77 protein-coding genes and 1 pseudogene are annotated in these 89,960 nt (G+C 69.4%); 44 read left to right on the forward strand and 34 right to left on the reverse strand.

Annotated elements, in window-relative coordinates; genetic code table 11:
* The 8 genes from VFA06_RS13615 to VFA06_RS13650 form a co-directional block, all read right to left on the reverse strand.
* The coding region (locus VFA06_RS13615; RefSeq protein WP_414639890.1) for an ABC transporter ATP-binding protein at positions 1–1,246 on the reverse strand (1,246 nt) is incomplete at its 3' end.
* Positions 1,247–1,251: 5 nt separating this feature from the next.
* Entirely contained in the window at positions 1,252–2,193 is a 942-nt protein-coding gene (locus VFA06_RS13620; protein WP_349260174.1) for an ABC transporter permease, read from the reverse strand.
* Between the two features lie 151 nt (positions 2,194–2,344).
* On the reverse strand, positions 2,345–3,322 hold the full coding sequence (locus tag VFA06_RS13625; protein ID WP_324840906.1) for an ABC transporter permease: 978 nt from the start codon (positions 3,320–3,322) through the stop codon (positions 2,345–2,347).
* A 391-nt stretch (positions 3,323–3,713) separates the two neighbouring features.
* The gene (locus VFA06_RS13630; RefSeq protein WP_324840907.1) at positions 3,714–4,754 is read right to left on the reverse strand and encodes a dipeptide ABC transporter ATP-binding protein; all 1,041 of its coding nucleotides are present in this window, start codon (positions 4,752–4,754) and stop codon (positions 3,714–3,716) included.
* Positions 4,751–5,836 carry an ABC transporter ATP-binding protein gene (locus VFA06_RS13635; protein ID WP_324840908.1) on the reverse strand — a complete coding sequence of 362 codons (1,086 nt, stop codon included), beginning with the start codon at positions 5,834–5,836 and terminating at the stop codon, positions 4,751–4,753. The genes VFA06_RS13630 and VFA06_RS13635 overlap by 4 nt, the downstream gene beginning before the upstream one ends.
* Positions 5,833–6,834, reverse strand: a complete 1,002-nt coding sequence (locus tag VFA06_RS13640) for an ABC transporter permease (protein ID WP_324840909.1) — start codon at positions 6,832–6,834, stop codon at positions 5,833–5,835. Before VFA06_RS13640 ends, VFA06_RS13635 begins: the two co-directional genes overlap by 4 nt.
* Before the next feature lie 127 nt (positions 6,835–6,961).
* Entirely contained in the window at positions 6,962–8,761 is a 1,800-nt protein-coding gene (locus VFA06_RS13645) for an ABC transporter substrate-binding protein (protein WP_324840910.1), read from the reverse strand.
* A gap of 68 nt (positions 8,762–8,829) precedes the next feature.
* Positions 8,830–9,819 carry an ABC transporter permease gene (locus VFA06_RS13650; protein WP_324840911.1) on the reverse strand — a complete coding sequence of 330 codons (990 nt, stop codon included), beginning with the start codon at positions 9,817–9,819 and terminating at the stop codon, positions 8,830–8,832.
* Positions 9,820–10,620: 801 nt separating this feature from the next.
* Here VFA06_RS13650 and VFA06_RS13655 point away from each other — a divergent pair.
* The 5 genes from VFA06_RS13655 (at position 10,621) to VFA06_RS13675 (ending at position 16,320) form a co-directional block, all read left to right on the forward strand.
* On the forward strand, positions 10,621–11,811 hold the full coding sequence (locus VFA06_RS13655; RefSeq protein ID WP_349260175.1) for a geranylgeranyl reductase family protein: 1,191 nt from the start codon (positions 10,621–10,623) through the stop codon (positions 11,809–11,811).
* A 146-nt stretch (positions 11,812–11,957) separates the two neighbouring features.
* Entirely contained in the window at positions 11,958–13,226 is a 1,269-nt protein-coding gene (locus VFA06_RS13660; protein ID WP_324840913.1) for a helix-turn-helix domain-containing protein, read from the forward strand.
* Between the two features lie 111 nt (positions 13,227–13,337).
* Complete coding sequence (gene otsB / locus VFA06_RS13665) at positions 13,338–14,174, forward strand: trehalose-phosphatase (protein WP_324840914.1); 837 nt, start codon at positions 13,338–13,340, stop codon at positions 14,172–14,174.
* Positions 14,175–14,225: 51 nt separating this feature from the next.
* Positions 14,226–14,549, forward strand: a complete 324-nt coding sequence (locus VFA06_RS13670) for a hypothetical protein (RefSeq protein ID WP_324840915.1) — start codon at positions 14,226–14,228, stop codon at positions 14,547–14,549.
* 115 nt (positions 14,550–14,664) lie between these two features.
* Positions 14,665–16,320 (forward strand): DUF2079 domain-containing protein, encoded by a 1,656-nt coding sequence (locus tag VFA06_RS13675; RefSeq protein WP_324840916.1) that lies wholly within the window; start codon positions 14,665–14,667, stop codon positions 16,318–16,320.
* Positions 16,321–16,481: 161 nt separating this feature from the next.
* On the opposite strand, the gene VFA06_RS13680 is transcribed toward VFA06_RS13675, so the two are convergent.
* The 4 genes from VFA06_RS13680 to VFA06_RS13695 all read right to left on the reverse strand — a co-directional run bounded on the left by VFA06_RS13680 (position 16,482) and on the right by VFA06_RS13695 (position 20,036).
* A complete protein-coding gene (locus VFA06_RS13680) occupies positions 16,482–16,973 on the reverse strand; it encodes a DUF3145 domain-containing protein (RefSeq protein ID WP_324840917.1) in 492 nt (163 codons plus the stop codon).
* 628 nt (positions 16,974–17,601) lie between these two features.
* Complete coding sequence (locus VFA06_RS13685; RefSeq protein ID WP_324840918.1) at positions 17,602–17,802, reverse strand: hypothetical protein; 201 nt, start codon at positions 17,800–17,802, stop codon at positions 17,602–17,604.
* Positions 17,803–18,091: 289 nt separating this feature from the next.
* Complete coding sequence (locus VFA06_RS13690) at positions 18,092–19,030, reverse strand: cation diffusion facilitator family transporter (protein ID WP_324840919.1); 939 nt, start codon at positions 19,028–19,030, stop codon at positions 18,092–18,094.
* A 79-nt stretch (positions 19,031–19,109) separates the two neighbouring features.
* Positions 19,110–20,036: an LLM class F420-dependent oxidoreductase gene (locus VFA06_RS13695; RefSeq protein ID WP_324840920.1), complete on the reverse strand. Its 927-nt coding sequence runs from the start codon at positions 20,034–20,036 to the stop codon at positions 19,110–19,112.
* A gap of 251 nt (positions 20,037–20,287) precedes the next feature.
* Here VFA06_RS13695 and VFA06_RS13700 point away from each other — a divergent pair, with 251 nt between their 5' ends.
* From VFA06_RS13700 to VFA06_RS13720, 5 genes are all read left to right on the forward strand, one after another.
* Positions 20,288–21,064: a G1 family glutamic endopeptidase gene (locus VFA06_RS13700; protein WP_324840921.1), complete on the forward strand. Its 777-nt coding sequence runs from the start codon at positions 20,288–20,290 to the stop codon at positions 21,062–21,064.
* Between the two features lie 142 nt (positions 21,065–21,206).
* Positions 21,207–22,991 (forward strand): phosphatidylglycerol lysyltransferase domain-containing protein, encoded by a 1,785-nt coding sequence (locus VFA06_RS13705; protein ID WP_324840922.1) that lies wholly within the window; start codon positions 21,207–21,209, stop codon positions 22,989–22,991.
* Positions 22,992–23,181: 190 nt separating this feature from the next.
* On the forward strand, positions 23,182–23,679 hold the full coding sequence (locus VFA06_RS13710) for a hypothetical protein (protein WP_324840923.1): 498 nt from the start codon (positions 23,182–23,184) through the stop codon (positions 23,677–23,679).
* Positions 23,680–23,733: 54 nt separating this feature from the next.
* Complete coding sequence (locus tag VFA06_RS13715) at positions 23,734–24,930, forward strand: sensor histidine kinase (protein ID WP_324840924.1); 1,197 nt, start codon at positions 23,734–23,736, stop codon at positions 24,928–24,930.
* 9 nt (positions 24,931–24,939) lie between these two features.
* Positions 24,940–25,635 (forward strand): response regulator transcription factor, encoded by a 696-nt coding sequence (locus VFA06_RS13720; RefSeq protein ID WP_324840925.1) that lies wholly within the window; start codon positions 24,940–24,942, stop codon positions 25,633–25,635.
* A 52-nt stretch (positions 25,636–25,687) separates the two neighbouring features.
* On the opposite strand, the gene VFA06_RS13725 is transcribed toward VFA06_RS13720, so the two are convergent.
* The 3 genes from VFA06_RS13725 to VFA06_RS13735 form a co-directional block, all read right to left on the reverse strand.
* Positions 25,688–26,260, reverse strand: a complete 573-nt coding sequence (locus VFA06_RS13725) for a hypothetical protein (protein WP_324840926.1) — start codon at positions 26,258–26,260, stop codon at positions 25,688–25,690.
* A 273-nt stretch (positions 26,261–26,533) separates the two neighbouring features.
* On the reverse strand, positions 26,534–27,382 hold the full coding sequence (locus VFA06_RS13730) for a hypothetical protein (protein WP_324840927.1): 849 nt from the start codon (positions 27,380–27,382) through the stop codon (positions 26,534–26,536).
* Between the two features lie 135 nt (positions 27,383–27,517).
* Complete coding sequence (locus VFA06_RS13735; protein ID WP_324840928.1) at positions 27,518–29,026, reverse strand: M1 family metallopeptidase; 1,509 nt, start codon at positions 29,024–29,026, stop codon at positions 27,518–27,520.
* Between the two features lie 313 nt (positions 29,027–29,339).
* On the opposite strand from VFA06_RS13735, the gene VFA06_RS13740 reads away from it, so the two are divergent.
* The 3 genes from VFA06_RS13740 to VFA06_RS13750 all read left to right on the forward strand — a co-directional run bounded on the left by VFA06_RS13740 (position 29,340) and on the right by VFA06_RS13750 (position 32,733).
* On the forward strand, positions 29,340–29,753 hold the full coding sequence (locus tag VFA06_RS13740; protein ID WP_324840929.1) for a hypothetical protein: 414 nt from the start codon (positions 29,340–29,342) through the stop codon (positions 29,751–29,753).
* An 86-nt stretch (positions 29,754–29,839) separates the two neighbouring features.
* A complete protein-coding gene (locus VFA06_RS13745; protein ID WP_324840930.1) occupies positions 29,840–31,348 on the forward strand; it encodes a WXG100 family type VII secretion target in 1,509 nt (502 codons plus the stop codon).
* 92 nt (positions 31,349–31,440) lie between these two features.
* Entirely contained in the window at positions 31,441–32,733 is a 1,293-nt protein-coding gene (locus VFA06_RS13750; protein WP_324840931.1) for a S8 family serine peptidase, read from the forward strand.
* A gap of 113 nt (positions 32,734–32,846) precedes the next feature.
* Here VFA06_RS13750 and VFA06_RS13755 read toward each other — a convergent pair whose 3' ends face one another.
* Positions 32,847–33,215: a cell division protein SepF gene (locus tag VFA06_RS13755; protein WP_324840932.1), complete on the reverse strand. Its 369-nt coding sequence runs from the start codon at positions 33,213–33,215 to the stop codon at positions 32,847–32,849.
* 329 nt (positions 33,216–33,544) lie between these two features.
* On the reverse strand, positions 33,545–34,291 hold the full coding sequence (locus VFA06_RS13760) for a MerR family transcriptional regulator (RefSeq protein ID WP_324840933.1): 747 nt from the start codon (positions 34,289–34,291) through the stop codon (positions 33,545–33,547).
* 415 nt (positions 34,292–34,706) lie between these two features.
* Here VFA06_RS13760 and VFA06_RS13765 point away from each other — a divergent pair, with 415 nt between their 5' ends.
* From VFA06_RS13765 to VFA06_RS13775, 3 genes are all read left to right on the forward strand, one after another.
* Positions 34,707–34,940: a chaplin gene (locus VFA06_RS13765; RefSeq protein ID WP_324840934.1), complete on the forward strand. Its 234-nt coding sequence runs from the start codon at positions 34,707–34,709 to the stop codon at positions 34,938–34,940.
* Between the two features lie 189 nt (positions 34,941–35,129).
* A complete protein-coding gene (locus tag VFA06_RS13770) occupies positions 35,130–36,122 on the forward strand; it encodes a chaplin (RefSeq protein ID WP_324840935.1) in 993 nt (330 codons plus the stop codon).
* A gap of 215 nt (positions 36,123–36,337) precedes the next feature.
* On the forward strand, positions 36,338–36,913 hold the full coding sequence (locus VFA06_RS13775; RefSeq protein ID WP_324840936.1) for a TetR/AcrR family transcriptional regulator: 576 nt from the start codon (positions 36,338–36,340) through the stop codon (positions 36,911–36,913).
* Between the two features lie 51 nt (positions 36,914–36,964).
* On the opposite strand, the gene VFA06_RS13780 is transcribed toward VFA06_RS13775, so the two are convergent.
* The gene (locus tag VFA06_RS13780) at positions 36,965–37,150 is read right to left on the reverse strand and encodes a DUF3046 domain-containing protein (RefSeq protein ID WP_324840937.1); all 186 of its coding nucleotides are present in this window, start codon (positions 37,148–37,150) and stop codon (positions 36,965–36,967) included.
* A 53-nt stretch (positions 37,151–37,203) separates the two neighbouring features.
* Between VFA06_RS13780 and VFA06_RS13785 the strand changes: the two genes are divergently transcribed.
* Positions 37,204–42,147 (forward strand): DEAD/DEAH box helicase, encoded by a 4,944-nt coding sequence (locus tag VFA06_RS13785; protein ID WP_324840938.1) that lies wholly within the window; start codon positions 37,204–37,206, stop codon positions 42,145–42,147.
* 110 nt (positions 42,148–42,257) lie between these two features.
* On the opposite strand, the gene VFA06_RS13790 is transcribed toward VFA06_RS13785, so the two are convergent.
* A complete protein-coding gene (locus VFA06_RS13790; RefSeq protein WP_324840939.1) occupies positions 42,258–42,755 on the reverse strand; it encodes a hypothetical protein in 498 nt (165 codons plus the stop codon).
* Between the two features lie 1,472 nt (positions 42,756–44,227).
* Here VFA06_RS13790 and VFA06_RS13795 point away from each other — a divergent pair.
* Together VFA06_RS13795 and VFA06_RS13800 are read left to right on the forward strand one after the other, a co-directional pair.
* Positions 44,228–45,328, forward strand: a complete 1,101-nt coding sequence (locus tag VFA06_RS13795; RefSeq protein ID WP_324840940.1) for a hypothetical protein — start codon at positions 44,228–44,230, stop codon at positions 45,326–45,328.
* A gap of 25 nt (positions 45,329–45,353) precedes the next feature.
* Entirely contained in the window at positions 45,354–46,733 is a 1,380-nt protein-coding gene (locus VFA06_RS13800; protein WP_324840941.1) for a phytoene desaturase family protein, read from the forward strand.
* 35 nt (positions 46,734–46,768) lie between these two features.
* On the opposite strand, the gene metF is transcribed toward VFA06_RS13800, so the two are convergent.
* Positions 46,769–47,704 (reverse strand): methylenetetrahydrofolate reductase [NAD(P)H], encoded by a 936-nt coding sequence (gene metF / locus VFA06_RS13805; protein ID WP_324840942.1) that lies wholly within the window; start codon positions 47,702–47,704, stop codon positions 46,769–46,771.
* A gap of 206 nt (positions 47,705–47,910) precedes the next feature.
* Between metF and VFA06_RS13810 the strand changes: the two genes are divergently transcribed.
* From VFA06_RS13810 to VFA06_RS13830, 5 genes are all read left to right on the forward strand, one after another.
* A complete protein-coding gene (locus VFA06_RS13810) occupies positions 47,911–49,035 on the forward strand; it encodes a polyprenyl synthetase family protein (protein WP_349260177.1) in 1,125 nt (374 codons plus the stop codon).
* A gap of 255 nt (positions 49,036–49,290) precedes the next feature.
* Positions 49,291–49,572 carry a ribonuclease domain-containing protein gene (locus tag VFA06_RS13815; RefSeq protein ID WP_414639889.1) on the forward strand — a complete coding sequence of 94 codons (282 nt, stop codon included), beginning with the start codon at positions 49,291–49,293 and terminating at the stop codon, positions 49,570–49,572.
* Positions 49,573–50,243: 671 nt separating this feature from the next.
* The gene (locus VFA06_RS13820) at positions 50,244–51,482 is read left to right on the forward strand and encodes a bifunctional glycosyltransferase family 2/GtrA family protein (protein WP_324840945.1); all 1,239 of its coding nucleotides are present in this window, start codon (positions 50,244–50,246) and stop codon (positions 51,480–51,482) included.
* A gap of 13 nt (positions 51,483–51,495) precedes the next feature.
* On the forward strand, positions 51,496–53,769 hold the full coding sequence (locus VFA06_RS13825) for a glycosyltransferase family 39 protein (RefSeq protein WP_324840946.1): 2,274 nt from the start codon (positions 51,496–51,498) through the stop codon (positions 53,767–53,769).
* A 74-nt stretch (positions 53,770–53,843) separates the two neighbouring features.
* Positions 53,844–55,610, forward strand: a complete 1,767-nt coding sequence (locus VFA06_RS13830; RefSeq protein ID WP_324840947.1) for an NAD+ synthase — start codon at positions 53,844–53,846, stop codon at positions 55,608–55,610.
* A 35-nt stretch (positions 55,611–55,645) separates the two neighbouring features.
* On the opposite strand, the gene VFA06_RS13835 is transcribed toward VFA06_RS13830, so the two are convergent.
* Both VFA06_RS13835 and VFA06_RS13840 read right to left on the reverse strand, forming a co-directional pair.
* Complete coding sequence (locus tag VFA06_RS13835; RefSeq protein ID WP_324840948.1) at positions 55,646–56,371, reverse strand: TetR/AcrR family transcriptional regulator; 726 nt, start codon at positions 56,369–56,371, stop codon at positions 55,646–55,648.
* A gap of 46 nt (positions 56,372–56,417) precedes the next feature.
* The gene (locus VFA06_RS13840) at positions 56,418–58,049 is read right to left on the reverse strand and encodes an MFS transporter (protein ID WP_324840949.1); all 1,632 of its coding nucleotides are present in this window, start codon (positions 58,047–58,049) and stop codon (positions 56,418–56,420) included.
* Positions 58,050–58,267: 218 nt separating this feature from the next.
* Here VFA06_RS13840 and VFA06_RS13845 point away from each other — a divergent pair, with 218 nt between their 5' ends.
* Entirely contained in the window at positions 58,268–58,972 is a 705-nt protein-coding gene (locus tag VFA06_RS13845) for a hypothetical protein (protein ID WP_324840950.1), read from the forward strand.
* Positions 58,973–58,990: 18 nt separating this feature from the next.
* Here the strand turns inward: VFA06_RS13845 and thiE are convergent, their stop codons facing one another.
* Together thiE and VFA06_RS13855 are read right to left on the reverse strand one after the other, a co-directional pair.
* Complete coding sequence (thiE, locus tag VFA06_RS13850) at positions 58,991–59,671, reverse strand: thiamine phosphate synthase (RefSeq protein ID WP_324840951.1); 681 nt, start codon at positions 59,669–59,671, stop codon at positions 58,991–58,993.
* 9 nt (positions 59,672–59,680) lie between these two features.
* Positions 59,681–60,046 (reverse strand): Rv2175c family DNA-binding protein, encoded by a 366-nt coding sequence (locus VFA06_RS13855; protein WP_324840952.1) that lies wholly within the window; start codon positions 60,044–60,046, stop codon positions 59,681–59,683.
* Between the two features lie 139 nt (positions 60,047–60,185).
* Here VFA06_RS13855 and VFA06_RS13860 point away from each other — a divergent pair, with 139 nt between their 5' ends.
* The 12 genes from VFA06_RS13860 to VFA06_RS13915 all read left to right on the forward strand — a co-directional run bounded on the left by VFA06_RS13860 (position 60,186) and on the right by VFA06_RS13915 (position 72,609).
* A complete protein-coding gene (locus VFA06_RS13860; RefSeq protein ID WP_324840953.1) occupies positions 60,186–60,734 on the forward strand; it encodes a hypothetical protein in 549 nt (182 codons plus the stop codon).
* A gap of 212 nt (positions 60,735–60,946) precedes the next feature.
* The gene (thiO, locus tag VFA06_RS13865) at positions 60,947–62,155 is read left to right on the forward strand and encodes a glycine oxidase ThiO (RefSeq protein ID WP_324840954.1); all 1,209 of its coding nucleotides are present in this window, start codon (positions 60,947–60,949) and stop codon (positions 62,153–62,155) included.
* A complete protein-coding gene (thiS, locus tag VFA06_RS13870) occupies positions 62,152–62,367 on the forward strand; it encodes a sulfur carrier protein ThiS (protein ID WP_324840955.1) in 216 nt (71 codons plus the stop codon). The genes thiO and thiS overlap by 4 nt, the downstream gene beginning before the upstream one ends.
* Before the next feature lie 15 nt (positions 62,368–62,382).
* Complete coding sequence (locus VFA06_RS13875) at positions 62,383–63,231, forward strand: thiazole synthase (RefSeq protein ID WP_324840956.1); 849 nt, start codon at positions 62,383–62,385, stop codon at positions 63,229–63,231.
* Between the two features lie 120 nt (positions 63,232–63,351).
* Positions 63,352–65,127, forward strand: coding sequence for a Stk1 family PASTA domain-containing Ser/Thr kinase (pknB, locus tag VFA06_RS13880; RefSeq protein WP_324840957.1), 1,776 nt, complete (start codon positions 63,352–63,354; stop codon positions 65,125–65,127).
* 125 nt (positions 65,128–65,252) lie between these two features.
* Positions 65,253–65,810, forward strand: coding sequence for an N-acetyltransferase (locus VFA06_RS13885; protein ID WP_324840958.1), 558 nt, complete (start codon positions 65,253–65,255; stop codon positions 65,808–65,810).
* 153 nt (positions 65,811–65,963) lie between these two features.
* Positions 65,964–66,728 carry an SCO2525 family SAM-dependent methyltransferase gene (locus tag VFA06_RS13890; protein WP_324840959.1) on the forward strand — a complete coding sequence of 255 codons (765 nt, stop codon included), beginning with the start codon at positions 65,964–65,966 and terminating at the stop codon, positions 66,726–66,728.
* A gap of 52 nt (positions 66,729–66,780) precedes the next feature.
* Positions 66,781–68,640: an SCO2524 family protein gene (locus tag VFA06_RS13895; protein ID WP_324840960.1), complete on the forward strand. Its 1,860-nt coding sequence runs from the start codon at positions 66,781–66,783 to the stop codon at positions 68,638–68,640.
* Positions 68,641–68,644: 4 nt separating this feature from the next.
* A complete protein-coding gene (locus VFA06_RS13900; RefSeq protein WP_324840961.1) occupies positions 68,645–69,559 on the forward strand; it encodes an SCO2523 family variant P-loop protein in 915 nt (304 codons plus the stop codon).
* Between the two features lie 5 nt (positions 69,560–69,564).
* The gene (locus tag VFA06_RS13905; RefSeq protein ID WP_324840962.1) at positions 69,565–70,515 is read left to right on the forward strand and encodes an SCO2522 family protein; all 951 of its coding nucleotides are present in this window, start codon (positions 69,565–69,567) and stop codon (positions 70,513–70,515) included.
* 2 nt (positions 70,516–70,517) lie between these two features.
* On the forward strand, positions 70,518–71,576 hold the full coding sequence (locus VFA06_RS13910) for an SCO2521 family protein (RefSeq protein ID WP_324840963.1): 1,059 nt from the start codon (positions 70,518–70,520) through the stop codon (positions 71,574–71,576).
* A 16-nt stretch (positions 71,577–71,592) separates the two neighbouring features.
* Positions 71,593–72,609: a DUF6879 family protein gene (locus tag VFA06_RS13915; protein ID WP_324840964.1), complete on the forward strand. Its 1,017-nt coding sequence runs from the start codon at positions 71,593–71,595 to the stop codon at positions 72,607–72,609.
* A gap of 16 nt (positions 72,610–72,625) precedes the next feature.
* Here VFA06_RS13915 and VFA06_RS13920 read toward each other — a convergent pair whose 3' ends face one another.
* On the reverse strand, positions 72,626–72,889 hold the full coding sequence (locus tag VFA06_RS13920) for a hypothetical protein (protein WP_324840965.1): 264 nt from the start codon (positions 72,887–72,889) through the stop codon (positions 72,626–72,628).
* A gap of 136 nt (positions 72,890–73,025) precedes the next feature.
* Between VFA06_RS13920 and VFA06_RS13925 the strand changes: the two genes are divergently transcribed.
* The gene (locus VFA06_RS13925; RefSeq protein WP_324840966.1) at positions 73,026–73,661 is read left to right on the forward strand and encodes a DUF4230 domain-containing protein; all 636 of its coding nucleotides are present in this window, start codon (positions 73,026–73,028) and stop codon (positions 73,659–73,661) included.
* A 51-nt stretch (positions 73,662–73,712) separates the two neighbouring features.
* Here the strand turns inward: VFA06_RS13925 and VFA06_RS13930 are convergent, their stop codons facing one another.
* On the reverse strand, positions 73,713–74,342 hold the full coding sequence (locus VFA06_RS13930; RefSeq protein ID WP_324840967.1) for a sulfite oxidase-like oxidoreductase: 630 nt from the start codon (positions 74,340–74,342) through the stop codon (positions 73,713–73,715).
* An 82-nt stretch (positions 74,343–74,424) separates the two neighbouring features.
* Entirely contained in the window at positions 74,425–75,222 is a 798-nt protein-coding gene (locus tag VFA06_RS13935) for a TetR/AcrR family transcriptional regulator (RefSeq protein WP_324840968.1), read from the reverse strand.
* Positions 75,223–75,402: 180 nt separating this feature from the next.
* Between VFA06_RS13935 and VFA06_RS13940 the strand changes: the two genes are divergently transcribed.
* Complete coding sequence (locus VFA06_RS13940) at positions 75,403–76,893, forward strand: MFS transporter (RefSeq protein WP_324840969.1); 1,491 nt, start codon at positions 75,403–75,405, stop codon at positions 76,891–76,893.
* A 444-nt stretch (positions 76,894–77,337) separates the two neighbouring features.
* On the opposite strand, the gene VFA06_RS13945 is transcribed toward VFA06_RS13940, so the two are convergent.
* Positions 77,338–77,754 carry a helix-turn-helix domain-containing protein gene (locus VFA06_RS13945; RefSeq protein WP_324840970.1) on the reverse strand — a complete coding sequence of 139 codons (417 nt, stop codon included), beginning with the start codon at positions 77,752–77,754 and terminating at the stop codon, positions 77,338–77,340.
* Between the two features lie 551 nt (positions 77,755–78,305).
* Here VFA06_RS13945 and VFA06_RS13950 point away from each other — a divergent pair.
* Together VFA06_RS13950 and VFA06_RS13955 are read left to right on the forward strand one after the other, a co-directional pair.
* Positions 78,306–78,776, forward strand: coding sequence for a hypothetical protein (locus VFA06_RS13950; RefSeq protein ID WP_324840971.1), 471 nt, complete (start codon positions 78,306–78,308; stop codon positions 78,774–78,776).
* Positions 78,769–79,131, forward strand: a complete 363-nt coding sequence (locus VFA06_RS13955; RefSeq protein ID WP_324840972.1) for a hypothetical protein — start codon at positions 78,769–78,771, stop codon at positions 79,129–79,131. Before VFA06_RS13950 ends, VFA06_RS13955 begins: the two co-directional genes overlap by 8 nt.
* A gap of 377 nt (positions 79,132–79,508) precedes the next feature.
* Here VFA06_RS13955 and VFA06_RS13960 read toward each other — a convergent pair whose 3' ends face one another.
* Complete coding sequence (locus tag VFA06_RS13960; protein WP_324840973.1) at positions 79,509–80,366, reverse strand: oxidoreductase; 858 nt, start codon at positions 80,364–80,366, stop codon at positions 79,509–79,511.
* 147 nt (positions 80,367–80,513) lie between these two features.
* Between VFA06_RS13960 and VFA06_RS13965 the strand changes: the two genes are divergently transcribed.
* Positions 80,514–80,936: a MerR family transcriptional regulator gene (locus tag VFA06_RS13965; protein WP_349260179.1), complete on the forward strand. Its 423-nt coding sequence runs from the start codon at positions 80,514–80,516 to the stop codon at positions 80,934–80,936.
* A 56-nt stretch (positions 80,937–80,992) separates the two neighbouring features.
* Here the strand turns inward: VFA06_RS13965 and VFA06_RS13970 are convergent, their stop codons facing one another.
* The 4 genes from VFA06_RS13970 to mgrA all read right to left on the reverse strand — a co-directional run bounded on the left by VFA06_RS13970 (position 80,993) and on the right by mgrA (position 85,375).
* A complete protein-coding gene (locus VFA06_RS13970) occupies positions 80,993–81,742 on the reverse strand; it encodes a hypothetical protein (RefSeq protein WP_324840975.1) in 750 nt (249 codons plus the stop codon).
* 164 nt (positions 81,743–81,906) lie between these two features.
* Positions 81,907–82,944, reverse strand: coding sequence for a GntG family PLP-dependent aldolase (locus tag VFA06_RS13975; RefSeq protein ID WP_324840976.1), 1,038 nt, complete (start codon positions 82,942–82,944; stop codon positions 81,907–81,909).
* Positions 82,941–84,293: a class II 3-deoxy-7-phosphoheptulonate synthase gene (locus VFA06_RS13980; RefSeq protein WP_324840977.1), complete on the reverse strand. Its 1,353-nt coding sequence runs from the start codon at positions 84,291–84,293 to the stop codon at positions 82,941–82,943. Before VFA06_RS13980 ends, VFA06_RS13975 begins: the two co-directional genes overlap by 4 nt.
* 47 nt (positions 84,294–84,340) lie before the next feature.
* Positions 84,341–85,375, reverse strand: coding sequence for an L-glyceraldehyde 3-phosphate reductase (mgrA, locus tag VFA06_RS13985; RefSeq protein WP_324840978.1), 1,035 nt, complete (start codon positions 85,373–85,375; stop codon positions 84,341–84,343).
* Positions 85,376–85,550: 175 nt separating this feature from the next.
* Between mgrA and VFA06_RS13990 the strand changes: the two genes are divergently transcribed.
* The gene (locus VFA06_RS13990; RefSeq protein ID WP_324840979.1) at positions 85,551–87,032 is read left to right on the forward strand and encodes an MFS transporter; all 1,482 of its coding nucleotides are present in this window, start codon (positions 85,551–85,553) and stop codon (positions 87,030–87,032) included.
* Positions 87,033–87,279: 247 nt separating this feature from the next.
* On the forward strand, positions 87,280–89,175 hold the full coding sequence (locus VFA06_RS13995) for an anthranilate synthase family protein (RefSeq protein WP_324840980.1): 1,896 nt from the start codon (positions 87,280–87,282) through the stop codon (positions 89,173–89,175).
* A gap of 88 nt (positions 89,176–89,263) precedes the next feature.
* Here VFA06_RS13995 and VFA06_RS14000 read toward each other — a convergent pair.
* Positions 89,264–89,960 (reverse strand): annotated as a pseudogene (locus tag VFA06_RS14000) (ROK family transcriptional regulator); the annotation flags it as partial.

Here is an 89,960-nt window from a genome sequence, read left to right on the forward strand (position 1 = left end):
CGCAGCCGGACTCGCCGACCAGGCCGAGGGTCTCGCCGGAGCGGATGTCGAAGGAGATGCCGTCGACCGCGCGCACGGTGCCGACGCGCCGCTTGAACACGGTGCCGACGGTCAGCGGGAAGTGCCGGTGCACGCCGTCGAGTTCGAGCACGGCCGGCCGCTGGCCGCGCGGCACCCGGGCCGAGGAGGGCTCGGGCAGCTGCGGCACCGGGAAGACCTCGGCGCGGGTGAGCGTCCCGGCGGCCAGCTCGCTGCGCCGGTGGCAGGCCGAGGGGTGGTTGTCCCCGGCGGCCGGCACCAGTTCCGGCTCCACGGTCGCGCAGGCCGACACCGCGACCGGGCAGCGTGGCCGGAACGGGCAGCCCGGCGGCAGATTGACCAGCGAGGGCGGGTTGCCCTCGATCGGCACCAGAGCGTGCTTGACGCCCTCGTCGACGCGCGGGATCGAGCCGAGCAGACCGATCGTGTAGGGCATCCGCGGGCTGTAGTAGAGCTCGTCCACGGTGCCGGTCTCCACCGGCTTGCCCGCGTACATCACCATCACCCGGTCGGCGAACCCCGCGACGACGCCCAGGTCGTGCGTGATCATCACGATCGCGGCGCCGGTGGCCTCCTTGGCCACCTTCAGCACGTCGAGGATCTGCGCCTGGATGGTCACGTCGAGCGCGGTGGTCGGCTCGTCGGCGATGATCACCTCGGGGTCGTTGGCGATGGCCATCGCGATCATCGCGCGCTGGCGCATGCCGCCGGAGAATTCGTGCGGGAAGGCGTCCACCCGGCGCTTCGGGTCCGGGATGCCGACCATGTCGAGCAGCTCGATCGCGCGGGCCCTGGCCGCTTCCTTCGAGATCTCGGTGTGGATCTGCAGCGCCTCGACGATCTGGGTGCCGATCGAGTAGACCGGGGTCAGCGCGGAGAGCGGGTCCTGGAAGACCATCGCCATCTGCCGGCCGCGGATCTTGGACATCGCGTCGTCGTCAAGGCCGAGCAGTTCGCGCCCGTCCAGCCGGATCGAGCCGTCGACCTTCGCGCTCTCCGGCAGCAGGCCGAGCACCGCCATCGCGGAGACCGACTTGCCGGAGCCGGACTCGCCGACGATGCCGAGCACCTCGCCGCGGCGCAGCCGGTAGCTGACCCCGCGCACCGCCTCGACCGTGCCGGTCTCGGAGGGGAAGAGGACGGACAGATCGCGCACGTCCAGCACCGCGTCGCCGGCCGCGGCCGGTCCGGTGGAGTCCTGATACACCTGGGTCACTGTGCGATCTCCACTACCGTCGTCTCGCCGGGCAGCGCCTCGTCGTCGGTCTGCTCCTTGCGCTTGGCCTTGGACTTGGCGCCCGAGGCGTTCGGGTCCAGCGCGTCGCGCAGCCCGTCGCCGATGAAGTTCACCGCGAGGATGGTCAGCACGAGAATTCCGGCGGGGAAGATGAACAGCCACGGATAGGTGTTCACATCGCCCTGGCCGGTGCCGATCAGCGTGCCGAGCGAGACGTCCGGCGGCTGGATGCCGAAGCCGAAGTAGGACAGGCCGGACTCGCCGAGGATCGTGCCGGCGACGCTGATGGTGGCGTCGATGATCAGCAGCGAGGCCATGTTCGGCAGGATGTGCCGCAGGATGATCCGCGGAGTCGAGACGCCCATGTACTTGGCGGCCAGCACGAACTCGCGGTTCTTCAGGCTCAGGGTGAGCGAGCGCACGATGCGCGCGGTGATCATCCAGGCGAAGGCGGCCAGCAGCACCACGAACAGCAGCCAGGTCTTGCCCTTGAAGGTCGGCGAGAGGATCGCCAGCAGCAGGAACGAGGGCATCACCAGCATCACGTCGATGAACCAGACCAGCACCCGGTCCACCCAGCCGCCGAGGTACCCGGCCACCGAGCCGATCAGCGCCGCGATCGCGGTGGTGAGCGGCCCGCCGATCAGGCCGATGACCAGCGACTTCTGCGCGCCGCGCATGGTCAGTACGAACATGTCCTGGCCGGTCTGCGTGGTGCCGAACCAGTGGGTCGCGGACGGGCCGGTCTGGAAGTTGTCGAAGTCGATGTCGGTCAGCTGCCAGTGCGTCAGATACGGCCCGAGGTAGGCGGCCAGGAAGAGCAGGACGATGACGATCAGCCCGAACAGAGCCAGCCGGTTGCGCACGAAGCGGCGGGCGATCAGCCAACCGCGGCCGCGACCGCCGGCGACCGGCATCAAAGCGGTCTCGTCGAGCTCCTTGGCGGCGTCGAGGGCGCTCACTGCCGGGGCTCCTCTCCGCGGGTCGTCATAGTTGTTTCACGCATTGCGGGCACTGATTCGTTCAGCGGGAACGCGCACTGCCCCGGGAGGAACGCAGACCGCGACATCAGGCACGCACCCTGGGGTCGAGCGCGGCGTAGGCGATCTCGGAGATCAATCCGGCGATCAGGACCAATCCGGCGACGAACAGGGAGACCGCGGCCACGGCGTTGGTGTCGTTGCCCTGAATCGAGGTCACCGCCCACTTCCCCATGCCGTTCCAGTCGAAGATGGTCTCGGTGAAGGTAGCGCCGGTGAAAAGCAGGACCGTGTTGTACACCAGCAGGGTCATGACCGGGATGATCGCGGTGCGCAGGCCGTGCTTGTAAATGGCCCGCCGGCGGGTCAGCCCCTTGGCCCGGGCGGTGCGCAGAAAATCGCTTCCCAAGACGTCCAGCATGGTGGAACGCTGGTACCTGCTGAGAATGGCGATCTCGCCCAGCACCAGCGTGATCGTCGGCAGTACCAGATGCTGGGCACGGCTGAGCATCTGCGGCCAGAACGCGGTGGTGGTCAGGTCGTACTCGTTGTCGTACTGGAAGAAGCTCGTCCCACTCGCGTTGTTGAACCAGATCGCCAGGGCCTTGAGCAGGATGGCGAGGGTGAAGACCGGAGTGGAGATGATCAGGAAGGAGGCCAGCGCCGAGAGGTGATCGCTGGCGCGATACTGGCGGACCGCGTTCCACGCGCCGACCAGCACGCCGCCGATCGCCCCGATGATCGTCGCGAACAGCAGCAGCCGGGTGGACACGCCGACGCGGCGGGCCAGGTCCTGGCCGACCGAGCCGCCCTGCACCTCGGTGCCGAAGTTGCCGTGCGCGAGATCGTCGAGCCAATGCCCGTAGCGGACGAAAACGTCGGTGTCCGGATTGAGATTCTTCTCGTCCAGCATCCGGGTGATCACCGCGGGTGGCGGCGTGGGGTGCTTGCCCTCGTAGTTCGACTTCGGATTGAGCGCGAGCGCGGCCAGAAGGTACGCGATCGACGCACCCACGAAGGTCAAAATCACATAATTGAGCAATCTGCGCAGCAGATATGCGCCCACGCGCCACTCCCTAGCCCTGCAACCGGCACCGGCGGGAGGCGCGCTCGCTCCGTTCTGGTACCGAGTTGTTCTCGGATCATTCGACGGCGCGACCTTGTGGGCCGGCACTGGGCATCGCGGGATGTGGGTCAACCGGGCGTCGCCGTCTGCTGACACAGCCTGACGGCGGCTGCCCGGTGCTGTCCAGAGCCTTCAGATCAAGAACTAATTACGTTAAGGCGCAGCAAAAGAAACGGAATTTCCGGCCCGTTACGCGTTCGGGCAGAACGCGTCAATAGGGACCTTGAGATATAGGGAAAACCCTCGGGCCGGACAGAAAACGCGAATTCACCCCCGGGTGTGACGCGCGCTGGGCCGGCCGAGCGCACGCCGCCCAGGATATGACGTCGCCTCAGGTATACGAACCGACCCGCTCGTCCGCCATCACCGGGAAGTGACAGGCCGCCAGCTGCGTGGCCGCGCCCCCGGACTTGACCTCCAGCGGCGGCTCGACGGTCGCGCAGATCTCCTGGGCCTTCCAGCAGCGGGTGCGGAACCGGCAGCCGGAGGGCGGGTTGATCGGCGAGGGCACGTCCCCGGTCAGCAGGATCCGCTCGCGGCCGGTGGCCTCCTTGCGCTCCGGGTCCGGGATCGGCACGGCGGACAGCAGCGCGTTCGTGTACGGATGCAGCGGGCGGCCGTACAGGTCGTCGCGCTCCGCGACCTCCACCACCTTGCCCAGATACATGACCGCGACCCGGTCCGAGATGTGCCGCACCACGGACAGGTCGTGCGCGATGAACACGTACGCGAGGCCGAGTTCCGCCTGCAGGTCCTCGAACAGGTTCACCACCTGCGCCTGGATCGACACGTCCAGCGCGGAGACCGGCTCGTCCGCCACGATCAGCTTCGGCCGCAGCGCGATCGCCCTGGCGATGCCGATGCGCTGGCGCTGGCCGCCGGAGAACTCGTGCGGGTACCGGTTGTAGTGCTCCGGGGAGAGGCCGACCAGCGAGAGCAGGTCCTGCACCGCGCGCTTGACGCCGTGCTCGGTCTTGACGCCCTGGATCTGGAACGGGGCGCCGATGATCGAGCCGACCGTCTGGCGGGGGTTGAGCGAGGACTGCGGGTCCTGGAACACCATCTGGATGTCGCGGCGCAGCGGCCGCAGCTCGCCGGGCTTGAGGTGCGTGATGTCCCGGCCCTCGAACACGACCTTGCCGCCGGTGGGCTCCAGCAGCCGGGTCAGCAGCCGGCCGGTGGTGGACTTGCCGCAGCCCGACTCGCCCACCAGGCCGAGCGTCTCGCCGGTGCGCACGGTCAGGTCGATCCCGTCGACCGCCTTGACCGCGCCGACGGTGCGCCGCAGCAGGCCGCGCCGGATCGGGAAGTGCTTCTCGAGTCCGGAGACTGACAACAGGTCTTCAGGCGTCGAGTCAGTGATAGTGCTCATAGATGCGGCCGGATTTCCTCGTTGAAGATCTGCTTGCGATCGGCGGACGGCATGTGACAGGCCACCAGGTGGCGCGAGTCGACCGGGCGCAGTTGCGGCACCTCGGACTCGCTGCGGCCGTGGTTGCGGGCGGCGAACGCGCAGCGGGGGTGGAACGGGCAGCCGGACGGCACGTTGATCAGCGACGGCGGGGTGCCGGGGATCGGCAGCAGCCGCTCCAGCACGGGGCGGTCGAGGCGCGGCATCGAGCCGAGCAGGCCCCAGGTGTACGGGTGCTCCGGCTCGGTGAACACCGTCTTGGCCGAGCCGTACTCCACCGCCTTGCCCGCGTACATGACCATGATGTCGTCGGCGAGCTCGGCCACCACGCCCAGGTCGTGCGTGATGATGATCAGCGCGCTGTTGAACTCCTGCTGCAGATCGCGCATCAGGTCGAGGATCTGCGCCTGCACCGTCACGTCCAGCGCCGTGGTCGGCTCGTCCGCGATCAGCAGCTTGGGGTCGCACACCAGCGCCATCGCGATCATCGCGCGCTGGCGCATACCGCCGGAGAACTGGTGCGGGTAGTCGTCCACCCGCGAGCTCGGCTGCGGAATGCCGACCCGGTCCAGCATCTCGATCGCCCGCTTGCGGGCCTGCGCCTTGGAGACCTTGTGGTGCACCCGGTAGGCCTCGGCGATCTGGTCGCCGACCTTGTAGTACGGGTGCAGCGAGGAGAGCGGGTCCTGGAAGACCATCGCCACCTTCTCGCCGCGCAGCTCCCGCAGCTCCGCCTGGTCGGCGTGCACGAGCTCCTGGCCGTCGAGCCAGATCTCGCCGGACATGATGGCCCCGCCGCGGCCGCGCTTGTTGGCGCGCTTGTGCAGGCCCATCAGCGAGAGCGAGGTGACCGACTTGCCGGAGCCGGACTCGCCCACGATGCCGAGGGTCTGCCCGCGCTCGAGCTTGAAGTTGATCCCGTCCACCGACTTGACCAGGCCGTCGTCGGTCTGGAAGTGCACCCGCAGGTCCCGCACGTCCAGGAACGCGGCCGGTCCCTCCAGGGTGGATTCGGAGATCGGAAAGTCCTGGTCCGTGGTCATCCCAGCCTCACTCGCGGGTCGAGCACTCCGTAGAGCAGGTCCACAATCAGGTTGGCGGCGACGATGAAGAAGCTCGCCATGAGCGTGACGCCCATGACCACCGGGATGTCCTGGCGCCCGATCGCGTCCACCGCGTCGAAGCCGATGCCGTGGAACCCGAAGATCTCCTCGGTGACCACCGCGCCACCGAGCAGGTAGCCGAAGTCGAGGCCGAACATGGTGATGATCGGCGTGTAGATGGCGCGCATGGCGTGCTTGCCGACCACGATCCGCTCGGGCAGGCCCTTGGACCGCGCGGTGCGCACATAGTCCTCGTTGAGCGTGTCGAGCATGGTGGACCTGGTGATCCGGGTGTAGGCGGCGGCCGAGATGAACGCCAGCACCGCGCACGGCCAGAAGATGTTCAGCGCCCAGTTCCAGGGGTCCTGGGTGAACGGCACGTACTGGATCTGGTTGATGAAGTGGAACTGGTACTGCACCAGCAGCGCGACCACGAGCGCGGTGAAGTTCACCGGCATCGAGATGCCGGCCAGGGCCACCACGATGATCGAGCGGTCGGCCAGGCGGCCCTTGTTCAGCGCCGCGATGACGCCGCCGAGCACGCCGAAGAACAGCCACAGCACCGCGGCGCCGATGGCGAGGGACAGGGTGACCGGGAAGTCGGCGATCAGCTTCGGCCACACCAGCTGGTTGGTGATGTACGAATAGCCGAAGCACGGGGCCGGGCAGCTGAGCGCCACCGAGCCGTTGCCGAAGGTGCGTCCGGCGAAGATGCCGGAGAAGTAGTCCCAGTACTGCACGACCAGCGGCTTGTTGAAGCCGAGCTTCTCGCCGATGGCGGCGATGGTGGCCGGGGTCTGGCTCTTGCCGGCGTAGGTCGCGGCGAGGTTCTCGCCGAACCACTGCGGCATCACATACGAGATGATAAAGGTAATGATACTTACGACGATGATGACCAGCGCGGCCTGGAACAGTCGTCTGACGATGTAAGCGAACACTGATATCGGCCGGTTCCGGCGTGGGGGTGGATCCCGGTCGGGGATCCACCCCCACGCCGCCCTACGCCTTCACCTGCTTCCAGTTCTGCTCGCGAAAGGAGGGTTTACCTTCCGGCCGTGGCCGGGCTCAGGATCCGGCGACGCCCAGCGCAGCCAGGTCGACCTCACCGTTGTAGGCGTTCGTGATGTAGTAGTTCGTCACGTTCTTGCCACGAGCCAGCAGCAGGGTGTCGAAGCCGTAGGGGATGTACACGGCGTCGGACATGACCTGCGCGTCGATCTTGGCGCCCAGCGTCGCGTTCTGCGACGGGTCGGTGTTGGCCTTCATCTGGTCCAGCAGACCGTTGACCACCGTGTCGTTCAGACGGCCGTAGTTCGAGCCGCTGTTGGTCGCCGAGAGCAGGCGGCCGTCGGCGATCTGCGAGAAGAACGCGAACGGGGAGGGCCAGTCCGGACCCCAGCCGGCCGCGGCCAGCCCGTAGCCCTTGCTCTTCATGACCTGCGGACGCTGCAGGTTCTGGCTGTAGTACTTCGAGCCCTCGACCTGGGTGATCTGGGTGGTGATGCCCACGCGAGCCAGCGCGTTCTGCAGCGCGGTGGCGAAGCCCGGGCCCTTGCCCTTGTTCACGGTGATGATGCCGGTGGAGAAGCCGTTGGGCTGGCCGCAGGCCTGCAGCTCCTGCTTGGCCATGGTCACATCGCCCTTGGAGTCCGGGCCCGTCGGGTACGGGTTGGCGTCCGTGTGGCCCTGCACGCCCGGAGGCAGCATCGTGTTGGCGATCTTGGCGCCGGCGATCTCGCCGCCACGCGCGTTGACCAGGTCGACCTTGTTCAGCGCGTAGGCCACGGCCTTGCGGCAGTGGATGTTGTTGAACGGCGCGACGTCCTGGTCGATGCTGACGTACCGGGTGGCGTTGGCCGGCGGGTTGTCCGTGTACTTCTTCTTCGCCGGGTTGCTCAGCACGGTGGCGACGTCAGCGGTCTGCAGACCACCGCCGTCGTACTCCGCGTCAACGCTGCCGGCCAGAATCGCCTGGTCGAGCTGGGTCGGGTCCCAGTCGGTCTTGACCGTGATCTTGTCCGGCAGGGCCGGGTCGACCGGGTCGCTGGCCGCGGACCAGTTCGGGTTGCGGGTCAGCTCGATGTCCTTGCCCGCGACGTACGAGGCGATCTGGTACGGGCCGCTGGAGACCACGTGCGTGTTGTAGTTCAGGCCGCCGGTCGCCGCGTTCTGGTCCACGTCGATCGGGACCGGAGCGGTCTGCGGCAGGGTCAGCACGTACGGGAACTCGCCGTACTTGCCGGTCAGGTGGAAGATCAGCGTGGTGTCGTCCGGGGTGTCGACGCCCGTCAGACCCAGGTGGTCGGCCGCCTTGTCCTTGTACGGACCCGGGTAGGTGCCGTCGGTCAGCAGCGAGGAGAAGTACTCCGGGCCGGCCGGGTTGACCGAGTCGATCGCGTAGGAGCGCTCGATGGCGTACTTGACTTCCTTGGAGGTGATCGGCTCTCCGTTGGAGAACTTCAGGCCCGAGCGGATCTTCACGGTCCAGGTCAGGCCGTCCGGCGAGGCGGTCGGAGCGGCCGCGGCCAGGCCGGGCACCAGCTGCGTCGACTGCGAGCCGGGCGCGCCGATCTTGTAGGTCATCAGCGTGCGCGCGTAGTACCGGGAGAAGTTCCAGGAGTACGCGTAGTACTGGTTGACCGGGTCCACCGAGTCAAGGTCCTGGGAGCCGCCGAGAACGAGCGTACCGCCCTTGTGCGTGGACGGGTTGACCACGCCGGTGACACCGTAATTGAACTTGATCGTGTCGGCAGGGTTGGCGGAACCGCCGCTGCTGCCGCCCTTGCTGCTACTGCACGCGGTAGCGACCGACGCGACCAGCGCGGCCGCCGCGGCCGCCGCGGCGATCTTGGTTGTACGCTGCATTCCGTGAATGCCCCTTTCAGGACTGCGCAACGGAGGGGTGTTCTGTTGAAAAACCGGAGCGGGCGCTTCTAGCGGCCGGCCCGGGGGTCTAGGGCGTCGCGCAGGCCGTCTCCGAAGAGGTTGAAGGCGAGCACGGTGAGGAACACGGCCAGGCCGGGGACGAGCATGAAGGTCGGGTCGACCTGGTAGAAGTCCACGGCCGTGGAAAGCATCTGCCCCCAGGAGGCGTTCGGCGGCGGGGTGCCGACGCCCAAGAAGGAGAGGTAGGCCTCGAGCACGATGTTCGCCGGGATCGCCAGCGAGGTGTACACCAGGATCGGGCTGGCCAGGTTGGGCAGGATCTCGCGGAAGATGATCCGGCTCGGGCGCGCGCCCAGCACGCGGGCGGCGTCGACGAACTCGCGGTCCCGCAGCGAGAGCACCAGGCCTCGGATGAGCCGGGCCTGATACGCCCAGCTGAAGATGCCGATGACGGCGATCATGACCACCAGGTGCACGCCGTAGGCGCCGAGGCCGAAGGCCTGGCTGGGGATGATCGAGCCGATGGCGATCAGGAAGATCAGGATCGGGAAGGCCAGGAACACGTCGGTGATCCGGGAGAGGATCCCGTCGGTCCAGCCGCCGAAGTAGCCGGCCACGGAGCCGATGACGATGCCGAAGACCATCTGCAGCGCGGTCGCGGCCAGCGCCACGATGAGGCTGGGCCGCACGCCGACGACGATGCGGGCGAACAGGTCGCGGCCGTTGACCGGCTCGAGGCCGAAGGGGTGGGCGAGGCTCATCCCGCCACGCGAGCCGTAGGGCAGCAGGGAACCCGGGTCGACCAGGTTGCCGTTGAACTGGTTGGGGTCGAGGCCCATCGCGTGGTTGATGACATCCGCGAAGATGGCCAGCAGGATCAGCAGCACGATGAACGCGCCGCTGGCCATGGCGACCTTGTCGCGCTTGAGCCGGTCCCAGGCGATACGGCCTAGGGATCGGCCCTCGATCGGGTTTCCCGGGGTCGCCGGTATACCCACTTCGGCGGCTTCGTCGGCCGCCGTGTTCGGCACAGTCATCGTGGTATGACGTCCTCGTCGTTCGCGGTGGAACCCGTCGGGACCAGGTTTTGGTGGTGAGCGGTACGCGGATCCTACGTGCTTACCCCGAGCCTGCCGGACCGGGGTGGTACTGCAAGCCACATTCATCGGATGTGATCCGATTGTGCGACATGATGGGACAAATCCCGTAATCGGGGTGGGCGACGGCCAAATTACGCAGGCCAGGGCACCCGGAGCGACGGATTCTGCGGTCCGCGCCGTCCCTGATCGCGGGAATTCCTACCATGCCCCGTCTGGGAGAACAATCCTCGGCGTTGCTTCCCGGCGGAACACCCGTGCGGCAATGTGTGTCCGAACTGTGATGGAACCCGTACCTCTCCGAGTTCCAAGGCGGTTGTTGTCTTGATCATCCCATACTCGCTGTATGTGGTTGTTCATGCAGTCGTGACAACAGCTTCAGCCGCGTGGACCAACGTCCGAGCACATCGTGGCCGAATCGTTGTCAGACGCGAGCCGCTCGGTCACCCGAGGAGCCCAGCTCCGGGCGGGTTACGCTGGTGAGCCGTGATCAGTTCTCCCGTGGACGCGCCGGATTCCCATCACCCGTTCGAGGCCGCAGTACGGCCGGATGGCGTCAACCCGTTTTCGGCGGCGGCACCCGAAACGAGTACTGCTCATGAATCGGGCGCCGGGCGCGAATCAGGGGCCGTCGCCGAATCCCGCGGCGCCGCGCAATCCGGAACCGTACGGGAATCCGCGACGGTTGCGAGCCCTGCGAAGACCGGCGAATCCGCGGGTGCTCCGGACGCGGTTTGGGACGTGGCGGTGGTCGGCGCCGGCCCGGCGGGAGCGAGCGCCGCTCGGGAGGCGGCCCGGGCCGGGGCGCGGGTGGTGCTGCTTGAGCGCGCGGCCTTCCCGCGGTACAAGACCTGCGGCGGCGGGCTGATCGGCCTGTCTCGCGAGGCGCTGCCCGAGGGCTTCGAACTGCCGGTACGGCAGTGGATCGACGCCATCACCTTCACCCAGCAGGGGCGCCGGGAGCGCACCAAGCGCGACCGGGACGGCGGCATGCTGGCGCTGGTCAACCGGACCGATTTCGACCACGCGCTGGTCAAGGCCGCGGTCGAGGCCGGAGCCGAACTGCGCGAGGGCGCCGTGGTGACCGGCATCGAACAAGCCGAGGCGACCGGAAAGGGCCCGAAAGACAGAGAGCCGCGGCTGCCGGACGGCACCGTACTGCTGATGCTCGCGGACGGCTCCCGGGTGCGCGCCCGCGCGGTAGTCGGCGCGGACGGTTCGGCCAGCCGGGTGGCGCGCCACGTCGGCGTGACCTGCCGTCAGGTGGACCTGGGCCTGGAGGCGGAGATCCCGGTGCCGCCGGAGGTGGCGGCGCGCTGGGCCGGACGGGTGCTGATCGACTGGGGTCCGGTGCGTGGTTCGTACGGCTGGGTCTTCCCCAAGGGCGACGCGCTGACGGTCGGCGTCATCGCGGCGCGCGGCGGAGGCGAGGAGACGCGCGCGTATTACCGCGACTTCGTCGAGCAGCTGGGCCTGGCCGAATTCCCGGCGGCCCAGGACTCCGGGCATCTGACGCGGTGCCGCACCGCGGACTCGCCGCTGTCGCGCGGCCGAGTGCTGGTGGCCGGCGACGCGGCCGGCCTGCTGGATCCGTGGACGCGCGAAGGCATCTCCTATGCGCTGCGCTCGGGGCGGCTGGCCGGACAGGCCGCGGCCCGGATGGCCACCGGCCCGCAGCCGGCCGGTGAGAGCGGTGTCGAGCAGGCTGCCGCCGAGTACCGCGACCGGATCGAGACGCTGCTCGGCACCGAGATGGCGGCCGGGGAGCGGCTGCTCGCGGCGTTCGAGAAACGTCCCGGCTTCTTCCACGCGGCGGTCACCACGTTGCCGGTCGCCTGGCGCGCGTTCGCAGAGGTCTGCCACGGCCGCACCACCTTTGCCGAACTGCTGCGCTCCCGGGCCGCGCAGGCGGCGCTGCGGGCCATCTCCTGAGTCTGGCCCGGTCCCGGGGGCCACCCTGCCGATACCGGCGGCCTCTTGGCACACTATGAGTACGAGGTCTGTGACGCTCGGCCGGTTCGAGCGGTCGCCTTCCTCGTCGTCATGCCGAGCAACCCGGATCGATTGGTGGATCGGTCATGCCATCGCGTTCAACCGCCGACGCCGAGCCGCACTTCCCTGCCTCCGCGCCCGCACGCGAGCTGGCCGGCCGGTGCGAGCCGCTGGTCGACGCGTTCGTGCAGCGCATGGCTGCGGAGTGGGCCGTCCAGCTGCCCGACTATCCGACGCTGCGCAGCGTCGACGTCGCCGAAGCCGCGCGACTGGCCGTACTGACCTTCCTCAGGCGCGTTCAGGGTGCCGAGGCCGCGGTGCAAAACACCAGGGCGGTGTTCCGGCGGCGCGCCGCGCACCGGGCAGAAGAGGGCATGCCGCTGCCGATCCTGCTGCGCACGTACACGATTTCCGCGCGCGTGGTGTTCGAAGAACTCTGCCGCACCGCGCGCCCCGAGGAGACGGCCGCGCTGCCGGAGCTGGCCCGGTTGCTGCTCGCCACCCAGGACGAGGCGATCGACCAGGTCGCGCAGGCTTATCAGGAGGAGCTCGAGCTGCTCGGATCGGCGCGCCGGGACCGCCGCCGCGAGCTGGTGCGCGACCTGGTCGCGGGCGTGGCTCCCGAGGATCCGGCGGCGGTTGAGGAGTTCGGCCTCGCGAAGGGTGCGATCGTGCTGGCGCTGGGGCTCAGCCGTGACGAGAAGGGATCCGGCGCCGAGTCGCTGCCGGTAGAACAGGCCGAGGTGAAGCAGGCCGCGGTGCATCGGCGGCTGCATCGGCTGCACGAGGCCGTCGACGTGTACTTCGGCGCGCCGATCCCCGCGCTGTTGGAGGGAAGCGGCGGCCACGTGCTCGTGCCGCGATCTACCGGCGACGCCGCGACCAGCGCGACGGCGCCGACGATCTCTGACGAACTCGTCCGCCGCCTCGCCGAGGCCTGGGGAAGCGGGATATGGATCGCGATGGCGGCCACGGAGCAGCCTGAGCAGATACCCTCCGCCGCGCGCACCGCGGGCGAGATCCTGCGGCTGGTGCGCGGGCTCGGCCGCCCGCCGGGGATCTACACGCTGGAAGACGTGCTGCTGGAGTATCACCTGACCCGGCCCAACGAGAGTTCCGGCCGGCTCAGCACCCTGCTTGACCCGCTGGCCGACCGGCCCGATCTGCTGCACACGGTCCGGGTGTACCTGGAGGAGGGGTATGACCGGCGGCGCACCGCGGGCCGTCTCGGACTGCACCCGAACACCGTGGACAACCGGTTGGCCAGGGTGACCGAACTCACCGGGCTCAATCCGGCGACGCCGCGCGGCGTCGCGCTGCTTCTTACCGCACTCGCGCTGCACGACCTGCGCTGACCACGCTCTCGGCAGGATTCCCGCAGGACCGCGGCGTGGCCTCCTGACGCGCCGCTGCGCGGTCACGCGGTTGCGGCAGAAATCGGACTCGGGCAGGTTGGACGAGTGACCATGGACGAGAACGCGCCGCACGACGCGGCCGAAGCACCGAAGAGCGCATCCAGCGCCGACGCCGCCGGCGCGCACGTAGCCCGCACGGCCGCCCGGCTGGGCGAATATGGGTTCTTCTTCGATTTCGACGGGACGCTCTCGCCGATCCAGCAGGACCCTGAGTCGGTGCAGCCGGTCCCCGGCGGGGTCGCCGCGCTCGCCGCGCTCGCCGCGAACGCCCGCGTGACCGCCATCGTCTCCGCCCGACCGGTCGCCTTCCTCGCCGGGCGCTTCGGCGGTGTGCCAGGCCTGCGTCTGAACGGCCTCTACGGCCTCGAATACTCGCCGGACGGCGGCGCGACCGTCACCACGGTGCCGGAAGCCGAGCCGTACGCGCCGGTGATCGCGCGCGTCGTCGCCGAGGCCCGCGAAGCGTTCCCCGGCGCGCTGATCGAGGACAAGCGGCTGTCCTGCGCGCTGCACTTCCGCACCGACCCCGCGCTCGAACCGGGCATCGAGTCCTGGGCCGCCCTGCACGCCGAGGCGTACGGTCTGCGGCTTCAGCACGGCCGGATGGTCGTGGAGCTCAAGCCTCCGCTGGACACCGACAAGGGCGCGGTCGTGCTGCGCGAGGCCGCCGGCCTGGCCGGAGCCTGGTATTTCGGGGACGATCTCGGCGACCTGCCCGCTTTCGCCGCCCTGGACAAGCTCGCCGCCGAGCAGCCCGGATTCCACGCGGTGCGGGTGGCGGTCGGCACGGCGGAAGGCCGCGGCGCGGCGCTGGCCGAGCACGCGGATGTGCTGCTGGATGGGCCGGAATCGGTGCCCACGCTGCTTGATTCGTTCCATTGCGGCTGACATGACGCAGGGGCACCGTGAGAAACTGTCCCGGTGAAGGAGCAACCCCGCATGCGCCCCGTGCCGCTGCTGTATGAGCCGGCCGCCGAGGAGCCGCAGGACAACCGGTTCTTCGGGCTGGACGACATAACCGACGCCGCGGAGTTGCTTGAGCGCGCCACCGACCTGCACTCGGCGTTCCGCGCGGCCGCCGACCGGGCCGGCGCGTATCAGGCCATCGCCGCGGCGGAGCTGACCGACCCGCGCCGCTTCGACCGCATCACCTATCCCGAACTGGCCGAGCGGATCGGGGTGACCCCGGCCGTCGCCGAGACCATGGCCGAACGCGGCCGGCAGATCCTCAAGGGCGAGGACGACGAACACGGCAGGTACTGAGATCCAAGACCCGGGCTAACGGCGTCTCACGGTAGGGTCGGTCGGCGAACGGCCCGCGGATCGAACCGCGATCCGAAAGTACCGAGCCCCCGGATACAGGAGTGGTGAGCCGGCCTTGACCGCCGTCGCGAGTACCCCAGCAGCCGTCGGAGGCGAGGCCGCGCCGAACGACGGGCTCGAGGCCCCGCCCCGCCGCTGGCCGCACGTGCTCGGCGTCGGCGCGATCGTCTCGCTGTACACGGCGCTGTACTCGACTTATCTGCTCATCCTGCACACGACGCTGCAGGACGGGCTCGCCGACGTCGGCGAGTACGACCAGGCCATCTCGGGCTACGCGCACTTCATGGGGCCGCACTCCCCCTTCGTCGGGCTGCACGGCGCGGGCGACGCCGGAAAGCTGCAGCTGGCCGACCACTTCACCCCGCTGCTCGCGCTGATGTCCCCCTTCTACTGGATCCACGACGGCCCCGAGACGATGCTGATCGAGACCGCGGTGCTGACCGCGCTGCCGATCATCCCGCTGTGGCTGTTCGTGCGGCGCGCGGTGCGCAACTCGGGGCGCTTCGGCTCGCTGGCGGCGAACCTGTCCGCGTACCTGGTCGTGATCGGTTACGGGGTGACCTGGCCGCTGCAGATGGCGCTGTGGTTCGAGTTCCACGAGGTCTTCCTGGAACTGCCGATCCTGATGTGGATGATCGAGCGGGCGCAGGCCGGGCGGCTGCGACAGGCCGCGCTGATCAGCCTGCTGCTGCTCGGGGTCAAGGACGACATGGGCTTCGTCGTGGCGATCTTCGGGCTCTACCTCGCCACGAAGGACGCGACGGTGCGGGACTGGGCGCGCTGGCTGCCGCGGGCGCTGCGGCGGCCGCGGCTGGTGCTGGACACGGTCCGGCGGCGCGACCGGGCCTGGTTCCTCGCCCTCGTGCCGGTCGGGCTCGGCATGGTCTGGCTGGTGGCGCAGGTGCTGCTGCCGGCGGCCGGCGGCAGCCCGAACCGGGACTTCACCTACACCGAGTTCGGCCCGACCCAGTCGGCGGCGATGCACGCGATGCTGGCCGACCCGGGGAACACGTTCGCGACGCTGTTCAACTCGCACTACAAGACGCAGACGCTAGAGATGCTGCTGTGGCCGGTGCTCGGGCTGTGTCTGCTCTCCCCGCTGAGCCTGATGGCCGCGCCCCTGTTGATGGAGCGGTTCCTGTCGGTCAATCAGCTGTACTGGGTGATGCCGTACCACTACAACGCGTTCCTAGTGCCGATCATCTTCTGCGCGGGCGTCGACGGGGCGCTGCGGCTCTCCCGCTGGCTGACCTCCGCCCGGCTGAGCGCTCGGGTCGCGAGGCACGGGCAGCCTTTCCGCAGCGCGCTGATGACGGCGTTCGCGATGTACGTCGCCATATACGCGTGGTCGACGTTCGACCGCTACCCGATGCACCACATGACGCAGGCGTCGTTCTGGGACGTCTCGAATCCGAGCGTGGTAGCCGCGAAGCAGGCCGCGTCGAAGATCCCGGACAACGCGTACGTCGCGTCGGCGACGCAGGTCGGCCCGCAGCTGCTCAGCCGGGACAAGGTCGTGATGTGGGGTCCGCCCGGCGACCGGAACTATCCGGCGCCGCCATGGGTGCTCGCGGACGTGAAGCGGACCTCCTATCCGTTCAAGGACGTGGCGGCGCAGCAGGCAGAGGTGCAGCGGCTTGAGTCGACCGGCTACCGGGTCGTCTTCCAGAGCGACGGCTGGTTGGTGCTGCACGACGCGGCGCTCGGCTGAGCGGGGCTTGGTCGACCTGGTCGACTCGGCTGAGCCGACCGCGGGACCCGAAAGAGCGTCAGAGCCCGGTCGGTCCTCGCGCGGACTGACCGGGCTCTGACGTCGACTGACCGAAGGCGCACCGGAGGCGGCCCGCTCCACCGTGCGGGGCCGCCTCGTTGCTAGACCACCTGGTGCAGCCAGCGCACCGGTGCTCCGTCACCGGCGCAGCGGAAGGGTTCGAGCTCGTCGTCCCAGGGCTTGCCGAGCAGGTTCTGCAGCTCGGCCTCCAGATCGCCGCCGCGCCCGGCGCGCAGCATCGCGGCGCGCAGCCGGTCCTCGGAGATCATGATGTCGCCGTGCACTCCGGTCACGGCGTGGAACACCCCGAGGTCCGGTGTGGAGGAGTAGCGCTCGCCCTCGGCGCCGACCGAGGGTTCCTCGGTCACCTCGAAGCGCAGCAGCTGCCAACCGCGCAGCGCGGAGGCAAGCCTGGTCGCGGTGCCGGGCTCCGCGGTCCACGGCAGCTCGGCACGCCAGGTCGACGGCGCGGCGGGCTGCCGCGCCCAGTCCAGGCTCACGCGCACGCCCAGGACTCCCGCGACCGCCCACTCGACGTGCGGGCACAGCGCGCGGGGCGCGGAGTGGATGTACAGGACTCCACGAGTAGGCACGGCGGTGTCTCCTTCGGTCGGCGATCGGTGGACGAGGTGCGCCTTCCCCAGCGGCCTTGTCCCGTAGCTGCCGACCCAGCGATCCGTCGCTGTGTCGCCTTCGCGAGTCGTACTTGTCTGTATATTCACTTATCAGGCCAACGCAACCACACAACCGGGCCAATCTCGCGATCGGTCCGTGCGGATGCACGAGGCGTCCGCAACTGCTGTGCAGAATGTTCCCCACAAACGAGCCACCCTCACCTCGCGATGAGGCGAAGTTCTGTGGCTCGCATTGGCCGCCGTCAGCCTATCGCGAAACGGCGATCAACGCGTGGAACAAGTTCCGCACCCGGGAGGACGGACCCGCTTCGACCGGTGCCATGTGGCCCGGCACCTGGCCGATCACGTACCGTCGTCCCGCCCCGAGACCTTATTGGAAGCATCCGGGGCCTGTCAGGAGCCCGTACGGGTGACAATCTGACGAAGGATCACCGGAGCGGACCGATCAGCGGCTCAGCCGGTCGTCCCATCCTCGGGCCTTGTCACCCGGACGCTGGTCAAGACGCTGTCGCGGGTTAGTTCGGCTGGGCTATCGGCTCTGTCGCCGCGTCACTTCCGCACCGCCCGCGGACGCCAGCGGCCTCGGTCAGCTCTTGCCCATGGTGCCGACCAGTGCCCAAACGGAGCAGCAGACGCCGGCGGCGAGCAGCGCGGCGCACAGCCAGCGGCTGCGTCTCGCCAGCGCGGCGCGGCGCAGGATCTTGCGTTCCACCGCATAGAGGAACGACAGCTCCTGCGCGAGCCAGGCCTCGACGTCCGAGGCTGGCGGGCGTCCGTGGCGATCCATCAGCTATCCGCCCTTTCTGCTCCGCTGGTCTGCGCAACCGCGGCGGGCGAACCGGCCGGCGGCGGCACACACCGGTCTAAAAGCCGGTCGCCGGGAGGTTTCGGGCGAGAGCCCCGATCCACCCGGCATTGCGACTTTCTCCCAGACCAGCCGCGTGAACAAGACCTCCACGCAAGCGTTACTTAGCCGTGACATTAGTCGGATGTGCATTCCATCGCACACAACGAGGTCGCGGCCGGGCTCAAGCGCCACGATGGCTGCCAGGCCGATTGGCCATCCGGCAGGTTGGCTAGCGGTGTTCGGCGCGCGGCGGAGTGCGCTCGATCGTGAGCAGGGCCTCCGGCGCATGGTCCACCTGAAGCGTGGTGTGCTTGATCCCGTACTGCTCGCGCAGCAACTCCTGCAGCCGGCCGCGTACCGCATGGCAGTCCTGTCCTGGGACCACGAGGACGTGGGCGGAAAGGGCCGCGAAGCCCGAGGTGATGGTCCAGATGTGCAGGTCATGCACCTCGGAGACCTGCGGGTCCGCGGCCATCGCACCGCCGACCGCGGTCGGGTCGAGGCCGGCCGGGGCGCCTTCAAGGAAGATCCGCCACGAGTCGCGCACCAGCCGGTATCCGGCCCGCGCCATCAGGGCGGCGACGAAGAGCGAGGCGATCGCGTCGGCGCGGTCGAAACCGGTGGTCAGCACCACGATCCCGGACACGGCGGTGGCGAGGAACGCCCAGGCGTCGCTCAGGATGTGCTGGAACGCGCCCTCGACGTTCAGGCTCGTCCGGTTGGCCCGGCTGATGAGCAGCGCCGCCGCGGCGTTGATCGCGATGCCGACGAGCGCGGTGGCGGTGACCGGTCCGCCGGCCACGTTCGGCGGCTCGATCAGCCGGCGCACCGCCTCGTAGGTGAAGACGACCACGAGCACGAGCAGCGTGATCCCGTTCGCCTGCGCGGAGAGGATCTCGGCGCGGCGCAGCCCGTAGGTCCACGGCCCGCTGGCCGGGCGCGCCGCCAGCCGCATCGCGAACAGCGCGAGGCCGAGCGAGGCGGCGTCGGTGAGCATGTGGCCGGCGTCGGAGACCAGGGCGAGGGAGCGGGAGGCGAGGCCGACGGCGATCTCCGCGGCCATGAAGGCGAGGATCAGGCCGAGCGCGGCGGTCAGATAGCGGCGGTCGGAATCCGCCGAGACCGCCGCGCCGTGGTCGTGCTCGTGGCCGTGTCCCTGCTCACTCATGGTGCCAGCATAGCCGGTAAAACAGCATATTGAGATATGACAATGACAACGGTTGTCGACGTCGGTAGCGCTGCCGGGATCAGCTGAGCTGCGGCGCTACCTGGGCAGCGATGAGCTCCAGGTGGTCGAGGTCGGACATGTCCTGGATCTGGAGATAGACGCGGGTCACGCCCGCCTGCGCGAAACGGCCCAGGGTGTCGACCACCTGGGCCGGCGAGCCGACGTAGCCGTTGGTCCGCAACCAGTCGAGGGAGACTCCGCTGGCCTCGGCCCGGCGCGCCACCTCGGCGTCGTCCTTGCCGACCACGGTGGTGCTGGCGATCGACAGGACGATCGAACCCGGGTCGCGGCCCAGCTCGCCCGCCGCGGCGCGCACCCGCTCGAACCCCCCGACCGTCTCCTCGAAGGTCCGGAAGCCGACGTTGAACTCGTCGGCGTACTGCGCGGCCAGCCGCGGAGTGCGCTTGGGGCCGCCGCCGCCCACGATGATCGGCGGGTGCGGCCGCTGCGCCGGCTTGGGCAGCGCGGGCGAGTTCTCCAGCTGGTACGCCTTGCCCTGGAAGGAGTAGGTCTCGCCCTCCGGGGTGTCCCACAGCCCGGTGACGATGGCGAGCTGCTCCTCGAGCAGGTCGAAGCGCTTGTCAGGGAACGGAATGCCGTACGCGGTGTGCTCGTCGGCGAACCAGCCGGTGCCGAGGCCGAGCTCGGCCCGGCCGCCGGACATCTGGTCCACCTGCGCGACCTGGATCGCCAGCGGTCCCGGCAGCCGGAAGGTCGCCGGGGACACCAGCGTGCCCAGCCGGATGCGGGAGGTCTCGCGGGCCAGGCCGGCCAGCGTGATCCAGGCGTCGGTCGGTCCGGGCAGCCCGGAGACCTCGCCCATCTTCAGGTAATGGTCCGAGCGGAAGAAGGCGTCGAAGCCCAGGTCCTCGGCCGCCCTGGCGACGGCGAGCTGCGTGTCGTAGGAAGCGCCCTGCTGGGGTTCGGTGAAGATGCGCAGTTGCATGGCCCCATCCTGGCACCGCGATCACCGCGACGGCGGCGTCGGGTACGGACCGGCGCCATGCGAGAGCCTTTACCAACGATTTTCCCGGGCCGCCTTGCCCCGCTGTGCTCCGATCATTAGCGTCGTGATCACGGTAGCGCTACCGGATCATCCACTCGGCCGCCCCGCCGCCCCCCACCCACCGGGGCGAACGCGTACGGCGGCCGTACCCACACGCCCGCGATCGCGGGCTGCACCAAGGAGATCCGTCCGTGTTCCACCGCGCTATCCGTTCCATAGGCACCGCGGCGCTCGCTGTCACGCCGCTCGCCCTGCCCGCCGCCGCACCTGCCGCTGTCGCGGCCCCGCTGCTGAACGCGCCCATGCAGCACGCGCACGGCAGCCAGCCGCTCTTCCTGCACACCCACGGCACCAACGCCACCACCACCAGCACCAACTGGGCCGGTTACGCCGCGCACGGCTCGACGTACACCAGCGTCTCAGCGTCGTGGGTGCAGCCCTCGGTGAACTGCTCCGCGGGCGACGGCTACTCCAGCTTCTGGGTCGGCCTCGACGGCTACTCGTCCAACTCGGTCGAGCAGACCGGCACCGAGGCGGACTGCTCCGGCGGCACCGCGTACTACTCGTCCTGGTACGAGATGTACCCGGCCTATCCGGTCAACTACCGCAACACCGTGCGCCCCGGCGACCACTTCACCGCCACGGTCTCCTACCTGGGCTCGAACCGGTACCAGCTGGTGCTCAAGAACAGCACCGAGGGCTGGACCAAGACCACCACCAAGACCCAGAGCGGCCTGTCCCGCGCCTCGGCCGAGATCATCGCGGAGGCGCCCTACAGCGGTGGCGTGCTCCCGCTGGCCGACTTCGGCAAGGTGAACTTCACCGGCTCGACGGTCAACGGTTCCGCGCTGGGCAGCACGAGCTACGACAGCATCGACATCGTGGACTCGTCCGGAACCACTCAGGCGAGCACCTCGTCCTTGTCCGGAGGGACCTCGTTCTCGATCACCTGGAAGTCGCTGGACTGACGACGGGTTCCGCCGTCGCGTTCGCCCGGCCCCGCCACGGCCGGGCGGACGCGGCGGCGCGTGAACCGGAGTTCGCGTCCCACGCCCCTCGTCCGCCAGGATGGAGGGGACGAATCGGGCATCGAAGGGACGCGAGCGGCGGATGGCAGCGAGCACAGCGGAGCGCTCGACCGGCCGAAAGGGCCCCCTGCAGGCCGCAGCCGACGGCAAAGGGCTGATGAGCGGCAGGCTACGCAAGCCGTCCATGACTTACGCGGTCTGGTATCTGCGTATCGCCGCCTGGCTGAATCTGCTCGGCGCGATCTTCGTGTCCTTCGGCAACACGGTCCGCCAGCACAACTCGGGCGACTACTTCACGCCCTACACGATGACCGCGGGGTACTCCTCGGCGGCCTTCACCGCGTTCCTGGCCATCACGCTGGGCCGCCGCAAGCGCGCCGCGTGGATCTTCAACCTGATCCTGCTGACGCCGACCGCCGCGCTGTACATCTACGCACTGTGCTTCCCGGAGTTCCGCGCTCACCTATTCAACTGGTTCTCCACCGTGGTCACCACGTTGCTGTGGCTGGCGCTGCTGTTCGGCCGCCGCGAGTTCTACGCGAAGGGCGACCGGAACAATCCGAAGCTCGCCGCCGCCGTGCTGCTCGGCGGCGGCGCGGTCGCGGTGTCCATCGGCGTGCTGCTGGTCAGCGCCTTCGGCACGATTGGCCGGTCCACGGTGGCCGACCGGATCGGCTTCACGCTGGCCCGGGTGGCCACGCTCGCCGGGGACGACGAGGCGCCGGACGGCCTGGTCGTACCGCACTGGATCGGCATCATCATCAACCTGATGAGCTTGGCCCTGTTCCTGCTGGTGCTGTACGCGCTGTTCCGCTCCCCGCGCGGCCGCTGGCTGCACTCGCCTGAGGATGAGGAGCGGTTGCGCGCACTGCTGGACAAGCACGGCGATCGCGACTCGCTCGGGTACTTCGCGCTGCGCCGCGACAAGGCGGTCGTCTTCTCCCCTACGGGCAAGGCCGCGATCGCGTACCGCGTCGTCGGCGGCGTATCGCTGGCGTCCGGTGACCCTCTCGGCGATCCGGAAGCGTGGCCCGGTGCTATCGACTCATGGCTCAACGAGGCGTATCAGCACGCGTGGACGCCCGCGGTGGCCGGGGCGAGCGAGGAAGGCGGGACGATCTTCCAGCGGCACGGCCTGACCGCACTTGAGCTCGGCGACGAGGCGGTGGTCGAGGTCGCGGACTTCACCCTCGAAGGCCGCGCGATGCGTGTCGTGCGGCAGGCGTATAACCGGGTCAAGCGCGGCGGCTACACGGTACGTATTCGACGACACGAGGACATCGAGCCCGATGAGTTCGCGGCGCTGATCAAGGCTGCGGACCAGTGGCGGTACGGAGCGAGCGAACGCGGCTTCTCCATGGCGCTCGGCCGGTTGGGCGATCCCGCGGACGGACGCTGCGTCATGGTCGAGTGCCACGACTTCGAGGGCCGGCTGTGCGCGCTGCTGTCCTTTGTGCCGTGGGGGAAGAACGGCCTGTCGTTGGACCTCATGCGCCGGGACAAGGCCTCGGACAACGGCGTGATCGAGTACATGGTGATCGAGCTGATCCTGCGAGCCGGCGAGGTCGGCGTGGAGCGGATGTCGCTGAATTTCGCCATGTTCCGCGCGGTCTTCGAGCGCGGCTCGCGGCTGGGCGCCGGGCCGGTGCTGCGACTGTGGCGGGCCGTGCTGCTGTTCTTCTCACGCTGGTGGCAGATCGAGTCCCTCTATCGGGCGAACGCAAAGTATCGTCCGATTTGGGAGCCACGATTCGTGCTCTACCGCCGGTCGTCGGACCTGCCGCGCATCGGCGTCGCTTACGCGTATGCCGAGGGGTTCCTCGAGTTGCCGTCGCTGTCGCCACGTAAGCGACGGCCGCTGCCGTAACGCACGGCAGCGTCGTCTAACGCGCCACGCGTCCGGCACGCGACGCGCGCCCCTCTCCCCTGGAGTCAAACCAGGATCCACCCTGGCCCAACCCGCGGGTTGATCCCACGGCGCGCCCCGCGGCCTAGGTTCGAGCCGTACCTGAACAGCACTCGGACCATCGACAGCCAAGCGGGGAGTGGAAGCGGAAATGAGCTCGGGATTCACCATCGTCCAGGCGCTGATCGTCGTCGCGGTGCTCGTGCTGGTCGTCGGCCGCAGGTTCACACCGCGCCCGATCGATGGCGACCGGCGCCGCTGGCGGCTTCCGATCGTCCTGGCCGTCATCGGCGTGGTCAACCTGGTGCAGCTGGGCCACCGGACCCCGCCGGTCAAACTGACCGGCACCGACCTGGCGTTCCTGATCGCCGGCGGCCTGATCTCGGTGGTGCTCGGTGCGCTACGCGGGTTCACCGTCCGCATCTACACCCGGGACGGCCAACTCGTGCAGCGGTACTCAGTGCTCACCGCGGCCCTGTGGATCGCGACGATCGCCGTGCGGCTCGGTATGGATCTGGGCGCACCGTCGCTCGGCGTCGCGAAGGCCGTGGCCTCGGCCAGCCTGCTGCTGATGTTCGGGGTCTCGCTGCTCGGCGAGTCGCTGGCGGTCACCGCGCGGCTCGGCAATTTCGCGACACGGGCGGCCTGAGCGGGGCCGGCGATGCTCTTCGCTGATCAGCCTGCGGGTAATACCGTGTGCGACGTGATCGACTGGCCCGCGAGATGGTCGACGGAGCACCGGGCGGTGCCGTCGAAGTATCGCAAGTTACCCACCCAGTTGGTCGCGCTCGGGTTCGTGACCTGGGGTGTGGCGACTCAGCGTAATCACGCGCACGCCCTCGGGCCGCTCGGCGCGATCCTGCTCGGCATCTGCTGCGCGTCCTGGATCGTCTGGTCCGCGGGACTCTACCTGGCGCCCCGGCGGATCGGGGAGCGGGCCGTGATCGCCTCGGTCGTGGTGCTCGGGTTGGCCGGGGCGGTGCTCGCCGGCCTCGACATGCCGTCGTGGGCGGTCAGCTTCCCCGCCGCCGCCTCGCTGTCCATGGCGATCCGCTTCGGGTTGCGCACCTCGCTGGCCGCGGTCTTCGGCTTCGGCGCGACGATCGTGGTGACCGGCGCGCTGGCCCGGTCTGACCTCGGGACCGGGGTGGCGTATGTCTTCTCGATGTTCGGCTTCTTCGGTCTCGGCCTCGGGCGGCGCGCGCAGGCGCAGCGCGCCGCGACGTCCGAGCAGTTGCTGGCTGAGACGCGGCGCGCCAACGCCGAGCAGGCGCACGCGGCCGCCCTCGCCGAACGCAGCCGAATCGCCCGCGAGATCCACGACGTGCTCGCGCACTCGCTCTCCGCGCTGACAGTCCAGCTAGAGGCCGCGGACGCCCTGCTTACCAGCGGTACGAATCCGGATAAGGCGCACAACTACGTGATTACCGCGCGCCGCATCGCACGTGAGGGCCTGACAGAAACCCGCCGAGCAATCGCCGCGCTGCGCGAGGACACGCCTCCTTTGCGCAGCCTGTTGCGTGGACTGGCCGATACATACGAGTCGGATACCGGTGCCACGGTCACCGTCATCGCAGACTGCGATCCCACCAACCTGCAGCCTGACGCATCGCTCGCGCTGTACCGCACCGCGCAGGAATCGCTGACGAACGCCCGCAAGCACGCTCCGGGTGCAGCGATCGAACTCGCCCTCGACTGCTCCGAAGCGGCGACCGAGCTGACCGTAACCAACGCCGCCGCGACCGCGCCGGTTACCACCCTCGCCTCCTCCGGCGGCGGGTACGGCCTCGCCGGACTGAAGGAGCGGGCCGAACTGGCCGGCGGCACGCTCGTGGCCGGGCCGTGCGGCGATGGTTGGCGCGTCAGCCTGCGTATCCCGGCGCGTCCCGCACAGCCCTAACCTTGAGGAGTGAACTCTGCTGGCCCGGCGAACCCCGGTTCCGACAAAGCCCCGGTCCGCGTCCTGGTCGCCGACGACCAGGCCGCAGTACGCGACGGATTGGTGACGCTGCTCGATCTGGATCCGCAGATCACCGTGGTGGCCGAGGCCGCGGACGGCAAACAGGCGCTCGACGCCGTCGCCGCCGCCGACCCCGACGTGGCGCTGATGGACCTGCACATGCCGGGTATGGACGGCATCGAGGCGACAGCGCAGATCACCGCTCACCACCCGCGCACGAGGGTCGTCGTGCTGACCACCTATGCCGACGACGCCTCGATTCACGGCGCGCTCCAAGCCGGAGCCCTCGGCTACCTGACCAAGGACTCCGGCCGCGAGGACATCGCGCGTGCCGTCATCGCGGCGGCCGCAGGTCAGTCCGTACTCGACGGCGAGATCCAGCGCAGGCTCGTATCAGCGGCGACCGCTGCTCGCCCAACCCCGGTGCCTGAAGCCGCTTCGCCGGCTCCGGACAATCTGACGGTGCGTGAGGTGGAGGTACTGCGGCTGATAGCGGCCGGCCGCTCAAACGCACAGATCGCTGCGGAACTGTACGTGTCCGAGGCGACAGTGAAGACGCATATCAACCATCTGTTCGCGAAAGCCGGCGTGCGAGACCGCGCCCAAGCTGTGCGTTACGCGTACCGGAACGGTCTAGTCGGCTGAGCCACGGCCTGTCGCCGCCGGTCGGTGGCGGTGTCCGGCGCGCTGCTCGCCGCTAGAGCGAGTGGCAGTAGGAGTCGGCTGCGTTCCCGTCCGCGATGAGCTTGTTCTCAGCGATCACCATCTGGCTCATGTCCCCGGTGGTCTTGGCGTTCATCACGGCGACGGACAACGCCTCGACATCGCCGGCCACCAGGTCGATCCTCGTGCGCACGTCCGCGCTTCCGGCCTTGTCCGCCGCGTTGGCGAGCGTGGTGTGTATCGAGTCGAGCTCAGCGGCCAGCACGGCCAAGTCCCCGCCAGGGGAGGCCTGCAGGGCGCGCAGCCGATCGGCCGCGGAATTCGAGTCGCGGCAGCCCGCGTCCAGCAGCGGAGCGGTAGACACCACGTAAGCCTCCACCCCGCCGAACACCACCGCTAGCACGATGCCGATCACCGCGGCTATTCGTCCTGCACCCATGCGCGAGCGTGACCGTTTGTACCCGATCGCTGAGAGCACGAGCCCCAGCGGCGGGACGAACGAGAGGATCGCGCCGACGAGCGCCACAGGGTTCGCCTGCTTGGCCGGTGCATCCGAGCGGTCATCGCTGCCGGCGTGGTCTGCCGGAGCCGTCTCGAACAGCGACATAGCTTCGTTCGAGTCATTCGCCATAGGTGATGTGCCCTTGCGTGATCGTGTCGCGCTTTTACGTTAGCTGGATTAACTAACCACAACGAGCAGCGATCGTACGGGGTGCTTGGGCCCGAATCCACGGCGGGTCGGGAAAGACGGCCGGATCTCAACCGCGACCACCATATTCGGACACGAACATGAATGAATCTCATGTAAGTGGGCCGTGACATGCGAAGGGCCGCCGCCGGATTCCTCCGGCGGCGGCCCTCGAGGTCGCCCGCTGAGCCCTTAGAACGAGCAGATGCTGTCCACGGCGTCGGCCTCCGGGCCGATCCGGTTGGCCGCGGTCTGGAACGCGTCCAGCTGCCCGGTGTCGCCCGACTGAAGCGCCTTCAGCCCGTTCAGCATCGTGGTCAGGTCGGTGTCCAGAGCCTGGAGCTTGTCCTTGACCTCCTGCTTCTTGGCCTGTCCCAGCGCGTTGTCCAGCGCCGACTTCATGTTCGTCAGGTCGGTGTTGAGCAGCACCAGGTCGGACTGCAGCGTGGCCTGGTTGCCGCCGTCGCTGGTCAGCTTGTTGCCGTCGGCCGTGAGCTTCGACTGCATCGAGCGGAACGAGCTTTCCGCCGAGGTGCAGCCCGGGTCGAGCTGGGTGCTCTTGCTGAGCGCGACACCGATCGCGGCGTAGCCGCCGACGAACACCAGCGAGAGCACCAGGCCGGCGATCGCCAGGCCGCGGCCCTTACCGCCGATCTTGCCCGACCGCACGAGGCCCAGGATCGAGAAGATCAGGCCGAACAGCGGCAGGAAGCACAGGATGATGCCCGCGATCGAGAAGCCGTTCTTCTCCTGCTGCGGCGGCACGTAGCCGCCGTATCCGCCTGGGCCGGCCGGGGCACCGAATCCCGGCTGGCCGTACTGCGGCTGCTCACCGTACTGCGGCTGGCCCGCGGCGCCGAACGGCTGAGCCGGCTGCTGCGGAGCGCTGTACTGCGGCTGTGCCTGCTGACCCGCGTACTGCGGCGAACCGTACTGCGGGTCGACCGGCGGCGGCGCGAACGAGCCGGACTCCTCCCCGCCCTGCGGAACCGACCAGTCGCCGCCCGACTGCTGCGGCTGCTGCCCCCATGGCTCGGACACTGTGTCCCCCTCCAAGGATTGATAAGTATGAGCGGCTGATCCTAGCGAGCCCCGGCGAACGCCACGAAGACCGAGTTCCCGCCGCCACCGAATCGTGACCGGACCTTATGCCGAAACGAGACCGACCGCAGCGGGCTACGGCAAGTCGGGCAACGGCGCAGCGGACACCCAGGAGCCCATGAATGCGGTCAAGTCCTGCGCGGTGTAGACATCGGGAACCACCTGGAGGAAATCCTCGGTCTGCGCGGCGCCGCTCTGGTTGCGGCTGCACCACACCCGCAGCACTTGGAAGAAGGTGTAGTCGCCCATCGTCAGCCGCAACGCGTGCAGGAAGCAGGCGCCGCGCAGCGCGACCCGCTCATCCAGGATCCGCTCGGCACCCGGGTCGGAAAGCACGAGGTCCTGAGCGAGGCCGCGCAACCGCGTCATCGCGGCCCGCGCCGACGTGTCCGCGCTCGCGCCGCCCGACTTCTCCAGCCAGACCCATTCCGCGTATCGCGCGAACGCGGTGCTCAACCAGATGTTCGCCCAACTGCTGACCGAGACACTAGCTCCGAACCACTGCGCGGCAAGGGCGCGAGCCACCAGGTTCTCATGGGTGCGCTTCCCGTCGATCATCAACGCGTCGAGCAGACCGAGAGTCTGGGCGCCGTAGATCCCGCCGAGCGGACCGGCAGGGCTCAGTGCGTTCACAGCGTCAAGGACCGCAGTACCGTACACGTCGAACGGGTACGGCCCGAACAGCGACGTGAACATCTTGAGCATCTCGCTCTGCCTGCCGAGGTCGGTCCGCGCTTGATCCGCGAGCCGAGCCGGGAACGCATCGCGGATCTGTACGCCGGCCGGGCCGGAGGAGGTCTCGATCGTGAGGTCTCCGATGGCGACCGTGGCGAGGTAGGCCGCCATCGGACCGTCGTGCCGATACGTCCAGCGGGTACCGAAGTTCTGCGGCTGCTTGCCGACGAGCCGTCCGTTCGCGAGCACCGAGGCTCCGGCAGGCGCCGTCACCGAGATCTCGTAGGCGGCCTTGAGCGAGGGATGATCGGCGCAGGGGAACCAGGTAGGCGCGCCGATTGGAAGCGAAACCGCGGTGATGTCAGCCGCAGCCGCGCCAGCCGTACCGGCCTGCCAGCCGACGCTCCCAACCCCGGTCACGCTAACCGGTCCCGGCTGCCCGGAGTAGGCGATCTCCAGCAACGCCATCCGTCCACTGGGTAGCACGGCGCTCGGTTGGATGTGCAGCTTGTCGCCTTGTCGGGAGAACCGCGCCATTGCCCCGTTCGCCCGAACAGAAACGACGGTCATACCGGCGACCAGATCAAGACTCAGCCCGGAAAGCGCGGAATATGGCAGAAGCCTGATTGTCGCGGTACCGGCGATGCGACCCACCGCCTGCGCATAAGACAGATCCAGCGCGTAATGGTTGACCAGGAACCCTCCGGCGCCATGTCCCGGAAAGTACGGATCGAACGATGTGGTCGCGGCGTCGCCAGGCGTCGCAGGCACCCCGCCAGTTCCCGTTCCCGCAGCGCATGCCCCGAGCCCGCCAGCAACCGCCGCCGCACCGACCGTACGCAATGCCGCGCGCCGGCTCAACGCACCGGACCCGGCTCGTCCTCCCGGCAGGGACGCACGCGCCGACACAGCGGACCTCCCGTCAGACCGGACGAGCCCGCGGTTAAGAGCCGCAGTAACTCACGCGGTGGACACAGTAGTAATGGACGACAGTAGTAACGCGCACCATTGGACACAGTGCAGGCGGCCGATCTACGGCCAGGTCCCAACCTACCGGTTCGGCACTCCACTTCCGGCTACGAACCGGTGGCCGTGCGTCGTCCATGTCGGTACCCTTCGATAGGGTGTCCTCCGCCAGACGGCGCGCCAGGCGTCGCAACCCACGGCGGGGCGACAACGGAAGAGCAGTGTCACACGAGGGGAACCGAGGGGATCCGGCGTCATGGGTAGTAGCTTCAGAGTCGAGTTAGAGGAGCTCGAAGCGGTCAGGGCCAAGCTCCAGGCACTGCTCCAGGACCACTTCCAGGCGCCGACCAGCCCGCTCGCACCGAACACGTTCCACAACAACACCGCCTCGGACATCCAGCAGACCGCCGCTCCAGGCGGCATCAAGCGGGCCGAGGCGATGTCCGACGGCGGTTCGTCCAACTTCGGCGACACGAACAACGGACTCGACGCGGCGTACAAGCTGAACACGGCGAACGGCCAGGTACAGCAGGCGATCTACGGCCTCATCAACGAGGTCAACCAGAAGATCACCGATCTGCACGACCGGATCCAGAAGACGCACCAGCTCTACTCGACCACTGAGAGCAACCTGCAGCTGGACATGACCCAGGTCCAGAAGGACACCTGATTCCGGTCCGCCGCCTAGGCGATCGGGTCGGATCGGGTCGGGAACGGAACGCGACGGAAGCGGAAGACGCGGGGTAGGGCAGTCCAATGCCGAATCAGTTCAACCAGAGCACCGTCCAGCAGTACGGCGGCGTCGCGTGGGCCAAGCAGCAGGCCGAGGCGCTCAGCCCGGAGGCGATCGGCGTCCAGATCAGCGGCTACGAGGACGTCAACAAGTCGCTGAACAACATCATCGACACGCTCAACAAGGCGAACGCGTCGCTCCAGTCGGCGTGGTCCGGTGACGCGGCGACGGCGGCGACCCAGACGTTCACCGACACGTCGAACCATGCGCAGAACGTCGTCACCACGGTCAACAACACGATCAACCAGCTGAAGACCGCGCAGTCCGCCGCCACCGCAGCCAAGCAGGCGATGAAGAGCGTGCCCGACGAGAAGCCCGTGCCCTCCGGCGGCTTCTTCAGCGGCATCACGAACACGGTCTCGGACATCTTCACGGGGACCGACCCGGTTCAGCAGGCCCAGCAGCACAACCTCGCCGCGCGGAACCAGGCTGCTGACGTGCTCAACAAGCTCTCGTCGAGCTACGAGTCCGCGGCGAACAACATGAGCACCATCGCGGCAAGTCACGACACCGGCTTCACTCCGACTTCCGCGCCCCCAGCAGGGGGCTTCAACTTGGGCAGCGGCTCCTACAGCGGAGGCTCAGGCGCTGCAGCGGGCTATGGCTTCAGCGGAGGATCGGCCACCGGAGGCGGGAAGACGACGCGTCAGCCGACTGTCGGCGGCGTGACCAACGGCCTCTTCGAAGAGACGACTACCGCGCACACCGGACCACTCACGGCCTCCCCTACTCCGACACCTACCGGGCTCGAAAACCTCAACACGACGACCACCACCACGACGCCCGGGCCGATTTTCGGCACTCCCGGCGGTGGCCTGCCATTTCCTGCCGGGGAAGAGACGACCAAACCCGGCGGAGGAAGCGGCAGCCCCTTTGGCGACGGCCTGAATGAAGAGGGCAAGACCGGCGGCACGTCCAAGGTCAGTTCCAACGTCTTCGGTGAGGACGGCTTCGGAGACGAGTCCAGTGGCGGCCCGGCTCGCCGCACGGCTTCGAACCTCGGCGGCAACCTCGAAGGGGAGGACGGAGCGGAGTCCGGACGCGCCGGGGCATCGGGCACTGGCGCTGCCGAAGGCGAGCAGCAGTCTGCTATGCACGGAATGGGCGGCCGACGCGGCGGCGGATCCTCGAGTGAGGAAGAGCTCGGATCCTCCAAGTATTCGCGCGGCAAGTTCTTCGGCGGCGACGAAGCCGGTTCCGGCGAGGAGGAGTGGGTTCAGCCCTCGATCGGCGGTAACGAATCGCTGCTGGTCAAGGACTCAGGACGCGGAGCCAGTACCGGTCGGGTAACGTCGGCGTACGACGGGGCGACGGATGCCGACGGCAACCCCTTGCGGATGGTCCGGGGTGCCGGCAGGAGCGGTGCGAGTCGCGACGAGGACGACGAGCGCGGTGAGCGCCCTGATTACCTTAAGGAAGACCCGGAATGGTGGCAGTCCGCGCAGAGAGTAGCCCCGCCGGTGGTGGAGTAGTCGATCGAAGTAGGAATCGAAGTTCCTATCAAAGTACGTTGAGAGTGCAGCAGCAGAGGGCTGGATTGCGGCGTGTAGGCAGCGCGGTGGCGATGGCCGCGCTGCTGGCCGTTCCGGTGCTCGCCGCGAGTCCGGCGCATGCGTATTCAAGCCAGCAGTGGGCGCTGGACTATCTCAAAGCCAGCCAGGATTGGCAGGTCTCGAAGGGCGCTAACGTCACCGTCGCGGTATTGGACTCCGGAGTCGCGTCGATTTCAGACCTGAGCGGCCAGGTGCTATCCGGCGCGGACTTCGCCAACGGCACGACGAGTGGCGGTAACGGTGAGACCGACACCGACAACGATGGCCACGGCACCGGAATGGCATCCGTGATCGCCGGGAACGGTACAAACGTCACCGGCCTCGCCCCATCTGCGAAGATTCTTCCCGTCCGCATCGACGCTTCCAGTGCCAGCGGCTTGTTCGGGCCTAACATCGCTGCCGGAATCCGATACGCAGTAAATCAACACGTGGGCGTCATCAATCTCTCGATCGGTGGAGCTAACGATCTCGGCCCCGACGTATCCGGCGCGATCGCTCAAGCGGTCGCAGCTAATATCGTCGTGGTCGCCGCCACCGGCAATCAAGACAACGGCACTACGACGGTGCAGTATCCGGCTGCGTACCCAGGTGTGATCGCTGTCGGCGCAATCGACCAAAGCGGTCAGATCTGGTCGCAGTCGAGCTATGGAGCGCGGACCACTCTCGCCGCACCTGGAGTGCAGATCTACCGGGACAACAACTTCGGGCAGCAGGGTACGTCTTCCGGCACGTCCGAGGCCACGGCTTACGTCTCGGCCACGGCCGCTCTGATCCGCAGCGCGCACCCCGACTGGACGGCCGGCCAGGTGATTCGCGACCTGATCAGCACCGCCGACCCGGGCTCCGGTCAAACCGCCGGACAGCACAGCGACCAATATGGCTACGGCATCATCGACCCCCTCAAGGCCCTGCAAGCGTCCGCGCCGTCCGACACTTCGAACCCGCTGCTTGGGGCGTCCGGCGCCAGTGCGACCCCGGGTTCCGGTTCCGTCGGCAACGCGTCCAGCTCGCCGACCGCTGCCGCCTCGCCGTCAAGCTCGTCGCACATCGGTCTGATCATCGGTGTGGTCGTGGGTGTGTTCATCGTCCTCGGGCTAGCACTGCTCATCGTCGCGCTCGCTCGGCGTGGACGCGGAGGGCCGAAGCCGCCCTCGGGCCCCGGCCAACACGGCGGCGGTTACCAGCCGCCCAATCCGCAGCAGAACCCGTACCAGCAGCAAAGTCCGTACCAGCAGCAGAACCCATATCAGCAGTCGCCGTATCAGCAGCAGCCACCGCAGTATCCGCAGAATCCGAATCAGTAGCAGCGGCGTCGCAAGGCCACGCTAGGCGCGCACTCGACGTCAACACCACGAACAAAAGCTGTAGGCCGCCACCCGGAATCCCTGGGCGGCGGCCTACAGCTTTACTGGCTTTCTCAGTCCTGGTTGAAGAACCCGGGGTCCGTGGACGGGCTGTGTGCGCCGTCCATCAGCTCAGTGCCCTGCGGCGAGAGCAGGAAGACCCGGGAGGCCACCCGCTCTATTCCACCGCGCAGCGAGAAGATCAGGCCCGAGGCGAAGTCGACGATCCGCTTCGCGTCCGCCTCCTCCAGGTCGGCGAGGTTCATGATGACCGGGATCCCGTCCCGGAAGAACTCGCCGATCACCTTCGCGTCGGTGAAGCTCTGCGGGCGCACGGTCGCGATCCGGTAGCCGGGCTGCGCTCCGAGCTCCTCGCCGTACCACCGCTCGCCGTCGTCGACCGGCACCAAATGCGGGGCGGTCGCCCTGCGGCTCGAAACCATCGCACGCCTCCCTTCCGGACCAGCTGTCAACCTGCCACGCCGAGCACTCGCCGATTCACTGCGAGAATCACGACGCGTCATGCGCGTGATGCCCCATCAGCGGGTCGCTCATTCGAGTGTTTCTCTTCTTAGCTGTCTACGCTAGCCGGTTTTCCGCTTGGACGACTCGCGACGCGCCGAAATCTGTCGGAGGTAGGTGGTATACGCGCCGCGGCGCGGTCAGTCCGCTGGAGCCCGCCCCGGCCCGAGCTCCTTCGATCCAGCCAACCGCGCCCCGTCGCATCAGCCGCGCCCGTCAGCCGCGCCCCGTCACGCCGCCGCGCGCTGCGCTATGCCAGGTTCGCTTCCGCGTAGGCAGCCATGGCTTCGCGCAGGTATCGAGCGGTGCCCTCGCCGTGCTTGTCGTAGTACTGCCGGAAGCGCTCATCGGCCACGTACATGTCGCCGAGCCCCCGATAGGCGGCAGCGTTGGGCGTCCAGAACAGAGACACCCACTCGTAGTGTTCGGCCACGGCCTCTTGCGTACGCGGGTCGTCGACCGGCACGGACTCGGCCGCCAGCGTCGCGAACCGCTGCGCCAGGTCGACGCCCCGTCGCGCCGCGTCGGCGAAGTCCTCCCGGCTCCAGTTCGCGGTCCGCCGGCGCGACTCGGCCGCGCCCTCCGGCCACCGCTCCTGCACCTCCGCCTCGTATCGCGAAGCGTCGAAGCCCTCGAACAGCTCCTCCACGTCCATTTCCTCTCCTCCAGCCAGCTCATCGATCGTTCGCTGCACCGTGCGCGCCAGCCGCGTGAGCCGCTCGCTCTCGGCCAGCAGCCACGTGCGGTGCCGATCGAGCACGTCGCGGGTGCCGCGCCGGTCCTGGTCGTCGATCACCGACGCGATCGCGTCGAGGCCCAGGCCGAGGTCACGCAGCAGCAGAATCCGCTGCAGGCGAAGCAGCTGTTCCCGCTCGTAAAGGCGCACCCCGCCCGCCCCGGTGCCGGCCGGCCGCAGCAATCCGATCGCGTCGTAGTGCCGCAGCGTCCGCGTCGTAATCTTCGAAAGCCGCGCGACCTGCGCAATGGTCCAGCTCACGGTCTTTCCTCCTTCGCCGACGACGCTAGGCGTTGACGCAGCGTAAAGCGCAAGTCGAAAGGTTCATCGGACTCGCGCGCGCGAAATCACCGCGGCAAGTAGCGGGCCGAATCAGATCAGCCTACGAACTCCCCCCCACCAGCCCGGCCGACGAGTGCTCCGCTCACCAGAGGTCCAACCGGCTGATATTTGGCTGATCGTAGGTTCGCCAGAAAGAAGGATCAACACACCGCATCCGTGCCTCCCCGCCGACAGGGCTCGTTGGGCTGCACGTGACGCCCCCGGGGGGACCGAGCTTGAGAAAGACCCAGTCAAAAACCGGCCGGGCCAGACCGGGACGTCACAGTGCCCTGAGTAGTGACAAAACCGAACCGCCGCCGCGTGCCCCAACCGGGCCGCGGCAAGGAGGAATCCGATGAACCTCAAGAAGCTCGCCGTGCTGACCGCGGCCACCAGCGGCGTCGTCCTGGCCGGCGCCGGCGCGGCCATGGCCGACACCTCGGCCGACGGCTCGGCGACCAACTCCCCCGGCATCGTCTCGGGCAACAACACCCAGATTCCGGTGCACATCCCGGTCAACGTGACCGGCAACGGGGTCAACATCATCGGTCTGCTCGACTCGGTCTTCGACAACCACAGCGAGAACTGACCGCCGGCCGGCATAGACCGGCCGACCGGAGCCCGGCCCGCCTAGCGCGCGCCGGGCTCCGCCCGTTTAGTTGTACCGCAGCACCGGAATTCACTCGTCCGCAGGATTCGTCGGATTTGCGGTAACCCCGATCGTCACACCTCGTTCCCTTGGTTATCGGGTTGGCATTGATAGACACGAGGTTCACGTATGCACTTTTCGACGAAACGCCGCGTCGTGCTCGGGATGACCACCGGCGGCCTGCTCATGACCGGCTTGGGCATGGCCAGCGCGCACGCCGACACGACGGCAACCGGGGAGACATCGCACTCCCCGGGTATCGGCTCCGGCAACCTCATCCAGCTGCCGGTTAACGCACCGATCAACGTCTGTGGCAACCAGATCGACGTGATCGGCATCCTCGACTCGGTCACCGGCAACTCCTGCTCGAATGACGGCGGCAGCGCGGCCGGTGGGTCGAACGACGGCACGTCGGCGTCCGGCGACGCGAAGCACTCCCCCGGCGTCGGCTCCGGCAACCTGGTGCAGATCCCGATCAACGCGCCGATCAACGTGTGCGGTAACCAGGTCGACGTGATCGGGGTCGGGAACACCGACCACGGCAACTCCTGCTCGAACGGCGGCTCCGGCTCGACCACCGCGTCCGGCAGCTCCAAGGGCTCGCCCGGCATCGGTTCCGGCAATGTGATTCAGGTTCCGATCAACGCGCCGGTCAACGTGTGTGGCAACCAGGTCGACGTGATCGGCATCCTCGACTCGGTCACCGGCAACTCCTGTGAGAACAACGGCGGGTCGACTCCGACTCCTCCCCCGCCGCCGCCCACCCCGACGCCCACTCCGACTCAGCCGACTCCGACCCCGACCGGTTGCGGCTGCCCTCCGCCCCCGCCGCCGCCTCCCACCACGCCGTGCCCGCCGTCCGGCACGACCACCTCGACGCCGACAAGCTCGGCGCCCGGCGGCGGCACCCCGTCGTCCACCGCCTCTCCGACCAGCACCAGCTCGCACGGCGGCTCCAACGGTGGTTCGAATGGCGGCACCAACGGGAACGGATCATCGGGTAAGGCGACCGGAGTTCTGGCGCACACCGGCTCCGGCGCGCTCGCGGTGGCGCCGCTCGGTGCGGGCTTGATCGGCGGCGGCGTGCTGCTGCGCAAGCGCTTCCCGAGCCGCTCGCACTGATACCTCGATCTCCAACCTAGATCTCCGGTCCCAGGGAAAAGCGCGCTCTGATCCGAGCCCGCCCTTCCCTCTCGTTCGCCCCGGCCGCCTCCCGCGCCGGGGCGAACGCCTTTTGCGGCCCGCTAGGGCCTGTTCTTGACTCGCCCCGGCTAATCAACTTAGCTTTTCAGCTAGTAGGCCAGTCAACCGGCCGGAAGGCCCCGGGAGGTGCACGGATGCCGCGAGCGGGGCTCTCCCCCGACGCCGTCGTCGACGCCGCGCTCGAAATCCTCGACGCACGCGGCTCCGACGGCTTGACCCTCAAGGCGATCGCCGACGCCACCGGCGTGGCCGCGCCATCCCTCTATAAGCATGTTCGCGGGCTGCCCGAACTGCGCCGGCTTCTCGCCATCCGCATCCTCAACGAGACGGCGGAGCAGATGGGCGCGGTCGTCATGGGACGCGCAGGAGAGGACGCGCTGAAGGCCTATCTGACCGAATATCGGCGGCTGGCCAGTGAGTTTCCGCATCGGCACGCGTTGATCGAGCGTGCTTATTACGACGATCCAGCCTTCACCGCCGCGTCGGAACGGCTCGTCAACGTCGCCTACGCGGTCGTGCGCGGCTTCGGGCTCACGGGCGAGGACCTCGTGCACGCTGTGCGCTGCGTGCGCGCGGCGGTGACCGGCTTCGTCAGCCTTGAGCTTGGCCTCGGCTATCGGGCGCCGACCGAGACCGACGCCAGCTTCGCCTACCTCAGCCGGGTCCTGGCCACCGGGCTGCGCCCAAGCTCGGCAGCAGCAGCCGCTTAGCCGGCAGACGGCAGCCACCACCCGCGCCTCAGCCCAGCAGTCAGTCCGCGATCAGTCCCGCAGATCGAGCGAGCGGCGCACCGCCGCCCAGACCTCTTTCGCCGAAACCCCCTGATCAAGCGCTTGCAGCACGGTGCGCCCGCCCAGCTCGCTCATCACATGATCGCGGGCGAACGAGTCCACATAGCCGGGCCCGAACTGCTCCGTCATCCGCTCCCAAAACACCGTCAACCGCACCCCGGAAGCCTATCCGGCGGCAATCTGTCAGTGGGAGCAGGGAAGATGTCCGTATGGGTCTTATAGACGGGTTCGCGGAGCCGACGCGGCAATGGTTCAACGGCGCGTTCGCCGAGCCCACCGCCGCGCAGACCGGCGCGTGGGAGGCGATTCGCGGCGGTCACAACGTGCTGGTCATCGCGCCGACCGGCTCGGGCAAGACCCTGGCCGCGTTCCTCGCCGCGCTCGACCGGCTCGCCTTCGGGCCGCCTCCACAGAGCGGCCGCCAGCGTTGCCGCGTGTTGTACATCTCGCCGCTCAAGGCCCTCGGCGTGGACGTGGAGCGCAACCTGCGCGCGCCACTGGCAGGGCTGCGGCAGTCCGCAGTACGAGCCGGGCTCCCCGAGCCCGATGTGCGGATAGCGGTGCGTTCCGGTGACACCCCGTCGGAACAACGTCGCAAGTTCCAAAGCAGCCCGGCGGACATTCTGATCACCACGCCCGAATCGCTGTTCCTGCTGCTGACCTCGCAGGCGCGCGAGGCGCTGAGCTCGGTCGAGACGGTGATCGTGGACGAGGTGCACGCGGTCGCCGGCACTAAGCGTGGCGCGCACCTGGCGCTGAGCCTGGAGCGGCTCGACCACCTGCTGCCGAAGCCCGCGCAGCGGATCGGACTTTCCGCGACGGTGCGGCCGGCCGAGGAGGTGGCCCGGTTCCTCAGCGGCACCCGGCCGGCCACGATCGTCGCCCCGCCGACCGCGAAGAGCTTCGACCTGCGCGTGGTGGTCCCGGTCGAGGATCTGACCGCGCTCGAAACCGTGGACACCGATCCGGAGGCGGTCCCGGCCGACGAGGCGGGCCGGCGCAAGGCCTCGATCTGGCCGCACGTGGAGAACCGGGTGGCCGACCTGGTCGAGGAGCACACCTCCACCCTGGTCTTCGCCAACTCGCGGCGGCTGGCCGAGCGCCTGTGCAACCGGCTCAACGAGATCCACGCCGCCAGGATCGGCCTCGACCTGTTCGCGCCCGATCCCGTGCTGGTGCCGGCAGGCGGGTCCGCCGCCGACCTGGCATCCGGCTCCGAGGGCGACGGCGATGCCGATCTCCGTCTCGCTCCAACCGCCACGAAGCCCACCCGGCTGCCAGCCGAGCTGATGGGCCAGGCGGGCTCCGCTTCGGGAGCGCCGCCGCTGCTGGCCAGGGCGCACCACGGCTCGGTCTCCAAGGAACAGCGGGCCGAGGTGGAGGAGGCGCTGAAGGCCGGGCGGCTGCCCGCGGTCGTGGCCACCTCCAGCCTCGAACTCGGCATCGACATGGGCGCGGTGGACCTGGTCGTGCAGGTCGAATCGCCGCCCTCGGTGGCCTCGGGGCTGCAACGGGTCGGCCGGGCCGGGCACCAGGTCGGCGCTGTGTCCCGCGGCGTCATCTTCCCCAAGTTCCGCGGCGACCTGCTCCAGGCGGCGGTGGTCGCCGAGCGCATGCGCAGCGGGAAGATCGAGGCGATCGCGCCGGTACGCAACCCGCTCGACGTGCTGGCCCAGCAGCTCGTCGCGATGTGCGCGGTAGACAGCTGGGACACCGGCGAACTGCTGGCTCTGCTTCGCCGGGCCGCCCCGTTCGCCACGCTCACCGAGTCGGTCTTCGAAGCCGTGCTCGACATGCTGGCCGGGCGCTATCCGAGCGACGAGTTCGCCGAGCTCAAGCCACGCATCGTGTGGGACCGGGAGGCGGGCACGATCTCCGGTCGGCCGGGCGCGCAGCGGCTCGCGGTCATCTCCGGCGGCACGATCCCGGACCGCGGGCTGTTCGGGGTCTTCCTGGTCGGCGGGGACGAGAAGCGCGGCGGGCGGCGGGTCGGCGAGCTGGACGAGGAGATGGTGTACGAGTCGCGGGTGGGCGACGTGTTCACCCTGGGCACCTCCTCGTGGCGAATCGAGGACATCACGCACGAGAAGGTGCTGGTCTCCCCGGCCCCGGGGCAGCCCGGCCGGCTGCCGTTCTGGAAGGGCGACGCGCTCGGCCGGCCGCTGGAGCTGGGGCGAGCTCTCGGCGCTTTCACCCGCGAACTGACCGCGCTCGAACCGCAGGAAGCGACCGAGCGGCTGCGGGCGGCGGGGCTGGACGAATGGGCTGCGGGCAATCTGCTCGCCTACCTGTCCGAGCAGCGCGAGGCCACCCGGCACGTGCCCGACGACCGGACGATCGTGGTCGAACGCTTTCACGACGAGCTGGGCGACTGGCGGGTGGTGATCCATTCGCCGTTCGGGGCCCAAGTGCACGCGCCGTGGGCGCTGGCTATAGGCGCCAGGCTGCGCGAGGAATTCGGGTTCGACGCCCAGGTCATGCACGGCGACGACGGGATCGTGCTGCGGCTGCCGGAGACCGACTGGGAGCAACCGTGGGCCGAGCTCGACGCGGACGCGGACCCGGCCAGCGACGGCCGCGCGAACATCGAAAATGTGTTCGACTCCTGCGCACGGTTCCCCGCCGATGAAATCGAACAGGCGGTGACCGACCAGGTCGGTGGCTCGGCGCTGTTCGCCGCGCGGTTCCGCGAGTGCGCCGGTCGCGCCCTCCTGCTCCCGCGCCGCCGACCCGGACAGCGCGTGCCGCTGTGGCAGCAGCGGCAGCGCGCCTCGCATCTGCTCGCGGTCGCCTCGAAGTACGCCTCGTTCCCGATCGTGCTCGAGACGGTGCGCGAGTGCCTTCAGGACGTGTTCGACGTGCCAGGCTTGGTCGAACTGCTCGGCGACATCGAGGCGCGGCGGGTGAAGGTCGTGCAGGTCGAGACCCCGTCGCCGTCGCCGTTCGCGAAGTCCTTACTGTTCGGCTACGTCGCGCAGTTCCTCTACGAGGGCGACTCGCCGCTGGCCGAGCGCCAGGCCGCCGCCCTGAGCGTGGACCCGTCGCTGCTGGCCGAACTGCTCGGGCAGCCGGAACTGCGCGACCTGTTCGACGTGGAGGTGCTTTCCGCCCTTGAGGCCGAGCTGCAACACCTGACCACCGACCGGCCAGCCCGCGACGCCGAGGACGCCTCCGACCTGCTGCGCCTGCTCGGACCGCTGTCCACCGCCGAGGCCGCCCGACGCGGCATCGAAGCCGACTGGCTCGCCGCCCTGGAACGCTCGCGCCGCGTCATCCGGGTACGAATCGCCGGCGAGGAGCGCTGGGCCGCGATCGAGGATGCCGGCCGGTTGCGCGACGCGCTTGGCGTGCCGCTGCCGGTGGGCGTGCCTGAGGCGTTCACCGAGCCGGTCGTCGACCCGCTAGGCGACCTGATGGCGCGTTACGCGCGGACCCACGCCCCGTTCTCGGCCCGGCAGCCCGCCGAGCACTTCGGGCTCGGCGTCGCGGTGTGCGTCACGGTCCTCGAACGGCTTGCCGCAGATCGGCGCGTCATCCGCGGCGCATTCCGCCCGGACGGCAGCGGCGACGAGTGGTGCGATGCCAGGGTGCTGCGACGTCTGCGCCGGCGAACCGTCGCCGCCCTGCGCCAGCAGGCCGAGCCGGTCGGCCCGACCGCGCTGGCCCGGATGCTGCCGCTGTGGCAGTCGGTAGGCCAGCCGGGCGAACGGCCGGACCGACGCATGCGCGGCGTCGACGGCGTGTTGCGCGCGGTCGAACAGCTCGCCGGAGTCCCGGTGCCGGCGTCAGCCCTGGAACGGCTGGTCCTGCCCTCCCGTGTGTCGGACTATCAGCCCGCGATGCTGGACGAGCTCACCTCGGGTGGCGAAGTGGTGTGGGCCGGAGCCGGAGCGCTCGCCGTGGACGACGGCTGGATCGCGCTGGCGCCCGCCGCGATCGCGCCGTTCGTGCTGCCCGAGCCGACACCGCTCGACGATGCCTCACCGGCGCAATGGGCGCTGCTCTCCGCTCTGGAGCGCGACGCCGGCTTGTTCTTCCGCTCACTGGTCGAACACGTCACCCAGGCCGAGGCGCAGCGCTCCGCTCGCACTCAGGGGCAAGGCCCGGACTCCGCAGACCGCGCGGGCACCCCCACCTCCCCGAATCCATCCATAGATCCCGCTGACGTCCTCGCTGCGCTCTGGGACCTCGTTTGGGCGGGCCGCGTCACCAACGACACCTACGCGCCGGTCCGCGCGCTGCTTGGCTCGGGCCGCACCGCACACCGCGCAAAGCGCCCGACTCCGCGTGGCCGGTACGGAGCGTTGCGCTTCGCCGCGACGGTCCCGGCCGCGGCCCCGGTGCTGCCCAGCGCCGTCGCGGCCACGGCGGTCGGCCGCTGGTCACGCTTGCGCACGGCGATCCCGTCCGCGGATCCGCGCGCGCGGGCGGCTTCGGCTCAGGTGCTCGGCGAGGTGCTGCTAGATCGGTACGGCATCGTCACCCGCGGCTCCGTGGCTGCGGAGCGGTTGCCCGGTGGTTTCAGCGCGGTATACCGCGTCCTGTCGACATTCGAAGAGGCCGGCAGGTGCCGCCGCGGCTACTTCGTGGAGGGCCTGGGAGCGGCGCAGTTCGCCGCAGATGGTGCGGTGGACCGCCTGCGCGCGCTGTCCGGCGATTCCGATCAGCCGACCTCGAATCGCACGCCGACCACTCTGCTGCTCGCTGCCGCCGACCCCGCAAACCCATACGGCGCGGCAGTCCCGTGGCCGGACCGCCCGTTAAGCCACGGACGGTCCACAGACACCACCACACAACCAGCTTCGTCATCGCCGGCGTCGCCGGTGATCTCGGCACCGGCCGCCCCAGGCCATAAGCCAGGGCGCAAGGCGGGGGCCCTCGTGGTGCTGGTAGACGGTGAGCTGGTGCTCTACGTAGAACGCGGCGGCCGCACGGTGCTGTCGTGGACCGACGCGCCGGAAGTGTTGGCCAGCGCCGCCAACGCGGTCGCCGCAGCCGTACGCGACGGCCGCGTCGGCGCGCTCACGGTGGTCACCACGGACGGCGTCCCGGTGCTCGCAGCCGGCTCTAGCGCCACGCCGACACCGGTCGCCGCAGCGCTGTCCGCGGCGGGATTCGCCCTCGCCCCACAGGGCTTGCGGTTGCGCCACTAACCCGCACCGCCCCGCCACGTGGATGTGCTGGATCTGGAAGCCGTTGGAGTCGTAGTTGTCAGGTCGACAGTGTCGTGGTCGGGGTGCCACCGCCCACCTCCCCGTTCCCGTCACCGTCGCTCCGCGCGCACCGTCCACCGATCCGGTCCGTTCGCCGGCGGTGCCGGGCGACGCTGCAGCCTGAACACGGCCGGTGTTCCGAACCGGCCGATCGAAGCGATCACCAGCCAGTGTTCGACCTGCGCGGGCTGTTCCGGCTCAGGCGCGTCCTGATCCCGTTCGGTCTGATCCCGTCCGGCCTGATCTGACTCGGCCGACTCACGTTGCCTCGGGGGCATCGGAGCAGCGTCCCGCAGTCCACAACCTGCAGCTCCTTGCTCCTGCGCCGGAACTCGCCCAAGCCCCTGTAGCTGCTCGCCCTCCAGCTGGTCCTGCGGCGCCGCATGACGCCCGCGGCGCCGCGGCTCCACATCGGGCTCGATCCAGCGGCCAAGGATTTCGTGGACCACATAGAGCCGGCCGCCGAGCAGGAAGTACACCGGTCCATCACCGCCGCGAAGGACGTCGCAGGGTTCCGCGTCGACTTGTTCTGACATCGCGATCGTCATGGCTCCCCTGCCGTATGAGTGCGCGGACACGGTGGTTGTGGACCCCTCCGGGTGCGGCGGACCGCTGAGGGGCACGTCGTGGACCCGCGCGACCGCGGACCCCCGGCATCCCCCAGGCCCCGGAGGGGCCACGTCGCCGCCGGCCGCAGGCTTCCCCGGTGCCTCCCTGCGCTCAGCAGTGGACCAGCCCGGTGCGACTCGGGCGGGAGCGCGGTGACGCCCCCTGCGGACGGCGGCGACGCTTGTTCGAATCTTTGTTCGAACGAGTCCAACACTACCCCGGTCGGGTCCCACCATCCAGCCGAATCTCGAATATTCGCTCGAATCAGTGACACGGCCCGGGAGACCCACACGTCACCGCAGCTCCACGCGCCGAGGCGCCGGAGGACCGCGCAGAGGACCCCGCCGCCCCCGGGCGTGTCGCGCCATCGAACCGGAAGCGACTACAGATCGTGCTCTTCCCTTAGCGCTCAGCCTGCGCCAACATGGAAAACCGGGTCCGAAACCAAAAAATCATGCGGTCTCGACTCCGATAGTTACCGAACCGTGACCAAATGTGTCCACAACCATCCCGGCACCTGGGTGGTCCTACTGGGTGGATCGGCGAGCTGCGAGGGTCTCCGCGCCGCCGGTTAACCCGGGTGGGGTGCACAGGGAGGGGACGTCGGCGCCGCCCGACACCGCAGGGGAGAGTGGTGTCGGCGCGCCCGAGGGGGTGCGGCGGGGTCCGCGCGCGCGTCGTGGGGGTGCGCGCTCGGACCCCGCCCGACACCCATCACCTAGCGTCACGGCCACTGCGATCCACCGTCAGAACGCTCATCCGCGAGTGCTTGGCATGACGGCGTGCCTCCGCACCGCCCCGGTTCACATTGGCCGGCCCTGATTGGCAGTTACCAACGCACCACTGCTAGCCGACTCGGCCCACGTCGAGTCGAACGCTCGGGCGCAGACCGCGCACCCCTTCCCAATCGAACGCTTGGCCAGGGAAGCGCCACTGGCTGACTGCTCCGCGTCCGCGCGATGCGTGTGGACGCGTCTCGATGCGTCTGAATGCATCCGACTGTGTCCGACTGCATCTCGCTGAGCCTCGATGCACCACGCCGCCCACTTGCCGCGTCGTCTCAGCTCCCCACCTTCGCCTGTCCAAGCATCAGATTCGCTCACTCGATAGGGTTTAACTGTCTGTTTATCAGCCAGATGGAGTGATTCAACCGGCGTCCGACATGCCGCGGGGTAATGCTCCTTACGTGACCCGCATCGCATCGTTCGATGGACTGCCGGACCTGGGCTCGCTGGGCTTCACTGCCAGGCGAGCCCGCGGGTCGCTATCCCGGGTCGCGTCGGGAGCGGCCCTGACGGCGATAGAGCGCAGGGTCTCAGGGCTCGACATTTCTGCTTCGGCGAGAACGTCATCCAACGCTACGCCGTGGGCGCTGTCGGCTTTGGGCCTCGGGATCGGGTTGGCGGCCTCCGTGGCGGTCACATCTGGCCTGGTCAACGCCGCAACCAACGCTGCATCAACTGCTGCCGACGCGCTGTGGCGCGGCTCGCAGCGGCGCCGGGGAGTCCACATCAACCCCGCCGCGCTTCATCTGCACTGCACCACGGCTCGGCCACCTCAGGCCGCCGAGCCGGTCTCTGTGCTGATAGCGATGCGGCACGAGCCCGCTCCAGCGGTCGCCGCGATACGCGCCGCGCTGCGGCAGCGCGGGGTCGACCATCTGGACATCGTCGTGCTCGATGACGGCTGCCCGCAGGAAACGAGGACCGCTCTGCGGCGCGAGTTCGGCGACGATCCCCGAGTGCGGATACTCGCCGCTGCGCCGCTGCCTCGTGGCTGGTCGCCGCGTGCGCACCGCTATCACCAGCTCGCCGTCGCCGCTCGTGGCAGAGTTCTGATTTTTGCCGAGCCGTGCGCACCGTTGGGGCCGCACGCGGCCGCGGCCGCCACGGCACTGCTGCGTGGCGAGCAGCTCGACCTCGCGGTGCTCGACACTGGTCGGCCAGCGCCGAAGTCGGCCGATCCGCAATCCGCTCACGGCATCGACGCTCAGTCAGCCGCGCCGCCACGGGCGGAGTCATGGCAGGCGGAGGCACAGCAGGCGCGGACTCCTCGTGCGGGCGACCACGGCTCGGTAAGAGACGAAGCGAACGACGAACACACACGCGTGCGCCCGGCGGCGCACAGTCTGCACGGCCACCACCGTTCAAGCCGCGCGTATGGCAGCAGCGGGACACGCCTGGGCCTTGGCCTGGGAACGGGCGCAGGCCGTACGCACCCGGGCCGGTTCGCTGTCGCCGTCGACGCCGACGCCTACTGGCGCATCGGCGGCTATCGCGCCGCGGCGACGGACCCGGATCCGCTCGCGCTGCTGCGCACGGTCCGCCGGGCCAGCGGTCGCGTCGCGGTCGCCGACGGCCGCCGGGTCATCCCGCCGGCTCAGCAGCTGGAACCGTTGCTGCCGCCCGACCCCGAAGCCGAAGCACAGTGGGAGAGCCAGCACAGCAGCCGCGCATCGCTCACCGGCACCGCGCGACGCGTTCTCGCCGCCCTGGTCGGCTCACGGCCGTGACACAGCCGGGTAAAGTCTGTGCGCTGTGGCAAGGATCATCGTGGTCGGGGCTGGAATGGCCGGGCTCGCGGCCGCTGCTCGCCTGGCGACGCGCGACAACAGCGTGCTCGTGTGTGAAGCCTCTGATTCGGTCGGCGGTGCGCTCGGCTCGTGGCGGCACGACGATCTCGTGTTCGACACCGGGGCCTACACGCTGACCCTGCCCGCCGCGTACCGCGACCTGTTCATCAAGACCGGTTCGCGCAAGAAGAGCGCCGCCGCCACGCTCGAAGACCGCCTCGACCTTCAGCCGCTCGATCCCGTTCGGCGCTACTTCTTCCCCGACGGCACCCGGCTCGACCTGCCGAACGCCTCGCGCGGCCGGCTGGTGGCGGCGTTCGACGAGGCGCTTGGCAGCGGCGCCGGCGCGGCCTGGCTACGCGTCGTCGACCAAGGCAGCCGGGTATGGGACGTGATCCGGCCCGCGCTCATCGAGGCACCAGGCGCCGGCGGACGCGAGCTTGCCCGCCTACTGCGCACGACAGCCGGGCGACGCGCGCTCACGCCCTTTCGCTCGTTGCGGCAGGTGGCGAGCCGCTGGTTCGACGACCCGAGGCTGTTCCTCCTCCTCGACGACTACGCCCGGCAAGCCGGTGCCGATCCGCGCAGCGCGCCGACGGCTCTGGCGGCGCGCATCTACGTCGAGCAGGCGTTCGGCGCTTGGCGGATCGTGGGTGGCATGCACAAGCTCGCTGAGGAGCTGGGCCAGCGCGTTCTGGATCGTGGCGCCGAGATCCGACACGGCGCACGTGTGGCGCGCATCGAGCGGTCCACGTCCGGAGCGTTGAGCGGCGTGACGTTGGAAAGCGGCGAGCGGATCGCGGCTGACGTGGTCGTTGCGGATGTGGACCGGGCGGTCTTGGCCAGGCTGCTCGGGAGGCAGGAAAGTGAGGCTGCTTACTCGGCTGCGATCACAACGTTCTGCTTGGTCGTAGAGCACAACGCCGCGCCGCCGATGCCACACGAGTCCGTGCTGCTCGCCGAGAACGGCCCCGCGGTACGTGTCCACGTTGCCGCTGAGCAGCCGGCGGCCTGGACGGTGCACGTGCCGGCGAACGGGAATCAGCAGCCTGATCTCGGTGAGGTTCTCGATCTGCTCGCGTCGCGCGGCCTCGACGTGCGCGGGAAGGCGCGCGTGGTGCATACGATCACGGCCTCGGATCGCGAAGCGGCAACCGGCGTGCCCGGCGGCGCCGCGTACGGACCGGCAGTCAACGATCTGCGTTCGGCGCTGTTGCGCTCACCGGTGAAGCAGCCGGTGCCAGGGCTCTTTCACGTCGGAGCATCGGCGCGACCAGGGAGCGGGCTCTCGTTCGCCGCGCTGTCCGGATGGCAGGCCGCAGAGCTCATCCAACCGCGACGCTAGGCCGACGGGGGGACAGACGGCTGCGCCGGATCAGGTCAGACGGCGGCGAGGCCGGCCGGGGTGTGCGCCTCGCGCAGGTTCTGGTGCACCTCGAGCGTCGCGGTCGACGCATTCAGCGTGATGAAGTGCAGGCCCGGCACGCCCTCCGCGAGGAGGCGGGCGCCCAGCTGTGTCGCGTGCTCGATGCCGATCCGGCGGACCGCGGCGTTGTCGTCGGCGACCGCGTGGATGCGCTCGCCGAGCTGCTTGGGGAACGTGCCGCCGCTGAGCGTGACCATCCGCTCGATCTGCGCCGCACGGGTCACCGGCATCAGTCCGGCGATGATCGGGATGTCGCACCCGGCCGCTGCGACCCGATCGCGCAGCCGGAGGTAGTGCTCCGCGTCGAAGACCATCTGGGTGATCGCGAAGTCGGCCCCGGCGCGGCACTTGGCCACGAAGTGCCGGATCTCGTCGTCCCAGTCAGCCGAGCGCGGGTGCTTCTCCGGGAAGGCCGCGACGCCGACGCAGAAGTCGCCGGACTCCTTGACCAGCCGCACCAGCTCGATCGCGTACTCGATGCCCTGCGGGTGCTTGATCCACTCGCCGCGCGGGTTGCCGGGCGGGTCGCCGCGCACGGCCAGAATGTTGCGCACCCCGGCGTCCGCGTAACGGCCGATGATCCGCCGCAGCTCGCCGATCGAGTGATTCACCGCGGTCAGGTGTCCGACCGGGGTCAGCGTGGTCTCGGTCGCGACCCGCTCCGCCTCGGAGGCCGTGTTCTCGCGGGTAGAGCCGCCGGCGCCGTAGGTGATCGACACGAAGTCGGGGCCGACGCACTCGACCCGGCGCAGCGCCTTCCACAGCTGCTGCTCCTGCTCGGGGTTGCGAGCCGGCATGAACTCGAAGGACATCGTCGGCGCCCCGCGAGATAGCAGTTCGCGGACGGTCACGGCCCGGTCCGTACGAATGCTGGGGATGCCGAGTGCCATGCGTTCACTGTATCCGCCGACCCAGGGGGTACCAGGGCCGTTTCAGCGGATGAGACGACGTAGGCTCGGGTTTTGTGAAAGACGAGCACGTGAACGGCCATGCCCTCGAGCCGAGCGATTCCCGGGATGCTTCCCGGGCTCGTGCGGCCGACGCCGCGGACTCCTCCGCTGCGAACTCTCCCGCTGCGGACCGCGCGACCGCGGCGCTGGATCGCTACGACCTTCGCGCCCGCGTGTCCGCCGTGCTGACCGCCTTCCTCGACAGCCAGGAGGTGCTCCTGGCCGAGGTGAGCGCGGACCTGGCGCCGGTGGTCGCGGCGCTGCGAGAGTTCCTGGACGGCGGGAAGCGGATGCGCCCGGCGTTCTGCTACTGGGGCTGGCGAGCCGCGGGAGGGGTGGAAGGCGGGACGGGAGGCGGGGCCGATGACGACACCGGCATCGAGGCCGCGGAGGCGGCGGCGGTGCGTGCGGCGGCGGCCCTGGAACTGCTCCAGGCCTCCGCGCTGATCCACGACGACTACATCGACGGTTCGGACACCCGGCGCGGCGCTCCGGCCATCCACCGCCGATTCGAGCGGCTTCACCGGGACGGCGGCTGGGAGGGCGAGCCGGAGCGGTTCGGCGCGGCGGCGGCCGTGCTGCTCGGGGACATCACCCTGACCTGGTGCGACGAGCTGTTCACGCGCTGCGGGCTGGAAGCGTTACGGATCCAAGCGGCCCGGCCAGTTTTCGACCTGATGCGCTCGGAGGTCATGGCCGGGCAGTACCTTGACGTGCTCGCTCAGGCGCGCGGGCTTTCGGTCTCGACCCCGCAGGAGACGCTCGCCCGAGCCCGCACCGTGCTGCGGTACAAGTCGGCGAAGTACACCATCGAGCGGCCGCTTCAGCTCGGCGCGGCGCTGGCGACCGGCATCGCGGACGGCCCGCTCACTGCCGCGCTCTCCCGCTACGGGCTGCCGCTCGGCGAGGCGTTCCAGCTGCGCGACGACGTGCTGGGCGTGTTCGGCGACCCGGCGGCGACCGGCAAGCCGGCCGGTGACGATCTGCGCGAGGGCAAGCAGACGGTGCTCGTCGCGCTCGCGGCCCAGCAGGCGACGGAGACTCAGGCCAAGGCGCTGCGCTCCGGGCTCGGCGATGCGCGGCTCGACGAGGCGGGAGTCGAGACCCTGCGCTCGGTGATCGCTGAAACCGGCGCGCTGGCTGAGGTCGAGGCGCGGATCAGCGAACTGACACAGACCGCGTTGGCGGCGCTCGACGCGGCACCGATCACCGCCGAAGCGCGCGAGGTGCTGGGCGAGCTCGCGGTCGCGGCGACGGCGCGGCACGGCTGACCGGGCGCGTCGAGAGGAGACAATGCCCGGGTGCGTACGGGTTTGTTGCCGAGGGATGAGGCATCGCGCGGGCTGATGGGCGATCGGCAGGCGGCGGTGAAAGCTGCGACTTGCGGGTCTGCGGCGCTGGCACTGGCACTCGTCCTGCTCGTCTCGGGCTGCTCGAGCGCGGCTCGAGGAGGTGCGACGGCGCACCGTGGCGGCTCGGCCTCATCCGGCATCGCTTGTTCGGCCTCAAGTACTCCCCCGTCAGGGATGTCGGTTCTCACGGTCACTCAGTTGCCTTCGCAGGCCGTCGCAACGCTGCGGTTGATCGCGTCCGGCGGCCCGTACCCCTACCCGGAGGACGACACCGTCTACGGAAACTACAGCGGCGCGTTACCTCGTGAGCGCTACGGCTATTACCACGAATTCACGGTCGTGACTCCAGGCTCCACTACCCGTGGCGCCCGGCGGGTGGTAACCGGGGCCGGCGGTGAGGACTACTACACCGCGGATCACTACGGCACGTTCGACTGGATTGCCTGCGCGAACTGAGGGATTGCGGTCAGCAAGGAAACTCGCCCGGGAACATACGCCGCCTACTCGAACACTTTTGGTTACCGACGAGTCGTCGACACAGAGTCACGCTGCACTGGAGTCTGAAAGCTTCAAAAGCCGCAAATGCGGCAAATCGCCGTCACGCTCGGTGAAGGGCAGCATCCCGAGCGAGAAGTTTTGTCGAAAGGGTCGCCAAGCGCTGAAGGCCCATGAATAATCCTCTTCGAGGCCTCGTCGTCCCCCCGTGCGATGGGGCCTCGCCCCGAGTGACGCGTACAGGCGGGTCCCTCCCCCGTGGGGATCACGCCGGAGCGCGTCCGGGCGCCGGCCCCTCCCCCCGTGGGGGTCAGGCGCCTAACCACGGTGCGTGCGTGGTCCCTCCCCCCGTGGGGATCCCCGCACCGCTCGGCGTCGGAACCGCCCCTCGCCGCCCGCAGTGTCCTCCCCCGGGACCGTGGCGGTGAACCCCTCCGACGCCCGCGGAGAGTCCTCGACAACTCTCCGCCGCGGCCTCGTCGCTCCCCCGTGCGACGAGGCCGCCTCATTTTTCGCGGCAGTACGGTCTGTCACGGCGCGGCACAACACAGTGCGGCGCGGCGCCGCGAAATTCATGGAACGCTCAGATCAGACTCACGGCAGCCGAACGGGCCTCCGGAACCGTGGTCGGCATGAGCCAAGTGATCTACGACCGGCCGCCCGGCCTCGACGACGGCACCCAACCGCCCCGGCAACGTACCCGCCTCGTGGAGATCGTGATCCCGGTTTACAACGAGCAATTGGTACTGGCCGACAGCGTGCATCGGCTTCACGCCTACCTCGCAGAGAATCTGCCTTACCCCTTCCGCATCACGATCGCGGACAACGCGTCGACCGACGAGACCTGGGCTGTGGCTCTCGACCTCGCGGAGCGCTATCCGCACGTCGATGCGGTACACCTCGACCAGAAGGGTCGGGGTCGCGCGCTGCGCACCGTGTGGGAGGCGAGCGACGCCGAGGTTGTCGCCTACATGGACGTCGACCTCTCGACCGGACTTGACGCGTTCCTGCCGTTGATCGCGCCGCTCATGTCGGGGCACTCAGATCTGGCGATCGGCTCTCGGCTGGCGCGCGGCGCGGCCGTGGTGCGCGGGCCGAAGCGCGAATTCATCTCCCGCACCTACAACCTGATGCTGCGCTCGGCGATGGCCGCCCGGTTCTCGGACGCGCAGTGCGGCTTCAAGGCCGGGCGCACCGAAATTATCAAGGCCCTGCTTCCCCAGGTGCAGGATCAGGCCTGGTTCTTCGACACCGAGCTGCTGCTGCTCGCCGAGCGCAGCGGGCTGCGGATCCACGAGGTCCCGGTGGACTGGGTGGACGACCCGGACAGCCGGGTGGACATCGTGCAGACCGCGCTCGACGATCTGCGCGGCATGTGGCGAGTCGGCCGACAGGCACTGCGTGGAGGCTTCAAAGCGCCGGTGCAGGCGCGTGTACTGGCCGCGCAGCTGCCGCAGGGCATGCGAAACCAGCTGCCGAGCTTCGCGATCATCGGTGTCGCGAGCACCCTGGCTTATCTGCTGCTCTATTGGGTGCTGCGCGCCGTGTGCCCGGCGTACCTCGCCAACACCCTCGCGCTGGCCCTCACCGCGATCGCCAACACGGCCGCGAACCGGCGCTACACCTTCGGCGTGCGCGGCAGTGCCAACGCCCTGCGACACCAGTTCGAAGGCGGCGTCGCGTTCCTCATCGGCCTCGCCCTGACGAACGGTGCGCTCGCGGTGCTGAGCGCCGCCGCGCCGGGTACCTCCCATGCGGTCGAGCTGGCTACCCTCATCGCGGCGAACGCGATGGCCACCCTCATCCGATTCCTGCTGATGCGCGCCTGGGTCTTCAATCCCCGGCGCGCCGGTCAGCCCAAGCGTCCGTAGCGGAGTACTTCACATGACTGACCAGCTTCCGGCCGTACCGGAAGAAATCACGTGGCCGGCTCCGTTCGCCGCCCTTCCCAGCCCTCCGCCGGCGAAGCGGTCGCGGTTGCAGCGCGCCTACCTCGGCGATCCCGAGGATCCGCGCTGGGCAAGGCCCGCGCTGCTGGCGACGCTCGCGCTGAGCGCGGCGCTGTACTTGTGGAACCTGACGGCCAACGGCTACGCGAACGAGTTCTACGCGGCCGCGGTGCAGAGCGGGACCAAGAGCTGGTCCGCGATGTTCTTCGGCTCGATCGACACGGGGAACTTCATCACGGTCGACAAGCCGCCGTTCGCGCTGTGGGTGATGGAGGTCTCGACCCGGATCTTCGGCTTCTCCAGCTTCGCGATGCTGGCGCCGATCGCGCTGTGCGGCGTGGCCGCGGTCGGCGTGCTGTACTCGGCGGTACGCCGGGCCTTCGGGCACGCGGCGGCCTCGGTGGCCGCGCTCGTCATGGCCCTGACTCCGATCACCGTGGCGATCAACCGGGACAACAATCCGGACCCGGTGCTCGTGCTGCTGATGACGCTCGGCGCCTGGTTCACCCTGGAGGCGCTGCGCACCAAGCGGCTGCGGCCGCTGCTGTGGGCGGCCGTGATGGTCGGCTGCGCATTCAACACGAAGATGCTCCAGGCGTACATCGCCTTGCCCGCGCTGGTGCTGGTGTACCTGTTCGCGGCCGAGGGCGGATTCTGGAAGCGCATCAGGCATCTGACGATCTTCACCGGCGTGCTCGCGGTCGCGTCGTTCTGGTGGATGCTGATCGTCGACGCTATCCCGGCGAGTTCGCGTCCTTATATCGGCGGCTCTTCGACGAACTCCGTGTGGGACCTGGTGATCGGGTACAACGGCCTCGGCCGGATCACCGGGAACGAGTTGGGCAACGGCGGCGGGGGCGCCGGCGCGAGCTTCTCCGGAACCTCGGGCTTCGGCCGCCTGTTCAACGACATCCTCGGCACGCAGATCTCCTGGCTGCTGCCCGCGGCCGCGATCCTGGGCATCGCGGCGCTGGTGTTGCGCGGCAAGTCGCCACGCACCGATCCGGTCCGGGCCTCGCTGCTGCTGTGGGGGCTGTGGCTGGGCGTGCACTTCGTCGTGTTCTCATATCAGCAGGGCACGATGCACCCGTACTACGTCACGACTCTGAGTCCTGCGATCGGCGCGCTGGTCGGCGGAGGCGGCGCGGTGGTCTGGGAGCGGATGCACGAGCGCAACTGGGCGTGGCTGGTCATCCCGGCGGCGGTCGCGGTCAGCGCGCTGTGGTCGATCGCGTTGCTGCACCGCAGCTCGTACGCGACGTGGCTGGTCCCCCTCATCGCCATCGCGGCGATCGTCGCGATCGGCGCGCTGGTGGCCGTGCGGCTGCGGCCTCGGCAGCGCGCGCGGTTCGGCGCGGTCGGCCTCGCGGCGCTGCTGTTCGCCGGGCTTGCCGGGCCGACCGCCTTCGCGGCCGCGGCGGCGAACTCGACCGTCAACGGGACCAATCCGCTGGCGGGGCCGTCGAACGGCTCGATGGGCGGTCCCGGCGGCGGCGCCTTTGGCCGGCGCGGCGGCGCGGTGGACGGCTTCGAACCCGGCGGTTTCGGTGCGCAGGGAGGGCCGGGCGGCCAGCTCGGCAAGCTGCCTTCGTTCGGCGGCGGTTCCGGTTCAGGTTCCGGCGGCGGCCAGGGCGGTTTCGACGGTCCGGGCGGCTTCCCGGGCGGCCAGATGGGAGACCTCCCGGGTCTCTCCTCGGGCGGCGCCGGAGGCAGCGGTACCGGCAGACTCGGCGGTTTCGGCGGTCCTGGCGGCGCCCAGCTGTCCTCGGCGATGATCAGCTACCTCGAGGCGAATCAGGGCTCCGCGAAGTGGCTGCTCGCGGTGGCGAACTCGAACTCGGCCGCGTCGATCGAGCTGCAGACCGGGCGCTCGGTGATCTCCATGTGGGGCTTCACCGGCAGCGACCCGGCGATGACCGCGGCCAAGCTGCAGCAGCTCGTGGCCTCCGGCGAGCTCAAGTATGTGATGCTCGGCGGCGGTATGGGCGGTGGCGGCTTCGGCGGATTCGGCGGCGGCAACTCGGCGAGCAGCCAGGTGCAGACCTGGGTGGAGCAACACTGCACCGCGGTGTCGGCCAGCGCCTACGGCGGCTCCAGCTCCTCGTCCAGCGGTTCGTCGACGACGAGCTCGACCTCCGCCTCCGGCCTGTATGCGTGCACGGCCGGCGCCGCGTCGAGTTCGTCCTCCTCGTCCGGAGGCACCGCCTGACCGCGGCGACCGCGTGGCGCAGAGCACAGCGCCCCTTCTCGTCAGAGCGACGAGAAGGGGCGTATGCTTTGAGCATGGCGCAGCTGCGGATCGCTCTGGCACAGATCAACCCGACCGTCGGCGACCTCGCCGGCAACGCGGCGCTGATCCTCGACTCGGCCCGCGCGGCGGCCGCGCAGGGCGCGCACATCCTGGCCACGCCCGAGATGGGGCTCACCGGCTATCCGATCGAGGACCTGGCGCTGCGCCCCTCGTTCGTGCAGGCCGCCCGCGCCGCACTGGACCAGCTTGCCGCCCGGCTCGCCGACGAGGGGCTCGGCGAGCTGGTGGTGATCGCCGGATATCTCGACGGCATCGCGGACGACGAGCCGCGCATCGGCCGCCCGGCCGGCTCGCCGCTGGACGCCGCCGCCGTGATCCACCGCGGCTCGGTGCTGATCCGCTCGGCCAAGCACCACCTGCCGAACTACGGCGTGTTCGACGAGTACCGGTACTTCGTGCCGGGAGACGTGCTGCCGGTCATCCGGGTGCGTGGTGTCGACGTCGCCCTGGTCATCTGCGAGGACATGTGGCAGGACGGGGGTCCGGTCGCCGCGGTCGCCGAGTCCAATGCCGGGCTGCTGCTCTCCATCAACGCCTCGCCGTACGAGCTGAACAAGGACGACGTGCGGTATGAGCTGCTGGCCAGGCGCGCCGCCGAAGCCGGGTGCCCCATCGCCTACGTCAACCAGGTCGGCGGGCAGGACGAGCTGGTCTTCGACGGCGACTCGATCATCGTCGGCGCGGACGGCCGGGTGCTCGCGCGCGCCGGGCAGTTCACCGAAGAGCTGTTCGTGACCGATGTCGAGCTGCCCGCCGCGGAAGGCCCGGCGCAGGACGCGATCGCGAGCAACGGCCTGGCGATCCGGCGCGTCGTCGCCTCCACCGAACCCACCGAGCCGTACCAGCCGCGCCCGGCCGTCATCACGCCGCGCCTCGACGACCTCGGCGAGATCTACCAGGCGCTGGTCACCGGCCTTCGCGACTACGTGCGCAAGAACGGCTTCTCGACCGTGCTGCTCGGGCTTTCCGGCGGCATCGACTCGGCGCTGGTCGCGGCAATCGCCTGCGACGCGCTCGGACCGCAGAACGTATACGGCGTCTCGCTGCCCAGCCGGTACTCCTCGGACCACTCCAAGGACGACGCCAGTGACATGGCGCGGCGCACCGGCCTGCACTACGAGACGGTCCCGATCGCGCCGATGGTCGAGGCGTATCTCAAGACCCTTGCCGACTCCGGCACCGCGCTGACCGGGCTGGCCGAGGAGAACCTCCAGGCCCGGGTGCGCGGCACGGCGCTGATGGCCCTTTCGAACCAACGCGGGCACCTGGTGCTCGCCACCGGCAACAAGTCAGAGCTCTCGGTCGGCTACTCGACCCTCTACGGAGACGCGGTCGGCGCGTTCGGACCGATCAAGGACGTCTCGAAGACGCTGGTGTGGGCGCTGGCGCGGTGGCGTGACGAGGAGGCCGAGCGGCGCGGCGAAATCCCGCCGATCCCGCGCAACTCGATCGAGAAGGAGCCGAGCGCCGAGCTGCGGCCAGGCCAGCGGGACACCGACTCGCTGCCGCCCTACGAGGTGCTGGACGAGATCCTGGAGCTGTACGTCACCGGCGACCACGGCCGCGAGGAGATCGAGGCCCGCGGCTTCGACACCGAGCTGGTGCAGCGGGTGCTCAAGCTGACCGACACGGCCGAGTACAAGCGGCGCCAGTACCCGCCGGGCACCAAGATCTCGGCCAAGGCCTTCGGGCGCGACCGGCGGCTGCCGATCACGTCCAGCTGGCGCGAGACCGCCTGACGGTCCGTCCGGCCACGCGGTGGTGCGGCCCTGACCTACGCGCTGACCGACTCGCTATCGCTGCGTTCGGCGGCTACGGGTCCAGTAATCGGAGCGCCCGCCGGCTCGCTCGGCCTCGCCGCCGCACCGCGCAGCAGGTCATCGGTGAGGCCGACGCTGAACTCCTGGCCGACCGGCTCGCCCACCGGGAGCCGGGTGGCGTTGAGCATGGTCGAGGTCAGGATCAGCATCGTCCGCTCGACGTCGAGATCGGCGCGCAGCTCCCCGGTCGCGATGCCGCGCCGCAGCACCTCGCGGTACAGGTCGCGGCGCGGCTCGATGACGACCTCGTGGTAGCGGCGGTACAGCGTCGGGTTCGCCTTGCTCACGTTCGTCAGCACGTTGTAGGCCGAGCCGCTGTGCTCCTCCTGCAGGTGTCGGCGCATCTTCTCGAGCAGGAAGATCAGGTCCTCGCGCACCGAGGCACCGGGCGGCACGATCTTCTCGTGGTCGGGGTGCAGGCGGCGGCAGATCGCGTCGATGACCAGCGCTTCCTTGTTCGGCCAGCGCCGGTAGATGGTGGCCTTGCCCACCTTCGCCTCGGCCGCGATCATCTCCATGGACAGCGCGTCGTAGGTGGCGCCCTCGGAGAACAGGGCGAAGACCGCGTCGAGGATCGCCTCCTCGGCCTGGTCGCTGCGCGGCCGGCCCGGCCGCCGCGCCGCCGCGGCGGGCGCGGCTGGCGCGGGCGGACCGGGCTGGGCGTGGTCCTTCATCTTCATCGTCGAGTGCTCATCCGTATCCGGTTCGTGAACGGCCCCCACGACCTTATGCGGTCACGCTTTCGGCGGCCTGAGGCGCGCCCTGAGGCGCACCGGAACCCGTTCCCGCGCCGCGGCGCGGCAACCAGGCGAGCACCAGCAACGCGGCCAGCACGGCGACCCCGGAGGCGCACAGCGTCGAGACGTGCAGCGCGTGGACGAAGGCGTTGTCGGCCGGAGCCAGCAGCTGGACCGCCTGCGGGTGCTGCGCCGCGGACTGCGCGACAAAGCCCTGCGTCGCCTCGATCGAGCCGCTGACGTCGTGCGCGACGCCCGCGGGCACCCCAGACCCGGTCAGCACCGGCTCGATCTTGCCGCGGTAGGCCGAGGTGAGCACGGTACCGAGCACCGCGACGCCGAGCGCGCCGCCGACCTGACGCACCGTGTTGTTGATCGAGGAGCCGATCCCGGCCCGCTCGCGCGGCAGCGAGGTCATCACCGTGGTGGTCGCCGGCGGCATCACCAGCGCCATCGCGATGCCCTGCAGGGCCGCGATCACGCCGTAGACCCACATCGCCGAGTGCACGCCGATGAACTGGTACAGCGACAGCGCGACCGCGATCAGCAGCAGGCCGCTGAAGGAGACCGTGCGCGCCCCGAACCTGCTGACCACGTTCGCGGACAGCGGCGAGAAGATGACCTGCGCGGCGGCGAAGGGCAGCACCCACAGGCCCGCCTGCAGCGGGGTGTATCCGCGCACGGACTGCAAGTAGAAGGTCAGGAAGAACAGGCTGCCCATCATCGCGAAGAAGGACAGCGCGACGGAGATCACGGCCGCGGAGAACGGGCGGTTGCTGAACAGCCGCACGTCCAGCGCGGGGTGGTCGGTGTTGCGCTCCCAGACCACGAACAGCGCGAGCAGCGCCACGCCGATCACCAGGGGACCCCAGACCGCGGGCTTGCCCCAGTCGCCGGTGTCGCCGCCGTGGATGACGCCGTAGACGAAGATGACCAGGCCCGCCATGGAGAGCAGCACGCCGGCCGGGTCGAGCTTGCCCGGGTTCGGGTTGCGCGACTCGGGCACCATGAAGGTCATCGCGATCAGGCCGATGATGATGATCGGCACGTTGATCAGAAAGACCGAGCCCCACCAGAAGCTGTCCAGCAGCGCGCCGCCGACCACCGGGCCGATGGCCACCGCGAGGCCGACCGAGCCGGCCCACACGCCGATGGCCTTGCCCTGCTCGTGGCGGGGGAAGACGTTGGCGATCACGGCGAGGGTGCTGGGCATGATCGCGGCGCCGGCGAAGCCCATCGCGGCCCGCGCGGCGATCAGTTCGCCGGGGCTGCCGGCGTACGCGCACAGCACCGAGGTGATGCCGAAAAGCACCATGCCGAGCATCAGGATCCGCTTGCGGCCGAGCCGGTCGGCCAGGATGCCCCAGGTGAACAGCAGTCCGGCGAAGATCAGGGTGTAGGAGTTGATCGACCATTCCAGGTCGGATTGGCTCGCGCCGAGGCCGTTCGGCTTGGGCAGCGCGATCGTCTTGAGCGCGACGTTGAGCACCGTGTTGTCGAGCACGACGACCAGCAGCGAGAAGACCAGTACGCCGAGGATCAGCCAGCGGCGCGGGTGGCCCGCGGCATCGCTGATCGGCGGGCCGTCCGCGGCGCGCGCCGCGGGAGAGTTCTGTGCCACGGGATCCCCTCCAAGGTTCCCCGGGCCCCGACTGAATCGGGACCGTTCCGTTTCGTAATCCCGGTAGTGGGAGGGAGCCTACCGCGCCACCTTCCAATACGCAACCGTTCCGTATCTATGGAGCGGGCAAAGCGCTTGTGGACTCAAAGCAATGAGTCGGCAATGAAGGGTGGGGCAGGTGTTGTCTGCCGGACAGGTTTGGTAGGGTCACGCCCACTGTGAGCGAGGCATACCGGCGATCCGAAGGGAGCCGGGACGAGCCGTGGACTCAGCACTCTGAGCCGCGCAGGCCGCCCCGGCACATAGGCATCGATCCAGGACAGGCCGCGGAATTCCGCCGCCGACTGGACTATCAGGGATCTGCGGAACTGATTCCGACCGCGGGCCCGGACGCGCCCGCCGATCAGGGGCCTGCGATCAAGGCGGTGTGGGAGCCGAAGCCGGTGGACGCGGTCCACGCCGGGCTGGGCACCCGCCGGCGCGACCGTCGGCAGACCACGCGGCCGAACCAGTCGGCAGCAGGCCAGGCGCGCGTGAAGAAGGCGGCCCGGCGCAAGAAGCGCACCGTCGTGGTCGGCGGCGCCGCCGCGACCGCGGTGGCGGTCGGGGCGCTCGGTTTCATGACTTTCCACGACGGCGGCGGCTCGCTCGGCAGGGGCGCCGCGGCCAACGTGATCCCGGTCTCCTCGCCGGGCGCGACCTCCACCGGCCAGGGCGCCGACAGCACGATCGGCTCCAGCCTCTCGGTCACCGCCAGCCCCTCGCACTCCGCGACGCCGAGCCACTCGCCCTCGCCGAGCGCGACGCCGTCCAAGGCGGCATCGGGCACGGCCACTCCGAGCGCGACCCGCTCGGGCAGCCCGAGCCCGACCCCGCGGCCCTCGCGTACGCAGCAGACCTGCTTCCTGATCTTCTGCGGCTGACCGGTTCGGCGAGTTCGGCTACCCGGCGCGACCCGCCGAGCGCACCCGGGCGGCCAGCGCGGCCGCGGCAGCCGCCGGATCCGGCGCCTCGGTGATCGCACGGACCACGACCACCCTGCGCGCGCCTGCCGCGAGCACCTGATCGACCGTCCCGAGGTCGATGCCGCCGATCGCGAACCAGGGCGGCGCGGACGGCTCGTCCGGCGCGGCCACCTTCGCCGCGTACTGCACCAGGCCTAGTCCCGGCGCGGTTCGGCCCGGCTTCGTGGGCGTCGGCCAGCACGGTCCGACACAGAAGTAACCGGTCAGCGGGTCGGCCAGCGCGGCATCGACCTGCTGCTCGCTGTGCGTCGAGCGGCCGAGCAGGACGCCGGGCCCGACGATGCGGCGCGCGGCGGGCGTCGGCAGATCGTCCTGGCCGAGATGCAGCACCGGTACTCCGGCCGCGAAGGCGACGTCCGCCCGGTCGTTGACCGCGAGCAGCTTGCCGTGCCGCGCGCAGGCGTCCGCGAACTGTTCGAGCAGCGCCAGTTCCCGGCCGGCCTCCAGGCCCTTCTCACGCAGCTGGACGATGTCGACGCCGTGCGAGAGGACCGCGTCAAGGAAGTCGGGCAGGTCGCCGCGCGACTGCCTGCCGTCAGTGCAGAGGTAGAGGCGGGCGTCGCGCAGCTCGGCCCGCGGCGCACCGCTCTCGACCATCGCCACTGATCAGAATCCGAGCGCGTGCGCGCGGCGGCGCACCTCGGTGCCCCGGTTCTCGGCCAGCGCCTGCACCGGGGTGCCGGGCAGCGACTCGTCGGGGGTGAAAAGCCAGCGCACCGACTCCTCTTCGGTGAAGCGGTTGTCCGCCAGCAGGGTGAGGGTGCCGGGCAGCCCCTTGAGGATCTGCGTTCCGTCCAGGAATGCCGCGGGCACCGAAAGGACCCTGGATTCGCCCCGGCGCACGGCCGCCAACTGGTGTTCCTTGAGCAGCTGACGCGTGCGGTTGACCGGGAGGGAGAGGCGCTCGGCGACCTCGGGAAGGGTGAGCCAGGCAGGGACGAGCTCTTCGAGCTCGGCGGAGATGGATGTCACGGTAACCAGATTGCCATGGCGATACGACACGGCCCAATGGATAGCGCGGGCTGCTCGGCGCCGATCGGCAGCCGATCGGCGGAAAGTTGCGGGCCCTGGTTTACCCCACGCTCAGCAAAAAGCCCTAGGGTGTCGGCCTATGGAAAACACCACGACCCAGAACGGCGAGGAGTCCGAGACGGAGATCGTCTCGGCCGCCGTATCCGAGCCCGAGATCGCGGAGCCGGAGCAGCCCGAGGAACTCGCCGAGTTCGACGAAGGTGACGACGACGGCGAGGAGCCGACCGGTTCCGGCTTCGTCTCCGGCGCCTTCGGCCTGACCTCCCTGGTGCTCGCCGTCGTCTCGCTGACCGGCGGCTGGCTCGGGACCGTGTACGGCGCCCGCGCCGAGTACGTCGCCGAGCTGAACACCAAGACGCAGAGCACCCAGGCCTCGCTGGACGCGTTCCACAGCAGCTGGCACGGCCAGGCCGCGCTCGGCGGCATCTTCGCCATCGCCGCGCTGCTGTTCGGCGCCGGCGTGCTGGCCTCCCCGGCGCTGCTGCTGAGCGGCAAGACCCCAGGCTGGGCCCGGGCGACCGCGCTCGGCGGCCTGATCCTCGGCGCGATCGGCCTGCTGCTCGCGCTGCTCGCCTGGTTCAACATCCTCGCGCCCGGCCTGACCGCACCGCCGGCCGCCGCGGGCTGAGCCGGAGCCATGCCGCACGTCCACGGCGCCGTCCTGCCCGCCTGCGCGCTCCTGCGGCCGATTACGCGGGGCGGCGCCGGATAGACTTGCGGTGACCAACAGCACGAAACAGCACGGGAGCCCGCCGCGGCGGGTTGAGAGGGGGGCACGCGGCCCCCGACCGTTTGAACCTGGCCCTGCGCCTTCGGGAGCGGGGCGGAGGGAGCGCAACGATGGATGCGCCAGAGATCGCCATCCCGCACGCGCGGCCGCGCACCGAGTACGACGTCGTGATCGTCGGCGCCGGAGTGATCGGCCTCGCGGTCGCCTGGCGGGCCGCCCGGCGCGGGGTCCGGGTGGCGCTGGTGGACCCCGAGCCCGGTTCGGGCGCCTCGCACGCCGCGGCCGGGATGCTGGCCCCGGTCACCGAGGCCCATTACGGCGAGGAACGGTTGCTGCGGCTTAATCTCGCCTCGGCGCGCCGGTATCCCGAGTTCGTCGCCGAACTCGAAGAAGTCTCCGGGACGTCCGCCGGCTACTCCGCGCACGGCACGCTCGCCGTCGCGTTCGACTCCGGCGACCGCGCGGTGCTGGCCGACCTGGCCGAGTTCCACCAGCGCCTCGGGCTCGTCTCGGAGCCGTTGACCGGCCGCGAGTGCCGCAGCCACGAGCCGCTGCTGGCACCGGACGTGCAGTCGGGCCTGCTCGTCTCCGGCGATCATCAGATCGACAACCGGATGCTCGTCGCGGCGCTGCTGACCGCGATCGGCCGCGCCCACGTGCAGTTGCACCGCGACCGCGTCGCCGAGCTGCTGGTCGAGCACGACGCGGCCACGGGCGTACGGCTCGCGGACGGCCGGGTCCTGCACGCGGACCGCGTGGTGCTGGCCGCCGGCTGCCGCTCGACGTCGATCCCGGGCCTGCCTTCCGGGGTGCTGCCGCCGATCCGGCCGGTCAAGGGCCAGATTCTGCGGCTGTCCGTGCCCTCGCACGCGGCTCCCTTCCTCAATCACGCGGTGCGCGGTGTGGTGCGCGGACGGCAGGTGTACCTGGTGCCGCGCGACCACGGCGAGCTGGTCGTCGGCGCGACCGTCGAAGAGCAGGGCTTTGACACCGAGGTGACGGCAGGCGGCGTCTATGAACTGCTGCGCGCCGCACACGGCCTCGTGCCCGATGTCGGCGATCTGCCGCTGACGGAGGTGCGCGCCGGCCTGCGGCCCGGCTCACCGGATAACGCACCGATTCTTGGTACCACCGAGCTGCCCGGCCTGATCGCGGCCACCGGTCACTTCCGCAACGGTGTGCTGCTCGCACCGATCACAGCCGACGCGATCGCCGAGTGCCTTGTCAGCGGAAAGTTGCCGGAGGAGGCCGTGGGCTTCGGACCGCAGCGGTTCGGCAAGAACCTGGGCCGGTTCGCGAAGAAGGCCGCGTTTGCATGACGACGACGCCGATACGTGTCGTCGTGAATGGACAACCCGAGTCCTATCCCGCCGACACCACGCTCGGCGCGGTCGTCACTCGACTGCGCCCTAACCGGACGGGCATCGCCGTCGCCGTCGGCGACGACGTGATTCCGCGCGCCGAGTGGGACACCAGGCATCTGCGCGACGGCGACGAGATCGAGATTCTTACCGCAGTCCAAGGCGGCTGAAAACGAGGGGGAGCAGTGCCTGAAGGTACAGCGGCGCTCGAAAGCACGAGGACGACTGAAGGAACAACAGCGCCGGGAACAACGGCTCCTGCCGCCGACACGTTCGAGCTCGCCGGAAAGTCCTTTGCCTCGCGGCTGATCATGGGTACTGGCGGCGCGCCGAGTCTCGCCGCCCTCGAGGACGCCTTGGTCGCCTCAGGCACCGAGCTGACGACGGTCGCACTGCGCCGCATCGCCCCGGGTACCGCCGGTTCGGTACTCGATCTGCTCGCTGCGCTCAAGATTCAAGTGCTGCCTAACACCGCCGGTTGCCATACCGCACGCGAAGCGGTGCGTACCGCGCGCATGGCGCGGGAAGCGCTGGAAACCGACTGGGTCAAGCTCGAAGTGGTCGCCGACGAGGACACGCTGCTGCCCGATCCCGTTGAACTGCTCGACGCCGCGCAGACGCTCGTCGCCGACGGGTTCACCGTGCTGCCCTACACGAACGACGATCCGGTTCTCGCCCGCCGCCTCGAACAAGCCGGCTGCGTAGCAGTGATGCCGCTCGGGGCGCCGATCGGCTCCGGCCTGGGCATCCGCAATCCGCACAACCTGGAGCTGATCGTGCGCGGCGCGGGCGTGCCCGTCATCCTCGACGCCGGAATCGGCACCGCCTCCGACGCGGCGCTCGCGATGGAGCTCGGCTGTTCGGCCGTGCTGCTGGCCTCGGCGGTCACCAGGGCGCAGGATCCGGCCCGGATGGCCGCGGCGATGCGGCACGCGGTGACCGCCGGCCGGCTCGCCCACCTCGCCGGGCGCATCCCCCAGCGCTTCCACGCCCGCGCCTCCTCCCCCGGCCTGGCCGAAACACCGGCCTTCTAACACGGACCGCAGCGTGGTCCGGTTCGAAAAATCCGCCGTTCGAGCCCTGCCGTACCAGGTTAGCCACAGTCGCGTTTCACCTGACCCCGGTGTCGCAACCACCGCCTACACTCGGTGATTGTGGAGGCTCCTTCGCGGCACGGATCGGTGCTGGACGGCGCGCTGATCGGGCGGACGCTCGACGGCCGGTACGCCGTGCAGTCCCGCCTTGCTCAAGGTGGCATGGCGACCGTGTACCGCGCCTGGGACAACCGGCTCGACCGGCTCGTCGCGCTCAAGGTCATCGACCCCGAGCTGGCCCGGCATCCTGAGTACGTCGCCCGGTTCATCCGGGAGGCGAAGTCAGCCGCACGGCTCAGCCACCCGAACATCGTCGCCGTCTACGACCAGTCGGGGCAGCCGCCGCTGGCCTACCTGGCGATGGAGTACGTCCCCGGCGAGACGCTGCGCCAGCTGCTCGGCCGCCGCGGCCGGCTGACTCCGCGCGAGGCGCTCGAGGTGCTGGACGCGATGCTGGCCGGCCTGGCCGCCGCGCACCGCGCCGGAATCGTGCACCGGGACGTCAAGCCGGAGAACGTGCTGCTCAACGACGCGGTGCTGAACAGCAGGCAGAGCTCGTACGCGGCCGCGGTCAAGGTCACCGACTTCGGCCTGGCGCGCACCGCGGCCGCCGATCAGGGGCCCGGGACCACCCTGGCCTCCTCGCTCGGCGGCGCAGTGCCCGGCGGCGGACTGATCGGCACCGTCTCCTACCTGGCCCCGGAGCTGGTCAAGAGCGGGACCTGTGACGCGCGCTCCGACGTCTATTCGGCCGGGATCGTGCTGTTCGAGCTGCTCACCGGGCGCAAGCCGTTCACCGGCGGCAGCCCGATGGAGATCGCAAGGCGGCACGTCACCGAGCGGGTTCCGCCGCCCTCGCTGCTGCTGCCCGGCCTCGACCCGGCGCTCGACGCCCTGGTCGCCTCGGCGACCGCCCGCGAGCCGAACGCCCGCCCGGCCGACGCGGCGGCGTTCCGCGAGCAGGTGCGCGCCGTGTACGCGAACCTGCCGGACGCCGCGCTGAACCTCGGCGCGCGCCCGGCTCCCGAGTCGACGCTGCCACTGCCTCCGGAACCGACCCGGATCGCCGAGCCCACGAGGAACTTCAACGTGGCTCAGCCGAGTGTCAGGCCACGTACGTCTCCGCGTCAGGGCTATGTCGTGGACGCGGCGCCGCGGCGCCGCTCGCACAAGGGCCTGATCATCTTCCTGGTGGTGCTGATCCTCGCCGCGGCGGCCGGGATAGGAGCCTGGCTCTACGGCCGGGTGGCCTTCGAGAACACCCCCGACCTGGTCGGGCTCACCCAGTCTCAGGCCACGACGACGCTGACGAACGACGGGCTGAAGTACACCATAACCAGCGCCTACAGCGACAAGGTGGCGGCCGGCGACGTCGTCTCGGTCTCGCCGAGCCCCGGCACTCCGGTAAAGCAGGGCGCCGTGATCACGCTGACCGTGTCGAAGGGCACGCAGAAGGTGTCGGTGCCGGACGTGACCGGCCAGACCCAGGACGACGCGACCTCGGCGCTCCAGCAGCGCGGTTTCACCGTCGCGATCGCCGCCGACCAGACCGCCTCGAGCACGGCGCCGAAGGGCTCAGTGGTCTCCTACACGCCCACCGGATCGGCGCCCGCGGGCAGCACCGTGACGCTGACCATCTCCAGCGGCCCGAAGCAGGTCGTCGTGCGCGACGTGACCGGGATGACGGTCGAGGACGCCACCGCCGCGCTCGAAGCCCAGGGTTTCTCCGTGCAGACCACGCGGCTGCTCCCGTTCGTCGACAACGTCGGCCGGCAGTCGCCGGGCGGCGGCTCGAGCGTCGACTACGGCTCGACGATCACGCTGTACATCTTCTGAAACTCAGGCACCGCACTGCGGCCCCGGCGGCCTGATGGCGCGCCCGCACGCCTCCACCGCCGGTTTCGCCCGGCAATTTCGAGTTCTACGATGTGAATTCGATTTGCCGAGCTGCGGGGAGGCGCGTGCCAGTGCACGGTGACGAACGATGCGGCGAGGGCGGGATCTCGGTCGAGCGGGAGCTTGCTGTGGTGACGATCCGGCCCGCGACGGAGCACGACATCGGCGCGCTGCACCGGGTCGACCGGTTGGTGTTCGGCCGGCTCGCCTATCCGTACTTCGCGCTGAGACAGCTCATGGACGTGCACTCAAGGCACTGCGTGGTCGCCGACGACGGCAATCGGCTGATCGGTTACTGTCTCGGGGCGCTGGCCGCACGGCCGAAGGTGGGCTGGATCCTCGGGCTCGGGGTACTGCCGGACGCCCGCGGCGCGGGTTACGGACGCGAGCTGGTAAGCGAGGCGGTGCGGCGGATCGCCGCCGACGGCGCGCGCGAGGTACGGCTCTTCGTGGACCCGGACAACATCGTCGCAATCCACGTCTACGAGAGGCTGGGCTTCCACGTGTGCGGCTTCCGCCCGCATTACTTCGGCCCGGAGGCGGACCGGATGATTATGACGAACGCCCGGTACCGCCACCCCGCCCCCTCGGGGGACGATGGAGTCGACGCGGAGTGGACGTAGGAGACGTAGGACATGCCTTACGCAATCACGCGTTGAGCAGCGCGCAAGAAAAGCTAGATTCAATACCCGATGCGCGTGAGATCAAACGGGTATTGTGAGCCCAAGTGCGCCTGACGCACTGTCAATTCAGACCTTTACCCTCATGGACCCCATATGCCGACCAACGGACCGCAGATCGCAATCCCGGTTCCGGCGCGTAACGCGCAGTTTCCGTGGGACGAGTTCGCCGCGGTGGACTACTGCGACCACAACTATCAGCAGCTGCGGGACGACGACAGGGAGATCCTCGAACTCGTCGCCGGTTGGTTCGCCCGGGAGACGGGCGAACGCTCCGCCGGGGACGCGATCGACGTCGGCGCCGGGCCGAACCTCTATCCATCGCTCGCGATGCTTCCGCACAGCCGCACGGTGACGCTGCTCGAGCACTCGGCCTCGAATGTGGAGTTCCTGCGCGCCCACACCGCCGAGCTGCCCGAGCGCTGGGAGCCGTTCTGGGACGTCGTCTCCCCGTTCGCCCGGCACGGCGACTTCGCCAAGGCGCGCGCGCTGCTCGCCGAACGGGTGCAGGTCATGCAGGGCAGCGTCTTCGAGCTGCCGCGCTCGCGCTGGGATCTGGGCACCATGTTCTTCGTGGCCGAGTCGATCTCCCAGGATCCGGCGGAGTTCGAGTCTGCGGTCGGCTGCTTCGTACGAGCCCTGCGACCCGGTTCCCCGTTCGCGGCGGCTTTCATGGAGCAGTCGGACGGGTACGACGTGGCTGGAGTGCGCTTTCCGGCGACACCGGTGGGGCAGCAGGAGGTCCGGGCCTGCCTCGGCGCGGTGAGCACGGATCTGCGGGTGGAACGGATCGAGATGCGGCCCGCGCCGCTGCGCCCGGGGTACACCGGCATGATCGTCGCCGTGGGAAGAGCGCAATAAGGACGTCGAGCGGTCCGGAGAGGCAAACGGGAGGGCAGGGCCTATGCCAGGCATGGACAACATTCAGCCCCGCCGGCAGCTGCTGGAGATCTGGCGGTCGGCCGCGGAGTACACCATGCGCGACCGCAAGTGGCGCTGGGGCGGCCAGCGCGAGGCGAATTCGATCACGGACGCGGAGCAGCTGCTGTGCTTCCTGCGGCCGGCCACCGGGATCACGGTTCTGCGAGTAGAGCTGCCCGACGACACGGCCGAGGACGTGCTGCAGTCGCTGCGCCCGTTCGGCGACAGCGTCCAGGTCCCCCGGACCCTCGTCCTCGCACTGGAACAGTATCTGGAGAAGTACACCGCTTCGGACGGGTCGCCCCTGTTCGGCGGCGGCAGCTACTGCGTGCCGCTGGACCCGAACGACCAGCTCACCGAGGCACAGCACGACACCCACATCCTGCTGTCGTACGCGTCCTCGGTCTCGCTGTGCCTCTCCGCGCTCGGCTTCCTCGACGTGTACGCGAACGCGCCCACCACCAAGGGCCAGTGGCGCAACCGGGTGATCGACATCCGGGAGCGCACCAGCACCCGGCTGACCGCCGCGCTGGTGGGCATGCTGCGCGGGTTCACCATCAACACCCTGGAACCCGACTCGCGCGAGGGCCGCACCCTGATCGAGCACCTCAATCAGGAGAAGGTGGCCCAGCGCCGCATCATCGAACACTTCAACGAGCGCATGCGATCGGTGCGCAGCCGGCTGTCCGAGGCGCGGATGGGCGTGGCCAGGGCCGAGGAGCTGGACAACCCGAACCTGCTGTTCGAGGTGGGCTGGACCTGGGGCATCGCGTCTGACGCGCCGAAGATCGTGCTGGACGTGCCGGGCACCGAGATCGGCGTGCAGCAGGACGGGGTGGCGCTGTCCGCCCCGTATCTGTACCACACGCTGGTGGCGCTCGACTCCATCGACCAGCTCATCAGCGAGCGTACTCGCGTGCTCGGCCTGCTCAACCCGCAGCAGGAGCGCCTCGCCAACAACCTGGACACCCGGCGCAACCTGGTGCAGCTGTACTACTCGCGGCTGGCCCGGTTCGATCCGACCGGAGGCGGGCGCTGGCCGGTGGAGGACCTGCCGTGGGTCACCCCCGACGGCGTGGAGTCCGACTACTTCAGCCTGCTGATCTGCGCGGTGCTGATCCGGGACCTGCGCGACCGGTCCGGCACCGAGGACACCGTGCGCCGGGTCGAGCCGCTGCTCGGCGAGCTGGCCAACCGGGTCCGCATCACCCGCCGCCATCTGCGCGACGACCCGGCGGTCGCGATGCACTCGCCCGGCCTGCTCAACGCCCTCGACGGCTCCGAGAAGCTCGGGCCGACCATGGCGCTGCGCATCCCGGACTTCGCCCCGCTGCTGCTCAAGCGCAGCACCCAGCTGGCGAGCCTGACCGGCAACGCCGAGGTGCGCGACCGGATGCTGGGGCTGTCGACGGAGATCTGGAACCACCTGACCCGCCGCCAGATCAGCGACCCGGACGCGCGCGGGCTGTGGGACAACCCGGCCCGCCTCTTCGGCCGGCCGGCCGAGGAGGCGGTCAAGCCGTCGTGGAGCTTCACGGCCAGCGTGGTCGACGCGCTGGTGACCTCGGCCGACACGCTGGTGCGCCGGCAGACCCGGGCGCCGATCCTGTCCAGCACCGCGACCGCGATGGTCAGCGAGGCCGAGTACCTTCTCAACCAGCAGATGATGACGACCCCTTCGCTCAACTCCGGGCTGCAGAGCAGCCTGATGGAGATCCGCGACTCCCTGCAGCGGGCCCGCGATCTGATCGAGGACCAGCCGTCCACCGCCATCGCGCTGTGCGTCGCGGCGGTCACCCAGCTGGACAAGAACGCGCTGGCCCGCCAGGACGTCGCCGGTCAGGGGCTGTGATCCGATGCTCGTGTTCTCCGTCTCCGACAAGGGCGGCACCGGGCGCTCGGTGACCAGCACCAATCTGGCTTATCGCTCGGCGCTGCGCGGTAACCACACCTGCTATCTGGATTTCGACTTCGGCTCGCCGACCATCGGCTCGATCTTCGACCTCGAAGACGCCAGGCGCGGAGTGCGCGGTGACGGACTGCACGACTACCTGCGCGGGCTGGCTCCGGCCGCCCGCCGCATCGACGTGTGGGAAGACTCCAGCCACGAGTACCTGCGCCGCAGGCCGGGCGACGGCTCGCTCATCCTGCTGCCCGGCAGCCACGGCGGCGCCGAGTTCGACATCGACCGGGCGATCGTCAACCGCTGCGTCGATCTGCTCGTGCGCCTCGACGAGGAGTTCGACCTGTGCGTGGTGGACCTGAGCGCGGGCCGCTCGTTCGCGGTCGAGCTGGTGCTCCAGGCCACCGCGCGGCCGGCGCTGCGCAGCGTCCCGACGCGCTGGCTGGTCTTCCACAAGTGGACCCGGCAGCACGTCATCGCGGCCAACAGCCTGGTATACGGCGAGCACGGCCTCCTTGAGTCCGGCAAGAGCACCGGGCACAACGAGGAGGAGATGCGCTCGATGATCCGCTTCGTGCGCACCGCCGTGATCGACCCGCACGGCCCCGATGTGGCCGGGCTGCGCAGCTCGCAGCAGACGTGGCTGGCCGAGGTGGACAAGGATCTGGAGCGCACGGCCGCGAAGCTCGAGCTAGGCAGGGCGCTGCGCATCGGCACGGTCCCGCTCGACCCGGTGCTCCAGTGGCGCGAGCAGCTGATCCTCAACCGGGACGTGCACGTCACGGAGATCGCGAACCAGGCCACGGTCGACGCGTTCGAGGAGCTGGTGAAGATCGTCACCGATCAGCGTTTGTGGGAAGGTTCGTGACACCCATGGACACCAGCTTCCACGAGGTCGCAGCGCAGCGGCGTACCCAGGACGTGGCGTACTCGCACCTGTCGATCGAGCTGGACCACCTCTACATGGAGGACTTCAAGCTGGGCCTTGGTCACCTGCGCAAGCGGATAAGGCACATCGCGCCCTGGTATCGCACCGCCATGGCGGCCTTCACCGAGCGGCATCCCACGCCGCGCCCGCGCATCAGCACGTGTTTCCTCGTGGACGACTACTTCAGCGACCTGGTGCCGCCCGGCAAGCTGATCCCTGAGTTGCTTGAGGCGGCGCGCGACGAGAACCTGACGATCGACTATCTGGCCCGCGAGTCGGGTTGCGCCGTCGCCGACGGGGTGGAACTGGCCGCGCTTGTGGCCGGTCGGCTGGTGTCCGTGCCGGTGCAGGGCACCGACGGCTCGCGGCCGCCCACCGCCGAGAGCGGCTGGCTGTCGAACGGCCAGCGCACGCCGAGCATGCCCGCCGCCGCGCTGCACCCGAGGTCCTGGCAGCCGCCCATGGAGGCCGAGGCCCGCAATCACTCGATCTTCCTGGACGTGGAGCTGTGGGACGAGCATGACGGCACGCGCCGCTGGTCCTGCCCGATGCTGGCGGCGGTGTGGCAGCTGCTGCGCCTGGGCCTGCTGCGCGACCACGGCAGGACCGTGATCCAGCCGCGCCCGCTGCCGCTGGACCTGCCGGATGAATGGATCGCGATGCCGCCGGTGGTGCAGCTCAACCCCCGGGCCTCCTCCTTCCACGGCTACCGCACGCTGTCCCTGCTCGACGACCGCTTCCTGCCGATCGAGCACGCGGTGCGGGTGATCCTCAATCAGGTCGGCCAGGACCGCGAGGTCATGGAGCGGGTGGCCCAGCGGGCCGGCGGCGAGGGCGTGCCGGTGCCGCCGGAGGTGACCGGCCGCATCGCGTACGTGTTCATGACAGACTTCTGAACATGCGTACCGAGGTGCTGCCCGACCAGCCTCCGGCCGCGCTGCCCGGCGGACCGGAGCCCGGACTCGCCGTGGGGGAAATCCGTACCGGGCTGCTGCGCAACAGCCGCACGCTGCCGCACGGCGCCGTGGCCGAACTGCTCAATCTGCTGCCCGGGGAGCCGGTGCGCAGGTCCGAGCGGCCGATCGCGCACGCACTGTCCCCCGACGTGGTCAACGGCGTGGACTGCCAGATCGCCACCAAGTCCGGCGGCCGCATGCGCGCGGTCGGCACGATCCTGACCCACGCCGTGATAGTCGGCGGCCGGGTGTTGCAGACCTCCAGTTACACCACGATCGCCTCGCACGGATCGCAACGGCGGCTGCCGTGGTCGCATTACACCGCGCGCCCCGGGCGCATCGAGACCATCGCCAGAGCCGGCCTGGCCGACCTGGCCGCGGGTTACCTGGCGCTCGATCAGGAGCCCGGCTGCCTCGACCTCGGCTCGGTCAGCGAGCGGCTGGCCCGCAGGCTGCAAAGTTCCGCGGTGCTCGACGGCCACCAGCCGCTGCGATTCCAGTGGACCCGGCTGCGCTGGGCCGCGCGCTACGGGCTCGACGACGACACGGCCGAGCCCTCCGCCCAGTTCGAGCTCGTCGACGACACCGTCAGAGCACTGAGCCTGCGCATCCCACGCCCGCCCGCCACGCCCGGCGGCGCGGTGGATCTGGGCGCGATCCTGGAACTGTGCCGCGACCTCGCGCTGCACGACTGGGTGCTGACCACGCTGACCCGCCGGATCGAGCGCGCCGATCCGGGGTCGGGCGACCGCCGGCGCACGACGGCGGAACTCAGCCCGGCGATCGACCACCTGCTGCCGCTGTGGATGCCCGGGGCGCGGGTGGCGGACGAACTGTCCGCGGTCTGGGAGGGCTTCGAGCGGCGGCCGGGTTTCACCCGGCAGTGGGAAGCGGCCGTCAGCCGGGTACGAGACCAGTTGGCGTTGCATACTCTGCAACTGTTGGCGAACCTGTCCGCACCGGACACTTCCGGCGAGATCGGGAGTAAAATCGAGTTCTGACAAGGAGGGGCTGCCGGTGGACCGGGACCAATACCAGGGCTCGATCAGGACACTGGCACGCCGCCTCCTGCTCGCGGTCGGCTTCAGCGCGGTCGCCGTCGCCGCCACGCTCGCCGCCGGGGACACCGACGCCGCCTCGGTGGCGGCGATCGCGGTGGCGGTCGCCGCGGCCTCGGTCACCGGGGACTTCCTGCACGGCGTCGCGCAGCGGCTGCAGCGGCTTGAACGCCGCACCGACGACGCGCTCGACCAGGCCGGCGCCGTGCTGGAGACCGCGGCGACGCAGATGCGGGCCGACGTGGACCGGCGCTTCGCCCAGCTGACCACCGTGCCGGAGGCCTTCGGGCTGCAACCGCTGGATCACACCAGGGCGGCGGAGCTGGTCAAGGTGGTGCAGAACGCGTACGCCTTCGAACACCGCTCCTCTCCCCTGGCCAACGCCTTCATCCAGGCCGAGGCGCAGCGATTCAACCTTCTGCTGCACCAGCTGCGGGCCGGCGAGGGCACCTACGACGGCGAGGACCGCGACTGGCTGCTCACGCTGACCCGGGCCTGCACGCGCACCCTGGACGCCACCAGCCTGACCACCACCGACGCCGGCGGCCGGATGCGGTTCAGCGGCGGCTTCTGGGAGAGCGACCTGGGTCTGCACTATCTGGAGCTGCAGGCCGAGGCGGTGCGTCGCGGCGTGACGATCCGCCGGGTGTTCATCCTGGAGGACGCGAAGATCACCGAGGACCTGACCTACCAGGCGATGTGCGAGCGCCAGCGCAGGCTCGGCTTCGAGATCCGCTATCTGGTCCCTGACATGGTGTCGGTCGGCCTGCACAACAAGCTGGACGACTTCATCCTGTTCGACAACGAGATCAGCTACGAGGTGGTCGCCTCGCTGGCGCCGGGCAACGCGCGCCCGGTGATCTCCTCCACCCACCTGGCGCTCAACCGGATGCTGGTCGCCAAGCGGGTCCGGCAGTTCGCGGAGATCTGGGACGCGGCGCTGCCCTGCGCCGATCCCGACCAGCAGTTCGACTGAGCGCGGCCCGCTCTGCTCACGCTCCCGCGGCCGGCCCGAAGACGCCGGTGTCCGGTGGCGAAGACCACGCCGCGAGCGCGACCGAGTACGGCGACGAACGATGCGCCGGCTGTGGCGCGCTGACCTTCGTGCCCTTCCGATAGCCGCCGAACAGCAGCCCGAGTATCACGATGATCAGGATCAGCCAGAAGATCGGCCACAGGCAGCCGAGCGGCCGGGGCGCGGCTCCGTTGCCCGCGTCGCGGCGACGCCTTCTCCACGGCGGTCGCGAGTAGACCACCCGCCGGCCTCCTCGTTCGACGACGGTCGGGTCCGGTGACCCGGTTCAACAACGGCTCAACGTTTAGCAATGACGCGGTCTGCTAACACAGTACCTTGGCCGGGCTACCCGCAAACCGAACTGGAAGGCGATCACGATGGGCAAGTGGCGCAAGCGAATACTGGGCACCGCAGCGTCCGTAGTCGCCCTGTTCGTCCTCTACCTCATCGGCTCCGCAGTGCATCTGTTCCCTCAGTTACGCAACCCGTTCGGTGAGACGACGACCGAGCGCAGCCAGCCGGTCGTGCTCAAGTCGATCGTGGACCTGTCCAAGTACGAGGCCGCCAGCGGCAACTTCCAAGTGGTGGTCGACATTAGTTCGTCCGGCATACTGCCGAGCTTCCTCGAGGGCAGCGACACCATGTTCATCGGCGTCGGCTCGGACAACGCGTACGTGGACTTCTCCCATCTGAAGGGCGACGCGGTGCAGGTCTCCGCCGACCGGCTCACCGCCACGCTCACGCTCCCGCACGCGCAGCTGGACCCGGCCGTGCTGGACGTGAAGCAGTCCTATGTCTTCGCTCAGCAGCAGGGCCTGTTCACCCGGCTCAACTCGTTCCTGAGCGGGAATCCGAACAGCCAGCAGGCCGTCTACGAGCTGGCGCAGAAGAAGATCGAGCAGGCCGCGACCTCCAGCGAGGTGAAGGCCGACGCCGAGCGCAACACCCGCAGCATGCTGGTCAGCCTGTTGCAGTCACTCGGCTTCAAGACGGTGACGGTCACCTTCGTCTGACCGCCACTCCGCCCGGCTCCCGGGCTGCGCGCCGCGCCCGGGTTCTCGTCGTCAGTCCTCCTGGTAGGAGTACCGCTGCTCCTGCCAGGGGTCCCCGACGTTGTGGTAGCCGCGCTCCTCCCAGAACCCGCGCCGGTCGGCGACGAGGTACTCGATGGCGCGGACCCACTTCGGGCCCTTCCACGCGTACAGATGCGGCACGACCAGGCGCAGCGGGAAGCCGTGCTCGGGCGTCAGCTCCTCGCCGTTGCGGTGCGTTGCCAGGATGCTGGTGTCGCGCAGCAGATCGTCGATGCGCAGGTTGGCTGAGTACCCATACTCTGCCCACACCATCGCGTGCGTCGCATCCGGCGCGGGCGGGGCGAGTTCGATCAGCGTCCTGGCAAGCACCCCGGACCACACGTTGTCGAGCAAGGTGAACTTGGTGACGCAGTGCAAGTCGGCTTCGACGCGGTCGGTCGGCAGCTCCTGGAACGCCGCGTAATCCCACGCCCGCTTCGACCCGTCGGCGGTCGCGCCGTACACCTGAAAGTCCCAGCGCTCCGGCTTGAACCGGGGCACCGGCCCGTAATGCAGCACCGGCCAGCTGGCCTGCGCGCGCTGCCCTGGAGGGATCCGCCCCGAATCGTCCGCGGGACCCTCGCCGCGCGGCCGGCGCGCGTCGATGCCACTCAGACCCATGACGTCTATCGTCCCAGATCCACAGGCATGCTCTGTACCGCACTAGGACCGCGCGACTCGGCGGTAACCGCAATCGCCCTGGTTAACGCACGTTGTCAGGCGAATCCTTGCTATCCACAAAAGACTCCAGCCCGCGCATGATGACCTCGAGACCGAGCTCGAAGCGGTCGAGCCCTTCGTTCTCCTGGTACATCATCGGTCCGGCGAGCTCCACCAGGTTCGGGAAGTGCTCGACGGGCAGGGACTGCAGGTAGTCGCGGATCCCGCCCATCGCCTCGCTCAGCTCCGAGCTGCTGACGTCCGGGAAGCGGGAGCGCCACATGTGCTCCTCGATCGCCTCGGCGACCAGGTAGCGGCCGAGCAGGTCGCCGGCGTAGGCGGCGATGTTGTCGGGCAGCCCTCCGGCCCGCAGGATCGAGAGCTGCAGCTCCACCGCGTGCAGTCCGTTCTGGCCGAACGGGACCCGCCCGATGAAGACCTTGGCCAGGTCGCGGTGCTCGACCAGGACGTCGCGGGAGAGCCGCACGCTCTGCTTGACCAGGTCCCGCCAGTTCTGCGCGGTCGGCTCGGGGCCGTCCCAGCGGTCCACGACCTGGCCCATCACCCAGTCGACGAGCAGTTCCATCAACTCGTCCTTGTTGGCGACGTAGGCGTAGAGGGACGCGGCGCCGGTGCCGAACTCCTGGGCCACGCGGCGCATCGAGAGCGCGTCGACGCCCTCGGCGTCGATGATCCGGACCGCGGCCTCGACGATCGCCTCGCGGCTGAGCTGCGGCTTGTCCGCGGAACGCCCGGCCCGACCGCCGCGCGGCTGGGGAGCCCACGGCGGCGTCGGTACGTCCGCCGAGGACCGGCTGTCACGCGCTCGCGCCACGGTCATCCGAGCTCCTGTCTTCCCAGGGCGACTTCTCCAGGACCCTCCGGGCCCGGCATTCGCTCTCACCCTACGCCTGGACGAACACTGTACGCAATCTACGAACGGCGTACTTGACACGAACAGTGTTCCGCTCTAGAACGGTGTTCATAAGATGCAAACACCGTTCGTCACGGGGAGGAAACCATGCCCGCCACCGTCGATCAATCCACCGAGAACACCGCCGACCAGCCGGGTGAGCCCGGCGCGCCGCCCGACTTCAAACCGAGCAGACTCCAGTGGCTCGTGCTGCTCACCGTGCTCGGCGCGGACATCATGGACCTGCTGGACTCGACCATCGTCAACGTCGGCGCGCCCGCCATCGCCCGCGACCTGCACGCCTCGGGCAGCCAGCTGCAGTGGGTCATCGCCGGCTACACCCTCGCGATGGCGGTCGCGCTGATCACCGGCGGCCGGCTCGGCGACCTGTACGGACGCCGCCGCATGTTCCTGCTCGGCATCGGCGCGTTCACGGCGTTCTCCGCGCTCAGCTCGGCGGCCACGGACCCGCAGCTGCTGATCGCGGCCCGCGCGCTTCAGGGCCTCTCCGCGGCGGTGATGCTGCCGCAGGGCCTCTCGATCATCCGCTCGGTGTTCCCGCCGGCCCAGGCCGGCGCGGCAATGAGCATCTTCGGCCCGGTCATGGGCCTGGCAGCCACCCTCGGCCCGATCGTCGGCGGCGCGCTGGTGCAGGCGAACCTGTTCGGCTCCGAGTGGCGCTCCATCTTCTGGGTCAACGTGCCGGTCGGATTGCTGTCCCTCGGCTGCGCGTGGCGGGTGATCCCTCGCGACAAGCCGCACGGCCCCGATGCGCCAACCCTGGATGTCGCCGGGATGCTGCTGTCCGGTATCGCGATGCTGCTGCTGGTCTACCCGCTGATCCAGGGCCGCGACAAGGGCTGGCCCGCGTACATGTTCGTGATGATGGCGGCGGCGGTCCCGGTCTTCGCGGCGTTCTGGCTCCAGCAGCGCGCCCGCCAGCGCCAGGGCCGCACTCCGCTGGTGACGCCGTCGCTGTTCACCAAGCGGGCGTTCACGGGCGGCCTGGTCCTGGCAGTGTTCTTCTTCGCGGGCATGGGAGCGCTGTTCCTGGTGCTGATGCTGCACATCCAGCTCGCGCTCGGCTACACGTCCCTGCACGCGGGCCTCACCGGTCTCCCCTTCTCCCTCGGCGCGGCGGTCGGCACGGGCCTGGCGGCGGCGGTCCTGGCGCCGAAGTTCGGCCGCAAGGTCCTGCACGCGGGCGTGGTGACGATGGCGGTGGGCATCGCAGCAGTCGCATGGACGGTCAAGGAAGCAGGCACGAGCCTCACGACGTGGGACCTCACCCCGTCCTACGCGGTCTGCGGAGTCGGCATGGGCCTGCTGATCGCCTGCTACTTCACGACGGTCATCTCAGCGGTCGACGACGCGGAGACCGGCACGGCCGGCGGTGTCCTCAACGCGGTCCAGCAGCTGGCCAGCTCACTGGGCGTGGCGCTGTTCGGCACGCTGTACTTCAACTCGCTCAGCGCGGGCCACACGTCCGTCAGCGCCACCTCGAGCACGCTGTGGTTCGCGAGCATCGCCGTGGTGCTCTGCCTGCCGCTCGGTTTCCTGCTGCCGCGCTTCCCCCGCACGGACGTAGAGATGCACTGAGCTAGGGCGCAGGCTCAAGCCCTCAGCCCCTGACTCGTCCCGCCCCCGGTCCCGGCTCCCCACAGAGCCGGGACCACTGCGCTGCTCAGGCCTCCGCTGCGGTCCGCCTCACGCCTGCAGCCGACTTGGTAACGCCTACGGCTGCCCACCCTCCCGCCCCCGTTCCGCTTCGCTCCACGGACTCCGGGCGCTGCCGCGCACGCGCTTCGCGCTGAACGCTGCGCTGCCTGAGGCTCCGCTTCGCTCCGCCACAACGCCTGCGGCTGGCCTGGTAACGCCTACGGCTGCCCGCCCTCCCACCCCAGACGCTCCGCGCCCTCGCTGACGCTCGGCCGCTCCACTGCTGAGCCCGCTCGCCCTGGGTGATTGTCGTTACACGCCGGATCGTCGCTTCGAATCTCGACAGGCGTCTCAGCAAGAAAAATCATGCCGCGCTATTCGCAGTCAGTACGGTAAACCGACAGTCACGGCGATGTCGGCGATCCGTCGCCGACCCTCGGATCTGCGCTCGCGCCGTTCTTGGAAGGCCGACACATCGGAAGGCTTCACGCGCCTGTGACTGCTGTCGGGAAGCTGCTCGGAAGGGATCTCCCCCTCGTCCAGCAGTCTGGACACGAACGGTCGGGACAACCCCAACAGCTCACCCACCTCATTGGGCGTCAACTCCACTTCAGCAGCAGCGGCCAACACTGCTCGGCCGGCAGCCACATCGTCTGCCGCGGCCAACAACAAGCGCAGAAGCGGCTGAGGAAAGCTCGTCTCAGCTCCCTCGGCGCTACGCAACACCAGCTCGCTGCTGGCCGCAGCAAACGACCGCAGCGAGTCAATCGCCTCACGGTGCTCCGCGGAAGGCTCATCCATATCGGCTCCGCTCCTCCAACGCCTGGCTGGCTTGGTAAGCGCCTACGGGTCCGAACCGCGCAGGCCGGAAGCGTCACGGCAAACTCGGGCGTCGCCCGAGAATCTTCCGGGACCCGGGCGTGGGCGTCATACCTGCCGTCAACGCTACCGAGATCGGAAGGCCTAACAGACGCCAGCGCTCGTAGCTCTCCGCGATGTATTCGCAGGGCTGAGCCTTGACCTTGTTCAGCTCGAGCAGCAGCCAGCTGACGTCGAGGCGTCCAGTCCACTGCGTCCCAACCTCGGCGCACATGGTTGGCAAGAAACGCTCCGCCCAACGGCGTGTTGGAAGTCGTCCGCTTCGGTGCACCTCAGCAACATGAGCGAGATACACGAGGTTAGATCGCCGAGTCGACGCGGGGTCCACGGAGCCATGGTTCCCTGAGCGCTCGCCTAGCGGAAGCAATATTCCTCGCCTCTCCCGTCCGGTGCTGGCGAGCGAACCAGACCTTAGACCGTACTGGCGCCAATCGATAACTGAACTACCTTCGAAGTCATGCTAGCATGAGTCCGTGACGACTCGGACATTTCCCTTCTCGACCCTGATCAACAAACAGACGAGTGTGTTTCCCGCTCTGGATGATGCTGACGTCATCCTTGAGCGCCGCGACGCCGAGAACCTCGTCCTTATGCGGTCGGAGCGTTTCCAGGCGATGGCGGACGGGCTGAGCCTCGCGGCGAAGTCGCTGGCACTGATTGCACGCACCAATCGGCGACTGGCCGAGGAGGTCTTCGCCGAAGAGTTGCCGTGGCTCGTGTGGCTTCCGGTAGAAGCCCGATTCGAATGTGTATCCGAACTGCTCGACCACCTGCTGGCAGGCGCGGAGACAGGTCTGCTCCTGCCATTCGCGCGCGCACTTCGCGAGTGGAAGTCCACGGCGGAGGTGTACTCGGATCCGGAGCTCGCTCGGCGGCTCAGGGGCCCGTTCACCACCGAGGACGCCACTGACGTTCCGCGACCCGGCGGTGCAGGTCTTGGCTGAGAAATTAGGGAAGGGCGACGAGGCCCGGCGACCGACCGGCTGGATCGTACGTCTGGTTGACCGACAGGCTGCAGTCGGGTGGTCCGAGCTATTAGCACAGGTTCCCGAAAACCTTGATCGCGCCTGGGTCGCCATTACCGCGGCGCCGCGCAGTCGAGACGACCTGTCGCGCCAGCATCGTCTCAAGTTTGATCTGAAGACCGTCAAAGTCGACAGCGCCGAACTCGAGCAGTGGCAGTACGAAGTCTCCGGTGGTGGTCGCATCTGGTACGCGATCGACGACGACCGGAAGACGTTGTGGATCACCCAGGCCGGCACAGGCCACCCGAAGCATACGGACAAGCGAAGACGCTGATCAGCCAGGTTACGGGCGAACGGTGGGCGGACAATCGACGCGCCGCATTCTGCGAGCGGAGCGGCCGAGCGTCAGCGAGGGCGCGGAGCGTCTGGGGTGGGAGGGGCGGGCGGGTAGCCGTAGGCGTTACCAGGCCAGCCGCAGGCGTGAGGCGGAGCGAAGCGGAGCCCTGAGATCGCGCAGCGTTCAGCGCGAAGCGCGTGCGCGGCAGCGCCCTGAGTCCGTGGAGCGAAGCGGAACGGAGGCGGGAGGGTGGGCAGCCGTAGCCGTTACCAAGTCGGCTTTGGGCGACCCAGCGTCGAACGGACACTGGGCCGCCCACGGCGAACTGTTGCATCAGGCGGTGACGAGCGAGCGACAGAGTGGTTGGCAGAGTCTCAAGCGGCTGACGCGGCGACGTCGTCGTGGTCTGTGGACTCTGACAGGGTGCGTAGACGCTCCAGTTCCGCGCGCATGAAGTTCAGCTTGGCCTCGACGCGCTGGACCGAGTCGGAGCCGAGCTGGATGCGCAGCGGCGGGTCGTCGTCCTGGGCGAGGTCGGCGAGGATCGCGGCGAGCTTGGCGGGGTCGCCGCGCTGGGCGTGGTTCGCGGCCGCGACGTGGTTGCGGGTGGCGCCGGCGGTCTGGTGATAGTCGTCGATCGTGGGCTGCTCGGTGTGCAGGCTCGAGTCGTCGAGGAAGTCCGTGCGGAAGCCTCCGGGCTCGACGATCGTCACGTGCACGCCCAGCGGCTTGAGCTCGGTGTATAGGGCCTCCGACATGCCTTCGAGGGCGAACTTGGTCGCACCGTACAGGCCCCAGCCGGGCGCGATGGTGAAGCCGCCGACCGAGCTGATGTTGAAGACGTGGCCGCTGCGCTGCTTGCGTAGGACCGGGAGCGCCGCTCGCAGCGTGTTGAGAACTCCGAAGACGTTGACGTCGAAGACCGCGCGCGCCGCCTTGTCGGACGCCTCCTCGACCGCCGAGAGCAGACCTCGGCCCGCGTTGTTGACCAGGATGTCGATGCGGCCGAAGCGCTCGACCGTCGCATCGACGGCGTTAGTGAGGCTCTGCTCGTCGGTCACATCGACGCTCAGGGGCAGCAGGCTTCCGTCCGCCTCCGCCTCAGGGAAGGCGCGGCGTATCGCCTCGACGTCGCGTGCGGTGGCGGCGACTCGGTGGCCGCGGCTCAGTGCTTCGCTGACGATCGCCGCGCCGATGCCGCGGGACGCGCCGGTGATGAACCAGATGCTCATAGGTGACAACCCCGTGCTCTCGTGCGGATCCCGCTTCCGGGAACCGGATGGATCATGCTCGGGATGCTATGAGCTAGAGTCGACTCTAGGTCAAGGGCGCAGGTGAGGGCAGGATCGGCGGAGGTGGCGGGACGGATGGGCAGCGGAATGGGCGTAGATGCGGCGGGCGCGGCGGCTGGCACGGGGCTGAGCATCGGGCAGGTAGCGGAGCGGACCGGGCTGAGCGTGCACGCGCTGCGGTTTTACGAGCGCGAAGGCGTGCTGGCCGATCCGGTGCGACGTGGGGCCGGCGGCCGACGCGTCTACAGCGAGTACGACATCGATTGGCTCGCGGTCTGCATCAAGCTGCGCGCGTCGGGAATGCCGCTGCCTGCCATCCGGCAGTACGCCGAGCTCGTGCGTCAGGGTCCTGGTAACGAACAGGCGCGGCTCGCCATCATGCGCGAGCACCGGGAACGCGTCATCGACCAGATCGCCCAGCTGCACGAGTGCCTCAGCCTGATCAGCGGGAAAATCGAGGTATACGAGGGCTCACTCGTCACCGGGGAGAGCTGCATCGTCGCCGACTGACGAGCGGTGCCCGGCTTTGGCCGGACACCGCTCGATGCGCGTCGATTCTTATTGAGCTAGTTGGCTTCGGAGGCCGGGAGGAACTCGGCGGCGGCCTCGGTGCCCTTCTTGTGGAAGCGCACGGCCTCCCAGAGCGGGCCGGGGATCATGTGGATGCCGTAGTGCGCGCGGTGGTGGGCGACGCAGAGCACTTCGAGGTTGCCGGGCGACTCGGCCCAGACCTGGAAGTCCTCGTCGTTGTCGAAGTGCAGGCCGAGCGCCTCCTCGATCTTCTTCGGGTCCACCTGGTTGATCTGGGAGAACTCGATGTAGCTGTGGTGCAGCTCGGGCTCGCCGTCGCAGAGGTCGTCGTTGATGATGCACTTCCACAGCTTCTGGCGCTTGAGCCGCGCCTTGGCCTGCTCGAACAGGTGGTAGTGCGGGTCGTCCTCGCGCGGCGAGTGGTCCGGGATGTGCGAGAGGATGTGCAGCGTCATCGCCTGGTCGTGCGCGGCGGTCGCCGCGGCGGCCGAGGAGGCGGCGTGCGTGTGGTTCGGGGCCTCGGCAGTATGGAGGTGCGGGGCGACCTGGCGCGGCACGGTGGCGGTCTTCTTCGCGGGCACCGTCTTCGCGGGCGCCTTCTTCGCGACAGGCTTCTCGGCCGCCTTCGCGGCGCTCTTCGTCGCGGTCTTCTTCGCCGGGGCGTGGTCGTGCTCTTCAGCGTGCGAGTTGTTGTGCTCCTCGGCGTACTTCTCAGCCGCCTTACGCCGGGCCGCCTCCTGCTTCTCTTTCTCGTCGTCGTTGAAGAGCTTGTCGAAAAGCCCCATAAGGTCATCCCCCTGACAAAGCGCCTGCTAGCCGGAATCGTTGCAGGGCGACGGTATCCGCATCGCAGGGCTCTATCAACAGCACGAAACCCCCAACCCGGACGGTACGGGACCATCTGGGCTGGGGGATCTGGGAAATGACGGCCTGTCGGATTCGGGAAAGCCTACGCGACCCGAGCGAGCACCTCGGCGGCGAGCAGACAGTCCTTCTCCGTGACGTCCAAGTGCGTCACCAATCGCAGCAACGCGGGCCCGAATGCCGACACCCGCACATTCTGCTCGGCGGCGCGGGCGGCGACAGCCGGGGCGTCGGGGACGTCTACGAGCACGATGTTGGTCTGCGGGGCGCGGGCGGACAAGCCCGCGCTTTGCAGGCTCGCCGCGAGGAGCCGGGCGTTCGCATGGTCCTCGGCGAGGCGCGCGATGTGATGATCGAGGGCGTATATGCCCGCGGCGGCGAGGATACCGGCCTGACGCCAGCCGCCGCCGAGGCGATGGCGCATCAGTACCGCCTCGGCGCGTCGCTCCGGCGCGAGCAGGGCGACGGAGCCGACCGGGGCACCCAGGCCCTTGGACAGGCACACCGAGATCGTGTCGGCGACCGCTCCGTACTCGCGCAGCGGCGTTCCGGTCGCCACATGAGCGTTCCAGATACGCGCGCCGTCGATGTGCACTGAGATACGGTGCGCGTCCGCGATCTCCCGGATGGCCCGCAGGTGCTCGATCGAGTAGACGGAACCGCCGCCGCGGTTGTGGGTGTTCTCCAGTTCGACCGCGGTGGTGCCGAGGGTGTGCGGCGAGTGCGGACGGATCAGCCTGCTGACGTCGTCCGGAGAGAGCAGGCCTTCCGGGGTGAGCGTGGTACGGGTCTGGATGCCGCCGTGCCAGGCGAGGCCCGCGTCCTCGTGCGCGAGGATGTGCGCGTCCGCGTCGGCGATCAGCTCCGAGCCCGGACGCAGCAGCGTGCGCAGCGCGATGTGGTTGGCCATGACGCCGGTGGGCACGAACAGCGCGGCCTCGAAGCCGAACAGGTCGGCGACCTTGGCTTCGAGGGCTGCGACGGTCGGGTCCTCACCGTAGACGTCGTCGCCGACCTCGGCGTCGAGGATGGCGGCGCGCATGGCGGGGGTGGGTTTGGTGACGGTGTCGCTGCGAAGATCGACCACCGGCTGCCGGCCGGCTATGCCGGAGAGTTCGGTCACGCGACGCTCCGGTACATCTCGGCGACCAGGAAGGCCAGATCAAGGGACTGAGACCGGTTCAGGCGCGGGTCGCAGGCCGACTCGTACCTGGTGGCCAGGTCGTCGAACGCGATCTCGTCGCCGCCGCCGACGCACTCGGTCACGTCGTCGCCGGTCAGCTCCACGTGGATGCCGCCGGGGTGGGTGCCAAGCGACCTGTGCACCTCGAAGAAGCCCTTGACCTCGTCGAGCACGTCGTCGAAGCGGCGGGTCTTGTGGCCGCTTGGCGCCTCGAAGGTGTTGCCGTGCATCGGGTCGCAGATCCAGGCGACCTGGTGGCCCTCGGCGGTGACCTTCTCCACCAGAGCGGGCAGCTTGTCCCGGATCACGCCGGCGCCCATGCGGATGATGAAGCTCAGCCGGCCGGGGTCGCGGTCCGGGTTGAGCCGGCGCAGGTAGGTGAGGGCGTCGTCCGGCGTCGTGGTCGGGCCGAGCTTGATTCCGATCGGGTTGCGGATCGTGGAGAAGTACTCCACGTGCGCGCCGTCGAGATCACGGGTGCGTTCGCCGATCCAGACGAAGTGTCCGGAGGTGTTGTACAGCGTGCCGGTGCGCGAGTCGGTGCGGGTGAGTGCGGCTTCGTATTCGAGCAGCAGGCCCTCGTGCGAGGAGAAGAACTCGACGGTGCGGGTCTCCTCCGGGTCGACGCCGCAGGCGCGCATGAAGTCGAGGGCGCGCTGGATCTCGGCCGCCAGCAGCTCGTAGCGTTTGCCGGACGGGGACGAGGCCACGAAGTCGCGGTTCCAGGCGTGCACCTGGTGCAGGTCCGCGTACCCGCCGGTGGTGAACGCGCGCACGAGGTTCAGCGTCGCGGCGGAGGAGTGGTACATGCGGACCATGCGCCACGGGTCGGGAACGCGGGACTCGGCGGTGAAGTCGAAGCCGTTGACCGAGTCGCCGCGGTAGGCCGGCAGCGTCACCCCGTCGCGGGTCTCAGTGTCCTTAGAGCGCGGCTTGCCGTACTGGCCGGCGATGCGGCCGATCTTGACCACGGGGACCGAGCCGGCGTAGGTGAGCACCGCGGCCATCTGCAGTAGCGTCTTAAGCTTGTTGCGGATGGCGTCGGCGGTCACGCCGGCGAAGGTCTCGGCGCAGTCGCCGCCCTGCAGCACGAAGGCCTCGCCGCGGGCGACCTGGGCGAGGCGGTCCTTGAGCAGGTCGCATTCGCCGGCGAAGACGAGGGGCGGATACGAGCGCAGCTCGGCGGCGGCGGACTGTACGGCGGCCGGGTCCGGCCACTGGGGCTGCTGCTTGGCCGGGAGGGCGCGCCAGCTTTCGGCGGCTGCGTTCGCGGTGCGGTTCGTATCCACCCCTCAAGGCTACGGGACGGCTAATCGGACGGCGTGCGGTGTTTCGGTTAGCGAGATGGATCGCCGGTGAGGATGCGGTCGATTTGCTCCAGTTCGTCCTGGGTCAGTGCGGGGGCGCTAAGGGCGGCGACGTTGGTTTCCAGCTGTGTAACTGACGAAGCTCCGATGATCGCGGAGGTCATTCGGGCATCGCGCAGCACCCAGGCGAGGGCGAGCTGTGCGAGAGTCTGGCCGCGCCCGGCCGCGAGTTCGTTCAGTCGCTTGACCTGGTCCATCACACCGTCAGTCAGAGCGTCGGGGCGCAGGAAGTGGCCGACCGAGGCGCGCGAACCCTCCGGGACGCCGCCCAAGTACCGGTCGGTCAGGATGCCCTGGGCGAGCGGGGAGAAGCAGATGCAACCCGCGCCGACCTCTTCCAGCACGTCGAGCAGGCCGTTCTCGACGGCGCCGCGGCGCAGCATGGAATACGGCGGCTGGTGGATCAGCAACGGCGTGCCGAGGTCGCGCAGGATCGCGGCGGCCTGGCGGGTGCGCTCGGGGTCGTAGTTGGAGATCGCGGCGTAGAGGGCCTTTCCGGAGCGTACCGCCTGGTCCAGCGCGCTCATGGTCTCTTCGAGCGGCGTCTCGGGGTCGGGGCGGTGGTGGTAGAAGACGTCGACGTAGTCCAGGCCCATGCGCTTGAGGGACTGGTCCAGCGAGGCGAGCAGGTATTTGCGCGAGCCGAAGTCGCCGTAGGGGCCGGGCCACATGTCGTAGCCGGCCTTGGTCGAGATGACCAGCTCGTCGCGGTACGGCCGGAAGTCCTGGGCGTACAGGGCGCCGAAGTTGGCCTCGGCCGAGCCGTACGGCGAGCCGTAGTTGTTCGCCAGGTCGAAATGGGTGACGCCGAGGTCGAAGGCGCGGCGCAGCACAGCCTGCTGGGTCTCGCGCGGCTTGGTGTCGCCGAAGTTGTGCCACAGCCCGAGCGAGATCGCGGGCAGCTTCAGGCCGCTGCGTCCACTGCGCCGGTACTGCATACCGTCATACCGCTCCGGGGCCGGGACATATGCGGGGACACCGGTCGGGAAGCTCTGGGAAGTCATTGTCGGTCCCTTGGTGTTGACTATTACCGGGGATCTTACGAGGGCGTGCGAAACCCGCTTGCAGTAGTTCGATGAGTCTCGTACGATCGAGACTTGTTCGAAGTTCATCGAACATTGCGGGGTCGCCGGCTACCCAGGTCGCGGACTTCGCAGTGTGCTTGCTGGAGGGGTAAGCATGTCTTTGGTCACCGAACGTTCCGGCGTCGCCGAGCCGTCGGGCGTCGCGAAGTCCTCGAGCGCCCCGGCGCGTCCGATCGACGCGCTCAAGCCGCTCGAACCCGATCCGGGGCGCTGGAAAGCGTTACCCGTCCTGCTCTCGGCCATGTTCATGGCGATGTTCGACTACTTCGTGGTCAACGTCGCCGCGCCCTCCCTGCAGCACGACTTGGGCGCGACCGAGTCCGGGATCGAGCTGGTGGTCGGCGGCTACGGCTTCGCCTACGCCAGCGGACTGATCACCGGCGGCCGCCTGGGCGACCTGTTCGGGCACCGGCGGCTGTTCCTCATCGGCATGATGGCCTTCACCGCCGCCTCGCTGCTGTGCGGACTGGCCGGGAGCCCGGCGCTGCTGGTGGCCGCGCGGATCCTGCAGGGCGCGACGGCCGCCGCGATGGTGCCGCAGGTGCTGGCGCTGATCAACGTGATGTTCCCGCCGCACGAGCGGGCCCGGGCAATGGCCGCGTTCGGCGGGGTCATCGGTGTCGGCGCGGTGGCCGGGCAGGTGCTCGGCGGAGTGCTGCTCGACGCGAACCTCTTCGGCTGGGGCTGGCGCACGATCTTCTACATCAACGTCCCGATCGGCCTGGCCGCGGCGGCACTGGCGGCGCGCTGGCTGCCGGGGCACCAGCGGCGCGGCGAGACGAGGCTGGACCCGGTCGGCGCGATCGGGATCAGCACGGCGCTCGCGCTCATCCTGGTGCCGATCTCGCTGGGACGGCCGGAGCACTGGCCGCTGTGGACGTGGATCTCGATGGGCGCGGCGATACCCGTGGCCGCCTCGGTGCTCTGGTACGAGGCGCGGCTCGGGCGCCGCGGCGGCGCGCCGGTGCTGAACGTGGAGCTGCTCAAAGAGCGCGTCTTCGCCGCGGGCATGGTCATCGCGGGCCTGTACCTGACGTTCTTCGCCGGATTCATGCTCTGCCTGACGCTGCTGCTGCAGAACGGACTCGGCCTGAGCCCGCTGCGCGCGGGTCTCGCCTTCACGCCGCTCGGGGTTTCGTTCGCCGTCAGCTCGTGGCTCGCGCGCCGCTTCGGCCACCGCGTGGTGACGATAGGCGCGGCGGTGAGCCTGACCGGACTGCTGCTGACGGTCGCGACGCTCGCCGTACGCGGCGACCACACGTCGGCTGCATGGCTGATACCCGGCATGATCGTGGTCGGGTTCGGCAACGGACTCGCGCTGCCATCGATCATCGGCGCGGTGCTGCTGCGCATACCGGCGCCGCAGGCCGGCATGGCCGCCGGGGCGCTCACCACGGTCCAGCAGTTCGGCAACGCGACCGGCGTGACGGTGCTGGGCACCGTGTTCTTCAGCGTTCTGGGCGCCGCGCCGTCGATGCACTCCTACGTCACCGCGATGACGGTGGCCGCGGCGATCTGCGCCGCGCTCGCCGTGGTGATCGTGTCCACCTCGTTCCTGCTGCCGCGCAGGTCGTAGGCGAGGCTCGGCCGAATGGGCAACGAGCACTGCCCGGGGAGGGTGAGCCCTGCTACAGTCATGGCCATGACGCGCAGGGTCCTACACCGATCCAACCAGTGGTGGTCCGCCTCTCCGGCGGACTTCTAGGACTCGCGCTTCCCAAGACTCGCGAACCGGCCGCCGATCAGGCGGCCGGTTCGCTGTTTCCAGCGGGCGTCCCGGTCCGACTGAGCGGCCGCCGGTCTTAACCGAAAGGCCGGAGGTCATGGACGACATCGCCCTGATCGATCTGACTCCCCCGTTCGCCCTGCTGCGCCGCGAGGGCCGCGAACGGGTCGAACTGCTGCGCGGAAAGGTGACGAGCGTCGCTCGGCTCGCCGACCTGCCCGACGCGCAGCAGTTGGCGCTGGTCCCCTATCGACAGTTGCGGGAGCGCGGCGACGCCTGCCATGACGACGGGGCGCCGCTGCTGACGCTGCTGGTACGCGAACGCACGGAGCTCGCGGCCGAGGAGCTTCCCGAGGTGGCACCGCCGCGGATCAGAGACGGCGACTTCGATGTCTGCGACGATGCGTACGCGCTCCAGGTCAAGGCGGTGCTGGAGGAGGAGATCGGGCGGGGCGAGGGCGCGAACTTCGTGCTGCGGCGCTCCTTCGTCGGGTACTGCGACGACGTGACGGCGACCGCGCTGGGCGCGTTCCGCCAACTGCTGACGCAGGAACGCGGGGCTTACTGGACCTTCCTGGTGCACACCGGGGACCTGGTCATGGTCGGCGCGACACCCGAGCGGCACGTCTCGGTGCACGACGGCGTCGCCGTGATGAACCCGATCAGCGGAACGCTGCGCATGCCGCCGGCCGAGGCGAGCGCGCAGCAGGTGCTCGGCTTCCTCGCCGATCCCAAGGAGCGCGACGAGCTGGCGATGGTCGTCGACGAGGAACTGAAGATGCTCGCGCAGGTCGGCGGGCACGGCCGGGTGACCGGCCCGTTCCTCAAGGAGATGCGCAATCTCGCGCACACCGAGTACTACATCAGGGCACGTACGGAGATGGACGTGCGCCAGGTGTTGCGCGAGACGATGTTCGCCCCGACGGCCACCGGCTCGCCCATCCGCAACGCCTTCCGGGTGATTCAGCGCCATGAGACGGGAGGCCGCGGCTACTACGGCGGAGTGGCGGCGCTGATCGGCGTCGACGAGCGCGGTCGGCAGTCGATGGACGCTTCGCTGCTGCTGCGCGTGGCTTATCTGGATCCCGCGGACGGCTCGGTGCGCATCCCGGTCGGCGCGACGCTGGTGCGCGGCTCGGATCCGTACGAGGAGGTGTGTGAGACGCGGGCGAAGGCGGCGGGCGTGCTGCGGGCGTTCGGCGTCGGCGCGCGGGCCGGCGACCACATCGAGGACGGGCCAACGCAGGACACGAGTGCGCGTACACGATCCGGCGACGAGAACGACGGTCTGCGGCAGTGGGCTGATGACCCGCTGGTTCTGGCGACGCTGGCCGCGCGTAACGACGTGCTGGCGCCGTTCTGGTTGCAGGAGCACGCGCCGGACGCGTTCGTGGTCCCGAAGCTGCTCGGTCGCAGTGTGCTGATTGTCGACAACGAAGACGCTTTCACCTCGATGCTCGCCGTGCAGCTGCGCGCGCTCGGGTTGACCGTGACCCGCACGCCGTTCGCAGCCGTCGACGGCACCGCCGGATACGAGGAGCGCGATGGCCTGGACGGCTTCGACCTCGTCATCCTCGGCCCGGGCCCCGGCGATCCGAGCGACTTCGCGCTGCCGAAGGTGCGCGTCGGCAGAGTACTGATTCAGCGGCTGTTCGCGCGCGAACAGCCGGTGCTCGGCGTGTGCCTCGGCCACCAGCTGCTGTGCACCGCGATGGGCTTCAGGCTGATCCGGCGGCCCGAACCGAATCAGGGCACGCAGGTGGAGGTGGATCTGTTCGGCCGGCGCGAGCTGGTCGGGTTCTACAACTCCTTCGCCGCGCTGGCTCCCGAGGCAGTGGTGCCTGGGCTGGAGATCGCGACGCTGCCGGGCTCGCGGGAAATCGTCGCGATGCGCGGCCCGGGGTACGGCGGCGTGCAGTTCCATGCCGAATCCGTCTTCAGCAAGGACGGGCTGGGTATTCTGCGGCGGGAGATCACCAGACTGCTGACATGACTATCGGGCCTGATCGCCTGGGCAGGGCTGCCTGGATGTGGCTGCGTGGATGTGGTGCCTGGATGTGGCTGCCTGACGAGGCTGGCTGTCAGGGCCACAGCGCGGCGCGAGCGCGGTCGAGGGCGGTGGCCACGGCACCGGTGAGAATCGGATTGCCGGGCACCGCCGTCGTCCGAATGCGGGTCTGTACGGGGCATACCGCGGCCATCCGCTCCTCGACCGCGCTCGCCAGCAGCGTGCCTCCGGAGCGGCCGAGGTCGCCCGTGAGCACGACCACGCCCGGGTCCACGACGAGTGCGAAGGCGGCGGCGCCGAGCGCGATGCGGGCGGCCAGCTCGGTGCGGAAGCCGGCGTGCTCGAAGTGCGCTGGGGCCACGCTGTAGTACGCGTCGGCGGCGGACTGGTCGGTGCGAGACGGCTCGGCGGTCGACGGCGCGGCGGTCGACGCACCGCCGGTGACGGACTCAGCGCACGAAACTGCCTCAACCTCGTCCGGACCGCCGACGCCGCTGGCGCCACTGGCGCTGCCGGCGCCGACGAGGCCGTGCGACTCGGCGAGCCTCGCCACCGCCGCCGGACTGACCAGGTCGTACAGGCCGCCGGTGCAGTCGGTCGGGCTGATCTGCGGACCGGCGCCGGGAACAGCGAGGAAACCCAGCTCGCCGGCGCCGCCGGAAGCGCCGCGCCGCAGCACGCCGTCCAGGATCAGGCTCGCGCCGACGCCTGCGGGGCCTAGCCAGAGCAGGCCGAAGGAATCGATGCCCTGCGGCCCGATGACCCGGTGC

The organism is Actinocrinis sp. (assembly GCF_035653575.1).
Classification (GTDB): Bacteria; Actinomycetota; Actinomycetes; order Streptomycetales; family Catenulisporaceae; genus Actinocrinis.

Excerpts from the sequence above, each read along its gene's own strand:
- VFA06_RS13745 (WP_324840930.1), top strand. The coding sequence starts at position 29,840 with ATGCCGAATCAGTTCAACCAGAGCACCGTCCAGCAGTACGGCGGCGTC.
- VFA06_RS13935 (WP_324840968.1), bottom strand. The coding sequence starts at position 75,222 with ATGACCGTGGCGCGAGCGCGTGACAGCCGGTCCTCGGCGGACGTACCG.
- VFA06_RS13790 (WP_324840939.1), bottom strand. The coding sequence starts at position 42,755 with ATGACGATCGCGATGTCAGAACAAGTCGACGCGGAACCCTGCGACGTC.
- thiE (WP_324840951.1), bottom strand. The coding sequence starts at position 59,671 with ATGGTCGAGAGCGGTGCGCCGCGGGCCGAGCTGCGCGACGCCCGCCTC.
- VFA06_RS13965 (WP_349260179.1), top strand. The coding sequence starts at position 80,514 with ATGGGCGTAGATGCGGCGGGCGCGGCGGCTGGCACGGGGCTGAGCATC.
- VFA06_RS13820 (WP_324840945.1), top strand. The coding sequence starts at position 50,244 with ATGAGCCAAGTGATCTACGACCGGCCGCCCGGCCTCGACGACGGCACC.
- VFA06_RS13995 (WP_324840980.1), top strand. The coding sequence starts at position 87,280 with ATGGACGACATCGCCCTGATCGATCTGACTCCCCCGTTCGCCCTGCTG.
- mgrA (WP_324840978.1), bottom strand. The coding sequence starts at position 85,375 with ATGACTTCCCAGAGCTTCCCGACCGGTGTCCCCGCATATGTCCCGGCC.
- VFA06_RS13660 (WP_324840913.1), top strand. The coding sequence starts at position 11,958 with ATGCCATCGCGTTCAACCGCCGACGCCGAGCCGCACTTCCCTGCCTCC.
- VFA06_RS13895 (WP_324840960.1), top strand. The coding sequence starts at position 66,781 with ATGGACAACATTCAGCCCCGCCGGCAGCTGCTGGAGATCTGGCGGTCG.
- VFA06_RS13690 (WP_324840919.1), bottom strand. The coding sequence starts at position 19,030 with ATGAGTGAGCAGGGACACGGCCACGAGCACGACCACGGCGCGGCGGTC.
- VFA06_RS13620 (WP_349260174.1), bottom strand. The coding sequence starts at position 2,193 with ATGCCGGTCGCCGGCGGTCGCGGCCGCGGTTGGCTGATCGCCCGCCGC.
- VFA06_RS13650 (WP_324840911.1), bottom strand. The coding sequence starts at position 9,819 with ATGACTGTGCCGAACACGGCGGCCGACGAAGCCGCCGAAGTGGGTATA.
- VFA06_RS13785 (WP_324840938.1), top strand. The coding sequence starts at position 37,204 with ATGGGTCTTATAGACGGGTTCGCGGAGCCGACGCGGCAATGGTTCAAC.
- VFA06_RS13825 (WP_324840946.1), top strand. The coding sequence starts at position 51,496 with ATGACTGACCAGCTTCCGGCCGTACCGGAAGAAATCACGTGGCCGGCT.
- VFA06_RS13770 (WP_324840935.1), top strand. The coding sequence starts at position 35,130 with ATGCACTTTTCGACGAAACGCCGCGTCGTGCTCGGGATGACCACCGGC.
- VFA06_RS13835 (WP_324840948.1), bottom strand. The coding sequence starts at position 56,371 with ATGAAGATGAAGGACCACGCCCAGCCCGGTCCGCCCGCGCCAGCCGCG.
- VFA06_RS13710 (WP_324840923.1), top strand. The coding sequence starts at position 23,182 with ATGAGCTCGGGATTCACCATCGTCCAGGCGCTGATCGTCGTCGCGGTG.
- VFA06_RS13945 (WP_324840970.1), bottom strand. The coding sequence starts at position 77,754 with ATGGATGAGCCTTCCGCGGAGCACCGTGAGGCGATTGACTCGCTGCGG.
- VFA06_RS13990 (WP_324840979.1), top strand. The coding sequence starts at position 85,551 with ATGTCTTTGGTCACCGAACGTTCCGGCGTCGCCGAGCCGTCGGGCGTC.
- VFA06_RS13930 (WP_324840967.1), bottom strand. The coding sequence starts at position 74,342 with ATGGGTCTGAGTGGCATCGACGCGCGCCGGCCGCGCGGCGAGGGTCCC.
- otsB (WP_324840914.1), top strand. The coding sequence starts at position 13,338 with ATGGACGAGAACGCGCCGCACGACGCGGCCGAAGCACCGAAGAGCGCA.
- VFA06_RS13815 (WP_414639889.1), top strand. The coding sequence starts at position 49,291 with ATGTCGGTTCTCACGGTCACTCAGTTGCCTTCGCAGGCCGTCGCAACG.
- VFA06_RS13775 (WP_324840936.1), top strand. The coding sequence starts at position 36,338 with ATGCCGCGAGCGGGGCTCTCCCCCGACGCCGTCGTCGACGCCGCGCTC.
- VFA06_RS13905 (WP_324840962.1), top strand. The coding sequence starts at position 69,565 with ATGGACACCAGCTTCCACGAGGTCGCAGCGCAGCGGCGTACCCAGGAC.
- VFA06_RS13750 (WP_324840931.1), top strand. The coding sequence starts at position 31,441 with ATGGCCGCGCTGCTGGCCGTTCCGGTGCTCGCCGCGAGTCCGGCGCAT.
- VFA06_RS13765 (WP_324840934.1), top strand. The coding sequence starts at position 34,707 with ATGAACCTCAAGAAGCTCGCCGTGCTGACCGCGGCCACCAGCGGCGTC.
- VFA06_RS13755 (WP_324840932.1), bottom strand. The coding sequence starts at position 33,215 with ATGGTTTCGAGCCGCAGGGCGACCGCCCCGCATTTGGTGCCGGTCGAC.
- VFA06_RS13685 (WP_324840918.1), bottom strand. The coding sequence starts at position 17,802 with ATGGATCGCCACGGACGCCCGCCAGCCTCGGACGTCGAGGCCTGGCTC.
- thiO (WP_324840954.1), top strand. The coding sequence starts at position 60,947 with ATGGATGCGCCAGAGATCGCCATCCCGCACGCGCGGCCGCGCACCGAG.
- VFA06_RS13910 (WP_324840963.1), top strand. The coding sequence starts at position 70,518 with ATGCGTACCGAGGTGCTGCCCGACCAGCCTCCGGCCGCGCTGCCCGGC.
- VFA06_RS13890 (WP_324840959.1), top strand. The coding sequence starts at position 65,964 with ATGCCGACCAACGGACCGCAGATCGCAATCCCGGTTCCGGCGCGTAAC.
- VFA06_RS13670 (WP_324840915.1), top strand. The coding sequence starts at position 14,226 with ATGCGCCCCGTGCCGCTGCTGTATGAGCCGGCCGCCGAGGAGCCGCAG.
- VFA06_RS13645 (WP_324840910.1), bottom strand. The coding sequence starts at position 8,761 with ATGCAGCGTACAACCAAGATCGCCGCGGCGGCCGCGGCGGCCGCGCTG.
- VFA06_RS13900 (WP_324840961.1), top strand. The coding sequence starts at position 68,645 with ATGCTCGTGTTCTCCGTCTCCGACAAGGGCGGCACCGGGCGCTCGGTG.
- VFA06_RS13695 (WP_324840920.1), bottom strand. The coding sequence starts at position 20,036 with ATGCAACTGCGCATCTTCACCGAACCCCAGCAGGGCGCTTCCTACGAC.
- thiS (WP_324840955.1), top strand. The coding sequence starts at position 62,152 with ATGACGACGACGCCGATACGTGTCGTCGTGAATGGACAACCCGAGTCC.
- VFA06_RS13740 (WP_324840929.1), top strand. The coding sequence starts at position 29,340 with ATGGGTAGTAGCTTCAGAGTCGAGTTAGAGGAGCTCGAAGCGGTCAGG.
- VFA06_RS13860 (WP_324840953.1), top strand. The coding sequence starts at position 60,186 with ATGGAAAACACCACGACCCAGAACGGCGAGGAGTCCGAGACGGAGATC.
- VFA06_RS13635 (WP_324840908.1), bottom strand. The coding sequence starts at position 5,836 with ATGACCACGGACCAGGACTTTCCGATCTCCGAATCCACCCTGGAGGGA.
- VFA06_RS13705 (WP_324840922.1), top strand. The coding sequence starts at position 21,207 with ATGGCAGCGAGCACAGCGGAGCGCTCGACCGGCCGAAAGGGCCCCCTG.
- VFA06_RS13940 (WP_324840969.1), top strand. The coding sequence starts at position 75,403 with ATGCCCGCCACCGTCGATCAATCCACCGAGAACACCGCCGACCAGCCG.
- VFA06_RS13725 (WP_324840926.1), bottom strand. The coding sequence starts at position 26,260 with ATGTCGCTGTTCGAGACGGCTCCGGCAGACCACGCCGGCAGCGATGAC.
- VFA06_RS13970 (WP_324840975.1), bottom strand. The coding sequence starts at position 81,742 with ATGGGGCTTTTCGACAAGCTCTTCAACGACGACGAGAAAGAGAAGCAG.
- VFA06_RS13960 (WP_324840973.1), bottom strand. The coding sequence starts at position 80,366 with ATGAGCATCTGGTTCATCACCGGCGCGTCCCGCGGCATCGGCGCGGCG.
- VFA06_RS13830 (WP_324840947.1), top strand. The coding sequence starts at position 53,844 with ATGGCGCAGCTGCGGATCGCTCTGGCACAGATCAACCCGACCGTCGGC.
- VFA06_RS13925 (WP_324840966.1), top strand. The coding sequence starts at position 73,026 with ATGGGCAAGTGGCGCAAGCGAATACTGGGCACCGCAGCGTCCGTAGTC.
- metF (WP_324840942.1), bottom strand. The coding sequence starts at position 47,704 with ATGGCACTCGGCATCCCCAGCATTCGTACGGACCGGGCCGTGACCGTC.
- VFA06_RS13630 (WP_324840907.1), bottom strand. The coding sequence starts at position 4,754 with ATGAGCACTATCACTGACTCGACGCCTGAAGACCTGTTGTCAGTCTCC.